The organism is Devosia rhodophyticola (genome assembly GCF_028816475.1).
GTDB lineage: Bacteria > Pseudomonadota > Alphaproteobacteria > Rhizobiales > Devosiaceae > Devosia > Devosia rhodophyticola.
On record NZ_CP118247.1, the window covers coordinates 170490 to 285832 of the forward strand.

Below are 115343 nucleotides of genomic sequence, written 5' to 3' on the forward strand. Positions count from 1 at the left end.
GGTTTTGGATACTACCCCGTTGCCGGAATTCATAGCGCAACTTCGATCTATGAATCTCGAATGGGAGGAAGTGGACGACGCTTGGCGGGATCTTGCGTCAATGCGTGATGACGAGGATGGTGCGTTTTAATGGTTGTCTTTGACGCCAACACCTTGATGATTCTCATAGCCCCCGCGATAGGCTCCCCTATTGATTCCAACGGCTCCAAAATCAGCCACGCCAGAGAGCGCCTAGACGGGCTAATTGATCAGCTTGCCAAAGAAAATGTAACGATTATTCTTCCGACCCCGGCCCTTAGCGAAGCTTTGGTGAGAGCAGGTGCCACCGCTCGCAAAGTCTACATCGAAAAATTCCAACGGCATAAAGGCTTTAGGATTGAAAGTTTTGATGAGCGCGCTGCGCTAGAAGTGGCGCGAATGACAAGTGATGCGATTGCCGGACCGGGAAAGCGTAGCGGGTCTACCGAGCCTTGGCATAAAATAAAATACGACAGGCAAATCATCGCCATTGCCAAAGTTTCAGGCGCAACGGCAATATATTCTGATGACAAAGGCCTTCGAACATTTGCCTATGGTCAAGGGTTGAACTCGGTAAGTCTTGCAGACTTGCCGATCCCGTTGAAAACGGCGCAATATGATTGGGTAAGCGATGTCGAACAAAATACATCCGCGGAGTGAGTCTCAACGCCAAAAATTTGAGCGTGTCGCCCGCGAACTCGAAACCAACGAGGACAAGGCAGCTTTTGACCGAACGCTAAAGAAAATTGCCAAGGCTCCCAAGCCTGATGGCAAATCTGATAAAGACAAGCCCGCCAAATAGGCGGGCTTTTTGTTGGAGTCCTTCAAGCATTTGGAGCGATTTTGTTTATTTCATCTCTCAGGTCAAGCGGCGGCATTTTGGACGAAATGGCTTGGTCGGCATGTCCAAAAACTCAGTTCGACATTTCGTCAGCGAGTTCTGCGCACTCGTCAGATAAATTGCGAAGCGCCTTGATGGCCTCTTGTGGCAGGGCTTCGAGACTGCAGCCGAATGGCACATTCAGCGACAGGCGTTTGTCTGCATCTTCGGGCCAAATCAGCACGACCAGCGATTCTCTCTCAAGCAAGTGGTGTGTAAGCGAGGCGATTTTTACGCGAGGTTGAGCTGTGCCTGTCATCCGGGTACTCCATTTCGTGGCCGACAATATATGGGTATGGCCCCAAAATGACTAACGACGGCATGACTATCATGCTGATTGCAAACACGGCTGGCTCGAAGCGGTTTTTGAGAGCGAGAGCAAATGAGATAGGGTCTGATTCGCTCCCCTAAAATCAGTGGATATTGGTGACCCGTGCTGATGCAACGCACGTTGGCTCGGAACCCAGGACTAGCAAACCGCCCCAACAGCGATCAACGCGGTGCCAATGTCGTCGATCACCTCGCGCAATTGATTGGCAATATCAACGCAAACCGCCGTGTCGCCAAAGCTGTCTGCTGCACCAAGCATCAGCGAGTGGTGGATTAGGTAAAATAGCGCAGGACTTTGGTGGATACTGATGTGTCAAATCCAACTTGACGCGGCCAGAAGAAAAAATAGTACGAGCGCAGGTATTTGGCACCTGCCGCCTGCAGACGTAAGTCGCGGTGAAGTCCAACTTGAAAATGACATGCACCCTCGAAGCATTTCGCAGGTGGCAATGCAGGCACCCATCCCATTTGAAATGCCTCATCTGAGGAGTGAATGATGTCGTCTCAACACGCATCCGAAAACCGATTTCTAACGGCTTCGCCGGGGCGGATATTTGTCGCCAACGCGCTGCCAATGATGCTCATCATGATGATGAGCGGCCTTTTGACCGTTGTGGATGCCGCGTTTCTTGGTCATTTTGTGGGGGCGGATGCCCTCGCAGCCGTCAGCGTCGTATTCCCGATTATCATGATCACGATAGCACTCTCGACTCTTGTCGGCGGGGGCATGTCCAGCCTCCTCGCCCGTCATCTGGGTGCGGGGAACCACAGTGGCGCGACGGCAGTATTCGCACAAGCGCATGGTCTCGCGCTTTTATTGTCTCTCCTGCTCATTCTGACTTTTGGGATCGGTGGCGGGGTCGTCATTGACGCACTGGCAAACGGTCAACCTGACATTTCCCGCATGGCCTACACCTATCTGGCCATCATGATCCTCGCGACACCCGTGCAATTACTGTTGAGCGTCCATGCAGATGCGTGGCGCAATGAAGGTCGTGCGGGTCTCATGGCGTTGATGTCGGTCGGCGTCACCTTTGCCAATATCGCATTGAATTACGTGCTGATCGTGCGCCTCGACATGGGCGTTGCCGGGTCAGCTTGGGGAACAGCAATCGCTCAGGGGTTGGGCCTTGCACTCCTCGTGGGCTTGCGTTCGCGTGGCGGCGGCATTCTGTCGCTTTCCGCCCTCAGACACGCACGCTGGGTCGGAAAATGGCGGGCCATACTGACCCTTGGGGCACCCGTCAGCCTGAGTTTCATCGGGATTGCACTGGTCTCCGCAACGGTGATCGCGACCCTGCGGCTGACGTCCGACTCCGGCTATGTCGAGGACATTGCCGCCTATGGGATCGTGACCCGGATTTTCAGTTTCGCATTCATGCCCCTGATGGCCATCGCCCTGGCAACCCAAAGTATCGTCGGGAACAACGTGGGCGCAAAACTCTACCAACGCTCAAATGCTGTCCTGCGGCTCGCGCTCACTGTGTCCGTTTTTTATTGTGCTGCGATTGAGGTGATCCTGCTTGCTGAAAATGGCTGGATTGGCAGTGGCTTTGTCACCGATCTGGACGTGATTGCGCAGGTTGGAAAAATTTTGCGCCCGATGGCGTCTCTCTATCTGTTTGCTGGTCCGGTTCTTGTACTCGCCCTTTATTTTCAGGCCATTGGACGACCCGGACATACCGCCGCTCTCACGTTGATCAAGCCATTTGTGCTCAGCCCTCTATTGATAGCTGCTTTGGGTACTATTTATGGCGCACAGGCAATCTGGTTCGCCTTCCCGATTGCGGATGGAATTGTGGTTACCATTGCCCTTTGGATTGTGATCGTATGTCAAAGGGACGGCAAGGAGGCCAGCGGCTTTGGGTTGCCGGAACGGGAGGAGGCATGATGGATTTACAATCTGTGAGAGATGCCACGTCACTAGCGTTACAGAATTTCGACAAGATTGGGCTCGAAGCGGTCCTTGCGCCTATCGGATTATTGATCCCTACCCTAGGCGGCGCTGACGGCGCCCATCCAGGAAAATAGCGCGCCGGTGGCGAAGACGTCGACATAACGCCGTGACTGGAACAGGCCATTGAGCGAAACGCGCGGCAGAGCGTGCAACTGGTTCGCCTGCCCGGCGTAAAGCCCACCGGGCCGCGTGGTGACGGCTGACTTCAGACCGATGTCGCGCGCCAACTCAAACTCACGTTCGCCGGCTGATTGGGGGCCGCCGATGGGATAGGAGAAGTGCTCGGGCGCCTTGTCGAATTTTGCCTTGAGAATGTCCATGGACTGGACGATTTCGGTGCGGGCCTGATCACACGGCAGCTTGGCGAGTTCGTAGTGATGCACTGTGTGGGCGCCAATGGTGCACAGCGGTTCATTGGCAAAAATTTCCAGTTCCTGCCAATCCATGATCAGATCACGGCAGTGCTGGTCCAGATCCAATCCATAGTCGTTCGCCAAAGTGCGCATAAGGGCAATTCGATCCATCTCGGGCATTTCACGCATATGCTGGTAAAGCGCGGCAAATGTGGCCCGCTTTTGTGGTACAGCCGCGCAGTCAAAGTGCTCGACCTCGCCCTCAATCATGACCTTCATGTCATTCTGGTGCGCGATGATATCTTCCAGCGCCTGCCACCAGACTTCGCCAATTCCGTCCACCAAGCTTGTGGGCACGTAAAGAGTGAACGGGCACTGATGCCGCCGCAGAATGGGCAAGGCGTAGGTCAGATTATCGCGATAGGCATCATCGAAGGTGAAGACCACGAAATTGCGACCATCATCGGGGCCGCGCAATCTGGCAATGGCTTCGTCCAGATTGACAATATCCAGGCCAAGTTCGCGCACCCGTTTGATGGCGTACTCGAGGAAATCGGGGCGGACCTGAAGGATGGAATTGGGTGAGAATTCAGCCGGGGTATCGGGTAAGACCCGATGAAGCGTGAAAATCACGCCGCGTGATTTCGACAATTGGCGAATAATGCCCGGCAATCGAGCCATCCAAATGGCTTCGAACATGGCGGAGATGGCGGTGTATTTCAGCTGTGTCACGAATATACTGCGCAATCAAGCGGCGACGCGGCGTGGCGCCAAGACAATGTCGGCGTGGCCATAGCCAGCTTCCGCGAGTTGTTCGCGTGCTGCCTGCAACTCTTCATCGCTATGCTGCGGTCCTGCCACCAAAACAAGTCTTCCCCCGATATCCGCGAACATTGGCAACGAAGAATTAGCGCCAACCTGCCCGGTCATTACAATTACGACTTCGTAGATATCACTTAGTGCTTCAACAAGTGTAAATGGCTTGGGCGACATTTGATCAAGGTGCTGCGAATGGCCCCAAGGCACTTCGGCAAAGCCCTCATCGGTCGACTTGTGAACAACGTCGCCAAAGCTTGCGGCTCCTTCGCTGAGGTCGGAGATGCCCGGTTCGATTGAGGGAATGCCGCTGCCCGCGTCGATCATGGCAACGCTCAAGCCACGATCAAGCGCCTCGCTGGCGAGGCTATCGGCCAAAGCTGCGCAGTCGCGGTGCGACGTGCCGCCCGCCAAGACCACAACCTGAGTTCGGCCCAAGACGAGATCGGAGGCCAGCGTGGCAAAATCGAGCGGAACATTGCCGCGATCAGGCGGCAATTCCTCGTCGTCAACGGGTTGTTCTACAGCGACCGGCGCTTCGGGTTCGTCTTCCTCAATCGATTCGATTGCATCCAGGTCGTCGACTATTGGCTGGTTGTCCAACACAACGTCGTCGGGTTGGTCCTGTTCGGTGGCTGCAATTTCTGTTTCCGGTTCGTCCTCAACCCAAACAGCCTGGGTGCCGGGCTCGGAAATCAGCAATGGATCCTCGGCGGCTTCGTATTCGATATAGCTTTGTGGCTCCAAAGATTCTGGATCGTCGTAGGCTATTTCATCTTCGAATTCAGAATCATATGGCTGCAAATTCGTGTAGGGCACGAACTCCTCGTCGCTTTCGACCTGGCCTTCGAATGGCTGAGCCTCGTCGGCGGCGAATGTGGGCTCAGTTTCATCGCTATGGGGCTGAGGCTCGTCGAGCGACTCGGGTTCATCCTCGACAAAATCGCGCTGAACGACGGCTTCAAATTCCTCGTCAGGCGCTAAATTGTCCTGCCGGGGTGCCGGGGCTTCGCGCTCGGCGCGATAGATAATGGCACGGCCCGAGGCCAATTCGGCAAAAACAAGGAAGCCAAGCTGACCGCCGATCAGAACAATACCCACCGCCAGCATGACGAAAGTGACTTTGGGTGAAGCAGGCGTGACCGAGGGGCGGCAAAGGAAATCACGCGAACATCGGGCAGCGCCGATTGCGCATCAGTGCGGGACGCGGCTTCGCTGTAGCGCTGCAAATAGCCCTCAAGCAGGTCGCGTTGTGCCTTGGCTTCACGCTGAAGGCCATCAAGGGTTACGGTTTCGCGGGTTGCGGTGGAAGCCGAGCCTTTAAGCTTGGCCAAATCGGCCTGCAACGAGGTTTCGATGCCGGCCTCGATTTGCGCTTCGGCTTCCAGGGCATCGGCAACGCGACGTCCCTCGATGCCGATCTGCTTGTCCAGTTCGGCAATCTGGGCGGTAAGCGCCTTGATGGCGGGGTGGTTTGACAAAAGGGTGGATGATTTCTGCGCCCGCTCGCCCTGCAGCCGCGCCTTATCCTGGGTCAGCTGCTGGATGACAGCGCTATCGCGAACGTCGGGCACGCTATCAATGGGTTGGCCCCGATCAATCAGACCGCGAATAAGGGTGGCGCGGGACATTGCGGTATTCTTGCGCTCCTGCGCCGCGCTCATCTGGCTGGCAACCGAGGACAATTGCTGATCCAGCAATGAGGTATTGTTGGTGCCAGAGAACAGGTCGTTATCGACCTTGAAGTTGGCGACGGCATTTTCGGACCGGGTCACCGAGGTGCGAAGCTTGTCGATTTCTTCCTTGAGCCAACCAGAGGCCTCGGCAGTATCGGACAGGGACAATTCGGTGCGCCGGGCGACATGGGCGCGGGCGACGGCATTGGCCAGACGCGCGGCCAATTCAGGGTCCTTTGAGCGCACATGCACCGAGATGATCCGGGAATCACGCTCCTGAATAACGGTCAAATGATCATAAAGCGACGCCAGGGCGACGGCATCACGATCCTCTGGCGAAGCGGCACGGCCAAGCAGTTGCTTGATCATGGCAATCGGGGAAAAGCCACTTTGGGAACCGTTGAACTCAGGAATATCGCCGAGCATTTCGGACCGGACCACCTTGAGCAGGGTATCGCGTGACCTCAAAAGTTCCATCTGGCTGGAAACAACACCCGCGTCGTTGGCATTGGTGGATGGTGCCGCCTCATTGGAAGCACGCGTATAAATATTGCTGCGCGGTTCAATAAGAATGCTGGCGGAGGAATCATAAACTTTGGGCATGAAACTCAAGGCGACGTAAGCTACCGCCAGGATCACGAGCGAAACCAGTATAATGCGCGGCAATCGGGACCACACAGCTGCGATTATTGCAGATGTGTCTATTCTCGCATCGCGCGTTGCCTGAGAATCAAGCGTCATGATTTACCTCGTCTCGTTCCCTTGTTTATCGGGTATACGTGGTAAGCAATCCGTTAAGGCAGTTGCAGATCGCATTCATACTTAGCCAATCTAAGTGAATTGTTAACCATAGCGGACCGACATTGGGGAGGCTCTAATTTGGCGAGATTCCCCCATGCGCTGGCTACAGATTGCCGTTCTTATTCTTGTATTACCACTGGCCGCCTGTGCGGGAATGCGGCCAAGCACCTATCTCGTCGATGTCAAAGGCCCCTATCTGCTCGACACCGGCGATGCGGTGCGTGTCACGGTATATGGTGACGCGGACCTGACCGACACCTACCGGGTCGATGACAGTGGCGCGGTTGCCTTCCCCCTGGTGGGGCCGGTCGTGGTGCGCGGACAAACAACAAAGGTTGCCGCCGCCCGTATCGCCCAGGCGCTGAGCAATGGCTATATGCGCAACCCGAATGTTGCGGTCGAAGTAGCTGAATATCGGCCATTTTTTATCCAAGGCGCTATCAGCAACGCTGGCCAGTTTCCCTATGTCTATGGCATGACCATTCGCGCAGCGATCAGTACCGCTGGTGGGTTTACCGAAACGGCGGATCGCAATCAGGCCACGATTTACCGACGGCAGGACACCCAGATGGTCAAGGGCAGTGTCGATCTGGACTATCCAATTTACCCCGGCGACACGATTGTCGTTGGCGAACGCTGGTTCTAGGGACATTTTGGTGACGCAATCCAAGCTTCGCGTGCTGCAGGTGATGCGGGCACCAGTCGGCGGGCTGTTTCGCCATGTTGCTGATCTGACGCGCGAATTGGCATCGCGTGGCCATGAAGTCGGGCTGGTTGTCGATAGTATTGCCAACGACAGTCAGACCGAGGAGCGACTCAAGGCTTTGGCAGAGTTTGTGCCCCTGGGTATCCATCGAGTGGCGATGCCGCGTGTTTTGGGCAAGGGCGATTTGCTGGCGCCGATGGCGGTGCGTCGACTTTGCCGCGAGCATAATATCAATGTTGTGCACGGGCACGGTGCCAAAGGCGGATTTTATGCGCGGCTGGCGCGGCTAAGCGGCGCCCAGGTTGCGGCGCTTTATACCCCGCACGGCGGTGTGCTGCATTATTCGGGAAAGTCACCGACAGGGCGGATATTTCACTTTCTCGAGCGGGCGCTGATGCGCCAGACCGCGGCGGTGATTTTTGAAAGTCATTATGCCAAAGCAACCTACGCCACGGTTATCGGGGAGCCGACCTGCGGCAGCGCCATCATTCACAATGGTTTGACCGCCGAAGAGTTTATCGCGGTCACTGCCGACAAGGATGCCGCCGATTTCGTCTTTGTGGGAGAACTTCGGGCGCTCAAGGGCATATTTCCACTCGTCGAGGCCATGGACGGCCTCAAGCGTGCCGACGGCAGCCCGGCAACATTGGTCGTTGCCGGAGACGGCGCCGAGCGCGGCGCGATGGAAGCAGCTATTGCGGCGCGCGGTCTCGGCGATTTTATCACATTGGTTGGCGCGCAGCCGGCGCGGGCAATGTTCGCACGGGGAAGGATAGCCCTCGTGCCGTCTCTGGCAGAGTCCCTGCCCTATGTTGTGCTTGAGGCGGCAGCGGCGCAATTGCCCGTGATCGCGACGAATGTGGGCGGTATTGGCGAAATTTTCGGACCGACGGCGGACGACCTGGTGCCCGCGGGGAGCGCGGATGCGTTGCGGGATAAAATGCAGGCATGCCTTGATCATCCAGAAGCTGCTGAGGCGGCGATGAAAATTCGGCTGGCGCATATTGCCGAGCAGTTTTCGGTCAAGCGGATGACGGACGCCATTGAAGCGCAATATTTGTCCGCAATACCAACAAGCTAGTATGTCGGCTTTCATCGTCTTTTCATTCCTTTGACCAATAATGCCCCCCTAAAAAGTAGCAGGCGGTGGCGTAATGTATCGAGTAGACCCCCAGCAGGCAGCGACCGCGCAGGCCGACAAGCGTGCCAGCAATGGTGGCGCCAAGCGCGTATTATCGAGTGCAGCGGAGGCCATCATCAATGCGCCGGCCGAGCCAACGGTATCCGGGTCGCTCGTTGTCGGGGTCGCTCAAGTCGTTGAAGCGCTGCTGCTTACTGTGCTGGGCTATGTGATTTTCGAAATTTATCTTCAGGGCGAGCAGCGCGGCTTTTATGTGGCGCTGGTTTTTGGCGCTGCCTTGCTGACCAATGTACTGCTCAATATCGGTCGGACGCACCGCATTGCTGCCTATCGGACAATATTCACTCAAATCAGCCGGGTCCTGCTGGGCTGGGCGATTGTCATGGCATTGCTGGCAATCGGCACATTTTTGTTCAAGGCATCCGACCTGGTATCGCGGATCTGGGTTCTGAGCTGGTTTGCCAGTGGGGCCGCGCTACTGGTTACCTATAGATTGGTGCTGCGCGCATTTGTGATGCGGATGACGCGGCAGGGTCGGCTGAAACGCCGGACGGTTATCGTGGGCGGCGGCAAGGATGCTGAGGTCTTGATCGGCCAGATACGGCAAGGCGCGGATAGCGATATCAGGCTGTTTGGCCTGTTTGATGATCGTATTGATGATCGTTCACCCGAAATGGTGGCGGGGTGTCCAAAACTGGGGACGGTTGCGGATCTAGTGGAATTTGCCCGACGCACCACCGTGGATCTGGTGATCGTTTCCATGCCGCTTTCCGCTGAAAAGCGGGTGTTGGCAATGTTGACCCAGCTTTGGGTCTTGCCGGTCGATATCCGGTTGTCAGCGCATATGAGCACGCTCAAATTTACCAGCAAGGCCTATTCTTATGTTGGCGACCTTGCTGTGCTGGATATGGCCGATCGGCCGATTTCGGACTGGAACCTGGTATTCAAATGGATATTCGACAAGGTCGTGGCGGTTGCTGCGCTGATCCTGTTGTCGCCTGTCATGGTAGCAACAGCGATTGCCATTAAACTGGAAAGCCCCGGCCCGGTGTTTTTCCGGCAGAATCGGCACGGCTTTAACAATGAACTGATCAAAATCTTCAAGTTCCGCTCGATGCGCACGGATATGGCGGATGAAAGCGCCAGCAGGCTGGTAACCAAGGACGATCCGCGCGTAACCCGCGTTGGCAAGTTTATACGGCGCACATCAATTGATGAGTTGCCGCAGCTGTTCAATGTTCTCAAGGGCGAGCTGTCAATTGTTGGCCCCCGCCCGCACGCCTTGCAGGCCAAGGCGGCCAACCAGCTTTATTATGAAGCGGTCGAGGGTTATTTCGCCCGCCACCGCGTTAAACCGGGCATGACGGGCTGGGCCCAGATCAATGGTTGGCGCGGTGAAACCGATACGATCGACAAGATCATGCAGCGGGTTAATCACGACCTCTACTATATCGAGCATTGGTCGATCCTTCTGGACATGTACATCGTGGTGATGACACCGCTGTCGCTGGTTTCAAAGAATGAGAACGCCTATTGAGCGCCATTGAGTACTCTGGTGCGCTGAATTCGGCTGCCGAGCAAAAAGGGCTCGGCACTGCTTATTTGCGTGCGCGGGCGATGCGCACGCTTGATCTACTGGTGGCCTTCTGGATTTTCACCGGCGGCCTGGTGCTGGTGGAACCATCGCCCTATGAATTTTCGTTCCTGCTGGTATTGCCGATGGCATTTATTGCCGGGATCGGCCTTTATCGCTCGACGCTGGGGATATTGGCGATCCTGATGGTGTTCATACCGTTCGCGTTGATCGCATCGTTTCAGGTGAACTACGCCGATTTCATGGATGCATTCGTCTTCGTCATCGTGACGATATTCATGTTTTTGACATCGTATTTTCTGGCCAATTATCTGGCCGAAGCGACGTTGCAGCGAACACGATTGATCATCAGAGCCTATACCGGCATTGCCCTGATCTGTTCGCTGATCGGCATTCTGGCCTATCTCGGATTGATACCCGGGGCCGATCTCTTTGTGCGCTATGGACGCGCCAAGGCAACGTTCAAGGACCCCAATGTATACGGTCCCTTCCTTATCCTGCCGGCCGCCTTTGCCCTGCAGCGCGTTCTTTTGGCGCGCGGGTCCAAATCGTTCTGGGCTGGCATGGTCTATCTGGTTCTGTTCGTCGGCATTTTTGTGAGCTTTTCGCGCGCGGCCTGGGGGCATCTGGCGGCGACCTCGCTATTGGTCATGATGCTGGTATTCTGGCTTGAGGCCAATGCGCACGACAAGGTGCGGATCATGATCCTATCCATTGTCGGCACCTTGGGGCTGGTGGTGGCGCTCGGCGGGCTCTTGAGCGTTCCGGCGGTATATCAACTGTTTGAAACCCGGACGGCTTCGCAGAAATATGATGGCGGCTCTACCGGCCGTTTCGGACGGCAGGGTTATGCGTTTGACTTGGCGCTCAGTAACCCATGGGGCATCGGGGCGGGCGAATTTCACAATCTGCGGATCACCGAGGAACCGCACGACACCTATGTCAGCGTGCTGCATGTTTATGGCTGGGGCGGCGGGGCAATGTATTATCTGTTCGTGCTTGCCACACTGTGGCGCGGCATATCCAGCTTACGGCATCAATCACCTTATCGATTATTGATGATCCCGGTGATATCGACATTTTCGATCTTGGTCATAGAGGCGGCGATCATCGATATTGATCACTGGCGCCATTATTATCTGGTCGCGGGCATGATCTGGGGTTTGTCGACCGCCATTCGGAACGGGCCGCAGGGGTCAAGCCATCGAGACGAGGCGCTGGTCTAGATAGCCCTCAGCGAGGCGGGCGGTATTTTCTGCAAATCGGGGCATGTGTGTTTGTGCAAGGCCGGTTTCACTATGTGAGCCGATCCAGGCCAGAAGCGCCATGCGACGCAACAGGATCATGGTGTCGATAGCGTTTCTGTCGGCACGTTCGAGCGGACGAACCCGTTCATAGTTGTCCAGCCAGGCCGCTTTCCATTGGTTGACCATTGGGTGGGCTTCGTAGAACGAGATGGCAGCGGCAAACTCATAGGCAAACCAGCAAAAGCCGCAGTCGTCGAAATCGATCAGGGTAATGTTGGCGCCGTCGGCCAGCACGTTGCCCAGCCGCATATCGGCGTGGATCAGACCATAACGATGTGGGGCAGTTCCATATCGGGCAAGATTGATGCGCAGCGCCTCGTCGAGCCTATGCAGAGTTTTGGCAACTGTGTCGTCGACGCCGGGTGCGATACGCCAATTGCCCCAGAGGCCGTCGGCATCCAGAATATGAGCGGCACTCCAGTGTTGGCGCTCGAAGTCGGGAGGTTGACGCCAGTTTTCGGCGTGATCGTGCATGATGGCAGCGTAGGTACCCAGTGTTGCAAATAGGCCGATCAAATCTTCATCGGCGCGCAATTCCCTGCCCGGCGCAAATGCGAAAAGAACGGCGTGGCGATTGTCCCCTGCCCCCAGCGCCAATTCTTGCAGATAGGCACCGTCGTTGCCGATGATGGGGCGAGCCAGATTGAGGCGATCGTCGGCGGCGAGCGCCGTCAGCCACGCCAGCTCGCTCTTGATCGCCGCTGTGGTTTGATAACCCGGCCGGTGCAGGCGAAGAGTGAAGCGCGGGCCCTCAGGACTATCGATGCGGTAGGTGTGGTTTTCCGAATAATTGATCAGCGTAACGCTGCAATTATGGGTGCCGGGCCAGCGGGTTAGCGCCAGTTGTATCGTGCTTGGATCGGGCTGGGTTTCGCTATCGTGCATATTCTATCCCAGATGGCCCATGTGGCCATCTTGCAAACCAGCGATGGGAGTGGAAATGGTCGGAGCGGCAGGATTTGAACCTACGACCCTTTGTCCCCCAGACAAATGCGCTACCAGGCTGCGCTACGCCCCGACTTCTGGGAGACATACGGAAATGGGCGATTGGGCGCAACCCTCATTTTGCAGACCGTGTGAACAAAGTGAGATTTTTTAGGCGATGCGGTTCTTCGTGGGACCAAAAGTCCCACGAAGGTCCCACGAATGTTCTAGCCATGTTCACGCAGAAAGCGGGCTAGATTTCTATGCGATGACAGTGATATTCCGAACTTTTGACGCTTACCTGGGAGTTGCGGGACGCGGTCACGTCTGCAAAAGATTGGGTCGGTTACTCCGCTCGACCGAAAAGGCCTCGAGGCAACCGACCTGATGCGACCGGCAAGCCGGCCTGATCAAGGGCGGGATGGATCGGATATCCCTTCGACTATGCCATCCTGGCGACCACCCGATGACGCTTGCACGATAGAGTTGGATCGTGCCGGGCTCGCATGTGTGCGAAATCCTCTCACCTGAAAGTATCCTCCCGGACGTAACGTGGAAGCTGATGCCTCCGTTGACACCAGCCGTCCGTTTTCGCCCAGTTGGGGGCGGCGATCAAGCATGCAAGCTCTATCCCCAGAGGACCCAAGAAATTTGGCCTGCGACGGATCGAAATATCATGTCGCTGAGCAGAGCCACTTTCATGGCGTAGGGTCAGCCTTACCCTCAAGCGCCGAAGCGAAAACTGCGGGAGGCGTCCAGTCGAAGGTTACCCTATGCCTGCCAGGTCCGACCAGCGTTTCACTTGCGTCGTTGCACTCATTACCGTCGACCATGGCGTTGGTATAACTCGGACTCAACCGCAAAACACCAGTTGATCCTTCGGGCACCTCAATGTCGTACGTGACGTGGCCGTCGCTTTCGGTCCACTCGGCGCGTATGGTGCCATGGTCGCATTCGTGATGCGCACGAACCGGCGACAGATTGGCAATAATGCTGGGCTCGAAGACGATCTTGGCGAAGCCTGGCTCGACTTCGTCCGGGCGGAAGCCTGACACCGACTCAATAAGCCATTGGCACACAGCGCCATATGCGTAGTGATTATACGAGTTCATTTGCGGGTTGTATATTTTGCCGTCCGGCTGGACTGCGTCCCAACGTTCCCAAATGGTAGTTGCCCCCATCTTGACCTGGTAAAGCCACCCTGGCACTTCTTCCTGCAGGAACATCTGACCGGCCAAGCCCGGCTCGCTAATCTTGATCAGCGCAGGCAACAATGCCGGAGTGCCAATGAATCCGGTTCCGATACGCCCGTCCGTCCGGGAAATTGCGTTCTTGAAGTGCTCCTTTGCCGCCTCCACGCGGTCGCATGGAATAAGATCATGCAAAAAAGCCAGCGCATATGAGGTCTGGTCGTCTCCGGCCACTCTCCCCGATGGCGTGATGAATTCCCTAGCGAATGCCCGCTTAACTTCATCAGCCAGGTCACGAAGACGATCTGCCTGCTGGACGTCGCCAACGATTGCGGCAATACGGGCGACGTGGCTCGAAGCGATGTACAGGTAAAGTGTTGCCGCTGCTTCGTCACTGATCGTCGGCAGGGGCTTCGCGCTGGGGCCGCTCGGCTGAAGCCAATCGCCGAACGAGAATCCGCGTGCGCCCCAGGTGCGTGGTGGCCTGACGATCGGCCCGTCGCTAATCGACCAGACGAAGTCCACCCACTTAACCATGGCGGGCAACACCTCGGCGAGAAAGTCTCTGTCCCCATGGTGCAAGTACAACTGCCATGGGATTACCCAAATCGCGTCCCCCCAACCCGTGGAACCAAAGAAGCCCGGGAAGTTCTCGGGGTGCAGGCGGGTCGGGTCTGGAACAACATGAGGGATCGCGCCGTCGTCCCGTTGATCTGCCATGACATCCCTGATCCACTTCTTAAAGAAGCGGTGCACGTCAGCCAGGTAAAGGGCCGTCCCGGCAAAGACTTGGGCATCCCCCGTCCAGCCCAGGCGCTCATCTCGTTGAGGGCAGTCCGTGGGCACCTCGATGAAGTTGGCGCGTTGAGACCAGATGGTGTTCTGCACCAATCTGTTCACAAGTTGATTTCCGCAGGTGAACGAGGCTTTCACGTCAGACACCGAACTTATCGGGATGGCGACGATGTTGAGCACCTCCGCCTGGCCAAGCACGCTCACCCTGGCGTATCGGAAGCCTTGGAAGGTGAAGTGCGGTTTGTAGGCCTCCCTGCCCGACCCGTTGAGAACGTATTCTATTCGCGCGTCAGCGGTGCGATAGTTCTCGTTGTAGAATTCCCCTTCTTCATCCAGAATTTCGGCATGCTCCACAACAACCTTTGCGCCCGGTGCTCCGAGCACCTCGAATGAGACGTAGCCTCCAAGATTCTGGCCGAAATCATAGAGCAATCGTCCGGCAGCATCCCTCCACTGCTTTACCACCGGCACCGCTTCCAGTTCGCGGACTGGCCTGGCCTCGCAAGGGATCAAGCGCTCTAGGTCGAACGGCATGGCCTCGACTCCATGCGAGGCTTCGGGCGAGACACGGGCGTCAAATATCTCCCCGAAATAAATCCCCGACTTCAGAATCGGAAGCAGTCCACTCGACCAGGTACCGTCCGTGACGAGCACAGGATCAGGGCTATCCGGGAATGACCTCAGTTCCGCGATAGCAGCCAGCCGATCGCCCCAAGTGTTCAGAATCGGCTCATCGCCCCACATCATCCGGGACCGAAGCCAGCCATCGGCCAACCAGATTTCAATGTGATTTTCTCCGCGGTTCAGAAGATCGCCCACATCGTAAGCCTGGTAACTCAATCGCTTGTCGTAGCTCGTCCAACCCGGCGTCAGCAGGTCCTCGCCTATACGCCTCCCGTTGATGAACGCGATGTACAGCCCAAGTGCGCTGATCCGCAGCACTTCTTTGCCGGTAATGGCATCCAATCGAAAACGCTTCGAAACGAACGGTGCAGTCGACCCTACGCCTTCGTCGCAAAGCGGTCGTACCATTCTGGCCGATCGAAAATGCTCAGCGGCATATCCACTCTGGGTATCTTGGGTGACAGAACTCATAGCAATTCCAAACGATGTCGAACTTCTGTATATCGTTTTCCGAAACCTGATGCCTTTGCAAGCACAAATTTTCTTTTACAATTATCTTGCCGTCACAATTTCGATGTTCCAATTTGACGATCATTCAGAAAACGTTGTACACGCATTGCGCCGTCGTGAATAGAGGATTCCCATGACCCAGACTTATCGAGATGCCAATGCTCCAATCGAGATTCGCGTTTCGGATCTAATCGGTCGGATGACCCTGGAAGAAAAGGCTGCGCAACTTTGTTGTCTTTGGGAGAGAAAGCCCGAGTTTCTGGATGACACGGGTGAATTCGCCCCCGACAAGGCGGTGAACGCGCTGCAACACGGCATCGGGCAGATTTCCCGCATCTCTGACTATCGAGGGTAGCCGTGTGCTTGCTCTCAAGTTCGAGGCGGGTCTGTTCGAGAACCCCTATCTCAACCTCGAGGACGCCCTTTCCCCAGTGCACGCAGAACGCGACGCAATCCTGGCGCGCAAGGCTGCCGAAAAGGCTCTGATACTGCTCAAGAACGACGGCATTCTGCCGCTTTCGGTCTCCGCCCCGCTGAAAGTCGCCGTGATAGGGCCGAACGCCGACGAAGCTCTGCTAGGTGGGTATTCGGGTGACAGCAACGAGAAGATCGGTATCCTGGAAGGCCTGAAGAGACTGGCCCCTTCCAGCTTCGTCATCGAGCATGCTGTTGGCGTTTGGATAACACCACCCGACGAGCTAGGTCGCCATCGTAGCTTCTCGCAAACCGAACCGGCGCTCCGCGACGAGAACCTGGCCCGGATAGAGCAGGCGATCGAATTGGCGACCCGGTCCGATATAATTGTACTTTGTGTTGGTGACGTTCCTGCGGTTACGAGGGAGGCCGTTGCGCCCGAATTACCGGGCGACAGGAGCACCCTCGGCCTGTGGGGAGATCAAGACCTGCTTATTGATGCCTTGGCGGCAACGGGTAAGCCGCTGGTGATAGTTCTCCTGAACGGCCGTCCATTGGTGATCAACAAAATGACCGAGACAGCGAACGCCATTGTCGAGGGTTGGTATCTGGGTGAAGCGACCGGCCTGGCGGTTGCAGATGTCCTCCTGGGAAACACAAACCCGGGCGGCAAGCTTCCGGTCTCCATTCCGGCTTCCGTCGGCGAACTGCCGGTCTACTACAATCGACACCCGTCAGCAGATGTGAATCAGTACCTCGAGGGTGCCCGGCGTGCCCTTTTCCCATTCGGACACGGGCTGAGCTACACATCATTTGAAATTTCCTCGCCGCGGCTGTCCTCGTCGTCGGCGCGATCAGATGAAACCGTTCAAGTCGTCGTGGACGTTACGAACACGGGACCCGTGGCCGGCGACGAAGTCGTGCAACTCTACGTTCGAGACGATTTCAGCTCGCTTCCGCGGCCCGTCATTGAGCTTCGCGGGTTCGAGCGCATCCACTTGCATCCTTCTCAAACAAAGACGGTGGAATTTTCCCTCGGAGCCGCTGAACTAGGCTTCTGGAACGTGAACCTCGATTGGGTTGTTGAGCCCGGGTCCTTCACGATCTCGGTGGGACGCAGCTCGCAGGATCACAAATCCACTACTTTAACCGTAGTCTGAAGGGACAGTCCCTTGGCCGAAAGGGATACCAGCATCAAGCTTGGCGGCTCTGGCAAGACCCGGCAGGTCAACCCAAAGCCAACGTCGCCCGCTACGACACGCTGCGTGGCAAGGATGTTATCGGCATTGTTCATGGGTGCCGCTCCTGCGTTCAGGAGCGCTTGGCCACTGCCCGCATGTCATGGGCGACTGTGACAGGGGGCAGAAGCACACCACCGTCGGCAAAGATGGTCTGCCCCGTTATGTAAGACGCAGCGTCTGATGCCAAGAAAACGCAAAGACTAGCGATTTCAGATGGCAAGGCAGTGCGCTGCATGGCGATCAACGGAGCTGCCAGGTTATCGCCGGCATCATAGCGGGCCCGCTCCTCAGGGGTCTCAGAAGTATTGATATACCCGGGAGCAACCGCGTTGGCGCGAATCCCATGGGCCGCCCATTCCACCGCCATGCTTTTCGTCAGGCGGTTCAGCCCTGCCTTGGCAACGCCATAGGCAGCGCTGTCGAACCAGACACTACGCGAGTGAATCGATGAGATATTGATGATCGAGCCACCCTGCCCTCGCTCGACCATGTTCTGCGCGATAAGTTGGCTGGTGATGAAAGGTGCCCGAAGATTTAGGTTGAGCCCGCGTTCCCAACTATCCAGAGAGAGCTCGGCCAAGGGACCGGCTGAGTATTGCCCGCCCCCTGCATTGTTCACCAAGACATCTATCTGACCAAACGTCTTGATGGCTTCGATTGCTGTAGCTTTGCAATCGTCGATATCCATCAGTTCCGCATGCATCATAAAGACCTTGCGACCCACGGCTTCTATCTGCCTAGACACCTCGCGCGCTTCGAATTCGCTTCCCCGATAGGTGAAAGCAATGTTGGCACCCGCATCGGCCAGGGCCAAAGCAGTTGCCTTGCCGATGCCATGGCTGGCACCAGTTATGAGAGCGAATTTGTCTCTGAGAGGGAGAGTCAATTTGTCGTCCTTGTTCATATATGAACCGGAGGCAGGATGAGCCTGCCTCCGGTCTCGCTTCGGCCCCCGGAGGGGTAGCGAGGCGTAGCGGGATCAGCCGGCTTTCGCCAAGGCTTGCCGTTGAAGTCTCCGGGCGCGTTGCTTTCTGGGGTCGGCAAGGGGCGCGGCAAGTTGGAGCCGCTTCGTGTAAGGGTGACGCGGCTCGGCGGTGACTTGGGCCGCCTCACCGATCTCCATGATCTCGCCCTGATAGAGGACAGCGATCCGATCGCTGATATTGCTCACCACGCCCAAGTCATGGCTGATGAAAATGTAGGCGACACCAGTGGCCTGTTGCAGGTCTCGGAACAGCTTGAGAACGGTAGCCTGGGTGCTCACGTCCAATGCGCTGGTTGGCTCGTCGCAAACGATCACCGATGGTCGCAGTGCCAGTGCGCGGGCGATAGCGATGCGCTGCCTCTGTCCACCCGAAAATTCTCTGGGATATCGCGATCCCGCATCGCTGGGCAGACCCACGGCGTCCAATAGTTCGCGGACTCTTGCAGTGCCCTCCTCCACTCCGGCTGCGGCAAGTGGCTCTACCAGGATGCTCTCCACCGTCATCGCCGGGTTTAGCGACGAATATGGGTCCTGGAACACTGCCTGAATATCACCGGCCAGGGACCTACGTTCGGCCCGGCTAATATTGCTGATCAACCGTCCTCGAAACGAGATGCTACCACCCCGAACCGGAGCAAGTCCCAGGATCGCGCGTCCAATTGTCGTTTTCCCGGACCCGGATTCGCCGACCATGCCAAGGGTCTCTCCGGGAGCCAAGTCGAAGTTTACTCCGCGGATGACGTTGGTATGCCCGCCGCGCGTGGGAAAGCCGACAACAAGATCTTTCAATGAAAGTAGCGGCGGTGTCATGATGCGATCTCCATCAACTCGACACTGCGCGACGAGCGCAACAACTCGACGGTGTAAGGATCGCTCGGACTGTCGAAAATTTGCTCCACCCCGGCATTCTCGACGAAGCGACCATCCTTCATCACCGTGACTGTGTGGCATAGATCGGCCACAACACCCAGATTGTGAGTTACCAGGATCATAGCCAGGCCCCGCTCCTCACTCAGTTCGCGGAGCAAGTCCAATACTTCGGCCTGCACGGTCACATCGAGGGCCGTTGTTGGCTCGTCGGCAACGATAATATCAGGTTCGGATGCAACTGCACCGCAGATCAGGACCCGTTGTGCCATGCCGCCAGAAATTTCGTGCGGATACATTTTCATGACCCGCTCGGGATCCTTGATACCGACCCGCTGTAATAAGGCCAAAAGAATCTCCCGTGCCTCGGGTCTGGACATCGGTCGGACCGCGCAAAGGCCATAAATCAACTGTGCACCGACCGTGAAGGAAGGGTCTAAATTGGACATGGGTTCCTGCGGGATATAGGCGATCCTGCGACCTCGAGCGGCGCGCATTTTTCGAGGATCCGCCATCAGATCCTCACCATTGAGAAACACGCTTCCGTCCAGGACCAGAGCCTCTCTTGGAAGGATGCCGAGAGTAGCAAAGGCGATTTGCGACTTTCCGGACCCGGATTCTCCAACCAGACCGTGGATCTCCCCGCGGCGCAAGTCAAAGTCCACGCCATGCACGACCTCGCGCACTTCGCCATCCGGTGTCAAATAGCCGATGCGCAGGCCGCGGATTGACAGAATGGAATCTTTAGACGGTTCAGCTGTGGCAACCTCGCCGATAACAGCGGCGGAACGTGCAATAACGCTTCGACGCTGCCTTGCTGACAGCACTTTGTTCCGTGACGACGACTGCAACACATCGCTCAAAACGTTACCGAGCAGGACGAAGGCCAGAATCGTGATGCTAATCAGCAAAGAGGGCCAAACGACACCCCATGGATTGTTGTAGATGCCGTTGAAGGAACGCTGCAGGGTTGTGCCCCAGGATGCGGCGGCGGGGTTACCCAGCCCGATGAACGACACGCCCGATTCAATCCCGATACCCGCAGCCATGATAAAGGAGCTGTGAATGATGATGGGTGCACGGACCGCCCAGAGCACATGCCGCCCGACGATGCGCAGGTCGGACAACCCCGACACACGCGCGGCGTCGATATAGAGTTCTTTCCGCACTGTGATGACGATTGAACGCACCAGTCGATAGTAGGTCGGCGCCACGATAACGCCGAAAACACCCATCGCCGCTGGCAAGTTGGGACCCGTTACGGCATAGAGCGCGATCAGCAGCACCACGCCGGGCAAAGACATGATGGCATCAGAAACGAAACTGGCCGCCGTCTCGAAGATACCGCGGTAGAAGCCGGCGACCAGTCCACTAGTGGCGCCGATGGCGGCAGAGACCGAGACCACGATCAGAACGGCAATTAGCGTCTGCCGACTGCCCCAGATCAGGCGCGAGTAAATGTCGTAACCGGCGCCATCACCGCCCAGCGGGTGCCCCGGTGTAAAGGGCTTGGCATTGGTAGCCGCAAGATCGGTGACGTTGACGTCGTAAAGGGCTAAGGTCGGCGCCAGAAGTGCCACGGCAACCAATAGCACCAGATATGAAAGCCAGATGAGGCCTTGCCGGTTGCGCAGCAACTGCAACAGTGTCGACTCTCGGCGAATGGGCGCGACCGGCGCTACGGTAGCGGAGTGTGCGGCCATGTTGGAACTCTCCGCCATCACGAACGCGACTTGGGGTTAAGAAGGGCTACGCCGATATCGGCGAGAAGATTGGTGGCCAGCACCAGGACGATGGTCACCAGCACCGTGCCCATGACCATAGGGACGTCGCTGATCTGGGCCGACGCATTGGCGAGTTGACCCATGCCGGGTAAGGCGAAGACCAGTTCGATGAACACTGCACCGCCGAGAAGCGCGATCATTGTGAGGCTCAGCGCAGTCAGCCCTGGCGCTGCCGCGTTGCGCAGCACATGGCGGAACAACACCAGCCTCTCGTCGATGCCGCGAGCGCGCAGCGTCCGGACGAAGTCGCGGTCGAGCATATCCAGCATGGCTGAGCGAATCTGGGTGGCTACGCCGGCCACCGCGCCGATCAACAAGGCCGAGACAGGCAACACCAGAGACATGAACCACTGCGTGAGGTTGCGGTGTGGGGGCACATAACCGGTCGCTGGAAACAGACGCCACATCACTGCAAAGGCGAAGACCAGAACGATGGCGATGACATAGCCCGGCACGGCGGTACCCAGAACCGAAAGCCACTGCACCACCCGGTCGATCCAGCCGCCTTTGACAGCGGCAAAGACGCCAAGCAGAACGCTGAAGATCGCAGTAAGCCCCAACGTCATCAGCACGAGCGTCAGCGTCACCGGGACGCGGTTGGACAAAGCTTTGCTGACTGACTCGCTGGTATAATAGGAGCGGCCCAGATCGCCGGTGACGACACCGGCGATCCAGTTCCAGTATTGTACCAGCAGGGGACGGTCGAGGCCGAGCTGCATGATCTTCTGTTGGATGCTCTCGGGTGAGGCGCTCAATCCGAGGACGGATTGAGCGATGCCCGGGGCATTGCCGTACATCAGTGCAAAAGTCGCAAAAGTCACGACCAGCACCACGCCAATGGAGCGCAGGAGACTTTTTATTAGAGAGGACATGGTTTCCTCCTGTCTCGCCTCGACCGCATGCGCTACTGGAAGTCGCGCAGCTTAGGAGTCAGCGCCTCAGCGTCGGACTGGGTCGGGATGGAGACCTTTTCCGGGTTGAAGGCGTAAGTTGAGCCCATGTAGACGAACGGCGCAAACCAGGCCTCGTCCACGACGTAGCGGTTAATCTCCTGCTGTAGGGCGGCGCTCTCCTCGGCCGAGGCAGTGGCGATCTTTACCCAGCGACCGTCGATGAACTCGTTTCCGACATGCTGCAGGTTCCACCATCCATCGACAGTAGACTCGACGTAAATCTGGAACGCGGAGTTGCCGTCATTTCCGAGCTGCCAAAGTACGACCGGGAACTTGCCGCTGAGCAGATCACTAATGGCGTTGGCACCGGACAGCGGTACCTCGGTCACCCGGATGTTGATCAGAGCCAATTGCTGACGGACATACGGCAGCAGCGTCTCGAAGTTCTGGCCGGTCATGGTGGGAAATTCGAGTTCGAAGCCATCGGCAAAGCCGGCTTCGGCCATCAGTTCCCTGGCCTTCTCCACGTCGAATGGATAAGGATCTTCGAGATCCACGATATGTGCGGCGGTGCCCTTCCTGTACACTTGAGCGGTCGGCTCGGCATTGCCCAGATAGAGATGCTCGGCCATCGCGGCCTTGTCGAACACCATGTTCATCGCCTGGCGAACTCGAACGTCACCAAGCGCCGGAATCTTGGCCCCGGTACGATCGGAGATGATCAGGCGCGGCGTCTGGCCGAGGAACTGAATAACCTCCATTCCGGCGGCCTTGACGGTTTCCAAGCTGCCAGCGGCAACCAGGGTGGCGTCAATCTGGCCTGTGGTCAGGGCCGAAACGGCAGCACCATCGGCTGTGATCACCTTGATGACGAGATTGTCGTAGGGATAGTCCGATGCGTTCCAGTGATCGGAGTTCTTCTTGAAAACGTATTCCGAACCCGTCGTCGTTGCACCATCGTCTAGTACATAAGGGCCGGAGCCGATAGGAACGTCCCAATTTCCCGCAGCCAGGACGGTCATGGGCAGAATGTTTGCGCTGCAGATCTTGTTGTTCAGGATCGGCTGCGGTTCCGGCCAGCTGAGCGAGATTGTCTGAGCGTCGGGCATCTCAAACTCAATGTCTTCGTAGTCTGCGCCGCGGCCGCTGGTGGTCAAGAACTCGAACGATGCCTTGACGTCCTCAAGAGCTACCGGCGAGCCGTCGCTGAACTTCAGGTCCGGACGAAGTTTGGCGGTGAAGGTGCGGTTTCCGTTGGAGACCTCCCAAGATTCGGCCATGTCGGCCTCAAGTCCGCCGACGGAGTTGCACTTGACAAGGTTGCCCCAGACAGCCTCGGCGGCCCAGTTCTGGTAGCCTGGCTGATTGCCCGGGTTCCAGCCGTACATGTCCAGCGTCGCGCCGAGAGTAAGTAACTCCTTCCCGGCGACGGCGCCAACGCTGCCTGCAACCATGATGGCCGTAACGCCGGCGGTAGTCACCAGGCGCGAGATAAATTGTGGTGTGCCTATGGACATGATCATTCCTCCCTTGTCCTCACGTTATATACAACGTTTTCCAAACAAGCTGTCAAGTGCGCACTTTTTTGGTGTGCTCAGCCATGAATAGAGAGGCGTGCCCGCTTTGGATGACGTTTGACGAAAGCGGACAAGATGGTAAAGGTGTGGGTATCTGGATGAGGTAGATTGCATGTCGGGAATAAGAAAACGCAGCAGCGGCGCGACCCTGCGCGATGTCGCCAGTGACGCCGGCGTTTCGTTCTCCGCCGTGTCAAAAGCGCTCCGAAACGCATATGGCGTGAGCGACTCGATGCGCCTGCGGGTGCAAGCTTCCGCTGAGCGCCTCGGGTATAGGCCACATGCGGCGGCCCGGGGGCTGCGAGGAAAGACTTTTACGCTAGGCGTCTTGGTTTCGGACCTGCACAATTCCTTCTTCTCTGAGATTTTTGGGGGCGTCTCTGATACAGCCAGCATGGCGGGCTATCAGGCCATGCTCGGCGTAGGTCAGGTGCAGCCGGTTGTCGAAAACGCGGTCATCGACGCCATGATCGACCGCCAGATGGATGGCCTTTTATTGGTCGCCCCTTCAATGTCACCTGCGGACTTGGAAATCGTTGCCGAAGAAGTTCCGACAGTCGTGATCGGAGTCCACCTTCCGCATGCAACCTCCTTCGACACAGTCAACAATGACGACGAGACTGGCGCGCGACTGGTGGTCCGTCACCTTCAGGAGCAAAGCATTTCGGACATCGCCTTTTTCACGCTGGCAGGTCTGCCAGAGGCACGAGGAACAACGCTCGAGTTTCGCGAGCGGGGGTATCGCGACGAAATGCAGCTTCTTGGGCTGCAGCAACATATTCAAGTGGTGGGAGCATCAATGGATTCTGGCGAAATCCGTAGTGCTGCACTGCGCCTGCTCTCCGGAAAGCGACGACCAAGAGCTGTCTTTTGCTGGACAGACTACGCAGCCTTCGAGGTCATCGGCGTTGCCAAGGAACTTGGGCTCAGTCTCCCCGAGGATCTAGTAGTTGTGGGTTATGACAACACGCCATATTGCGCGCTGCCGCAACATTCACTCACCAGCATTGATCAGTTCGGGCAGCTGCTCGGCCAGCAAGCCACTAGACTATTGCTGGAACGCGTCGCCGGACGGACAAGTCCTGAGCATTTCGTCGTTAAACCTACCTTGGTTACTCGTGATAGCACAGTCATCATTAAGCCCTCGGTCAGCTCGAATCTGTGACCGTCAAAGAACTTTGGCTACAGTTACGGTGGTGTACATTGCGGCCACCGTGGCGCCCTTGTGGCAAAGGTGTACACAGTCTGCTGTCCCGCGATTCACGCTCAAGGTGCATTGCCGCGGCGTGAACCGACTGACCGCTTGAGTGGCAGCAATGGGGCGCGTTGCAGCGTCGCGTCCCCTTCGCGCCGGTATTTATGGGCCAGAGTTGGCAAATCCGATCTGTGCTTCAGTTTCGATCACACCGGGATCAGTGATCGGCATTTGCGGATGATTTGGCGCCTTGTGGGCTGGCGCAAAAATCGTCGGCCCTTTCGTGAATGCGCGCGTAGAACGAATGTAGGCCGATCTCGACTGATTGAACTGCCTGGCGGCAGCGGTCGAGCGCGATTTTGGTGGCCTCGGTATCGGATAGATCAGACACCAACTTGTGGTGATCATCGGCCAGTGATTGAAATGCCGGCGAGAGGGCGAGGGCTTCATCTCCCACCAGAATATAGACTGGTTCGCGGACGGAGATGCCTTTTAGGGCGAGTGATCCGGCGGGGAGATAGGCGAGATCCGCCGTGAGATCGCGGACGGCTTTTGTGACCAGAATATCGTAGCCGACGGCCCGGCAGGCGCCTTCGATGCGGCTCGATAGATTGACCGTTTCGCCGATGCAGGAATAATCAAAGCGCGACTCCAGCCCCATATTGCCAATCAGCGCGGGGCCCGTGGCAATGCCGATGCCGACAGCCACGGGTTCGCCGCCAAGGCCTGGATCATTTTGCCGGTTCAGCGTTGCGAGCGCTAAGCGCATGCCCAGCGCCGCGCGACAGGCGTGGCGGGGATGGTCATTTACGGCGATGGGCGCGTTCCAGAATGCCATAACGGCGTCGCCCATGAATTTGTCGATCGTGCCCAATTGCCCGGTGATTTCGGCACCCATGGCGCCAAAAATTGTGTTGAGCAGACGAACCAGCGCGGCGGGTGGCAGTCGCTCGCTGATACCGGTAAAATTGCGGACGTCGGAAAACAGCACGGTCAATTCGCGGATTTCGCCGCCGAGGCGGAGTTCGGCGGGGTTCTTTTCAATCCGCGTCAGCAGTGTGGGTGCTACATAGTGGCCGAAGGCGTTGCGAATGCGTCGGCGATCAGCGTCGGTACTGGCAAACTGGAAAAACGCCATGGCGGCATAGACTGTGAGTGCGCCGAGGAAGGTAAAGCTGGGGTCGACAAGCAATCCCCATTGGGTGAAGGCCAACCAGCACGCGGTGACCGCCATTGCGGTGGCGATGAGCGAGAACACCAGCCCCACAAAGGGGCCGGAAAAAACCGTGAGTACCGTGATGACGATGCCGGTGAGGGCAAAAAGGGCCATTTCCAATCCACCGACCCAATCGGCGCGGTTGAGGAAAGTGCCGGTGAGCATTTGCTCGATCGCCTGGGCGTGGATCGAGACGCCGGACACGTCCTGGCCCAAGGCGCCAGCGCGGACATCGCCAAGGCCGGTTGCCGACGCACCGATGAGCACAATGTGTCCAGCAATGTCCGGTGCGAGGGCAGAAAAATTATCGCCAAGAATGGTGGCGGCGGAAATGCTCATCGCAGGGTCAAGACGACGATAATAGAGCCAAAGGCCGCCGTCGGCTGAGGTGGGAACGGTCAGATCGCCGATGCGCAAACCATCGACGGCGGCCGCGCCGGAGGTATCACCCAACACAACGAGAGTGGAAACGCCCATGGCAATCCGCAGCGCTTCGACCGAGAGCGCGGGGTAGACTTTTCCGCCACTTTGCCAAAGCAGCGGCAGGCGGCGCACAACGCCACCGCCGGCGGCCTGTTCAAGACTGACAACGCCCAAACCTGCGGCGGGTTCAAGCAAGGCCGGAAGGGGCATGGTGGCGCCGGTCAGGCTAGGTAGCGCCGCCAACGGCGCGTCGCCGGTCAAGGCAATGCCTGATTTTGGCTGATCGGGCAGATTTGGACTGCCCAAATTATCACTCATACCGAGAATGGCGGGCGATTGTCCCAGTGCCTCGGCAAATTCCGTGTCCCCTCCCTGCCCTTGTGCGCCAGGCCGGTCGGGTTCGGCGAATAAAATATCGAAAGCGATTGCAGCGGCGCCCAGTTTGGTCAGGCGCTGGGTCAGGGTTGCCAGGACTGTGCGGGGCCAGGGCCACTGGCCGAGTGCCACCATCGAGGCTTCGTCGATATCGATAATGCGAACCGGCAGGTCGATGGCAGGGCGCGGCTGGATCTGCTGGAACAGATCGAACGTCGCCTCACGCGCGACGCGCAGCGTGTATGGGTCCGAGGCGCGCAAAATGGTCAATAGACCGACGAGGACTATACCCAGGAAAACTGCAGTTGATCGCCAATTACCCATCAAAGCGGCTGCGCGGCCTCCCGGTCTGATCCGTGAGTGACAAGGCTGGGACGGGTTCGGCAGTCGCGGCGAAAATCGCTGGGCGACATGCCGGCGAGTTTGCGGAAGGTCTTGTTGAAGGCGCTGAGCGAACCAAAGCCGCTATCCATGGCGACCTGCAGCACGTTGACATCATCCTGCATCAACAATGCCTGCGCGTAGCTCAGGCGAAGCAAATTCACATATTCATTGATGGTCATCCCGGTGGATTTCTTGAAGATGCTCATGGCATATTTGGGATGGATGTCGACAGACGCGGCAATATCGACACTGTCGATATCCTCGCGGAAATTTTCGGCGATATAGTCGCAGATGCTCGAGATATTGGCGAACCCCTGCGCATCATTGCCCGGAATTGCGGCGGCCGCAGTCTCGTTGGTGCCAATCATGCGGAAATGCTCGAAGCGAACGCGTTCGATGCGCAGTAGCAGCTCGTTTATGGCGTGATCGGCACGGATGGGATCGCCATGACGCATGTAGCCTGACCAGCGCTCGAAATTGGCGGCGTCGGTGCCGTCTTCGGCTTCTGTGACCAGCGTGGCGCCGTGGATGAGCCGGTCATGCAATGTTGCGGGCAAATGCAGGCGGAAGAAGTGGATCAGTGGCAAATGCGCGACAAAAAAGAACGCATCGTCGGATGTATCGACCATCTGATGGGGCAATCCGCCCCAGAAAATGCAGAGTTGGTTTTGCTGCAGTCTGAAGCGATGCCCGTTCATTGAGTAATCGACCCAACCGCGGAACAGGAAATTGACCTCAACCTGCGCATGCCAATGGGGCACGTGCATGATGCCGGGCTGCCCATGATCGACCAGGAGCACATTTGGCGCGCGTCCGGCCGAACTCAGTGAGCTGTCCCAGTAGCGTTTGGTGAGGTTCTTACTTTCCAACAAGTTATTATTCCCAATGGGGAGGACTTAGGCAACTTTCGCGCTAATCTAGAAAGCGCTCCGGCCAAGAGCAAATGAAAAGGGAGGAATGGGGGCAAAGGCCACCCATTGACATTGCGGCGCCCGATTGTCGGCGACAGAACAGGCGCCGCCAAAACTCCATACAACGTCGACTACTGGCCGGAAAATTCATTGGTTTCAAAGGGAAATACATATGTCAGCATCTCGCATTCGCTGGGGAATTATCGGGCCGGGCGGGATCGCCAAGGCGTTTCAGGGGGCCTTGCCAATTCCAAACATGGCGAACTGGTCGCCATTGCCACGCGCAATCCGTCAAAGCCCGGGCTGGCTGAAGAATTTCCGGGCGCGCGGATCGTCAATGGCTATGAAGCTTTACTGAGCGACGGCGAAATTGATGCGATCTATATCGCCCTGCCCCATCCGTTTCATGCCGAATGGGCAATCAAGGCAGCCGAAGCTGGCAAGCATGTGCTGATCGAAAAGCCCATGGCGCTAACCGCGTTTGAAATTGATGCGGTGCAACATGCGCATCGCAAGGCCGGAACGTTCGCTGGCGAAGCGTTCATGTATCGGCTGCATCCGCAGACGCAAAAGCTGGCGGATCTGATTTCATCAGGCACGATTGGCGATGTGCGGATGATCCAGTCCAGTTTTGGATTTCAGATGCCGGGGTTCATGCCCGAGCATCGCCTGTTCGCCAATGATCTGGCAGGCGGAGCGATTCTGGATGTTGGGGGCTATCCGGTATCAATGGCACGGTTTATCGCGGGCGTCGCTGCAGGCAAGCCATTCCTTGACCCCGTCAAGGTATCGGGCACGGCCAAGCTCAACGAGCAAGGCACCGATGACTGGGCAGCGGCGGTTTTGACGTTTGAGAACGGCATTGTTGCGCAGGTTTCCTGTGCGGTGCTGGCACAACTCGACAACGTCTTGCGCATTTTCGGCTCGAAAGGGCGGATTGAAGTGCCTGATTTCTGGTTCGCGGGCGGTAATCGCGATCAGGGTTTGGGCAAGATTGATGTGATCCTTCATGACGGCACAACCGACAGCATCAGCGTCAATGAAACGGGGCACGTCTATTCGTTTGAAGCAGATGCGGCGGCCGAGGCGATTTTTGCCAAACGGCAGGAATTGGCTGCCCCCGGCATGAGCTGGGTGGACAGTCTGGGCAATGCGCGGGTGCTCGATAAATGGCGGGCCGACGCGGGAATCGAATTCAATATCGAAAAGGCCAGCACGCGCAAACTGACGCTTTCGGGCCGCAAGCTGGGGCCGAACGGTAGCACCATCCCCAAGGGCGATATTGTCGGAGTGAGCAAGAAGACTTCGTCAGTTGCGTTGGGATTCGAAGCGTTCCAGAGTTTTTCAAGCGGCGCGATATTGCTGGATGCGTTTTATGAGGCCGGCGGCAATCTATTTGACACGGCGTATGTTTATGCCAGCGGCTATACCGAAAAACTGTTCGGTGAATGGCACACCAATCGTGGCACACGCGAAGAATCGGTGTTGATTGGCAAGGGGGCTCATTCGCCGCTTTGCTATCCTGACCAGATCGCCAAGCAATTGACCCAATCGCTGGATCGATTGCAGACCGATTATGTCGATGTCTATTTCATGCATCGGGACAATCTGGAGGTGCCGGTGGGTGAGTTTGTCGATGCCATGGACGCCGAGGTCAATGCGGGCCGCATTCGGGGACCGTTTGGCGGATCGAACTGGACGCGCGAGCGCATGGACGAAGCGATTGCCTATGCAGAACGCACCGGCAAGCAAAAGCCGGGTGCCTTATCCAACAATTTTGCCCTAGCTGAGATGCAGGACGTGATCTGGGCCGGTTGCATTTCGTCCTCGGACGATAGCTGGAAGGCGTGGCTCAAAGAGCGCCAGATACCCAATTTCGCGTGGTCAAGCCAAGGGCGCGGGTTCTTTACTGATCGCGCGGGTCGCGACAAGACCGACAATGAAGAGCTGGTGCGGGTCTGGTACAACGACAAGAATTTTGCCCGGCGTGATCGCGCGATAGAATTGGCCAGGAAACTTGGCAAAAATCCAATCCATATCGCCCTGGCCTATGTTTTGGCGCAGCCCTTCCCGGTTGTTCCCCTGATCGGACCAAGAACAGTTCAGGAGCTGGATGATAGTATTCAGGCGCTCAACATCAATCTGTCGCCTGCTGATGTAGCCTGGCTCGAAAACGGGTAAGCTTCACATTGTCGCGATGCATTTGCCCCGAACGATCCTGTTCGGGGCATTTTTATTAGGGTTGGCCCAAATGGGTTCGCTGGACGCTATTTGGCAGCATCCTTCAATCACTTATTTAATAAGAGCTTTTTCGTTTTATATGCCGGCAATCCGAGCGGACGACATTGCATTTGAGCATTGCGGAACTGGTGAGGCCTTTTGGACACGCCACGCGGCGATCGTCGCTGACGGTATCGCCAAAACGCGCGACAAAAACTACAAGGTACCTTATGAAGCCGGTCCTTATTGCAATTGCCATGATTTGTGCGCTCGCCTTTGCGTTAGGCGCGGGTGTGCCCAGTGTATCGGCAATGCAGGGCCATCTAACCGTTTCCGAGCATGGCGAATTGTGCCAGGTGGCGAGTGGACACACAGCTGAGGCGGTGAGCTTCAAACCCTGTGGCAAGAAGATCAACGGACAGGCGACGCCCTGCCACCAGAGCCAGGGATTGATGCCCGAAGTGCAATCGTATTGTGCGCCGTCAACGCCAGACCTGTTCTTTGGGACGACTGAAACGCGCCCAATTGGTCCACCGGCTGAACCCAGACTTCGACCGCCCAAGCGTCTGGCCAGCGCTTAGCGCTTGCCGCCCCAAAGCGGCATCTTTTCCCCCTACACGTTTTGATGAAGGTGGCCCCCGGCTGCCCGGAAGATAATTCGATGACACAAATAGTTCTATCGCGCCGCCACATGATGGTGGGAGCAACAAGTCTGGCTGCGCTTGCTCTGACCGGTTGCGCAACGACCCAAAGCCGCCCAAAAATTGCTGAGCATGCGCCGATTGCCCCACAGTATCTGAGCATGTACGGGCCGGTCCCCGACGAAAAATTCCCAATTCCAGCGGCGCGGATCGACCTGTTGGATGCCAAATTTTACCGGCAGATGGTTGCCAACCCCACCGGGGAACGTCCAGGCACCGTGGTAGTGGACACGCGAAATCGCTTTTTATACTGGACGATGGATGATGGTCAGGCCATGCGTTATGGCGTTGGCATAGGCCGGGAGGGTTTTGCCTGGGGCGGTCGCGCCAAGATCGCCTATAAACGCAAATGGCCAACCTGGACGCCGCCATCCGAAATGATTGATCGGCAGCCCGAACTTGAAATCTATCGCCAAGGCATGGAGCCTGGGCTGGAAAACCCATTGGGCGCGCGCGCGCTGTATATTTTCCAGGATGGAAAGGACACTCTGTATCGCCTGCACGGCAATATGGATGTCAATTCGATTGGCAAAGCCGTTTCAAGTGGCTGCGTGCGCTTGCTGTTTCAGGATGTGATTGACCTTTATCAACGCGTTCCGGATGGCTCGCCTATCTTGGTCGTACAATGACTGCTCGGCTGGACGAACGGGCCGGCCGCCTCCCCGATTGCGTGGCCCGTTCGGTTACACCGGTGTGACTTCTTGCGCACACCGGTCCGATCTCCTATCTAGCGCATGTGCAGATTGATCTGCACGACGTTCTCAGGGCGGGGTGAAACTCCCCACCGGCGGTAATGGGGATTTCCCCGAGCCCGCGAGCGCCTTTTCAAACGGAAAAGGGTCAGCAGATTTCGGTGCGATTCCGAAGCCGACGGTCATAGTCCGGATGAGAGAGAACGGGCATGGATTTGGTCGATAAGCGTGCGCACGCGTGTGCGGCGCGGATCTGCTGCTTCGATCCCCGTAACCCTGAGGTATTTGGGCGTTACGCGAAAGGATCGAATATCGTGACCCACATTACCTCCTCCCCTAATGCGGCCCCATCCGCCTCTTTGCGCGGCGCTGCATTCATGTTTTCTGCCGGGCTGGCATTTGCCGGCGTCAATGTTGCCACCCAATGGGCAGGCATGGTCGATGGGCTATCCTCGACCGCAATTGCGTTCTGGCAATATTTCATCGCGCTGCTGTTTGCCCTGCCCCTAATCTGGCGTGAGGGTTTCAAGGCGTTGGCCACCAACCACCCTGGACAGCATATCATACGGGTGGTGTTGGCTGCGGCGGGCGTGCAGGTTTGGGTATTTGCACTGACCCATGTCGCGATCTGGCAGGTCATCGCCTTGTCGATGACGTCTCCATTTTTCGTGATGGCGGGCGCCGGGTTATTTTTGGGTGAGCGGATTACGCTGACGCGGGTGGCAACGACGCTGGTGGGTTTTACGGGTGCGCTCATCATCATTGCGCCATGGTCCGAAACCTTTTCGGTCTATTCGCTCTTACCGGTGTTGGCGGCGGCTCTTTGGGCGGGAACGTCACTGTTGACCAAGCGGTTGACGCGTGATGAAGCGCCCGCCAGCATTGCGATATATCTGATGCTGTTGCTAACCCCGATCAATGCCGCACTGTGGATCGGCTCGGGCCTTGCCATGCCGCCAGTCAGCGCATGGGCTGCATTGGCGGTGATCGGTGTGTTGACCGCCATGGCACAGTATTTCATGACGCGCGCCTATGCAGTGGCTGACGCTGCCTATCTGCAGCCGTTTGATGATCTCAAACTGCCGCTCAATGTCATTTTGGGCTGGCTGGTGTTTGCGGCGGCGCCGAGCGTCAGTTTCTGGCCGGGTGCACTGTTGATTGTTGGTGCATCGCTGTTCCTGATGCGTCAGGAAGATCGGCGAAAGGCACTGGCCTAGGCTCAAGATCCGGGTCCGATGGGCCCGGATCACGATAGACGGTGGCGAAATCGCGTGCGGGTCGCTACAAGCGTAATCAAGGTAGCCAAACAGGGACGGGTATTTTGAAGGAAAGCGATCTGAACTGGTTTCGCCCGCTGTGGCGGCGCGTCGCCATTACGGTTTTTCTGGCCATCTGGTGTGGGTGGGAATGGTTTGGCACGAAGGACCAGTTCTGGGGCTTGCTGACCGGATTTGCGTTGGCATATGCGCTCTACACCTTCTTTTATGCCTATCCGCGCGCAAAAAGCGACGACGATGCACCGCCGCCACCTGAAGCTTAGGCCGGCTTATGGCGAAAAGACAAAAAGCCAGAACGAAACGGTGATTGCTGAGGCAATGGTGCCGATCAACACCGCGTTGGCGGCGATATTGACGCCGCGATTGTAGTAGGTGGCAAAAACATAGGTATTGATCCCCGCAGGCATGGCGGCAAGCACGATGCCGTAGCGGGCAATGGATATATCAATGTGCAGGATTGGCACCATCAGGATGTAGGCGATGGTGGGATGCACCATCAGCTTGATGATTGAGGCAACCAGCGCCTGGGCCCAACTTTCCGACAGCCTGTATTCATTAAGCGCCCCACCAATGCCGAAGAGCGCAACCGGCACGACGGCCTGCGAGATGATCCGCAGGAAAGCGTCGACGGGTTCAATCAGTGTTACCCCGGCAAAAACGCTGATGATTCCCGCGGCGATGCCCCATATCAACGGATTGGTGCCGATGCGCTTGAGGGCACCCAAAATTGCGGGGCCGAGCGGGCTGCCGTCGCGCCGCGCCATTTCCATCGTCATCATGGCGGTTGTCATCAAAACCGCACCGTGGATACCGATGATTGACAGCACGATGGGGATGGCAGCATCGCCATAGGCACGCTGCATGATCGGCAGGCCAATGAGCACCGTGTTGCTAAAGGTGGCGGCAAACCCGGCGGATACCGCTTCCCCGGGAGTATTTCGGAACAGTTTCAGGCCGATAAATATCGCAATGATGAAACAGGCGAAGGCGCCGAGATAAAATGGCCCGATGATGCCAATATTAAAGGCGGCCCGGAAATCGCCGGTCAAAATCGAGCGAAACAGCAGGCAGGGCGTGGCGAAATTGTTGACGAACGCGATCAGCGCCTTGATGCCATCCTGGGGATAGAATTTGAACCGCACAGCGCCATAGCCAAGCGCCATCAGCGCGAAAATGGGGGCAATGACATTAAGGATGGCAAACATGGCCGGATTCCGGGGCCGGAGAAGGTGGGATTGGGCGTACCCTGCCCGCGTTCCGCGGTCAATGCCACCAGAAAGGTCGGCGCCGCTCGCCTCCAAGTGTTGATCTGTTTCCGAAAGTTTAGTGTTCTCATGCGAAACCATATCGCCTATAAACGAAATCAATACGCGTGACACAGGCAAGGGACCGAAATTTATGCCAGAAACGGCGACAGTCGATGTTTTCGTCATAGGTGGTGGAATCAATGGCGTGAGCGTCGCCCGCGATGCGGTGGGGCGCGGCTATTCGGTGATGCTGGCCGAAATGAACGACCTTGCCTCGGGCACCTCGTCGGCAGCCACGAAACTGGTGCATGGGGGGCTGCGGTACCTTGAGCACTATGAGTTTCGGCTGGTGCATGAAGCACTGGCGGAGCGCGAGATATTGTGGGCGTCCGCACCGCACATCATCTGGCCGCTGCGATTTGTCCTTCCCCATCACAGGGGACTGCGCCCAGCCGTTGTTTTGCGTGCCGGGCTGGCCATGTATGACTATATGGGCGGTCGCAAACTATTGCCGCCGACCAAATCGCTGGACTTGCGCACGCACGAAACGGGCAAGCCTCTCAAGCCGGGTTATCGTCTCGGGTTTGAATATTCCGACTGTTGGGTGGATGACGCGCGTTTTGTGGTTTTGAATGCGCGGGATGCGGCGGACAAGGGCGCAGAAATCAGGACCCAGACGCGGGTTACATCGGCGCGGCGTCGAGATGGGCAGTGGCAGGTTGAAATGGAAGCGGATGACGGCAGCACCAGCACAGTGCGGGCCAAGCTGATCGTCAATGCCGCAGGGCCATGGGTCGATGAAGTCATAGGCGAAACGCTGGGCAACAGTGGGGCACGCAACGTGCGGCTGGTCAAAGGCAGCCACATCGTGGTCAAAAAACAGTTCGAGCACGATCGCTGTTACATTTTTCAAAACAGCGACGGGCGGATCATTTTTGCCATCCCCTACGAGCATGATTTTACGTTGATTGGGACCACCGATCAGGACTTTACCGGCGATCCGAGAAACGTTCAGATCAGCGAGCAGGAAACCAACTACCTTTGCGCGGCGGCCAGCGAGTATTTTCGCAATCCGGTGATCAAGGAGGATATCGTTTGGACCTACGCAGGCGTTCGGCCGCTGTTTGATGACGGGGCAAGCGAAGCTCAGGAAGCGACACGTGATTATGTGCTCAAGAACGACGGTACGGCGGCCGAAGGAGCCGTCATCAATGTATTTGGCGGCAAACTGACCACGTCGCGTCGGCTGGCCGAGTCTGTGCTTGAACGGATTGAAGACGTTCTGGGCGCACGGCGCAAAGCGTGGACAAAGCAAGCGAAGCTGCCGGGCGGCGATTTTGAACCGTTGGCGTTTGAAGCCGAGACGCGGCGGCTGCACAAGGACTATCGGGCGCTGCCGACAACACTCACGACCCGACTGACGCGACTTTATGGCACGCGGGCGCGCGTGCTGCTTGGCGAGGCGCAAGAAGTTACTGACCTCGGCGAACATTTCGGGGCCGACCTTTATGCGCGCGAGGTCGATTATCTGATCGAGCATGAATGGGCGCGCAACGCTGCCGATGTGCTTTGGCGGCGGACCAAGCTAGGCTTGCGGGTGCAGCCCGAAGATGTTGGCCGGCTGGAAAAATATCTGTCAAAAAAAGCAGCATAAGACGGCAAGGGGGGCGAGAATGAGCGGCTATATTCTAGCGATTGACCAGGGAACGACTTCAAGCCGGGCGATCATTTTCGATGCGGATCGCAAAATCGTCGGGATTGGGCAGAAGGAATTTCGTCAGATTTTTCCGCACGATGGATGGGTTGAGCACGACCCCGAGGAAATTTGGCAGAGCGTTGTCGCAACAATCCGGACTGCGTTGAGCAAAGCCAACATTGAGGCCAGGGACGTTGCGGCCATCGGCATTACCAATCAGCGCGAAACGACGCTAATCTGGGACCGTAAAACCGGCAACCCCATCCACAATGCCATTGTCTGGCAAGATCGGCGCACTAGCGCTTTTTGCTCGTCGCTGCGCGATGCCGGCAAGGAGAGCATCTTTACCGAGAAGACGGGTTTGCTGCTGGATCCCTATTTTTCGGGCACCAAGATCAAATGGTTGCTGGACAATGTGGATGGTGCGCGCGCCCGGGCTGAGAAAGGTGAACTGGCATTTGGAACGATTGACAGTTTTCTGATCTGGCGCCTGACCAAAGGCAAGGTTCACGCGACCGACGCCACCAATGCCTGCCGCACGATGATTTACAATATCGAAGACAATCGCTGGGATGAGGAATTGCTCGGCATCCTCGATATTCCAGCCAATCTGTTGCCCCAGGTCAAGGATTGCGCCGATGATTTTGGCACGACAGATAGCGAATTGTTTGGTGCGGAAATCAAGATTCGCGGAGTTGCGGGCGATCAGCATGCGGCAACGATTGGCCAAGCCTGTTTTGAGCCAGGGATGCTAAAATCGACTTACGGCACCGGTTGCTTTGCTGTGCTCAATACCGGTAGCGATCTGGTTCGTTCGCAAAACCGGCTGCTGACGACCATCGCCTATCGGCTGAACGGGCAAACCACCTATGCGCTTGAGGGGTCGATTTTTATTGCGGGCGCTGCCGTGCAGTGGATACGCGACGGATTGAAACTGGTGCAGAATGCGAGCGACACGGGACCGTTGGCGCGAAAGGCAGATCCGAGCCAGAATGTCTATATGGTGCCCGCTTTTGTCGGGCTTGGCGCGCCATGGTGGGATGCGGAGGCGCGCGGCGCCATTTATGGCCTGACACGCAATTCTGGGCCCGCCGAAATTGCCAAGGCGGCGCTGGAGGCAGTTTGCTATCAAACGCGCGACCTGCTGAGCGCGATGCGCAAGGATTGGGATCAGCACGGCGATACAGTGTTGCGGGTCGATGGCGGCATGGTCGCATCGGATTGGACTATGCAGTTTCTGGCCGACATTCTGGACGCACCGGTCGATCGCCCGACCATTCTTGAAACCACGGCAATTGGCGCTGCCTGGTTGGCAGGGACAACAGTGGGACTATGGCCCGATCAGACCGAATTTGCCGCCAGCTGGGCGCGGGACAAGCGCTTTGAATCGAAAATGGATGAGAAAACGCGGACTGCCAAGCTTGCCGGCTGGAATCTGGCGATGCGGCGGACGCTGTTGACCTGACCGAATTTTCGCCCTTACGCACCCTAGTTTTCGCGGGCGCGTTCCAGCAGACGCTTGCAATCGAGCAGTTCCTTAAGGACTGAGGAAAGCTTGTCGCGATCCTCCTGATCCAACACACGACCGCCCGAAGGGGCGTTGGCAGGTTGTTCGAGCAATGCCTGAGCTTCCGCGTCCTCGGCAGCGTCGAGCAATGGCATAATGTCATCAATCGATTTGCCTTCGCCAACGGCGATGACGTAGCGGCTGCCCTGATCCTTGAGGATGCGCTGCACGCCCTTGATGGTGAAGCCCTGATCATAAAGCAAGTGCCGGATGCCCTTGAGCAGCATGACATCTTCAGGGCGATAATAGCGTCGACCCCCGCCCCGCTTCAGCGGTTTGATTGTGGCAAAGCGCGTTTCCCAGAACCGCAAGACGTGTTGCGGCAAATCCAGCTCATCAGCGGCTTCAGAGATCGTGCGAAAGGCGTCCGGTGATTTTTCCACCAAGCTCCCCATGGGAGAAAGTGTTATTTTCCAGACCCAACCATAGATTTGTTGATCTTGGATTTCAACACATTGCTGGGTTTGAACACAAGAACCTGACGCGGCAGGATGGGAACCTCCTCGCCAGTTTTGGGATTTCGACCGATCCGTTCATTTTTGGATCGAACCTGGAAAGAACCAAATGAGGAAAGTTTGACATTGCCGCCACTAATCAGCGCGTCGCCAATCAATTCCAGAACGCGTTCGACCAATTCCGCTGATTCGGTTCTGGACAGGCCTACACTGCCATAGACCGCCTCGGCCAAATTCGCCCGCGTCACCGTTTTTTGCGCCATCTCCATCCCCACACTGCCAAAGGGCAATTATTTTGCTGCGACCTGTTCGGCAGGTCACAATTGTTCTGGCTTGCGGTTTGAACATTCCGCCGCAACGGAACCTATGCGACCCCATCTGCTGTGCTGCCGCCCGTACAACTGACGAAACGCCAAGTCGACGGACACGCACTGTTTCAGATGGAATGAGACTAACGCCTTGAAACCGCACAGGTCAATGCGCCTGATGTAGCTACCAGCGAATGAGCGAGGCTCCCCAAGTGAAGCCGCCGCCCATGGCTTCGATCATGACCAGATCGCCCGGCTTGATCCGTCCATCCGTGACAGCGGTATTGAGCGCCAGCGGAACAGAGGCTGCCGACGTATTGGCATGTTTGTCGACCGTAACCACGACCTTTTCGGGATCCAAATTCAGCTTGTGGCCGACCCCGTCAATAATGCGCTTGTTGGCCTGATGGGGCACAAACCAATCGATATCCGCAACAGTAAGGCCGGATTGATCAAGGGTGTTGTAGACCACGTCCGATATCATGCCGACAGCATGTTTGAAGACTTCGCGGCCTTCCATCCTGACGTGACCGACAGTTTGGGTAGATGAGGGGCCGCCATCAACATAAAGCTTGTTCCAGAACTGACCATCTGAGCGAAGGCTGGTGGCGAGAATGCCGCGATCGCTTTCGTCTGCCAGCTCAAGCACCACCGCGCCGGCGCCATCGCCGAACAAAACACAGGTGGTTCTGTCGGTCCAATCGAGAATACGCGAATTGGTTTCGGCACCAATAACCAGCGCCCGCTTGCCCAAGCCGTTCTTGAGATGGCTGTCGGCTATGGCAATGGCGTAGACGAAGCCCGAGCAGACGGCCTGAACATCAAAGGCGAAGCCATGATGCATGCCCAGCTTTTGCTGAACGATTGTTGCTGCCGCCGGATAGGTCATATCGGGGGTCGTTGTGGCGACGATGATAATGTCGATATCGTCGATGCTCAAATTCGCCCGGGCCAACGCTTCGCGGGCGGCGTGGGTGCCCAGATCCGAGGTTACTTCATCATCGGCCGCAATAAAGCGTTGCCGGATGCCCGTGCGCTGCACGATCCATTCGTCAGAAGTATCAACTGTTTCGGACAGTTTTTGATTGGTCACCAAGTTGGCGGGAAGATAGCCGCCAGTACCCCGGATTATAGAACGCATGGTCACGCCGGCTTGTCCTCTGTCTGGTGGCTGGTAGTGCCGGTTACGGCGCTGATCGGAAACTGACGCATGCCTTCACCAATCTTGTCGATCAATTTGCTTCGCGCCATCTCATAGGCCACATCGACGGCGCTTTTATAGCCAATTTCATCGGTGCCACCGTGCGATTTGATGACAATGCCGTTCAAACCCAGAAAAACACCGCCATTGACGGTGCGCGGGTCCATTCGTTGGCGCAGCGACGCCAAGGCAGAGCTGGCAAACAGCGCGCCGATTTTGCTCATCAAATTGGCAGTCAGAGCGGTGCGCAAGTATGAACCGACCTGGCGCGCGGTTCCCTCGGCGGTCTTAAGGGCGATATTGCCGGCAAAACCTTCGGTGACGATTACGTCAACCGTTCCCTTGCCCAGATCGTCGCCTTCGACAAAGCCGTGATAGGTGAAACCTGCGCCAGAGGCTGCTGCAAGGATCTTTCCAGCCTCCTTGATCGAATCAAGGCCCTTGACCTCCTCGGTGCCGATGTTGAGCAAGCCAACTGTGGGCTTTTCCCGAGCAAACAAGGCGCGTGCCAGCGCCGTACCAAGAATTGAAAAATCCACCAATTGCTGCGCGTCACCACCAATGGTGGCGCCGACGTCCAGAACCACGATATTTGAGCGCAAGGTTGGCCAGATAGCGGCAATCGCAGGGCGAGAGATGCCTTCGATGGGGCGCAGGCAAATCGTTGCCATGGCCATCAACGCGCCGGTATTGCCGCCTGAGACGGCAACGTCGGCCTCGCCATCCTTGACCGATTGCAGCGCATTCCACATGGAAGACGTGCCCCTTCCCTTGCGCAAGGCCTGGCTGGGCTTTTCGTCCATCGCGATTACAACGTCGCAATCGCGGATGGTAGAAACCGGCTTCAACTCGGGAAATTCATCAAGAAGTGGTGTGAGCGTGGCAGAGGGGCCATGAAAGACAAAACTGGTGTTCTTGCGATCTTTCAGGGCCAATAGCGCGCCGTGCAGAGCGACGCGTGGGCCGTTGTCTCCGCCCATGGCGTCCACTGAGATTCTAATGGTTTCGATCATTTCCGCCCGTTATTCAGCCCAAGATGCGGGCGTCGCTCAACATATCCCATCACATGGGCTGTGCAACCCCCGGCCCAAACGCTGTGCTGAGACACCTTCATTGCTTGCCAGGAGGGTCTTTAAGCGCCTTGAGACTCGCGAAGGGCGAACTTTCCTCGTCATTCAGTTCGACCCCGAGCGTTTCAAGCGATTCGCCCGCTTGGCGTGGATAGGGATCAATGGCCAAGGCGATGGTCTCGACCAACAGATTGGTCAGGTCCAGTTCGGGACCGTCAAGCGGGTCGGGCACATCGCCTTCCAGATCGACAAAAACCTCGGAACCCGGCGCAGGGCTGGCAGCCTTGTCGGCGCCGGGCATGAAAACCCGGTCAATCGGCTCGTTGATGTCCTGAAAAACCGGCTCAAAACTGACAACCGAAGTTTGCTCTATACGAGCGTTCAGACTGCCGGTGACGTGCACGCCGCCACGAACGGGCGCCACAACCATGGTTGCGTCGAAGCGCTCGACGGCATTGATCTTGAGAACCGTTGCCAACTCATCCAGTTGGGTGTTGGCGGTGGTGATGGTCACATCGCGCCCTGGCGGATGCAGCTTTTCAATGCGGACGACCGCGTCAAGAAACAGGGGTTCGCTCTTTTGCGTCACGCGGCAGCCTCAAATGCAATTGTACCGTCGATGATAGTGTGGGCGAATTGTGCGGCAAGATATTTATCCTGCTCGATCAAATAGGCGGCCAATTCGTTGATGTTGGCCGACGCCGCGTCATCAAGAATATTTCGGCCCAAGACTTCGGCGACGGCCTCGGCATCGCCGCGATCCATGGCCTGATTGAGCGCGGCCAGCAGGCCAAAGAATATATTGCCCATCTGCTGAATCTTCTTGGGGACAGCCAGATCCCCTGCTCCCATCTCGCGCAGCGAGCGGTCCATATCCTTAAAGAACAGGTCAAAGACGCTCTGGCTGAATTGCTTGGGTTCCGGGCCCTCGCCGCGCAGCCGACGGAACAAAAGCGCCAAATGCAACGAGATCATGTCAAAGCGCCCGGTGACGGTATCGGGTACGGACCATTCGGCATAGAAGCGCGGCTGCCGGGATTGTGCCACAATGGCATTGTAGATGGCGAAAACAGCAGCACTTGGGGCGTTTTTGCGAAACAGTGGCAGGATCATCGATTGCTTTCAGACTCGTGACCGTTTGCCACTTTGCATTTATCAGCACCGGTCTTAAAAACTTGCCAGATTGGTGCGTTGGCAGCTAAACAGTCGACGCGTATTGTGCGCAAAGTTTGGCGCAACGCAGTGTGCCTATAGTCGAGAGCCATCGGGAAAGTCAAATTCATGGCATTGAAGCTTCTGACCCGGCGTGTCGCGCCGATCGTGACCGCCACCGCCCTTGCACTGGTTTTGGCAGCCTGCTCCAGCAGCGGTGGGATCGTGACCAAGCGTACCCAAGGGTATGAAATCTCCGAATCCGCGCTCAAGCAGGTCCGTCCAGGTCAAAGCCAGGAATTGGTGACGCTGGTTTTGGGATCGCCCCAGTCGACCAATACGTTCGGTGACGAGTCTGCCTTCTACTATGTGCAGACCAAAATAGATGAAACGGCGTTCGGCCTTAAAATGATCAAGTCACGCACCGTGTTGGCGGTGTATTTCGACAAGAACAAGAAGGTTAGCGACAAGGCCGTTTATACGCTTGAAGATGGCAAGGTCATTGCAATCGAGAGCCGCCGCACCGCATCGTTTGGTGAAGATCGCTCGTTTGTCGACCAGATATTGCAGTCGTTCTGATCGTTTGAAGTTTGGTGAAGCCCCGGTTTGTCGCCGGGGCTTTTGCTTGTCCGGGCCTAGCTGGCTTCGCCCAAATCGGCACCAGCGGCGCGGGCCATATTGTCGAGAACGCCATTGACCATGCCGGTCGCGTCGTCCTCATAGAATGCCTTGGCAATATCGACATATTCGGTGATCACAACGCGCGGCGGGATATCCTTGCGGCGCAGCAGTTCAAAAGCGGCAGCCCGCAGGATGGCGCGCAGGGTAGCGTCGACGCGCTCAACCGGCCAGCTATCGACCAACGCGCTATCGATTGCCGGATCAATTTCGAGCTGATGCTTGGCGACCCCGGCCAAAATCTGGCGGAAAAAATCGGCGTCGGCTGGCAGATATTGTTCGCCCTCGATCTCCCGGCCGAGGTGAAATGCGCTGAACTGGGTCAGTGTATCTTCGAGCGATACCCGGCCAATATCCATCTGATAGAGCGCCTGCACGGCCGCCAATCGAGCGGCACCACGCTGATTGGCGGTTTTGTCAGAGGCCTGGGCTTTTTTTGGGGTGTCCGTCATGACTGTTCGCCCAATCGCGCCTTGAGTGCGGCCATCGCCAGCGCAGCATTGGCAGCACCACCGCCCTTGTTCTGCTCGTTGACACGGGCGCGCGCCCAAGCCTGCGCTTCGTTTTCGACCGTCAGGATACCGTTACCCAGCGGCAATGCATCGACCACGGAAATTTCCATCAGCGCGCGGGCGCTTTCACCCGAAACGATCTCATAGTGGGTGGTTTCACCGCGAATGACCGTGCCCAGCGCAATAAAGCCGTCGTAGTCGCCGGTCTCGAGCGCCATAGCAATGGCGGCGGGGATTTCGAGGGCACCCGGCACGGTAATGACGTCATGTTCAGCGCCAGCCAGTTCAAGTGCCTCGATGGCGCCTTTGAGCAGTTCGTTGGCGATGTCGGCATAATATCGTGCTTCGATAATGAGAAAACGCTGGCCCTGAGCGCTGCGCGGCTCAATGGAAATGGATGCGCCTGACGAGGCCATGGATCAGTCCTAACTTGCGAAAGTCGCCGTGACGGTCGAGGAAGGTGAAACCCCAGTCATTTCGGCACTTGAGATAAACTTGCTGCGCACCTTGTTACCCGATTTGACCGGGTTTCAAACTGCAATTATTGCAGATGCTGCATGCAATCACGTCCTGGTGGACGCAATGGGCGGTGTGGGTATATCTTCCAAAGCCGGTTCACTCAACCTTCTATGCGGATCAGCGCGCGGCGCTCAATATCACGCGATCAAAAATTCGGTCTCCCAGCCATTTACGCACGCCAATCATCAGTTTGGCATACTTGCCCGCCGCGTAACGGGTTTTGGGCCGGTCCGACTTGATGGCAAGGCTGACAATGTCGGCAATGATCTGAGGCGATGAGGCGACGCCGGGCCTATAGGAATTGGCTGTTGCCCGTGCGACGCTGGTGGCCATATTGGCGTAGGGCCCGGTGCCCGAGTGTTTCAACATCGGACCTTCCACGACACTGCCGAACTCGGTCTCAATAAGGCCCGGCTCCACAATCACCACGTCAATGCCGAACGGCGAAAGCTCAAGCCGCAAACAGTCTGACATTCCTTCGATTGCGTGCTTGGTGGCATGATACCAGGCCCCTAGCGGGGTATAGACTTTGCCACCCATGGAGGAAATGTTGATGATCTTGCCCGCCTTGCGCTCACGCATGTGGGGCACAAGAAGCTGGGTCAATCCAGCCAACCCGAATACGTTCACCTCAAACTGATAGCGCGCCTCAGCCATCGGCACGTCCTCCAGCGCGCCATAAAGCCCGAAGCCGGCGTTGTTGACGAGAATGTCCACACCACCGAACTGTGTCTTGATTTCGGATACTGCTGCGGCAATGCTCTGTTCGTTGGAAATATCGAGTGCGATGGGATGAGCGCCCAATGCCTGAAGATCGTCCATTTTTTCGAGACGCCGGGCAGCGACAATGACGCTCAGACCATCCTTGATGAGCTGCTTTGCAATTACCTTGCCCATGCCCGACGATGCGCCGGTAACGAGGGCTACTTTCAGATTTGCCATTGTGCCTCCTTTGTGTCGAGATTTTGCCGATACCGCTGGATGGTCAACGCCATCCACAAACCGCAAGCCAGAAGGTTACCATATCGCGCCACGGAGAAGTATCGCGACCGGTCGGAACGATGCGCCGCACCGGCCATTAGTTATTGTGGTTAGGCGCGCGCGGGGACGGTTATCGGGTATCGGGCGTCGATCTTTGGAGAGGAACGCACCATGAAAAATCGTGCCATGATCGGATTGAATGCCCTGCTGCTCGCTGTTGCCGTGGCATCGCCAACGCTTGCGCAGGGAAGCCCGGTCGAGACCGGGCCTGCCAATGCGCCGGGGCAAAATCCGCAATTCGACAACCAGACCCGCGCACCCCAGCCGATGTCCATGCCGCCTGTCAGGGCAGAAATCGTGGCCGACGGATTGCCGCAGCTTTGGGCGATGGAGTTTTTGCCTGATGGGCAAATGCTGGTGACGGTCAAATCCGGGACCATGCACTTGATTTCGCCCGATGGCACTGTTGGGCCCGCGATTGCGGGTGTTCCTGAGGTGCTTGCCAGCGGCCAGGGCGGCTTACTGGATGTGGCACTCGCGCCCGATTTTGAGGCCAGCAAGCGGATTTTCTTTTCTTTTTCCGAGCAGCGGGGCGATGGCAACGGCACTTCGGTTGCTTCCGCCACGCTGATTGACGACGCGGGAGCGCCACGCCTTGACGAGGTTAACGTCATTTTCCGCCAGATGCCGAGTTATGACGGCCGCAACCATTTTGGCTCGCGTTTGGTGTTCGACAGCGAGGGCGCGCTTTACGTAACGGTTGGCGAACGCTCGGACGCCCAGGTTCGAGTTCAGGCCCAGGACATCGGGAGCGGATTGGGCAAGGTGTTTCGGATTGACCAAAAGGGTGCCGCCCTGCCCGACAATCCGTTTGTCGATCAGAATGGCGCGCAGCCCGAAATATGGAGTTTTGGGCACCGCAACATGCAATCGGCAGCGTTGGATGGTCAGGGGCGTTTATGGACCGTTGAGCATGGGCCGCGGGGTGGTGATGAGCTCAATATGCCCGAAGCGGGTTTGAATTACGGCTGGCCAGAGGTGACTTACGGCATTGAATATAGTGGCGCTCCGATTGGCGAGGGCATAACGGCGAGCGTTGAAACCGAGCAGCCGGTTTATTATTGGGACCCGGTGATTGCCCCTTCGGGGATGGCATTTTACGAGGGTGACGAGTTTCCCGAGTGGAACGGCGCTTTTCTGATCGGTGGTCTTGTGGCGCAGGCCGTGGTGGTAGTGCACCTCGAAAATGACCGGGTGGCTTTTGAGGAGCGCGTACCGATTGGTGCCCGCGTCCGTGATGTCAAAGCCGGGCCGGATGGCGCGGTCTATGCCGTTACGGAAGTGCGCGGTGCGGGATCGCAGATTGTTCGCCTGTCGCGCGAGCAACAATGATGCCGCACTTATTTGGGGAGCGCTTGGACCTGGCCGAGCGTTTCGAACAACCGGGCGGCATAGCGCGCCATGGGGTCGACTTCGATGTTGACATGATCGCCGACGCCATAATCGCCCCAGGAGGTTTCGGCCACCGTATAGGGGATGAGATGGATGCTGAAACGGTTACCTTCGACATCATTGACCGTGAGCGAGGTGCCGTTGAGCGCGACGCTACCCTTTTTGGCAATGAAGGGGGCGACCGCGTCGCTGACAGTGAAACTGAAGGTTATCTGATCGCTGGTTTCGCGCCGGTCTACTATTTCGGCCATGCCATCAATATGACCTGAAACGATATGACCGCCCAACTCGTCGCCGATCTTGAGCGAGCGTTCAAGATTAATTCGACGTCCGGTTTTCCATTGGCCGACATGGGTGACGGAAAGAGTTTCTGTGGCGGCGAAAACTTCGAACCAATCGGATTGGTCTTTGCCTTTGGCAGTTACTGTCAGGCAAATGCCGTCGCAGGTTATTGACGCGCCCAGATTAATGCCGGTGGCTTCGTAGCGGGTTCCGATCCGCAAACGGCGGCCCTCGTTGCGGTCTTCAGCTTCGAGCAAGCGCCCAACGTCGGTAACAATTCCGGTGAACATTTCTAGTCCTTGGCGCGCTTTTCAAAGGTGTGCAACATATCCTCGCCCAGCGAATGCACGTCGACTTCGCTCATTCCCGCTGCGACCAGCCGTTTTTCCATGTCCTGGGCATCGGTGGCGCGAATGCCCGATTTTCCGACTTTAATGGTGCTGGTTAAAAGTTCGAAACGATCCACCAGATGTTCGTCAAGCAGCGCTTCGGTCAGTTTTGCCCCGCCTTCCACCAATAGATGAACAATGCCCATTTTGGACAGCGCCGACAGCGCGCCGCCAAGGTTAGGGCGGCCATTTTCGCCGGGCACGCGGATCACGGATATTGAGGCAGGAACGGTGATATCAGCTTCAGGAGTTGCAATGATTGCAACGCGATAGCCGGTAAAGCTGGCAATCAGATTCAACTTTGGATCAAGGCCTCCGGCGCCCACGAGAACCAGGCGAAGGGGAGTTCTCCGCTCAAGGCCCTTGATGCGGACCGTCAGCTTTGGATCATCGGCTTTGGCGGTAGCAGCGCCGATCAGGACGGCGTCGGCAAAAGCGCGTTGCATATGGGTCCATTGCCGGGCAGGCTCGCCGGTGATGGCGAGATTACCCCAATCGGGCAGGCCAATGCGCCCATCGGCTGACACCGCCAATTTGGCGGTTACAAATGGCTGGCCGCGCAACTGGCGTTTGACGTGGCCCTCGTGCAGGCTTCGTGACGGGGCGTGATTAGCCTGAATGACTTCGATGCCAGCATCGGCCAATCGCTGGGCGCTTTTTCCCGATGTTCGGGAATCAGGGTCGCCTGTGCCAATGACGACGCGGGCGACGCCTGCGCGGATAATCGCGTCAACGCAAGGAGGCGTGCGACCCCAGTGATCGCAGGGTTCCAGCGTCACATAGAGCGTTTTGCCCCTTGCCAATTCGCCAGCAGCTTCAAGCGCCTGAGGCTCGGCGTGAGGACGACCTCCGGGCGCAGTAATCGCCCGCGACAGCAGTGTTTTTTGGTCGGGATCAACAATGAAGGCGGCAACGACCGGATTTTCGGCAGTGGTGCCGCGAAAAGGCGTGGCGTAGCGAACGGCCGCATCGAGCCAGCGCAGGTCTTCTGCCGATGACTGGTTCAATCGTCATCCACCTGCATGTTGCGATCATCATTGTGCGCGAGTTCGGTCAGGAACGACCGAAAATCGTCGGCGGCGGAAAAATTCTTGTAGACTGAGGCGAACCGGACAAAAGCGACGTCATCAAGCCCTTTGAGGCCTTCCATCACATACTCGCCGATCTGGTCCGAGGTGATTTCGACATCGCCCAGACTTTCGAGCTGCCGGACAATACCCGACAGCATGCGCTCCACCCGCTCTGGTTCAACCGAACGTTTGCGCAGCGCGGTGAACACGGATCGCGACAGTTTTTCGCGGTCGAAGGGGACCTTGCGACCAGACTTTTTGACGACCGTCAGATCGCGGAGTTGGACCCGTTCGAATGTGGTGAAGCGGCCGCCGCAGGCATTGCAAATGCGGCGACGGCGAATGGCGCCGGAATCTTCGGTCGGTCGGCTGTCCTTGACCTGCGTGTCATCATTTCCGCAATAGGGGCAGCGCATGAGAAATCCTTAGGCCTGCGGATAGATGGGGAAGCGGCTGGTCAGTGCTTTGACCTTTTCGCGGACTGCCCCTTCAACGACGGCGTTGCCTTCGTCAGAATTGGCTTCACGCAGACCATCAAGGACTTCCACGATATACTGCCCGATTTCGCGATATTCAGCTTCGCCGAAACCGCGCGTGGTGCCAGCGGGCGTGCCCAGACGAATACCTGAGGTGACGAATGGCTTTTCGGGGTCGAAGGGAATGCCGTTCTTGTTGCAAGTGATATAGGCGCGGCCGAGCCCCTGCTCTGCCCGCTTGCCAGTTGCATTCTTCTTGCGCAGATCAACAAGCAAAAGGTGATTGTCGGTGCCGCCGGAAACGACATCCAGCCCGTGTTCGACCAATGTGGCGGCTAACGCCTGAGCGTTGCGGACGACCTGCTGGGCGTAAGTCTTGAATTCTGGCTGCAGGGCTTCCTTGAAGGCGACGGCCTTGGCGGCAATCACGTGCATCAAGGGGCCGCCCTGAAGGCCAGGGAAAACGGCCGAATTGATCTTTTTGGCGATGGCCTCATCGTTGGTCAGAATCATGCCGCCGCGCGGGCCGCGCAGGGATTTGTGAGTCGTGGTGGTTGTGACGTGTGCATGCGGGACGGGCGAAGGATGCGCACCACCGGCGACGAGGCCCGCAATATGGGCCATATCGACCATGAGATAGGCGCCGATTTCATCAGCGATTTCGCGGAAGCGTTTCCAGTCCCAGGTTCGCGAATAGGCGGTTCCGCCTGCAAGAATGAGCTTTGGCTTGTGTTCGCGAGCAAGGCGGGCGACTTCGTCCATGTCCAGCAAATGGTCGTCCTTACGGACGCCGTAGGAAATGACGTTGAACCATTTTCCGCTCATGTTGACGGGCGACCCGTGCGTCAGGTGACCGCCCGAATTCAGATCAAGACCCATGAAAGTATCGCCGGGCTGCAACAGCGCCAAAAATACGGCCTGATTCATCTGGCTGCCCGAGTTGGGCTGCACGTTGGCAAAACCGGCATCGAACAGTTTCTTGGCGCGTTCGATGGCCAAGGTTTCCGCGACGTCAACAAATTGGCAGCCGCCATAGTAGCGTTTGCCAGGATAGCCTTCGGCATATTTGTTGGTCATGATCGAGCCCTGCGCCTCAAGAACGGCGCGCGAGACGATGTTTTCCGACGCGATCAACTCGATTTCGTGCTGTTGACGACCCAGTTCATCCTGGATGGCAGCGGCGATTTCGGGATCGGCACTCGCCAAAGTGTCGGTGAAAAACTGTGGGAATAGCTGTTGGGACGCGGCGGCGCTCATGTTGGCTCCTGGGGGGTACCCCGAGATGTTGTGCTGGACGGATGGTTCGACGCTGCCTGTAGCATAGTTGCGCGCGCCAATCCAAGCATTCTGATGGTTCAAAATTTTTCAGTCAGGGAGCGCTTTGGCACGGTGTGCAGATTGGAGCCGAGGTTGCTGTCAACTGGTGCTTTCGCACTGTTTTCGACGACGTCTCTTATGGCGCTGACATTTTCTTGCGCAGCTTCGCCAGCGCTAGTTGCTGCATTTGGGCCTGTGTGGCGGACGCGGGCGCGATAACGATGACTTCGGTTCCGGTCGCCTCGTGGATGGCAGCAACGCGCATTTGTGCTCCTATCCGAACAAACTCGAAAAGCACTCCGGATCCCGTCACGCCATTTCCTGACCTAAGGTTCTGAATCAGAATCGAGATGCGGTCTCAATTCATTGATTCTGATGAATTAATTTGAACGTTGGGGTAATATAGCGCGATTCCTCTCAGGTGAGAGACACCAATAAAAACGCCCCGACAATGCGGGGCGTTTTGCAGTTCAAACAGCTGGTCCATCAGATGTCTTCGAACGTCACCTTGCCTTGGGCATCGTAGTCATAAACGTCATCACGGAATGAGACGGAGCCATAACGGTTAGCCCAAGCCGTGATGTAGGTGGTATGAATGGGAACTGGCTGCTTGATTTCAACATCGAGCCGCTCATTGGAATCAAAAGCACCATTGACGTTATTGATATCCCAGCCGCCATTGTCACGAAGCAACCACGATACAAGCTCATTCACCGCGCTAACGCGGACGCAACCAGAGGAATGAAAACGAGCATTTTCGCCGAAAAGTGACTTCGACGGGGTGTCGTGCAGATACACATTGTACTTGTTGTGGAAGTTAATCTTCACGTGGCCCATTGAATTTTCGGCGCCGGGTTCCTGACGGAACATGTAGTTCACGGCATCGTCGGTCGTCCAATCGATCTGAGTCGGCTCAACCTCGATACCTTTGCTGTCGTAGATGTGGATTCGGAACTTCGTTAGATAATCTGGATCTTCCTGCATGTACTTGGTCAAATCGGCGCGAATGATCGACTTGGGTACATGCCAATAGGGATTGAAATTAATCTGATAAATCTTGCTGTCGAGAATTGGCGTGGCACGATCAACGCGTCCAACAACGGCAGTGTGGCGCTGGGCAACGGTGCCCAGTTCCACAGCTTCAATGGACGCCGCAGGAATATTGACCACGACATAGCGATCCGAAAGATTCGGCGCGAGGCGCTGGACGCGCTGTAGATTGAGGTAAAGCTGATTGAGGCGGTCCGCAGCAGGTACCGACATGGCATAAAAAGTTGCTTCGTCCACTTCACCGGTCACGATCAGACCGTGGCGGGCCTGAAAAGCACGAATGGCGCGATCGGTATCGACATCAACCATTTCATCAAGCTTGGCGCTGGTGGGCATATCGCCTGATTCCATCAGACGGCGCTTTAGCGAAACAACGGCGCGGCGGCTGGTACCGAGCTTGAGACGATAGGCGTCACGTGGAATTTCTTCCCAGCCACCGGCGGCAACAAAAGGCTCGTACTGAGAAATCGCCAACTGTAGATTATTGGCGGTATCAAAGGACATCAGCGGTTCGGGCGTATCGACGAGCGCCTTGGCTTCGGCTGTCGCCTCCACATCCTCGCCCCCGCGCAGAACGCGATCACGAGAGAAAATGTCGGCCAACGACTCGGTGGCATTGGCGCGCAACACGGCAGGCATAGCCAACGAGGCCCCCGCAACTGCCATTGTCCGGAGTAAATTTCTTCTGTCGAGCCGCATCAGTTCACCCAAATCTCGCTACCTTCGCATAGCGCGTTCTATCAACCGTCCCTCCCGGTCACAACGGCAGTAAACCAGCCGTGAACTACGGAGCCGAAGTCAATTCGGCGGAATATATCCGGAAATGTTTTCTAAACCACACATTGGCAGCTATTTGGACTGATTTGCGGCACAAATAAGAAACGCCGGCGCAAGGCCGACGTTTAACAATGTGATGTGGCTCAAGCGCAACAGCCGCGGAGGCGTTGCTTAGAGCTTGTAGAGGATCTGATCGACCCAAAAGCGCTCGAGGCGTGCAAGCGATTTATTGAGATCGCCGAAGGCATCGTCGCCAAGACCGCCGACCTTGTCGATGGATTTCAAATGACGATCATACAATTCGTCAATTACTTCAGCGACTTCTTCGCCCTTGGGTGTCAGCTTGATGCGGACCGAACGGCGATCCGAGCGTGAGCGTTCCTGAAAGATATAGCCTGTGTCGACCAGCTTTTTGAGATTGTAGGAAACGTTCGAGCCAAGATAGTAGCCGCGTGAGCGCAGTTCACCTGCGGTTAGCTCGGCATCGCCAATGTTGAACATCAAAAGGGCCTGGACAGGATTGATATCGTCCCAGCCCATGCGGTCGAACTCGTCCTTGATCAGATCGAGCAAGCGGCGGTGCAGGCGCTCAACCCGCGACACGGCTTCTAGATAGAGCGGTTTCAGGCTCTGGGTAGTGCCGGGAACCATTGCCTCGGCGACGTTGGATTTGACTGCCATTTGTGCCTCACACTGTTTTCGTACTGCGCGATTGATCGCGTCTCGTAGGGCTAAACTAGGGCACGCCACCTAAGATCGCCCTAAGCAGCACACTTAAAACTATCTTACTGAAAAAGTTCGCGAATTTGGCTTTATGAAAGGTTACACAGTGTCAGACAATTGTAACCTAAACGCGGTGTGAACGATGGCGAAATCGTTTACCATTCTGCGGTTAGTCGTGTGCCCGAGCGCGGCGATGGCGGACGCCCAGGCCAAAGATGACGATGATACTGACCAACAGAACAAGGCGGACGGCAAAGCCGAGGGCGGACATTTGCACTGCCTCGTTGCCGGTCACATAAAGGATCAGTTCGGCGACGGTTGCGCCTACCAGCATAACGGCGCCCCAGCTGGCATTGATCCAAAGTCCAACCGCTGCGAACAGACGGCATAGAGCGAATATGCCCAGCAGGATGAAGCCCTGGACACCAAATTCGGCAACCGGGCTGATCGGCCCCAGCTGGACGCCCAGCAGGCGGCTGGCATCATTGAGGCCGAGAAGTAGACTGAGCAGAGCGACGACGCGGACGTAAGGGCCGATATAAGGTGCGGTAAAATCCATGATGTATCTCTAGCGGGCGGCAAGCGCTGCGACAAGCGGGGCTATAGGCTCGCCCACTATTGGCTGATAGACATCGCGTCAGGAACGACAGGAGAATGAGATGGCAGCGGATCGGGCCAAGTCGGACATGGAATTTTTGGGTGGACGCCGGTTGCGGCGCCCCCGCGCCACGGCCTGGAGCCGCGCCATGGTCCGGGAAACCCATCTTTCGTCCGCCGACCTGATCTGGCCGATGTTTGTCATTGAGGGGCACAATGAGCGCACGGGCATAAAGACCATGCCGGGCGTCGAGCGGTTGAGTGTCGATCTTGCAGTGGAAGCGGCCAAGGCGGCGCGTAATGCAGGCATCCCGGCGCTGGCGCTATTTCCCAACACGCCTGATCACTTGCGCAGCGAAGGGGGCGATGAAGCGTTCAATCCGGACAATCTGATGTGCCGGGCGCTTACAGCTATCAAGAGTGCCGTGCCTGAAATCGGTTTGATTGCCGATGTGGCGCTGGATGAATATTCGAGCGATGGGCAAGACGGATTGGTTCTAGACGGCCAAATCCTCAATGACGAAACCATATCGGTCATGGTGCAGTCTGCCCTGGTGCAGGCGAAGGCCGGCGCGGACATTATTGCACCGTCAGACATGATGGATGGTCGGGTTTTTGCCATTCGGCAGGCACTGGACCAGAACGGGTTTGAGCATGTGCAGATCATGTCCTACGCGGCCAAATACGCGTCATGCTATTATGGACCCTTCCGCGAGGCGGTGGGCACCGGGGAGCGGCTAAAGGGCGACAAGCGCACTTACCAGATGGATTATGCCAATTCAGACGAGGCGATGCGCGAGATCGCGCAGGATCTCGATGAGGGGGCAGACAGCATTATGGTCAAGCCCGGCCTGCCGTATCTAGATATCGTCCGGCGCGCCAGGGTCAATTTCAACGTGCCGATATATGCCTATCAAGTGTCGGGGGAATACGCGATGATCGAATTTGCCAGCGCCGCGGGGAGTTTTGACCGTCAGGCGGCAATGATAGAGAGCCTTTATGCGTTCAAACGCGCGGGCTGCAATGGCGTATTGACCTATTTTGCGCTTGAAGCTGCGCGGTTGTTGAACGAATAGGCCGCGCCGACGGCCCGGATTTGACGCAAAATTTGATATTTGCTCTTGCACCGGACTTTAATCGTGCAAATCTATTGGTCATGAGCACAACCGACACAAACATGCGCCCCGAGCTTCCAGATCCCTCAACGGCCCCTGAGCTGTTCGAAGGGCTACTGCTGCGGCGGGGTACCGCTTATGTCATTGATCTGTTTATTATTTCCGCGTTGATCACCATCATTACCATCGTGGGTGTCATTGCCGGGTTTTTGACCTTTGGGCTGGCCTGGGGCGCCTTGATTTTGGTGATTCCGGCCTCGGTCGTGGTGTACTATGGCGCAACGCTTGGCTCGTTCAAGCGAGCGACGATTGGCATGCAAATGATGGATATCGTTTTGACGCCGACGCGCGGGCAGCCGCTCGACGGGTGGCTGGCGATTATTCATGCGCTGGTATTTTGGGTTACCGTTTGGATATCGTGGCCGATATCGTTGCTGTTTGCGCTGTTTACGCCGCGTCAGCAGATGATCCATGACCTGATCGTAGGAACATTGATGTTGCGCCGCTCGCCCATGGCCCGCCACTGGGAACGCAGCCACGCCAGCGACTCACCCTATTGATTATTGCGCGCGGTCGTGCGCGGTATTAAGCTGTACCGATGGGCGGAACAGGGCTCTCGATGACGGACCAGACACCAGAAAATACCCAGCTGTTCATGACAGCATCCATGCCCTGCCCCTACCTGCCCGATCGGCGGGAGAGGAAGTTATTCACGCATTTGACAGGTCGTCGCGCTTCGGCGCTGCATCACTTGCTCAGCGAAAACGGATTTCGCCGTAGCCAGAACCTGATCTATCGGCCCGCCTGCGAGGGCTGCAATGAGTGCAAGTCAGTGCGCATTGTTGCCAATGATTTTTCACCCTCGTCCCGGTTTCGCCGCGTTCTCAAGTCCAATGCTGACATTGCCGTGACGAGCTGTCCACCAGTTGCGAGTAGCGAGCAATATGATTTGTTCAAACGCTATCTCGAGACCCGCCACGAAGGCGGCGGCATGACCCAGATGTCGTATGCGGACTACGAATATATGGTGGAAGACACCCCGGTTCAGTCGGCGGTGGTGGAATATCGATTGGCGGACGACCCGGGACAGCGGCTGGTAGCGGTGGCATTGACCGACATCATGCCGGACGGATTGTCGATGGTTTACAGTTTTTACGATCCCGACCTGCAGCACCGGGGGCTCGGGAATTTTTTGATTCTTGACCATGTCGCGCAAACGCGGGCTGCCGGATTGCGCTATGTTTATCTCGGTTATTGGGTCAAGGGGTCGCCAAAAATGGCCTACAAGGCTCAATTTACTCCCCTCGAGGTGCAATCGGGGTCCAGTGGTTGGCAGCCATTGCGGTAAGCTAAGCTTGAGTGAAACGCAGAATCGGCGGACACGTCATATCAGCGTTTGAATTCAGGATTTTCATGTCTTTGATAGCAAAACTGTTTCGCCTTGGCCTGTTGGCAGGCGGGCTGGGCGCCGGACTGGTTGCAATCCTCGCCTTTTTCGGATTTGCCGTGCCAGCGTTCGATCTGTTCAACCATGGGCAAATATTCTTGCTGCCGGCAACGCTGGTTGGCTTGGTTGTGATTGCTGTTCTGTTGCGCGGGCGGCGGCGATTGGTGGCTGTTGGTATCGTGGGATTGGGATTGGTTGCGTCTGGAAGTATTCTGGTGCCTGAATATCTGGCAGGGGCTCGCGACAGACCTGCCGAACCCAGTGACCGGCCCGTCATAACGATGATGACGCACAATCTGTTCGGCCTGAATTACAAAATGAAGGAAGTGCTGGCGGCGATTCTGGCCGAAAAGCCGGATATTATCGTGTTGCAGGAATATTTTGGCGAACAGGCCAGTGATCTCGACCCGTTGCTGAAGCCAACTTACCCCTATTCCGTCCGATGCCGGGGAGGAAAGCGCGCCAATATTGCGCTCTATTCAAAGTTCAAGTTTGAGCAGGTTCTTGATGGCAATTGCCCTGACAATGCCTATGTGACGCGCAGAACAGCGCACATTACGGCTAAGTTCACCCTCGCCGATGGCACTGCATTTACAGTGATGACCACACACATGGACTGGCCGTTGCCAATTGCCCGTCAACGCGAAGAGCTGGATCGACTTAGTGCGGCCGTAAAGCTGGTGGAAGGACCGCTGGTTCTGGCGGGGGACTTCAATTCAGCCCCCTGGGCCTACGCGCTGCGCAATTTTATCGATGCCAATGGTTTTACCCGGCAGACACTCAATCTCGTGACCTATCCATTACGCTGGTTTTATCTGGGTGCCTGGCGCGACACGATCCCGTTTCTGCCGCTGGACCAAGTCCTGACGCGCAATGGCATTGTGGTGCATTCACTCAAGGCAGGCCAACGCACGGCCAGCGACCACCTACCGGTCGTGTTCAGATTTTCAGTGCAACCGACGACGCTTTAAACCTCAAGATCAAACACCATAACGCCGTCGGCGCCGCCTTCGAGCGCTGCAACGAGATTGATGGCAGCGGCCTTATGGACAGGGGCGACCAGGTAGGCGTCGCGGGCGGCGGCATCCTTGAAATCCATCGTAAAACCGTGAGCGAAGCCGCGCCCCAAGCCCTCAGGGCTGACATTGCTGCCAATATGGCAATTGACCATGCCTTCGACTGCATCCTTGAGCGCCGCGACTTCGACAAAAATCGCATCGCGTGCAGCCTGATCGACATCAGAACGGAATTTGACGAAAACGCAATGCCGGATCATGAAACTTATCCAATAAATTTGTTATTGCGGGGGAAGCCGTTGGGCGGCTGACGTCCGGCGGCGGCGCGGTCGCCAAGCCACTCGGTCAGCTCTTCCATCGGTTTGGAGAAAGTGCGGCCTGAGCTGTTGGTCCAGGTCAGACCATCGGCAGCAAAGAACGTCTTAATGTCGGAAATGCCGCCATCCTTGTAGCGCTGCAGGCGGACGCCCTTGCCGCGGCTCATGGTGGCCAGCTGGGCCAGTGAGAAGACCAGAAGCTTGCGGTTCTGCCCGATGACAGCGACGCGGTCGCCGTTAACGGGCACCATCAGGCTGGCTTCAGCGGGTGCGGCAACATTGAGGATCTGCTTGCCCTTGCGAGTATTGGCGATCATGTCATCCTCGGCCACGACAAAACCATATCCGGCGGACGATGAAATGATGCGCTTGGCTCCGGGCCGATAAAGGACGATATCGACGATGTCCTGACCTTCTTCAATGTCGACCATGATGCGAACCGGCTCACCCTGCCCGCGCCCGCCCGGCAATTTGTCGCCGCCAATGGTATAGACCTTGCCCCCGGTGGTCAGCATCAGCAGTTTGTCGGTGGTTTCGGCGTGCAGCGAAAGCTTGAGACTATCGCCAGCCTTGAAGCCTTTTTCGTCAACCTCGGTCGTGTGGCCCTTGAGCGCGCGGATCCAGCCCTTTTGCGAGAGAATGATCGTGATTGGCTCGCGCTCGATAAAGGCTTCGGTGATCTCGGCCAGATTGGTATCGGGCGCTGTGGCCAGCATTGTGCGGCGAGCACCCAAGGGGGTCTGCTTGCCGTAGTCGGCCTTCAACTCGGTAATTTGCGTGGAGATCACGCCCCATTGGCGCTTTTCCGAGCCGAGCAGCGTTTCAATGTGTTTCTGCTCTTCGGTCAGATTACCGTGTTCCTTGCGCAACTCGATTTCCTCGAGCTTGCGCAGGGACCGAAGACGCATATTAAGGATGGCTTCGGCTTGCACGTCGGACAATTCAAAGGTCGCCATCAGGCTGACCTTGGCATCATCCTCCTCGCGAATGATGCGGATGACCTCGTCAAGATTAAGATAGGCAATGATGTACCCGCCAAGAACCTCGAGGCGGTGGGCAATCTGGCCGAGGCGGAAACTGGAGCGGCGGACCAGGACTTCCTTGCGGTGCTCAAGCCAGGCCTTTAGTGCCTGAGCCAGACTCATGACCTTGGGCACAGCGCCCTTGTCCAGCACATTGAGATTAAGCGAGAAACGCGTTTCAAGATCGGAAGTCTTGAACAATTGCTCCATCAGGATTGTTGCATCGACGGTGCGCGAGCGTGGTTCGAGCACCAGCCGGATATCGTCAGAGCTTTCGTCGCGTACGTCCTTGAGCAAAGGCAGTTTTTTGGCGAGCAGCAGTTCAGCGATCTTTTCGACCAATCGCGACTTCTGGATACCGTAGGGAATTTCTGTGACGACGATGAGATAAACGCCTCGTCCGGTTTCCTCGACCTCCCACTTCGCCCGTACGCGGAACGAACCACGGCCGGTCTTATAGGCATTGATCATTGCCTCACGGCTTTCAACCATCACCCCGCCGGTGGGGAAATCGGGGCCGCGCACCAGATCATCCTGATGAGAAGGAGTCGTGAGATCCTCATGAATGAGGTCTTCGATTTCGGCCTTGGGATTATTGATGAGCTTTAGCGCGGCATTGCAGAGTTCAGCGACGTTATGTGGCGGAATGGATGTTGCCATGCCGACGGCAATGCCGGTGGACCCATTGGCGAGGAGATTGGGGAAATTTGACGGCAGAACGACGGGTTCTTCGTCTTCGCCATCGTAGGTGGCCTTGAAATCAATGGCGTCTTCAGTGATGCCCTCAAGCAGCCGGGTCGCCACATCGGTCATGCGGCTTTCAGTATAACGCATGGCAGCAGCATTATCGCCGTCGATATTGCCGAAATTTCCCTGCCCATCCACGAGCGGATAGCGCAGCGCAAAGTCCTGCGCCAGACGCACCAGCGCGTCGTAGATGGACTGATCTCCGTGCGGGTGAAACTTGCCGATGACGTCGCCGACGATACGGGCCGACTTTTTATAGCCCTGATTGGGATCAAGCTTGAGCAGGCGCATGGCGTGAATGATTCGCCGATGCACGGGCTTTAACCCATCGCGGGCGTCTGGCAGGGCGCGCTGGGTTATGGTGGAGAGTGCATAGCTCAAATACCGCTCTTCCAGCGCCCGGCGCAAATCGACGACGCGCTGATCGTCGGCGGGAGGAAGGGTTGCGTTATCGGCCATTAAGGAGGTTTCCACGAGAACGAATCAGGAAGCCACTATAGCGACTTGGCACAAAAATCGCAGGAAACGCAGCCGGTTTGGCCAGTTTTACCCGTCTATTTGTGGGTTTGAGGCATCAAAGCCGTCGCTCCGTGGGGCACGGCGTGGTGACGGATGCGCGATCAATGCGGTTGGGTCAGAAGGGCAATAAGCGAGCCACGCGTTGAAGGCGGATCAATTTGGCGTGCGCCCCAAACGTGCAAATTGAGAAAGTGCCCAGTCAGGCGGAAGGCCGCGGCAATATCATCAGGGCTGGCGGCGTCGGAGCCCGCCAGACAATGCGGCAGAACAAGCAGTCGATCGAGATAGGGTTGGGCTGCGGCGCGGGAGACGGCGCGACCGGTTTTGGGCGAAACGTGGGTCAGGTCCGATGTGACACCAGTGGCGGCGCAAACGGATAAGTCCAGGCCAAAGCCCAATTCGTCAAGAATGCTCATTTCGAAACGGGCAACAGCTACCGCATCAACCGGCTGGTCGAGCAGGCGCAAGGCCATGGCCAACAGGCGATCATGCGCATCGCGTTCGGGCAGCAGGTGCAATAGTTCGCAAATGAGTTGACTGAGATAGAGCCGTTCGCGGTCGATGATGAGTTCGGCGGCGCGGGCCTGGAGCAGTTCAACTGTGAAACTGCCCAGATTATCTTCAATGCGCGAGCGCCAAACCAGTTGCACCGAATTGCCGGGCTGCAAGGTTGCCGCGTGACGATGCGAGCGGCCGCCCCGAACCAAGCCCAAATGTCGGCCTCGCCCGACAACCATGGCTTCAGCAATGACACTGCTTTCGCCGTAGCGCCGAACACCAATCAAGAGGCCTTCACCGGTCCATTCCATGGCCGTTTGCCTCTATAGAAAATCTGTCAGCACGGCGAGGCTGGCAAGGATGGCGAGGCACCATAGCAGAACAACCACAATCGCAGCCCAACGGCTGGTGGGCCGTTCGGCCCGATGCGCTGCGGTTTGGCGAAATTCCGCCATCAAGGCCCCCGGCACAAGCTTGATCACCGCCAGAATGCCAAGCGGCACGATGAGCAAATCGTCAAGATATCCCAGTACCGGAATGAAATCGGGGATCAAATCAATCGGGGACAGGGCATAGGCTGCGATGGTTGCCGCCAGAATGCGCGCAGTCCAAGGAGTTCGTGGGTCACGAGCGGCCAGCCAAATGGCGATCACATCGCGCTTTATGGCTTTGGCCCAACGCTTGGCGCGCAGCAGAACGGTGTCTGACTCTGGTCGCGGTTCAGCTTTTTCCATGCGGGTAATCCAGACCCATTTCCCGATAGCGCTCTGGATCATCGGCCCATTTCTCGCGCACCTTGACGAACAAGAACAGGTGAACCGGCACCTCGAATATCTCCATTAACTCCTTGCGGGATTCCGCGCCAATGGCCTTGATCGTCTGGCCACCGGCCCCGAGGACGATCTTTTTGTGGGTATTGCGCGTGACGTAAACCACCTGATCAATGCGATAGGAGCCGTCTTTCTGGATCTTGAAGCTCTCGGTTTCGACCGTGGCATTGTAAGGAATTTCGTCGTGGATGCGCAAAAACAACTTTTCGCGCGTCACTTCGGCCGAAGTTATGGCCATGGTCAGGTCGGTCAAATGGTCTTCGGGAAAATGCCATGGGCCGGGGGGAATGTGCTTGACGCACCAATCCATCAGGTCCGAGACACCATCACCGCGCAGCGCCGAAATCATGAACGTGGCTTCAAAGCGCAACTTCTCGTTGATGGCCTCGGAGATTTTGAGCAGGTGCTCGCGTTTGACGGCATCGACCTTGTTGAGAATGAGAATTTTGGGGTGCCGTACACTTGCCAGCCCCTCAAGAAGTGATTCAAGGTCGGGGGTTAAACCCCTTTCTGCGTCAACGATAAATCCGACGAGGTCGGCATCGCCTGCCCCGCCCCAGGCGTTATCAACCATGGCGCGGTCAAGGCGTCGTTTGGGGGCAAAAATGCCCGGCGTATCGATGAACACCAGTTGGGCGGTATCGAGCGTGACAACGCCACGCACCTGAGAGCGCGTGGTTTGGGCCTTGTGGGTGACAATGGAGACCTTGGTGCCCACCAGCGAATTGAGCAGCGTGGATTTTCCCGCGTTTGGGGCACCCACCAGGGCAATGAAGCCACAACTGGTTTCTGCGGGATCGGGTGTCATGCTGGTTCCTTCCAGACTTTCTGGCGTACCAGGAATATTTCAGCGGCCTTGTGCTCGGCAATTTTCTTGGATGGCCCGGTCGCACTGATCGGCTCAAATGCGCCAACGCCAACCGCGATTGTAAACTCTGGCGCGTGATCGGGACCGGTGCGCTCAACCTGAATGTAACTAGGCGGCTCAAGGCCGCGCGCCTGTGCCCATTCCTGAAGGGTGGTTTTGGCGTCGGCGCGGTCGGCCTGCCCGACGGTGAAATGATCGCCGAACATGCGTTCAACAAACTCATAGGCCTTGCCCAGACCACCATCGCAGAAAATGGCACCGATAATGGCTTCGGTAACGTCGCCCAGAATAGCATCTTTTTCGGCACCGCCGGTGCGCGCTTCGCTTTCGCCCAGATTGAGCTCGGGACCAAGGTTCAACTCGCGCGCAATGATAGCGCAGGTTTCCTTGCGAACCAGCGAATTAAGGGTGCGCGAAAGCTCGCCCTCGTTGGCCTTTGGCAGTTTGCGGAACAGCATGTCCGCCACGACCAACCCCAGAACGCGGTCGCCAAGAAATTCTAGCCGTTGGTATGATCTATCAATCCGCTTTGCGGGTGAAATGGCGCTGGAATGGGTCAGGGCCCGATCCAGAAGATCGGGATCGGCGAACTGATAGCCTAACCGCTGTTCCAATCCGGTTCGGGAGCGCGCGCGTGATCTCATTGATAGACGGATTGGAACATTCTGTCCCAGCGCACATTGGCAGGCCACTGCCAGATCTGCCAGGGTGGGATGTTGTCTTTTATCGAGAAGAACCGGGCTTCAGCCTTGGCGACCAGATTGGTTTCGGGAACAAAGCCGACGGCGGAAAGTACCCGGCTATCTGCCGAGCGGTCGCGATTGTCACCCATCATGAAGAAGTGGCCAGCGGGAACGACATATTCCTGGGTATTGTCAAGCGGACCATTGTCGGAAATTTCCTGGATGATGTGGCTGCTCCCTTCGGGGAAGGTCTCGCGATAGACGGTCACTTCGCGGGTATCGCCACTGCTGTCCGTATCCTCGGCGGTGCCAATTTTTTCGCGTTCGACCATGACGTCATTAATATAGAGACGGCCCTGCTTCATCTGAACGCGATCACCCGGCATGCCGACAACGCGCTTTATATATTCAACCGTTTGCGGCACAGGGCGGAAAACGGCGACATCGCCACGATCGGGCGAACGTCCCAGAATGCGGCCGGAGATCGGCAGCTCAAAATCAAGAAGGGTAAAATTGCCGTAGCGACCGAGCGAGAACGAGTGTTTGCCGTAACCCCAGACGTATTTGTTGGCGACGAAATAGTCACCGATCATCAGGGTTTGCTGCATTGATGCAGTCGGAATGGAAAACGGCTGGTAGAGAAAAGAACGTAGGACAATGGCAATCAGCAGCGCCTCAACCACGACGACAATGGTTTCCCAGGCCTCGCCGGCGGCGGACTTGGGGGCAGCTTTTTGGGTCGACTGGCTCATTGAAATCCCCGAATTACAGGCGTTGTGGTTAGAACTTTGCGCCGCTTGGGTCAACCGGAAGCGCTTCGATGATGACAAAGGCCTGCGCCAACCCGGCATCGTCGGTAATGGTCAAATGTATGTGGGGCGCATGCCCCGGCGGAACAAGTCTGGCCAGAGCCTTGGCGGCACCATTGGTCAGGGCCATGGTCGGTTTGCCGGTCGGCAGATTGACAACGCCCATATCGCGCCAATAGACGCCGAAGTTAATGCCGGTTCCCAGTGCCTTGGAGCACGCTTCCTTGGCCGCGAAACGCTTGGCATAGGAGGCGGCACGCTGGGCGCGGCGGTCAGATTTGCGACGCTCGATTTCAGTAAAGCACCGATTGGTGAAGCGATCGCCATAGCGGACAAGCGTTTGCTCGACGCGACCGATCTGGCAGAGATCGGAGCCCAGGCCGACGATCAACCCCCTACCCCCTGTATGCCGCGGCTGCCGGGTTTGACAGGCGGAATGGCGGCCAGTTCAGGGGGCAAATCATCGGGAGAATAGGCCTTGACCTCATATTCAATCAGCGAAACCAGCGGCACACCGATATCGGCCCCGCCCTGCGAGCGATCAATGATGCACGCGGCAGCGACCACATCCGCGCCGAGCGCCTTCATGGTGTCGATACATTCGCGGATCGAAATGCCGGTCGAGACGATGTCTTCGACCACAATGATTTTTTCGCCGGGGGCGACTGAGAAATTGCGGCGCAGCTCGAACTTGCCATCAACGCGCTCGGTATAGATGGCGGGCAAACCTAGGTGGCGCGCGGTTTCATAGCCTGGAATGATGCCGCCGACGGCGGGCGATACGACCTGGGCAATGTCCGCGTAACCGGCCGCGCGGATTTTTTCGGCCAGCGCCTTGCACAGGATTTCGGTCTTTTCAGGCTGGCGGAAGACGAGGGTTTTTTGCAGAAACGTGGCTGAACGCAGGCCTGAAGACAGAATGAAATGACCTTCAAGGATGGCATCGCAAGAGCGGAAAACCGCCAAAACTTCGTCTTTGGTCATGCCTTTTTCTCCATCTCGCTAGCACCTTCCCATTCAAGGGTCGAAATCATGCTGGCTTCCTGCACGCTTGCGCGCTGCGCTGCGGATACACCGGGGCTTCGTTTGAGCGTTGCCAACACATCCGTCAACTGGGCCAAATCGCGCACCTCGACTTCGAAGATCATATGATGGAAATCAGGGGAGATCATGCGCATCACCAGATTGTTGATATTGGCGTCACAGGCCGCAATTGCGGCGGAAATCTGGGCGAGCGAACCGGGACGATTGACCGATTCCATGGTGATGACAACGGGATAGAGCTGTTCGCTGTCGCCAATGTCCCAACGCACATCGACCCAGGCAACGTCGCTATCATGCATCGGCACCAGCGCATCGGAATGGATGGGGTAAATTTGCATCGGCTGATCCGGCTGCATGATGCCGACGAGGCGGTCGCCAGGCACAACGCCCTCGTTTGAAATTTCGATCTGCATATGGAAATCGAGTTGAGCAAGGGCCGCCTTGGCGCGTGGACCAGAGCGCTGGCCGCCGGGCACACGGAACTTGAACTGGTCGGTCGCGCGCAGGGCAAACCAGCCATCGGCTGTGTTGGCAACCGGCATTTCCATTTTGCGGCGGCGCTTGCGCAGGCCTTTGACCTCGGCAAGCTCCTCGGCCAGCGGTTCGGCGCCCAATTTGCCTTCACCTACGGCAATCAGGAGATCGCGCTTGGTGGGGAAGCCAAGCCCCTCGGCCAACGTCTTGCCCTCCTCATCATCAAGAAGGACGCCTTCGCGTTCGAGCATCATGCCCAACACATGTTCGCCCAAGGCGTGGGCGCGTTGTGCGGCGGCCTGGCGGACGGCGCGGCGAATGGCGGCACGCGCCTTGCCGGTCGCGGCGATACCAATCCAGTTTGATGGCGGGAGATGGTTTTGATCGCGAATGATCTCGACTTCATCGCCCGAGCGCAGTTGTGTCACCAGCGGCAGGATCGCGCCATTGATCTTGGCGCCAACGCAGGTATCGCCGATGTCGGTATGCAGCGCATAAGCGAAATCGATCGGGCTGGCGCCGCGCGGCAGGGCGATAAGACGCCCGCGCGGGGTGAAGCAAAAAACCTGATCCTGGAACAGTTCAAGCTTGGTATATTCAAGGAAATCTTCGCTTGAGGCGCCCGCCGTCAGGTGACCGATGGTGGTGCGGAGCGACCCGTAGGCGTGGCTCTCCTGCTCCAACCGGCTCATGTCTGCCGATGAACCGTCCTTATAAAGAGCATGCGCGGCAATGCCGTATTCGGCAATCCGGTCCATTTCCTCGGTGCGAATCTGCAGTTCGGCGCGTTGACGCCCCGGACCGACAATCGTTGTATGAATTGAGCGGTAGTCGTTGTGCTTGGGGACGGAAATATAGTCCTTGAAGCGCCCGGGGACGACTTTCCATTTGGTGTGAATCACCCCAACCGTGCGATAACAATCCTCGACAGTCTCAACGATGACGCGGAAACCGATCATGTCGGAGAGCTGCTCGAGCGCAATGGATTTGCGGTCGATCTTGGTGAAAATCGAAAACGGCGATTTTACCCGCGCCTTGACCCGTCCGACGATCCCTTCAGCGTCGAGACGCTCCATCAACTCATCATTTATCGACGCAATGGTCTCGCTGTATTCGGTCTGCATTTCCGACAGCCGCGCGGTGATAGCGCTGTAATGGTCATGCTGAAGGATACGAAATGAGATGTCCTCGAGCTCGTTGCGCATGTCCTGCATACCCATGCGTCCGGCCAGCGGCGCATAAATATCCATGGTTTCCTGGGCAATGCGCGCGCGCTTTTCGGTCGGCATGAAATGGAGCGTGCGCATGTTGTGCAAGCGATCGGCCAATTTGACCAGCAGCACCCGCACATCCTTGGATATGGCGAGCAGTAGTTTGCGCAGATTTTCTGCCTGAGCCTCTTCGCGCGACACAAGATTAAGACGCTCGATCTTGGTCAGGCCATCAACAATGGCTCCGATCTCGGCGCCGAACATATTGTCGATCTCAGTGCGCGTCGCATCGGTGTCTTCAATTGTGTCATGCAGCAAGGCAACGGCGATGGATGCATCGTCGAGCTTTAGTTCGGTCAGAATGGCGGCAACTTCAAGCGGATGGTTGAAGTATGGATCGCCCGAGGCGCGCTTCTGCGAGCCATGCTTTTGCATGGCGTAGACATAGGCTTTATTCAAAAGCTGCTCGTCGGCGTTCGGGTTATAAGCCTGAACTCGCTCGACAAGTTCGTATTGACGCATCATGGGTGGGCGCTCTTGCTGACAAATCAACTTAACCGTTGATTGCAAAAACGAAAAGGGCACCAGACGCGAGTCCGATACCCTTTTTCAATTATCTTGTTTGGCTTGCCAAATATCCCTGATCAACAGAAAGGGTTTAATCAGCGCCATTTACGGCTCGAGGTCAGTCATCACGCCGTTCTGGTGGGGCAAGGCTCTCGATGCCACGCAGCAGTTCATCTTCGCTGATCGTGTCGAACGCAATCGAATCATCATTGTCCGACCCCGAACCAAGACGGGGTGCGGCGTGTTCTTCGGGCTCATCAACTTCGACATATTTCTGCAGCGAATGGATCAAGTCTTCACGCAGATCTTCAGGGGAAATAGCGCCATCGCCGATTTCGCGCAGCGCAACAACGGGGTTTTTGTCATTGTCGCGGTCAACGGTGATCTGTGCGCCAGAGGAGATCATGCGCGCGCGGTGGGCGGCCATGAGTACGAGATCGAAGCGGTTTTCGATCTTTTCAATGCAGTCTTCAACGGTGACGCGGGCCACGGACGTCTCCAAATTTTATGGAAAGAGCGCCCTCCTTACACGAGCGCCATAGCGTTGACAAGTTTTCCCGGCAGATAGCCACTCTCTTGCTACTTATACCCATAACATGCGAATACCGAACTTAAACGCAGTTGCAAATTTCAACCATTCCAACCTAATATTACCAATGTTCGCTGGGTCGTCTCGCATTTGAAGACGACACAGTCAGGAGGCTAAATGGCCATAGACCCCCGTGAAAAAATTGTCTTGTTTATTGATGGCGCAAATCTTTATGCCACATCCAAGGCAATAGGCACTGATATCGACTATCGTCGTCTGCTGACTGAATTTCAGTCCAAGGCCTATATGTTGCGCGCCTATTACTACACAGCGCTTGTCGAGGATCAGGAATACTCATCCATCCGCCCTTTAATCGATTGGCTTGACTACAACGGATACACCGTTGTGACCAAAGCGGCCAAGGAATTCACCGACGCGACCGGTCGTCGCAAGGTGAAAGGCAATATGGATATTGAACTGGCAGTGGACGCGCTGGAAATGGCGTCTCACTTCGATCACATGGTGCTGTTTTCCGGTGACGGCGACTTTACCGCGCTGGTCGCAGCACTGCAGCGCAAAGGCAAGCGGGTGACCGTGGTCTCGACTTTGACAACGTCAACGCCCATGATTTCGGACGATTTGCGCCGTCAGGCTGACTTTTTCTGGATGTGGCAGACCTCGCCAAGACAGTGGGGCGCGCTGCTGTCCCCTATCAGGATCGTAACATTGCCATGACGGAAGACGACTAGGGACTTTAGCCGCGTCCGCCGTCCTTCATGATGCGGGCCTTGTCGCGATTCCAGTCGCGATTGCGCTCGGTTTCGCGCTTGTCATAGTTCTTCTTGCCCTTGCCCAAGCCGATCAGCAGCTTGGCGCGCCCCTGGTCGTTGAAATAGAGCTTTAGCGGCACAATGGTATTGCCGGCACGCGAAACGGCTGCATCCAAGCGCGTCAGTTCCTTGCGGGAAACCAGTAATTTACGGTGGCGCTTTTCTTCGTGATTGAAGCGATTTGCCTGCAGGAATTCGGGGATATGGCAGTTGATCAGCCACAGCTCACCGCCTTCCGGGGAAGCATAAGATTCGGTGATCTGCGCCTTGCCCAGACGCAAAGACTTTACCTCGCTCCCCGTCAGCATAATGCCGGCTTCGAGGGTGTCGACAATTTCATAATCGTAGCGGGCGCGCCGGTTTTCAGCCACGAGACCGTGACTGATGACGCCCGATTTTGATTTATCATTCCTGGGGGCCATGAGCCGCTCAGATCAGACCGGCGTGAGCCAGCGCCACATCAATTGCGTCTTCGGTTGAACGGGCAATCGGCACCAATGGCAGGCGCAGTTCATTTTTGCAAAGGCCCAGCCGTTCGGCCGCATATTTAATGCCCGTGGGATTTGGCTCGATGAAGATGGCTTTGTGCAGATGCACGAGCTTGTCCTGAAGCTGGATTGCGGTGGCGTAATCGCCGGCCAATGTCGCCTCCTGCAATTGTGAACACAGCTTTGGCGCCACGTTTGCCGTAACCGAGATACACCCGGTGCCGCCATGCGCGTTAAATCCGAGCGCCGTCATATCTTCGCCAGAGAGCATGATGAAATCGTCGCCTAATCTGGCGCGCGTGAGGCTGGCGCGACCGAGGTCGGCGGTCGCGTCCTTTACAGCGATAATATTGGCGTGTGCCTCGTGCAGGCGAGCAATGGTGTCCACGGTCAGATCGACGACCGTGCGACCGGGCACGCTATAAAGCACAATCGGCAAGCCAACGCTGCTGGCTATGGCCGAGAAATGATGAAACAGCCCTTCCTGATTGGGGCGATTGTAGTAAGGCACCACGCAAAGCACCGCATCGGCGCCCGCAGATTCTGCAAACTTTGCCAGGGAAATCGCTTCGGCTGTCGAGTTGGAACCAGCACCGGCGACAACCGGCACGCGCTTATCGGTCACCTCAATGCAGATTTCCACGATGCGGCGATGTTCTTCATGGCTGACCGTGGGGCTTTCACCAGTCGTGCCAACGGGCACCAAACCATGCGATCCCTGCTTGATCTGCCAATCGACAAACGCCGAGAAGGCTTTCTCATCAACTGCCCCGTTGGAGAAGGGGGTCATGAGTGCCGGAATAGAACCTCGGAGCATTTGTCTGCTTTTCCTTGATTTGCGCCACACTTGTGCCGCGCGCTGATGTAAATCTTGTGGTTGCACCACGTCGGCGCAACCAAGTGGCGCACCATACTTTTTGTTATGTCGCTCCACAAGGGAACGCAAGCAACAACGATCTGGCAAAGCCAACAACGGTTGGCCAAGCAACGATATATTCACCCCGTTGGGGTAAATCAGGGTTTAACCGCGAGGGTGGGGGCACCTTGTCGGCTGCAAATCAACGCAGGACGACACCATAATGAACAACAGCGTTGCCGTTCGTTTGTTCGCATTGCTGCTCGGCGCGACGTGTCTGGCGCCCGTTGCTCCCACTGTGGCCAACGAGACTATCGACCAAACCACGACCGGCAGCATCAATGCCAATGTGGATGTTTCAACCGCCCTATCCCGTGGCACCGTCGGCTTCAGCAAAACGCTGGACTTGCTTGTTGTTGGGGATGCCGTAAGCGCTTATGCCAGTGCCAAGAGCCTGGGCAATACGGAACGACGCGCCATTCAATGGGCGGCAATCTATTTCAACAGTGGCAAAATCGACGCGGACAGTGTTTCCCGCTTTGCCAAGGACGCGCCCGACTTCGCCTCCCCTGGTCTTTACAAAACCCGGCTGGAGCAATCGCTGAGCGCAGAATCCCCGACTGCCGAGACAATTATTGCGCGCCTTGGCGGGGCCGTTCCCAATACGATTGATGGGCAAATATCGCTGGCGTCAGCCTATGCGGCGGCCGGACAAAAGGAGCGCGCGGCCACGTTGGCGCGCAACATCTGGGTTGAAAATTACCTGACGGGCGAGCAGGAAACCAAGGTATTGGACACTTTGGGCACGCTGCTGACGCGCGAGGCCCACTGGGCGCGCGCGGTGCATTTGATGATGAACGACAGGGCCAGCGGCAGCGAGCGCTTATTGCCTATGTTGAGCACGGGACAACAATCGCTGGTTGTGGCACGCGCCGCAGTATCGCGGAACGAAAGCAACGCCAAGGCCCTTCTCGACAAGGTTGATCCTGCCTTTCAGAATGATCCGGTCTATATTTTCTCGCGAGTTCAACGGGCGCGACAGGCGGGGCTGCTCGACAGTGCCGTCGATTGGCTGGCCAAGGCAAAAGGCGATCTGCCGGACGCGGACGACTGGTGGTATGAGCGCAGAACGCTGCTGCGCGCGGCGCTAAGCGCGGGCAAGGCGACGACTGCGTACGTCGCGGCGGCGGGTTATACCAAGGGGCCGGAAGGGCGGCTGGTCGATGCCAGCTTTCATGCCGGTTGGATTGCACTGTCATTTCTGAATGATGCCAACAGCGCCAAAGCCCATTTCCTCAAGATGCGGTCAATGTCCACCCTGCCCGACACCATTACGCAAGCCAACTATTGGTTGGGGCGAGCCGAGGCACGGTTGGGGAATGTCGCGGACGCCAAGGCCGCGTACGAAAAGGCCGCAGAATATGGCATGGTCTATTATGGTCTGTTGGCGCGGGCCGAGTTGGGCCTGCACGGGGTGGACCTGCGCCCTCTGCCCGCCTGGCAACAAAGTGAAAGCCTGTTCAATGGCCGCGAGGTTGTAAAGGCTATTCGGTTGTTTGCTGCCAATGGCCGCAACGACTATGCCGAACCCTTGCTTCGACATTTTGGAACCGGCCTGACCAATGCTGGCGAGTTGTTGCTGGCAGCGCGGCTGGCGCAGGAAATCGGCGCGCACCAATTGGCGATTTCTATCGCTGACGCGGCTGAACGGCGCGGAATACCGCTGGATCTGTTCAACTATCCCAAGGATGGTATTCCGGCGGACACCAAGATTTTTGCGGACCGGGCTGCCGTCTATGCAGTTGCACGGCAGGAATCGCGGTTTCAAATCGATGCCGTTTCGAGGTCTGGTGCGCGCGGGCTGATGCAATTGATGCCCGGCACGGCCAAGGACACGGCCAAAGCGGCGGGCGTTGATTATTCGCCTGCAAAATTGACTAGCGATGTTCGCTATAATGCGTTGCTGGGTTCAACCTATCTCGGGGCGCAACTGTCGCGCTATGATGGATCGTTGGTGTTGGCGGCGGCTGCCTACAACGCGGGGCCTGGCAATGCGAACAAGTGGATTGCCGCTTTTGGCGATCCGCGACTGGACAATGTTGATCCCGTGATCTGGGTCGAACTCATTCCATTTCAGGAAACGCGCAAATATGTACAACGGGTTCTGGGCAACTATCTGGTTTACCGCGAACGGCTTGGGCACAATGATTTGACCATCACCCAGGCACTGCGCAAAATCGAGTAGACGAATTCATTTTTGACATTCGAACGCGCCACTATCACCTTGCCCGGAAAGGGCGAGCAAGGGTAAGCCTTTGATTGTATTTATCAGCAAGGCGATCCCGATGGTCCGCAAGCGCAAAGTTCCTTCCGATCACGCAGCCTTTGCCGATTTGCCGGTGCAGATGGTTACGCTGGACAGGGGCGACGCGCTGGTCGCTGCGCATGTTTCGGGCACGCTTTCCAGCACAGCAATGCCGCTTATTTGCCTTGCCGGATATCACCGCAACATGAGCGATTTTACCCAATTTCGGATGTTGTATCGGCATGCGATGAGCAATCAACAACCGTTGATATTGATGGATCTGCGCGGACGGGGGCGATCAACCGATCGCGCCAACGCCAATGAATATGGCTCACCGCGCGACGCGCGCGATGTCGCTGACGTAGTCAATGCCCTCGGAATAGAGAAGGCGGTAATTCTGGGCCAGGGGTATGGCGGCCAAGTGGGCATGTTGCTGGCCTCGCAACGACCTGGACTGATTGCAGGTATGGTGTTGGTCGACACGGGGCCGGTAACCGACTCGCGTGGCCTCGTTCGGCTGCGCCAGAATGTGCAGCATATTGAAAGCCTGAGGGGCACCGAGGTCGTAACCCAGGGATTCCGCCGCATGCTGCAAGGGGACTATCCGGGGGCGAACGAGACCCATATCGAAATATTGATGGGACGCAGCCATTTCATCGACAAGCGTGGTCGAGCGCGCCCGCTCTATGACCCGCGACTGATCAAGGCGCTGGAGGCGTTTGGTCATGAAGATGTGCTGATGGCGCAGTGGCCGTTTTTTGATGGTTTGGCGACGGTACCGCTTTTGTTGATGCGCACCCAACTTACCGACCAGGTCAGGCGCGACACGTTTGAACAAATGACCAAACGCCGCCCGGACGCCCAAACCGTCGCCATCGAGGGGCAAGGCTCGCCGGCCCTGTTTGATCAGCTCCACGAGGTGCAGGCCGTCGCCCGATTTGTTGCGCAGATCGCAAACGTCTGACGCCACTTTAGATGCGATCAGCTCTTTTTTGACAGTTTCTTTGCCTGCGCAATCCAGCTTTCACGGGTGACCCGCCCTTTGAAGCTCAAATGTGTGTCCATCCAGTCGGCATTTGCCTTGGTCCATCCTGCAATTTGATCGAAATGAAATACGCCGAGCTCATTAAGCGTTGATTCAATTTTCGGACCGATCCCCTTGATTTGCTTGAGATCGTCCTTGCCGGGTGGGCGCGGTGTCGCGAGCGCGGCAGGTTTTGGATCGGCCGGTTTGCGAGGGCGTGCAGGCTTGGTGGAAGTCGCCCTGGATTTGGACTTGCGAACTGGTTTGGGCTTGGGTTTCGGTGGCTCTGCGGCTGTTGTAGGAGTTGGATCTTCTGCAGCGACCGCAGGGCGAATATCGGGTTCGGCCTTCGGGACGGGCTCAGGTTCGGGCGGTGAACTCATGGCCAGTCTGACGGCTGGGTTGATCGGGCGCGCGCGCGGCGGCGGCGCCTGCTCTACTGGCTTGGGGACTTGCGGTGGTTGGACTTTAGGTACTTCGATCGGGATGGGCGCACTCTTTTCGCTGTCTTGATTCTGATGCGACGATCGCAGCGTGGCTTTGCGCATGGCGTAGCCAATAAGGCAGCCAAGCAGATAGGCGATCAACAAGAGCAGCGCGGTTTCGCCGAGATAGGCCAGATTGAACATTTGAATTTCTGCTTACACGTGAGATTTGCCGCTGCGCCAGCCAACGACAAGTCCGATGATGGCCGCAATGGCCAGAAAAGGCCACAGATGCAGGGCCAGATAGAGCAATGCGCTAAAGTTCACCACATCACCCGATCAATAGTGCTGATCAAGAATTGTCACGCCAATGCGTCGATTTTGCCGCCGCCCGGCTGCAGTATCATTGCTGGCAATTGGCTGGCTTTCGCCGAATCCGACAGCATAGAGCCGTGCAGCGAGGATATTGCGCTCGACCAAGGCATTCACGACGGCCTCTGCCCGAGCGACAGACAGAGCAAGATTGAGCGATGCGTCACCCTCATCGTCGGTATGACCTTCAATTTGCACAATCGTATCGGGACACATGGCCAAATCGGTCGCTAAAATATCGAGTGCGGCCTTGGAATTATTCGATATCAGCGCGGCGCCGGATTGGAACAGGATTGTTTCCTTGGTGGAAAAATCAGCAACTGTAGCGCGGCAATTGTCGAGGGCGGTTGGCGCGGAAATGTTCACGCTCCAGTCAGCTGCGTTTGGCAACGCCGCCAAACTTGCGGCTATTCCATCTGCCTTTGCCTGATCCGAGGCCTTTCCTGAAAGCGACCAGGTTCCGTCCTTGAACGCCAACGTGCCCGGAGACAGCGTCATCAAATTGCGCAGGCCCGCTTCGGCAGAAGCGATGAACGTGCCCGGCGCCATGGCGGCAATATCAATATTTTGGGTTGAAGCCGCTAAAATGACACCGAAATAGCTTCGCGCGGCCGACGTGGGAACGCTGCCCGTCAAGCTGGTTTGGCCATCTGCATCGCGACTGGCAGCAAAAGCATAAGTCGGATCAACCGCAGGGATTTCGGGCTCGGCGGCAACTTCGGGTGCGGCGTCAGGTTCAGCGGCTTGTGGGGCAGCGGGTTCAGCTGCCTCAACGACTGGTTTGGGCGGCGCTTCATCGGGAGGAGCGACTTCCTGAATTACTGTATTATCGCGGGACCATTCGGCGGCAGGTGTAGCAGCAGCTGCCAAGTCAGTGTCGATGCCCTCCCTGCCCGTTTCGGTTGTCTCGCCACTAATGGACCAGACGCTTCCATCGTAGGCGACAATGCCGCTATTCAGATTGCCCAGTACATCAAGAGCGGCCAATGTGTCGTCGCCAAAGTGATCGGGCGCATTGGGTTCAATGCTCAATTCGTTCTGAACGTCGTCCCCTGCGCGAACGGCAAGGAAGCGTTTGAGGCTGTCAGTTGGCACCGAACCAGCCAGCTTGACCGTTCCGTCAGCGTCGCGACTAACCGACCATACGTAAGGTTTTGCGGGCGCCGGTGGAGCGGCAGGCTCACGAATGTCCACCGTCCAAGCCGCGATTTCGACCTGATTGGCAAGTGCGGTGAGCAAGTCGGGTGTTGTTGACGCGTTGGCATCGCCGGACAGTGTCCAACGCGCCCCATCGAACCGCAGCGCACCAGTTTCGAGCTGCATCAATGCATCAAGTCCAGCGGCGGCGCTCGATGCAAAACCGTCGGGCGCACCTTTCGAAATGGATGAAGAATCAACGCTCTGATCGCCGGACTTCATATCCAGATTCCGCTTCAGGTCTGCGGTCGGCACATTGCCGGTAATGGCAACATAGCCGTCGGCGGCACGGACCGCGGACCAGATATAGGGCGTAACTGCAACCGGTTCCGGTCCCGATATCGACAATGACCAGCCACTACTCTCCAACCCCTGTGCGGCAAAAGCTGTTTGCAGCGTCGCCTTTTCAGCGTCGCTGGCAACCTGTCCGGAAAGCGTCCAATTGCTGCCATCGAAACTGACCGCGCCAGACCCAACCTCGTTGAGCAGATTGAGCCCAGTTAGTGCCGAAGAAACGAATTCTTCCGGTGCGCCAGACGCGAGTTCGGTCTTGTCGGTGCCTTTGGCCGTCATGGCAGCCAAAATCCGGGACTGGGATTTTTCGTCGGGGGAATAGCCTGATAGATTGATCGTTCCCGAGGGTATTTTGGTTGCGGCCCAAATGAACGGTTCAGCAGTTGGGGCGGAAAAACTGATGTTGGCGAAGCCAAAACCTTGGGGTGCGCCATTTTTCTGCAGGTTTAACAATGCCTTGTAGTTGGCAGACGTATCTGTTGTTCCCTCCAGGCTTAAAGCGCCGCCACGTAGCTCAAAGCTGCCGGTCGACATTTTCTGAAGTGCGGCTATCCCAAAATCGAGGGCTGACTGGAAATATTGTGGTGCGTTGCGGCCCAGCGAAACGCGGCTGACGTCGGCCTCTGGCAATTTCGCCAAGCGGTCGCGCGTCGCCTCGTCGGGCGCGTAACCTTCAAAACGGATTTGCCCGCTGGCGCTAAGGGTTGCGGATAGCTGATAGTTGGTAACATTGGGTGGCTCGAGCACAACGATTGTCCCGCTGGGCTTGAGCTCTTCGGTGACGATCTCGGCTGTTTTTATATCGGGCGGCGCACCGGTCAGCGTCCGATGACCGTCTATGATAGTGGTTGTTCCGTGATCAAGGCGGACCAAATTTTTCAATAGAATCCGGGTGTTACCGTCAAAGTCTGCCGGTGCACCTGATGCAAGCGAGAGGCCAGTTGCCACGGGATAACCCGAACTATCCGCTGTACGGAAGCGCTCAACCAAGGCTTCATCGGGCGCGTAACCGCTGATGGCGATTTTCTTACCGTCGAATTTGGCGGACCATTCGTAGGGCGCGGCGAGCGGTGGCGCAATGGTGACGTCACCCAAGGCTATGCCCGACGGGGTGTCGCGTTCGAGCGAACCGAGAAGTTCGCCATAGGCGCGCTCGGATTTGGCGCGTCCCGACAGACGAAGTGTCAGATCAGAGAGTTCGGCCTTACCCTCGTCGAGATAGTTCAGCTTTTGCAGGGCGAAATTGACGCCTGACTGCCATTTGTCGCGTTGGGGCGCGCCGGATCGAACGGCGAGCAGATTGCTGGATGGATTAGCGCTGGCGACAAGTTCATCTCGGGCAGCGAGGTTGGGTACACCGCCGGTCAACGTCAGCGCGCCAGCGTCAAGTGAGGCAGAAATGGTGAAGGGTTTTGCGAGCGGGGCTATAGCAATGTCGGTGCTGACGCTGCGAATGCCAAAGAGATCGGCGACACGCGACCGGGCTGCATTTGCGTTCAACTCATCGGTTGTCGTGCCGACCAGAATGGCATCCTGCCCCCTCACCTCAATCTCTGCCCAATTATAACCATTGGCAGAAAGGTCGGCGGTAGCACGGGTTTGCAGATCAGTCGCCACACTGCCTTCGGTCGCGAGCGTCGACAAAGCGGTACCACCCAGAATCACCACCACACCTGGGACGATCCATCGAGCAAAGGTCTTGAGCATCTGAAATCCGAACAGCTAACCGCAACGGTGCTAGGCTAATGCATTTCACCGGCAAATTAAATCAAAATTCCAGACATAACATATTGATATATATGGATTAATTTGCTGGATTTTCGCCGGAATTGCATAGGGTCGAATTTTTAAGAGAATCAATGATTCTGGCAATCGGCCGCACAAAAAAGAAAGGCCCGGCTTGCGCCGGGCCTTTCAATTCGCCGAAGCGAGTTAGGCTTATTCGAAGGACTTTGCAGCCTTGAAGGTAACCTTGTAAGCGCCGTTCTGGTGCGCTTCGCCCTTGAGGGACGAAGTGAAACCACCACCTGGAGCCCAAGCCAGCTGAGCCGAACCGTAGAAGTCGGTCTGGCTGGTGTTGGACAACGTAGTAGGAGCTGGCAGAACTGGAGCAGCATTGGTGCCATAGACGCCAACTTCACCGGTAACCGTGATGGTTTCCGTAACAGCTGCAACCAACTGGGCAGCAATCTGGTAACCGTCAGGACCCATGTTGTCGTTATAGTAGCGACCACCAAGGTTGATCTTGACGCCGTCGGTAACAGTTGCGCCAACCGAACCACCGAAGCCGTAATCGGTGCCGATATCAACACCACCGACGGAACCGCCAGTGAATTCGCCCGACAGAGCGATGGTGAACATGTCGAACGTGCCCTGAGCGGACAGCAGACCGTTCCAGTACGTCTGGTCGGCTGGGTTGTTGTGGCTAGCAGCAAATGCGCCGCGAAGCTTGAACGCATCGAACGTGCCGGTGAAACCAGCATGCATTGCGTAATCTTCGATGTTGCCATCAAGCACGCCACCGGCGAGCGCGGTCAAGTGAGCCGAAATGCTTTCGCCAGCATAGGACACAACACCAACAAGGGTACCGGCATCCGTGATCGTACCGTCGTCGAGATTTTCAAGACCCAATCCGACCTTCACGCCGTTGCCGACATCGGAAACGATCTGAATGGAGATCTCGCCTTCCTGAGGCTTGTCCTTCTTGAACATAACGCCCGTGTCAGCTTCTTCCGAGTTGAAGAGGCCGAGGAAGTTGAATGGCTCGTCGTCGCCGAAGTTAGCGATCGAAGATTTTTTACCAGCCATGATGACGGTCGAGTCGCCAACCTGAACGTAAGCTTCGTCGACTTTCCAAAGGCCCTTGTCGGTGTTAATGCCCTTGTTCACAGCAGCAGCACCCGAGCCAGTGTCGTCGTCGGAAGTGAATTCGACTTCGTTGCGAACGCGGGTTTCGGTAATGGACTTGAGCTTGATGACTGCCTTGGCAGCACCGAAGTCGCTGTCAGCAGTGCCAACAAACTTCAACCACGCTTCAAGCTGCGATTCCCAATCGTTATCACCAGTAGAGGGATAATTGTATCCATCAGCATTATAAGTACCAGCGTCGGCAGCGTCGGCGCCTTCAAGCGAGCCACCGGCAAACGGATCGTCGGCGGAAACGGTGGTTACGCCATACTTGCCCTTGTAGTCGCCCCAGTTGAATTCATACGAAACGCCGCCAGAGATCTGCAGGCAGTTGGTTTCGGAAGAAATCGTCAGGCCGGAAAGACCGAGTGCGTCACAGACGTCGAGCGAGGTGAGGACACCCAAATCGGCAGCATAACCTGCAGTCGAGAGACCGACAGCAGCGACAGAACCGAGAATAAGGCTCTTGAGTTTCATTATTGACCTCCAAAGTCAGTCATATTTGATACCGGGTTGTCCGGTGGTTTGTCGAAACGCGACCACACTTATATTAACGTGGTGCAGTGTGTTGCCGTCGCGCTGCGACCGACAAACGATCCCATGCATGGATTCGCAAGACCCACTGTACGCATGCCGGACGCGTACGCAATCACGCAAAGGTGGTTTTGGGGGTTACCCACGTTGGTTGCCCATAGGTTGTTGCAGATTCAACACACAATCGGAAAGGTGCTGTTAACCGGCGTCAATGAACCGTTAAAAATTCAGGGTTTCCGGGCATTTTGACAAGGGGCGTGCTGATTGTCGGTTTCTGGAAGGCGGGCGATCTGGTCGATTTCGGCCTGACGCGACTTGTCTCGCGGCAAGGCAAGGGCGATTAGTGGGGCATGCAGGGAGAGCAAACATGTCAGATAGCAAGGTAATCCTGATCACCGGCGGCAGTTCGGGAATCGGGCGGGCGGCGGCCATGGGGTTTGCGGAAGCGGGGTACCGTGTGGCGATCTGCGGGCGCAGGATGGGGGCCCTGCAGGACGTCAGCAGCGCCTCAGGGGCGCAAGCGTTTGCCTGTGATGTTACTGATCCCGACGATGTGACGCGACTGCTGGGATCGGTCGAGAGTGCGTTTGGCCGGATTGACGTGCTGTTCAACAATGCGGGGCAAGCGGCGCCGGCAGTGAATTTTGGTGACCAGGACGTTAGCAAGTGGCGCTCGATGATCGACACCAACCTTAATGGTGCATTTTACGTGGCGCGCGAGGCATTCCGGTTGATGCGTGCACAAAGCCCGCAGGGCGGGCGCATCATCAACAATGGCTCCATATCAGCCACGATGCCGCGACCGGGTGCGGCGCCCTACTCCGCCTCCAAGAGCGCTATTTCCGGCCTCACGCGCTCGATTTCGCTGGATGGACGGCAGTTCGGGATTGCCTGCGGACAGATTGATATTGGCAATACCGCTACGGAAATGACGGGCGAAATGAGTGGTGGCGTGTTGCAGGCTGACGGCAGCATTGCGCCTGAACCGACATTCAGCGTGGCCCATGTGGTAGATGCCCTGCTGTATATGGCGGGGCTGCCGCTGGAGGCCAATGTGCAATTCATGACGGTTATGGCAACGAAAATGCCGTACATCGGCCGTGGGTGATCTGTTGACGTCGGGTTAGCGTTGAGCTTCCCATTTTGTCACGCATCGACCAGTCGGAGCGCCCCCAGCCCAGCAAAAAACGCATGCCTCTTTTGCAATCATGTCTCTGCTCATTTGGTGGGCGATACGCATATAAAGTGTGCAACACCTGAAGGGGATCTGACATGACCATTGCAAAGAAAATCGCTTCCTACGTCGCACAGCGCCGCGCCATCCGTGAACTCAGCGCCATGGACAAGCACCAGTTGAATGACCTCGGCATCACCCGCGCCGACATTCCCAAGGCAGTACGCGGCTTCTGATAACACGTCCCCGGCCAGCGGGGATAAATCGAGACGAGATGACAGCCGGTGCCCTGCGTGCCGGCTTTGTCGATTCTGGGGCTCAGAATTATCCGCGTGTCGAAGTCGCTCGGAAGTTCTGGTGCATCAATTGATGATAGAGCAGCTGAGTTTCAGCGTTGGGCGCCACGCCCAACTCGGATGCGAGCAGATTTCTGAGATTTGTATAAAGATTGTGCAGGCGGTCAAGATGGTGCTGCTCGGCTGCATCGCGCATCAGAAACTGGCAGGCCTCTTCATGGTAGGGGTCGATGCTCAACAGGCGGGCGGCGCATTTGCTGCGATCTGTGCGCGACACATTATCGGCGGCGATCACCTTTGCCAGTGACTCACTGAACACCATGTGGAAGTAGTGACGGTGTCCGGCGACCCAATCCTCCATCTCCTCACTCGCGACTTCCATACCCTCAAGCAGATCGCCACCATACAGATCGCAGAGAGACGCGGGATCTATGTCTTTTTGTTCCTCGGCAATGTTTTGAAAATCCATGAGATCGCAACGAAGGTCGCTGTCACGCTTGAGATGCAGCGATACCGGACCAACCTCGAGTACCTCGAAGTCGTTCTGATTCTGCAGATTTCGGATCCGGACGAGTGCCTGGCGCAAATTGGCTGCCGCCTTGGCCTCTCCACGCTCCCCCCAGATCAGCGAGTGAATACGGCGCCTGTTGACACTACCGTGCTTTCCTCCAGCCAAAATGAGATAGGCGACAATGCGAAAGAAATTTGCAGGCACACTATCAATAGGGCGACCATCAACTGCGAGCGAACATTCTCCCAGCAGGGTCAACTCAACAATTTTGGATCGACGCTCCCCCATATCTGACTCCACGCCTACCAATCTTTCGGCCATTCTGTTTTCAAATCAATTTAAAATTCCCAAGCACTTCATTGCGTGACTTAATCCTATCAGAGAACAATCTGTGGTGGAACTTTGAATCGCAGTCCTACCACGAAGACGGTTTCACTGTATTTTGTCACGCTGCAATATTGTTGTTGTGTATAAAGCGCCAAATATCTTTGTTCACTTGAGTTACCGATGTAATGGCCGACTGAATCCGTTTGACTTCATCATCATCCAACGATTCAACTTTTCCATATTTCATATTGTCATTAAATTCGGCAATTCTCATTAACTGAGTTGTTCCAAATTCGCCGCTCGCGTCGAACGAATAGATGCAGTGATTGTATTTGTTGCGCAGCTTCGCTTCCTTCTTGAGCTGCGACATCAGCGCGGCAATTTCAGAACGGGTTTCGGACGACACTCCGCTGGTCTTTGACAATCGTTCAAGCAAATCTATCCTTGACCTAGTTGTGTTCAACGTCAGGAATATGACAATTGCCGCCTCTTTGTTGGTTTTTGTCAATATTTCAATGAGATAGATGAAAAGACTCTCCGTATTTGTCCAGACATAGTTGAGCTGCCCCACCAGCTTCAGCACATCATCAATGCGGGCCATGGCGTCAGCCTCTATATTTGGCTACGGCGTCATAGCCAGCCGCCTGGTCAGCCGAGCCGTGGTATAGGGCTGCCGCCTGGGTTCTGTTGCTTACCCGCAATTTGGCGATGAGATTGTGCACATGCGCCTTTACCGTGTGCTCTGAAAGCGACATGCGGTGAGCGATCAGCTTGTTCTGGCACCCCTCGGAGACCAGATGGAGAATTTGACGCTCGCGAGTGGTCAGTGTTTCCACAACGGAACGCTGCGCATCATCGCCTTCATCATTCTCGTCGGGCGTTGGCCCGGCCCTGGCCGGAAATGACTCAGCCAAACGATCCAGCACCGTGCGCGGCGCAGATGCTCGATTGGGCTGGCCGCTGAGATAGCCGTCCGTCTCGTTCGATACCGAATGAACACTAAAACGAGGCGTCACAACGCGCGCCGTGTCCGCTGGAAAATACTCGCCGCCCGACAGCAACAGCGAGGTAACCGCCAACCACACATCCAAAGGTAAATTCAGGGGCAGTATTCCGTTTACGAGCCGCTCTGCTATCAATCGCTCCATATTCGGATCAAATCGGGCGTTTGGCTCCACCATCAAACCGATGGCCGCGTTTGGGAAACTTCGCCGACATTCGCTTAATTCATCGAATCCAACCGGCACACGGCTATGATCAATCAAGACCAGCCGAACCAACTCACCATTTACGACGTGACGAGGGCATTGTTCAGCCAAGACAACCTGAAAAGCAGGGAAGTTACGTTGGACTTCATGGTAAAGTCCCTGAAATGCAGCCCCCTGCGGCGCCAACAGAAATATCTGCGCGGCGGATTCGTGCACTACCTCATCACTCGGGTGACCTCCCAGGCTCAACTTGGACCTAGTGTCTACAGTCATTTCTATTCCCCCAATACTCACAACTACTGGTTCACAATTTGCCCCTCGAGGTCGAACCTAACCTCCCGCACCTAGTTAACGGTTTATTAACATGGCCAGCGTGACTCGAACGTGACTCGATACGCGTTTTAACTAGATCAATTGGACAAATTGCCTCATTTTGAACTAGATGCCAATTTCGTGATGAACGCCTGATACCCCCGCAAACACTGGGATTTTTCTAGATTCATCTTCCGCTCGCTGCGTCACGATCCAAATCGATCAACAGGGTAAACGGCCGATTTTCTGATAACGAGCAAGCAGATTGATCAAAGTGTTTAGTCAACACTGCAATCCGATCCCAATCCAATTGCTGTCTATCTCCGTGCCGGACATAGCGACCAGTATCGCCCTCTGACCAGCAAACAATTGCCAGTCATCTACAAGATCCGACCTTTGGCGAATGCCGCGTATTCCGATCGAGGTAGTTTGCCGGAAATGACATCTCCGGAGGTGATCTTGCGAATAAGCGCGGTGCAGCTAGTTTAGCCTCATTAAAAATGCATGGAGGCTTAGCCAATCCGCTCCTTTTAAAACAGGAGACAGTTATGGCCGACGACTATAATGACAACAATCGATCATTTAACGATAATTCCAACGATCTGGATGTCGATGTAAGTGATATCGCTAACGACAAATCCAACACTGACAACTCACTCGACGTTGCAGTTGATGACGTTGCGAACAACAAGTCCACGAACGATAGCAACAACGACAATTCCAACGATCTTGATGTCGATGTGGATGACGTTGCGAACAACAAATCCACCAACGACAGCAACAATGACAACTCCAACGACCTGGACGTTGATGTTGACGACGTTGCAAACAATAAGTCTACCAACGACAGCAATAACGACAATTCCACTAGTAATGATTTGGATGTCGACGTTGACGACGTAGCCAACAACAAGTCTACAAACGACAGCAACAACGACAACTCGCTTGATGTCGACGTTGACGATGTTGCTAATAACAAGTCGACAAACGATAGTAACAACGACAATTCGACGAACAACGATCTGGACGTTGATGTTGACGATGTTGCGAACAACAAATCGACCAACGATAGCAACAACGACAATTCGACGAACAACGATCTGGATCTCGATGTCGACGTGGATGACGTTGCCAACAACAAGTCCACAAACGACAGCAACAATGACAATTCGTCGGCGTTCGATATTGACGTAGATGACGTTGCCAACGACAAGTCGAACACCAACTCGAACAATGTTCAGACGTTTGCCCTCGATAATTCGGCAACCGACTCGGGCAACGACAGTTCGACCAATGACAGCAACAACGACAACTCCACGCACAACGATCTGGATGTTGCCGTCGAAGATGTCGCCAACGACAAGTCGATCAACAACTCAATGAACGACAGCTCCACCAATCTGGATCTGAAGGTCGAGGATGTCGCCAACGACAAATCGACCAACAACAGCAACAATGACAACTCCAACAACTCTCAGCACGATTCGAACAACGACAATTCGATCACGGCTGATCTGGACCTTGATGTTGCCATTGCCGATGCGTTCAATTCGTCTGACGACGATATCGCGAATTCGTTCAACTCGCAGGCGACCGACTCGTTCAACTCGGATGACGACTTTGCTGACCTTGATATCGGCACGGCCACGATGGACAGCATGTTCATCAACAGCGGCACGCTCGATTTCAACCCAGGCGATGATGTCAACTTCGAGAATGTCTTCAATGGCGCATTCTCGGGTGGTGGCGGAGACGCTGGTTTTGCGATCAATCAGGTTGCCGATCTTGTCGACAATGACACCCTGAGCAACGTGCAGAACAACAATAGTGACATCGACTTCCATGCCAAGGCATGGGGTGGAGACTCACAGGCCGACGGCAATAGCTTCGACTCCGGAGCTGGAAACAACGCCGACGGTAGCAACATGGCTGATTCCCACGCTTCGATGTCGGCCAGCGCGTTCAACATGGAACTGGTGCTTGGTGCCAACCTCCAGCAGAACGCAGTCGATTCAGTGGTTGTCGGGGGCGACAACTCAATGAACAACGACGCCAGCCACGACGACGTCTAAATCAAATCCTGCAAATTCGGTCTGCGCGGTTTTCGCGCAGACCATCAGTTTTTGAGTAATGCGGCTCAGTGAGCGGAGGTTAATCCGCGATTTTGGGAGGTGCCGCTATGTTTTTTCCTAGTGACAGTACCAACGAAATCGTCGCTCATTTCCTCGGCTATTTTGCCATGCGCCTTGAGGAAATGAAGCTCCGGGTGGGCTACGAGGAATATCAGCAGGACGCCGCCCAAGGCGCCCCACAGTCAGACCTTCAGCAGATCTCCGTGGACGTCGCGCAAAGTCTTCAGCTTGAAGCGTTTCTTCCCGGTCTGGCCTATGCGCCGCCTATCTGGCAAATTGTTGGTCGCGGCGACGCGAGCTTTCCCCTGCACATCGCCCACAGCATGGCCCATATCCCTGGCCAGCCAAATGCCCCGATCGCATCACCCCCAATCTTTGAAACTCCGGCCGGTCCACCTGCCCCGCTGGAAGGCGATGAGCCTGGCTCGGTGCTCGCCATCATCGCGCAGCACACGACACTGATCGACAATGACGTGGTTATTTTGGGGGACTATGACGGGCCGATCAGTTTTCAGTCGGGCGCGCCAGAGGCACTGGCGCATATGACGCTGGCGGTCGAGGCAATCACAGGACCGATCACCAGCATTTCAGGGCTGCACAATGTCGAGGACATTCCACGGTTTATTGAGGGCAGCGCTGCGGTTTTCCACGCCATGGGAGATGATGTAAGCGCGGATGAAGACACGACTATATTGAAGGTCGACGCGATTTCTGGATCCTATGTCAATGGCCAGCAGGTCGACAGCGCGCCGGATCTCGAGGCGAGCCTGCCCGAGCATTTGCGCGAGGAAGTCCAATCGGATGAAGCCGACGTCGAGGAAGTTTCCGAAGCCATCACGATAGAAGGCGCAGGGCAATCCGACACGATTACGCTGCATAGCGGTGGCAATCTGCTGGTCAATGAAGCCGCGATCATGAATGCTAGCCTGACACCCACCTTTATGGCGGTGGCGGGAGACCATCATCAGCTGGACGCCATAATCCAGACCAATGCCCACATTGATCATGACCATGTGGGGCAAGGCGTTGCCGGTGCCGCAGAGAATGCGGCCAATTCCACATCCACCTACAACATCGCCACGTTTGATCACGAGCAACGCGATACGGCAGCGCAGGCCGCAGAACTCAAGCCGGAGGTGTTGCCAAGCAATTGGCAGGTGTCGACGGTGGCGGGCGATCTGGTTTTCACCGAATGGCTGTCGCAATATCATTTTGCCTATGACGAGGACATCCATGTTCTCTCCTCAACCGGTTCGACAACGACGGTTACGACCGGGGAGAATGTCGGGCTCAATGGCGTGAGTTTTCAAAATATTGGTATCTACTTTGACCTCGTGATGGTTGGCGGGAGCGTCTACGACGCCAATGTCATCGTTCAGAGCAATATTTTGTATGACAATGACACGATTGAAATGCTGGGGGGCGAGGGCAGTAGCAGCGGTTCGCTGGCGACTAGCGGCAACCTTTTGTGGAACCAGGCCAATATCGTCAATGTTGGGCCATCGGAGTTCCAGTCGGGCATGCCAAGCCAGTATCATGAGGCCATGGATAGCCTTGATGCCGGCAATCTAGCGATGCCTGACGCGTTCAGGTTTGACAATATGTTCGAGGGTTTCCCGATGCTTCGGGCGCTCTATGTGAGCGGCGACATTTATGATCTGCGCTATGTCCAGCAAACCAATGTATTGGGTGATGCCGACTATGTTGCGATCGAGGAAGCCAAGGTCGCTCAAACGCATCCCGAATATGCCCTAAGCACGGGCGCCAACGCGTTGGCCAATATTGCGACGATTTATGATTATGACAGCTTGGGTGGCACGACCTTTGTCGGCGGGCAGACCTATTCTGACAGCGTGCTGATCCAGGCCGATATTGTGGCGGCCAACGAGGATGGCGAGGATTCCAATGCTCTGGTGAGCGAGGTTATTGCCTTTCTCGATTTCGATGCCGATTCGCTTGTCTCGACAGGCGACGATTTGGCGCCAAGCACTATTCCGGCTGACGGTCCGTCGCTGGACGTCATGCACACCATGCTCGCGTAGATGAACATGTGGGGCGGTGATGCGGTATGACAGCGATAATTCCGACGATGAATCCCCTGCCCGTCGGCGGCTGCCGCGACATGAAATCGCCCGCACGGCCCAACTTGACCGCTTGCAGTTCGAAATCAGTTCGGCTGCAGCGCGGCTGGACGAATTGGCTTCCGAAGAAACAGAAGAAATAGCAATCAATACCGAAGGCGGCGCAGAAGTGTCGCGGACGGCGGATGACGAAGGTAACGACGCGGACATGGAAAGATCATTGAACGACGATACGGCGACAATGGATGAAGCGATTTCGACCGTAGAATCTGATGACTTTAATGAAGCCAGGATCGAAAGCGCGCCCGACGTCAAAAGGGCTCCGGTCAAGTTGGGGTTGGGACGGGCAACCGTTCACGAAGAATGGCAAAAGATTGCGGGCCAAAAGCTCATGGACGGCACGCCCACAGGCCCCTCCTGTCCTGTCGAGGCAGCTCGAAAGGCGGCGACGCCTGCGACAAAGACTGTTGAACCCATCGCCCCCCCAATTCAGCACAAAGAGCCGCAGCCCAAGCAAGTGTGGGCGGAACCAGCGGTGACTGTTGCTAATACGCGGGTCGAAGAGGCGCCAAAGCCCCAACCAATGGTTGCCAAGGCTCCTGCCCCCAGCGAAGCGCGGGATACGACGCTACGCGAGCCCGATACGCGGGACAAAACCAGCGTTCCGCCGATCATTGATGCTGACCGGGGGCCGCTAAAAGGCGGCAAGGTCCCTGAACGGGAGAGCACCGGCGGCAGCGACAATGGTGGCAAAAGCGGCGGCAATGGCGGATCGGGCGGTGGTGGCGGCAATAAGAGCTTTCATAAGCGCGCCGCAACGCCCAATTTCGCCCAGAGCTTCCAGAACGGCATCAATGTAGTTCGCACGAACCTGCTGATCGTCATGTTCTTTACGGTTTTCCTGAACGTGTTGGTTTTGGCCATTCCGATCTATCTGTTCCAGATTTCGGATCGAGTGCTGACCAGCAGGTCGCTGGACACACTGGTAATGCTGACGGCAGTGATCGTTGGTGCCGTGGTGATGCAGGCGATATTGGACGCGGTGCGCCGGTTTATCCTGATGCGGACGGCGGTTGAGGTAGCCGTCCAGCTGGGTGCGCCAATCCTGAGTGCGGCGGCGCGGGCGTCACTTAATGGCAATGGCCGCGATTATCAGGTGCTGGGCGACCTGCAACAGGTGCGCGGCTTCATAACCTCGGGCACGCTCCTGGCATTTTTTGATGCGCCGATGGCGCCATTCTTCGTGCTGGCGGTGTTTTTGATCCACCCTGAGCTTGGCTACATCGTGGTTGCGGCGGCGTTTGGATTGCTGATCGTGGCGCTGATCAACCAGCGTTTGACCGGCAAGCATTTTGCCGAGGCCAACGGCTATTTGAGCCGGACGACGATGCATCTGGATTCAATGTCGCGCAATTCGCAGATTATCAACGCGCTGGCGATGATCCCGGAAGCGGTCAAGATCTGGGGCCGTGACTCGGCATCCTCGATGCAGGCTCAGGTTCGGGCGCAGGACCGAAATATCGTCATGTCCAGCATTTCCAAGGGCTTGCGACTTTTGACTCAGGTATCAATGCTGGGTTGGGGCGCCTTTCTGGCCATTGGTGGCGAAATGACCGGGGGCATGGTCATTGCCGCTTCGATCATCGCCAGCCGCGCGTTGTCACCGATTGAAGGGGCGATTGAAGGTTGGAGTTCGTTCACCCAGTTTCGCTCCTCGTTCGGGAAGATTCGCAACCTGCTGCAGTCCTCGCCGTTCAACTTTGAAAAATTGATGCTACCCAATCCCAAGGGCCGGCTGGACGTTGAGCGGATCCTGTTCGTGCCGCCGCCCAATAAGAAGGTACTGCTGAACGGGATCAGCTTTTCGCTGGAACCGGGAGAATCGCTGGCGATCATCGGGAATTCAGGCGCTGGCAAGACGACGTTGGGCAAGATGCTGGTTGGATCGGTATTGCCGACCTCGGGCAGCGTACGGCTTGACCTGATGGATTTGCGCAATTGGGACCAGCGTCAGTTTGGCGAAAGCATCGGCTATCTGCCCCAGGACGTTCAATTGTTCCCCGGCACGATCAAGGCCAATATTGCCCGCATGCGTGAGGACGTCAGTGATCGCGCTATCTTTGATGCGGCAGTTCTGGCCGATGTTCACGAGCTGATTGCGTCATTTCCGCAAGGCTATGAAACCTATGTGGCGGGCGACGGTTCGCCGCTGTCGGGTGGGCAAAAGCAACGCATAGCGTTGGCGCGGGCGTTTTTCGGTGATCCCAAGCTGGTGGTGCTGGACGAGCCAAACTCAAACCTCGACTCGTTGGGCGAAAATGCTCTGGCCAAGGCTTTACTGCATGCGCGCAAGCAAAAGATCACGGTCGTAACCATTACGCAGCGCCCTGCCCTGCTTAACGTCGTCGACAAGATATTGGTGCTCAACAACGGCTCGGTCTCAATGTTTGGATCGCGCACGGAAGTGATGGCAGCGTTGACGATCAAAAAGCCGGGGCTTGAACGCGGTGGCAGCGGCGCGCTGATACCTGACGCCGGGGGAGCATAGCGATGGCCGGACAGGTAGCACTCCAGAATCTGGAATGGTATTCGGGCGTTCCCCGGTCCATTCGCAAGCAGTCGATCATCGGGATCGGGTTGATCATTCTGACTTTTGGTGGATTTGGCAGTTGGGCGGCTTTTGCGCCGCTGGCAGCCGCGGTCATTGCGCCGGGCAGCTTTGTCGCAACCGGCGAAAACAAGATCGTGCAGCATTTTGAAGGCGGCATCGTCAAGGACATGCTGGTGCGCGAGGGAGACAAGGTCACCGTCGGGCAGGAAATGGTGTTGCTTGATGAAACAGCGGCGCGGGCCAACGCCCAGCAATTGCAGCTACGCATGGTGCGACTCGAAACCATCTGGGCGCGGTTGAACGGCGAAGCCAAGGGCGACTTGATCTATTCGCCGCCCCCGGCAGTCCTCAAATTGTTGAGCGATCCCGAAGTCGCTTTAATCAACGCCAGCCAGCGTAACAATTTTGAAGCCTCGCGGGACAAGTTGCTCAATGAAATCGAGTTGATGGAGCAAAATGTCGTGACCCTGCAATATCGCATTACAGGGCGCGAAGAGCAGGTTGCATCAATGGAGCGGCAAATGCTGCTGCTCGAGGAAGATCGTGACGTGATCACCGATCTGCAAAAGAAAGGTGTCACCACCCGGTCCGCGGTGCGCAACGCCGAGAGGGCGATTGCCGATGGTGAAGGCGACATTGCCAGACTACGTTCGGAAATATCCGAAGCCCAATCGCAGATGATCAAATACAAGCGCGAAATCATTCAGGCGCGCGATGCTGCCCAGCAAGCGGCGCTGGATGAGATGCAGGGCGTTGAATCTGAACTGGACTCGGTGCGCGAACAGATCTTGCAGGCCAACAATGTGTTGCAGCGCACCTCGATTACAGCGCCGGTTAGTGGCACGATTGTGCGCATGTTTTACCATACGACGGGCGGTGTCATTGAAAGCGGCAAGCCGATCATGGAAATATTGCCGGCAGATGTACCGCTGATCGTGGAGGTAAAAATTCCGCGCCTGCAGATTGACGAGGTTCGCAAAGGCCAGCAGGCAACAGTGCGATTGACGGCCTTGAACCAGCGCACGACCCCGGTTTTAACCGGCGAAGTGATTTATGTTTCGGCGGATACGATTGCCGATCCCGGCAGCGCTGCCCAGGAAATCTATGTGGCGCGGGTCAATATTGATCCATCACAATTGCAGCGGGTTGAAAATTTCACCCCGACACCCGGCATGCCCGCCGAAGTGTTCGTGCAAACCCGCGAACGGACGTTTTTTGAGTATCTGACCAAGCCAATCGTCGACAGCATGTCCCGCGCATTTCACGAGCGGTGAACGAGACGGTGCGATTGCGCCCTGTTTGGGCGCAATCTTTATCTACTCAATTTTCAATGGGTACCAATTCAAAACGTTGCAGCCCTCCCATCTCGCGGAAAATGCTCGCCAAGGAATTTCATGAACTTTCGTACCCTGGGTTCCTGGTAGGCCTCCTTTGAAGCCACGAGCCAGAGCCCGCTGGTCAGGTCCTCAGTCGTGAAACACATGACAAGATCGGGCAATGGGTCGCCTTCAACGCAGGGAAGTACACCGATTGCCTCTTCCGTCCTAAGGGAGGCCGACATGGTTATGACGGAATCTACTGTGCTGACAATCTTTGATCTGTCCACATATTGATCCAGCCACTTCATGAGCTTCACCCCATTTACCATCGCATCAGGGTAGCTCAGGACCGGGTGAAGGATTAATTCATCTATTGAACGCGGCATCCCGTTCGCCGCCAGATAGGCTTTGCTGCAATATAGCCCCCATCTGACAGGCGGCAGCTTTCGAACGATCAGGGTATCGCCCTCGATCTTGTCGCTTGCGCGAATTGCTATATCAGCCTCGCCGCTCTCCAACGACACATATTGCTCGGACGCATTCGTTTCAAAATGAGTGTTCGGATTGTGTTTTCGAAATTCCGAGATCAAGGGAAGCACCCAGTGGGTCATACTGGAGTGGGCAGCGGTGACGCGTATTGTCCCGTCTGACGTACGCTTCAAATGATCGGCCCGCGTAAGGACTTTATCGGCAGCGCCCTCCATGCCCGCGGCAACTTCAAACAATGCACTCCCGTGAGCGGTTAACGCGTACCCCCGCGTGTCGCGCTCAAACAAGGTCAGGCCCAAAGCAGTTTCCAGCGCGTGCATCCGTCTGCCGACGGTCGTCTGGTTGATGTTCAATTTCCTTGAAGCGGCCAGCGTCGACCCTTCACGCGCAACGGAAAGGAATGTGCGTATGTCGTTCCAATCAAGCATAAGCCAAGCGCCTCCGAGAGCATTCTGCACGTATGCCTAGCCGTTCTGCAAGTGCAGAGATACCGACCGGTCCGTGGCGGGATCATGCTGACGGTGCAACCCATTCAACTCAGGAGACAGAAAATGGTCGCTTTGCCAGTTAAGACCCGCGAGATGCACAATCATCACATCGACAGCACCGTCTGGAATGATATCGATTTCCGGGACGATGACATTGTCATTGCGACGTATGCCAAATCTGGCACATCGTGGATGCAGCAGATTGTCAGCCAGTTGATATTTCAAGGTCAGGAAGGATTGCCTGTCGCCGAGATGTCGCCCTGGGTCGACCTTAGAGTGCCGCCCAAAGAAGTTAAGCTACCGGTGATTGCAGCACAAACGCATAGGCGATTTCTGAAAACCCATCTGCCGGTCGATGCTCTGGTGTTCTCCGACAAGGCCAAATACCTCTATATCGGTCGGGATGCACGCGATGTGATGTGGTCATTACACAACCACCACGCGACCGCGAACGGGGCATGGTATGACGCGCTGAACAACACGCCGGGGCGCGTCGGTCCCGAGATCGGCAAACCCCCTGAAAGTACAGTCGAGTATTTCACCCATTGGCTGGACAATGACGGCGCGCCGTTCTGGCCCTATTGGGAAAATGTGCGGAGCTGGTGGGCGTTGCGCGATCTTGCCAACGTGAAACTGATCCATTTTGCCGATCTCAAACGCGATCTACCCGGCCAAATTCGCGACATCGCTGCCTTTCTTGACATCGAGCTGGTGCCGGACACGATGGACAGCATCCTGCATCACTGTTCGTTCAACTATATGAAGGAAAATGCCTCCGACTCGGTGCCACTGGGCGGTGCATTCTGGGACGGTGGCGCAAAGACATTCATTCACAAGGGAACAAACGGCCGTTGGCGCGACCAACTCGGTGCCGATGTCAGTGAACGGTATCTGGCGCGCGCCGAGCGTGAGTTGGGACGCGATTGCGCCCGGTGGCTGGCAGAAGGATCAGTTGGCTGAGCCAAATTCCGGAAGGCGGGCCAATATGGCCCGTCTGCCTGTGTCTGGTTGCCCACGAGATTTCCGGCGTTTCGCCGCCCCGCTTGAATTGGTCCACTGGACCAATTTCCCTCCGACTGGCTCGGCCAATCAAAGGACGTGTTCATTCCCACTCGATCGTGCCGGGGGGTTTTGAGGTGACGTCGTAGACGACGCGATTGATGCCGCGGACTTCGTTGATGATGCGGGTGGCGGTGCGGCCGAGGAAATTCATGTCGAACTGATAAAAATCCGCGGTCATGCCATCGACCGAGGTGACGGCGCGCAGGGCGCAGACAAATTCATAGGTGCGGCCATCGCCCATGACGCCAACAGTCTGGACGGGTAGCAGGACAGCGAAGGCCTGCCATATCATATCGTACTGCCCTGATTTGCGGATTTCATCGAGATAGATGGCATCGGCCTGGCGCAGGATGTCGAGCTTTTCGGGCGTGATGCCGCCGGGGCAGCGAATGGCCAGACCCGGACCGGGGAATGGGTGGCGCCCGATAAAGCTGTCGGGCAGACCCAATTCACGGCCAAGCGCGCGCACTTCGTCCTTGAACAGTTCACGCAACGGCTCGACCAGCTGCATGTTCATGCGCTCTGGCAGGCCGCCAACATTGTGGTGGCTCTTGATGGTGACAGAGGGGCCACCGGTAAACGAAACGCTTTCGATCACGTCGGGATAAAGCGTGCCTTGCGCGAGGAACTGCGCGCCGCCGAGCTTTTTGGCTTCAGCCTCAAAAGTTTCGATAAACAGGCGGCCAATGATCTTGCGCTTGGTTTCGGGATCGCTTTGACCATCAAGCTCGCGCAGGAACACTTCGGACGCGTCAACGTGGACCAGCGGAATGTTATATTCGTCGCGGAACATGGTGACGACCTGCTCGCTCTCATTGAGGCGCATGAGACCGTGGTCGACATAGATGCAGGTGAGTTGGTCGCCAATTGCTTCATGAATGAGGACGGCGGCGACCGAGGAGTCCACGCCACCGGACAGGCCGCAGATGACCTTGCCGGTGCCAACCTGATCGCGGATTTTTTCGATCATCTTGTTGCGGTAGGCGGCCATGGTCCAGGAGGCGTCAACGCCGCAGATATTGTGGACGAAATTGGCGTAGAGGCGCGCGCCATCGGGGGTGTGCACTACTTCTGGATGGAACTGGACGCCCCAGATGCGGCGCTCTTCGTTGGCAATCATGGCGAAGGGGGCGCCGGTCGAGGTGCCGACAACTTCAAAGCCCTCAGGCAATTGCACAACGCGGTCGCCGTGGCTCATCCAGACCTGATGATCGGTGCCCAGATCCCAGACGCCCTCGAAAAGCGATGCTGGCTTTTTGATTGTAACTTCGGCGCGACCAAATTCACGGTGATGGCCGGCTTCGACTTTGCCGCCTAGCGCCACGCAGAGCGCTTGCTGGCCATAGCAGATGCCAAGGATGGGCACGTTGGCTTCGAGCAGCGCCGGATCGATGGCCGGCGCATTTTGATCCAGGGTCGAAGCCGGGCCACCGGAGAGGACGATGCCCTTTGGCTGCAGGGCGCGAACCGCGTCGCCAGCCGTGCTGAACGGGTGGATTTCGCAATAAACCCCTGTCTCGCGAATTCGACGCGCGATCAATTGGGTGACCTGGGAACCAAAGTCAACGATCAGGATTGATGGTGGGGTGGTTTCAGCGTGCTCACTCATGGCGAGGCTTTAGCGTCCGCGCCAGATTAAGGCAAGATGAAGAAGTGCAAAGCGGGGTTGCGAAATTGCAATCCCCAACTTTAGCGGCGCGCTAGTTGAGAATGCCGATGGATAAATTGAGCAGGCTGGCAAAACTGACCCAGGCCAGATAGGGCACAAAAAGCCAGGCAGCAGCAGGATCAAGACGGCGAGCAGTGGCGATGAAGGCGATGATCAGCGCCAGAATGGCAAGAATGATGGCAAAAGCAGGCCAGACCAGTTGGGCGACAAACCAGACGGGCGACCATGCCCAATTCATGACCATCTGAGCGTACCATATTTTCATGACGGTGCTGGAGCGGTCGATCATGTAAATGCGCCAGCCGGCGACGGCGATCATGATGTAGAGCGCGAACCAGACGGGGCCGAAAATCCAGTTGGGTGGATTGAAGGGTGGCTTGTTGAGGCTTTGATACCATTGCCCGGGCACGGACTGAGTGCCGACAAGTGCCCCTACGCCGATGACAGCGGCCAAGAAAATCGCCAGCAATACCCAGGGGCGCGGTGTCTTATAGTCGTCCAGCGAGGCCATGCTCATTTCAACAATCCAATTGCGTGTCCGAACGTTGAACGCTGGAAAGATTGAATTGGTTCACTCAGCGCGGGTCAAAGCGGCAAAATAAAAGCCGTCGGTTGCGGTGCGACGGGGCGTTAAAATGATGCCACCGGCAACGCTCGGCAATTCGGGTGACATGGGGGCGGCCAGGCTGGACTGCCAGAGTGGGGCAATGTCTGCCACCACGAACTGGGGTTGGCGGGCGAGGAAGGCGGTGGTTTGATCGTCGTTTTCCTCAGGCAGGATCGAACAGGTGATGTAGATGAGGGTGCCGCCGGGTTTAACAAAACGGGCGGCATCATCGAGAATTGCACTTTGTTCGGCCTGGCGCGTGGCCAGCAGTTCGGGCGTCAGTTTCCATTTGGTGTCGGGGCGACGTCGCCATGTGCCGGTGCCGGTACAAGGGGCATCGACGACAACACGATCCATCTTGCCGACCAGATCATCCAATGCACCGTCCAACGGCGCGCGGACCTGCACATTGCGTGCGCCGTTGCGTTTGAGGCGGTCGTAGATGGGGGCGAGGCGATTGCGGTCGCTGTCGTAGGCAAAAATTTGGCCCTTGTTGGTCATGTCGGCGGCCAGCGCCAAGGTTTTGCCGCCTGCCCCGGCGCAGAGATCCAGAACCTGATTGCCCGGCCTGGCACCCGCAAGTGCGGCCACGATCTGGCTGCCCTGATCCTGCACCTCGAACCATCCTTTGAGGTAGCCCTCGTCGGTGGTCACGTTGGGGGTGCGGCTATCGCGTTCGCCCGGCGGAATGGTGACGCCATTGGGGGAAAACTGGGTCTGGACAGCGTCGAAGCGTTTGAGATTTTTAAGGACGCGGTCGCGGTTGGATTTGAGCGCATTGACCCGCATGTCGAGCGAAGGGCGACCGGCCATGGCTTGACCTTCGGCAACCCAATTTGGGCCAAAGGCGCGTTGGAGCGAGGGCACCAGCCATTCTGGCATGTCGGCACGAATGTGGTCGGGGGCGGTCGTAGGATCGGTCTGGAGGCGAGCGATTTCGGCGTCCGAAAGTTGGGCGGGCGCGTGGGCATCGTCGGCAAAGGCGGCATTGAGCGTTTCGGGGGTGTTGTGCCAATCGAGCACGGCAACAGCCAGGACCAAGGCACGAGCACTATCGTCGCCCATGATAAAGGCGTGCGAGGCGCGGCGGCGCAGGGCATCGTAAACAAGATTGCCGATGGCTGCGCGGTCGCCTGCCCCGGCAAAACGATTGCCCAGCCCCCACGCCTTGAGCGCCTCGGAGACCGGGCGTTTGCGGGCTTCGACATCGTTCAAGACTTCGATGGCGGCGGAAAGACGGCCGGGAAGACGCATGAAAATACTCGGAATTATCGGTGAAACGGACCCGTTCGCGGCCCTTAGGACTGCAGCAGGCTAAGACGAATGGTAAGCCACAGCCATAACAACGCCAAGACCAGCATGCCCAAGACATAGGCGGCAAAGCGGCGGTGGACGCGATTGGTGGTGACGTGAATGGCGGTGTGGATATAACGCAGCACAACGAACGCCCAGGCCAGCGTGACTTCTACCCACCCCGTGCCACCTGCCCAGAGGCTAAGGGCCGAGGCGAGGTAGAACAGCACCGGGAGTTGAAACTGATTGTCAAAATTATTGGAGAGAAGCCGGGCTTTGAGCGGATAGGCAGTGCGCTCAACCGCGATGTCCTTGACCCGAATTTCGCCACTCATCACCCGCGGCACCCGCTCGCGCCCCATCATCACCAAAACCGCAAAGGTCAGAAAGACCTGTGCTGCAATGGCGAGAAACAGGGCTTTATCGAGCAAGGGCATTTCTATCTGCCGCCGCGGTAGTTTGGCGCTTCGCGCGTGATCGAGACGTCATGGACGTGACTTTCGCTGAGTGCAGCGCCGGAGATTTTCACGAAGACCGAATTGTCGCGGAATTCCTGCAGATTATGGGCGCCGGTATAGCCCATTGATGCGCGCAGGCCACCGGCCAACTGATGCAGAACGGCACCCGCTGCGCCTTTGTAGGGAACCTGACCTTCAATGCCTTCGGGCACCAGCTTCATTTGATCCCGCACGTCCTGCTGGAAATAGCGATCAGCTGACCCCGACCCCATGGCACCGACCGAGCCCATGCCGCGATAGGATTTATAGGAGCGGCCCTGATAGAGGTAAACTTCGCCGGGGCTTTCGTCGGTACCGGCCAAAAGCGAACCGACCATGACGCAAGAAGCACCACCGGCCAAGGCTTTAGCCATATCTCCTGAGAATTTGATTCCGCCATCTGCGATGACGGGCACGTTCTGCTTGGCACCCTCTTCCGCGCAGGCCATGACCGCTGCAAGCTGGGGCACGCCGACGCCTGCCACGATGCGGGTGGTACAAATCGAGCCTGGACCAATGCCGACCTTGATTGAATCCGCGCCAGCATCGATCAGCGCTTTGACCGCCTCGGCAGTCGCAACATTTCCAGCAACAATGCGGGTTGAATTGCTTTCACGTTTGACTCGCTCGACGGCCTCGGCGACGCGCACGGAATGGCCGTGGGCGGTGTCTATGACCAACAGGTCAACACCTGCATCAATCAAGGCGAGGGAGCGTTCAAATCCCGCATCGCCAACGGTTGAAGCGGCGGCCACGCGCAGGCGCCCCTGATCGTCCTTGACGGCGTTGGGGTTCAGTTGGGCCTTTTCGATATCCTTGACGGTGATCAGCCCGACGCAGCGATAGTCTTCATCGACAACCAGCAGTTTTTCGATGCGATGCTGGTGCAACAGGCGTTTGGCATCGTCCTTGGAGACGCCATCGCGCACGGTGACGAGATTTTCGTGGGTCATCAATTCGGCAATACGCTGGCCCGGATTGGAGGCAAAACGCACGTCACGGTTGGTCATAATGCCGACAAGCTTACCGATGGCGCGGCCACCCTGGCCGCCATTTTCGACCACGGGAATGCCCGAAATATTGTTGATCTGCATCAGCGAGAGAGCGTCGGCCAATGTCGCGTCAGGGCCAATGGTGATTGGATTAACGACCATGCCACTTTCAAAGCTTTTGACCTGACGCACCTGTTCGGCCTGTTCGGGACCGGTCAGATTTTTATGGATGACGCCCATGCCGCCGGCCTGAGCCATGGCAATGGCCATGGCGCTTTCGGTTACGGTATCCATGGCAGAGGACAGAATTGGCAGCTTGAGGGCGATGTCGCGGGTCACGAAGGTGCCGATATCGGTTTCGGTGGGCAACACATCGGAGCGCGCGGGCTGCAGCAGCACGTCGTCAAATGTGAGTGCGGCGTCGCCAGTGATGGTGGTAATGATTTTCGCCAAGGCCAGACCTTTCCGTGCCTTCTGATATCGATCAGAAAATGTTGGAGCTTGAACCGGGCTTAGATGACTCGCCGGGTACAGGTTGGCGAGGGTCATTAGCACCGGCGTGGGGTTTTGCATAGAGGGGCACACGCATTGCAGGCTTGTGACATTGGCGGTACCGGCAAAATTCGGGGTGCGCTGCCTCAGGGCTTTGCATGATGGCAAAGCAGGTTCATAATTGTGGCGCGCATTCGCGCTCCTTACGATTCCCACAGCAAGTAGTTCGCCCGTGAACCGCGTTACACCGCTCGTTTTGGCCGTTGCCATGTTCATGGAACAGATGGACTCAACTGTCATAGCCACCTCCCTGCCCGCCATTGCGACCGATATCGGCACAGAACCTGTTGCCCTGAAGTTGGCTTTGACCAGCTATTTCGTGGCGCTGGCAATCTTCATACCAATCAGCGGATGGATGGCGGATCGCTATGGCGCCAAGAATATCTTCCGGCTGGCCATTTTGGTGTTCATGCTCGGCTCGCTCGCCTGCTCATTCGCCTTTTCGCTGGAAACCTTTGTGATATCACGATTTTTCCAAGGCGTTGGCGCGTCGATGATGACGCCCATCGGGCGACTGTTGCTAGTGCGCTCGACGCCGCGCAACGAACTTGTGGCGGCCATGGCGTGGCTGACGGTGCCGGCGCTTCTGGGGCCGATTACCGGGCCGGTCGTTGGCGGATTCCTGACCACATACCTCAGCTGGCACTGGATTTTCTGGATCAATATTCCAATTGGTCTGGCGGGCATCGCCTTGGCCACACGGTTTCTGCAGGTGGCAGATGAGCGCAATCCGAGGCCGATTGATTTTGTCGGCTTCGTGCTATTGGCCGTTGCGTTTTCGGGCAGCATATTCGGGCTATCGGTGATCAGCCTGCCGGCGTTGCCGATCATTTACGGCTATCTGACGATTTCAGTGGGTGTGGTGAGCGGCATTCTCTATTTTCTCCACGCGCGGCACGCCAAGTTTCCGCTGCTGGACCCTGGACTTTTCCGGCACCGGCTTTTCCGTTCGGCAATTATTGGCGGGTCGGTGTTCCGGGTCGGGGTGGGCGCCGTACCCTTCCTTTTGCCGCTGATGTTGCAGCTGGGGTTTGGCCTGTCGCCATTTGCCTCGGGCCTGATCACCTTTATCGGGGCGGTCGGCGCCATCATCTCCAAATTCATGACCGAGCGGGTTTATGCCAAATTCGGGTTCAAGCCGGTGCTAACGATTTGTGGTATCGGTGGCGGCGCGCTTATTGCGCTGCAGGGGCAGATTGATATCAGCGCCTCGCCGGTGGTCTTGATGGCGATTTTGTTAATCGGCGGGATTTTTCGCTCGTTCTTTTTCACCGGATGCAATGCCCTGGGTTATGCCGATGTGGACAATGAAGAAGCCAGCCAGGCAACGGCAATTACGGCGGTTTGCCAGCAGTTGAGCATCGCTTCGGGTGTTGCGGTGGCAGGCGGCATTCTGGAGATCAGCAGCCATTTCCGCGGCGTGCCGCTGTCACTGGCCGACTTCCGGATCGCGTTCATCGTCGTGGGTGTACTAAGCGCCGTTGGCGGCCTGATTTACCTGCGATTGCCCAAGGGCGCTGGCGATGAAGTTTCCGGCTTTCAAAAAGCGGCCGCGCAAAAAACCTGATCAGAGGTGGCTATTGCTCTTCGTCTTCATCCGCTGATTCCCGCTGGCCCTTGAACCCCTTGGCAATCAGATAGGCTTCGGCTGAGTCGGCGCGGCTTGAACGCGGCTTTGCATGGTGCGTGCTGCGGAAGTGGCGCTTGAGCATGGCCAGCAATTGGTGCTCGGTTCCGCCCTGAAAAACCTTCGCGACAAAGGAGCCATTTGGCGCCAACACATCCAGCGCGAAATCAGCGGCGACCTCGATCAGATGCACGATCCGCAAATGGTCGGTTGGCCGATGGCCGGTGGTGGGCCAGGCCATGTCCGACATCACCAGATCGGCTTTTTTGCCGCCCATGGCTTCAATCAGCATGGCAGGCGCGTCATCGTCGGTGAAATCCTTTTGCAAAAGGGTCACGCCGGGGATTGGATCCATTTCGAGATAATCAATGCCGACGACCAACGGATTTTTTTCAGTTGAGCCGGTCGCCGTCGCAGCGATCTGTGACCAGCCGCCGGGGGCCGCGCCCAGATCAACCACACGCATGCCGCGGCGGAAAAGCTTGTGCTTTTCGTCCATTTCCCGAATCTTGAACGCGGCGCGCGAACGCAGCCCTTCGGCACGAGCACGGGCAACGTAGGGGTCGTTCAGCTGGCGTTCGAGCCAGATTGTGGACGATACCTTGCGCCCCTTGGCCGATTTGACACGGATTTTCAGGTCCTTGTCGGATTTGCGACCGCCTGAGCCTAGCGCTTTATCAACCATTGGTGCGGCTCCTGGGGTATTTTCGTGTTGGCCGATTTTGGGCGCGATCAACATCCATAAGGGAAATCAGAATGCCTTCACGCAGGCCGCGATCAGCAACGCGCACACGCTCGGTTGGCCATTCGCGTCGAATTGCTTCAAATATGGCACAGCCGGGCAAGACCAGATCGGCCCGATCCTTGCCGATGCAGGGATGGCCGACGCGGCGATCGTAGGTCATGCCCAGCAAGGCGCGCATGGTGTGATCGACCTGATTGCGGTTCATCCACAGGCCATCGACCTTCTGGCGCTCATAACGCTCAAGCCCCAGGTGCAAACCGGCCAATGTCGTGACGGTGCCGGAGGTGCCGATCAGATGCACCGGGTGGGTTCCGATCATCTGGCGCAGCTTTTCGCGGCCGCGAAACTGGCGCAAATGTTCTGAAACAAACTGGACCATCGATTCGAAAATGGCAGGCGTTACATTGACGCCACCGAACTTTTCGGCAATTGAAACCACGCCCACCGGCAGGGACTGCCACGAGCGGATGGCCGCGGGCATGCGCCCCTGACTTTTCGGGCGACCGCCACGAAAATCCAGCCATGCCAACTCAGACGACCCGCCGCCAATATCAAACATCAGCGCGCCCGCAGCATTGGCTTCGATCAGATCAGCGCAGCCGGTGACGGCCAGCGAGGCTTCGGTGCGGCGATCCACGATTTCCAGATCGAGGCCGATCTCGTTTTTGATTTTTTCGAGAAAGCTCGGGCCATTTTCGGCAGCGCGGCAGGCTTCGGTTGCGATCAGCCGCATGCGGGCGGGCTGGTGTTCGCGCAATTTATTGCGGCACTGACGCAGCGCATCAACTGTGCGGTCCATGGCTGCCTGTCCCAGACGACCGGTGGTCGACACGCCTTCGCCCAAGCGCACGATGCGGGTGTAGCCATCGATGACCCGGAAACCATGGTCGTGCGGACGGGCAATCAACAGGCGGCAATTGTTGGTGCCAAGATCAAGTGCTGCGTAAACAGGTCCGCGGTGCCGCCGTGGGGGATTTTGGGCGTTACTTGTCCGCTGTTCCACCGGGCTTTTGGGGAGCGTTTCTTCCCTTGGCCCTTGCCCGGCATGGCCCGTCCCTGCCCGGCTGTGGAGTGCCGATTCGTCCACTGACGAAGGTGCGGCAGCGGACCGATTTTCATCGGTCACAAACTCTCCTATCTGCGCGGTCGCCGCTGCTGGTTGCCCAGCACGCGCCCATCGCAGCTCAATTGCGTTGTCGAGGCGACGGTAGAGCAAGGCGGGCGTCAGCGCAATGATTACGACAGGCGCATTGGCGCGCCCAAACGCTTGCATTCCCCATCAGCTTTGGTTATGCAGTGGCCGCGTTGGTCAGCAGAGCATCTCTGCCGCTGACATATGCGTCGCTCGGCACCAACCTTGTGTGTCCGGTGGGGAATAGTTCAACGGTAGAACTGCGGACTCTGACTCCGTCAATCTTGGTTCGAATCCAGGTTCCCCAGCCAACCACCTTCATACGAACCTTGGTCGTCTGCCGCTCTGGCGATAGCCCCGATATTTCAGCGGGTTAGCTCTAGAAGAGACAGATGACGCGCGCCAACTTGGTCTCGCGCAGCCCTGTTGTAGCGGTCGAAACGACCAAAGTCTCCGGGGCGCAGTTGCGAGCTTACACTCGGTTTGTTTGGATGGAAACATGATGGTTGAGCGTGCCGAGCCCGTCAGCCAAAATGACTGACGAGACCCGCGGCAATGTCGGCCAGCAATCGCTCCAAGGCCGGGCGCCGCATGTAGAACCGCCGGAAAAGCCGCCATCATCGTACACAGTTTCCAATGCCAACCAGCCCTCGTGGCGCTGGCTCAGCACGCAGGCTTCACCCGCCTCGCGCTGGGCATGCAGGGAGTTGAACTCCTGCTCCAAACCTTCATCCGAAGATTTTTGGGTGTAAATGGCGCATCGGACGCGCGAGACACCATCTCCCCTACCTCGCAACCCACGGTGGACAATATCAGGCATCAGCTAGTTTCCCCTTGATCTGCCGCAAGCCGAAGAAGCGCGGACCGGACCATTTGGTGCCAGTGATGGTCGAGGCAATCTCACTTAGCGATCGCCAGGCCTTTCCCTGAAACAGGAACTTGCCAACGGCCTGAACCACAACCTCATGCACCTCACCCCGCCACTCGCGCACCAGTCGCGTTCCCGGATCGAGCGCAATCGGCGGTTGCGCTTTTACTCCTTTCGACCGCACCGCCTGTTCTACGCGCCGCGCGGCCAGTCGGATCGAAGGCAAATTGCCCCTACCATTCGATCCCAAACCACCCTGCCGCCCTTCCCTCAGCGACTGGATCTGAAACGCCACCGCCCGGAGCATCAGTTCGCGGCTCAGTCGGGCACGCGGGTCTGCTCCATACAGCCGGTCCATAAGTTCCGATAGTTCGGGACTCGAAAGCCCCTCGAGATCGACCGGCATGGGCAGAACATGGCCGCGCCAGTCTTCCTTGGTGATTACCGCCATCGCAGTTAGCCCTCGATCCGATAGCGCAACACACCATCGCTGCCCTTTTCAGCAACCAGCGCCCGCCCCAATTTATTGCGCACTGTGCCGGACAAAAAACCCCCGCACCGAGTGCGCTTGCCAACCGGTCGCCGTCATTAGATCGGCCAGGCAAGCCCCCGCTTGCGCCTCAGGCATTTTAGGATCGTCTCGCCCTTAGTGGGTATTTTGGCGGCGTTGGCGCTGCGAGACCGGGGCTTGGAGCGCGACTCGGCGCCAGGGCTGGCGGTCGGCAATTTGGTCGCCACGCGCCGGAAGCCATCATGGCCGGGTGCTTAACCTCCACCAGTTGCCCACCTCGCCCATAGCGTCACGGGCTGTCATGCACTAACATTCCAAACGGGGCCAGGCCGGTCAACCCAAATGGATATTCGATTTTTCCATTATGTTTATCATCGTTTGAATAGGCCCAATATTATATTCATTCTCGTAATATAGCGCCGAGGTGGACAAGCTCCACATGTTCAATTGCTTGAAGTTAATGCTGGTGATGCCGAATTTGGTCGCAATGGCCGCAAACTCCTCCGGCAGTATAATGACGTACTGCCCCCCTTTCACGACCGACAGAATGGCCGCAAGCGAGCTTGCCCTTAATGGAATGTTGGGGAGCGGCACGCCAGCTTTCGTACATATTGCCAAGACATTTCGCGTAAAAACGTTGTCGTTGTAGAAGCCAATCCATGGATACCGGACCAGGTCCGAAAGGTCGGCATCGGTGCTGCCTGCTAATGGGTGGTTCTGGCTTGCGAACGGCAATTGCGTTCCGGGCGGGAACTTAAACTCGTGGCACCCGTGCGGAACCTTTACGTCGGTCATGTCCCCAACTGCGATATCGACTGCTCCACTCTCGAGTTGCGTCACAAGTGATTCCATTGGTGCCGTTACCAAGTCCACGTCGAGGTTGAGATATATCGACATGAATTCATGGATGGCTCCCGGAATTCTGACCCAACTCCACATTTGGCCTGCACCAACGCGAATTCTACCTCGTAATCCGCTATCCAAGCCAGCGATACGAACCAGGGAACGCCGAGTTTCCGTCTCGATTTTTTTGGCGCAGTTGTAAAGTTCATGCCCGGCCTCGGTGGGGAAAAGCCCGCGACTCCTGCGAACGAAGAGCAAGACATTCAAATCGTTCTCCAACCGATGAAGGCTTTTGGATAATGCCGGCTGCGTTAGCAGAACGATTTCGGCAGCACGACTGATATTCCCATGTTCATAAATCGCGATGAAGTTTGCCAGGCAGCGATCATCCAAGAATGTGTTCATGCATCCTAACCCATGATTGTTTTTCATATATCCATAAATATTTCGACCTTTATGGAATACCAGTCAAGAGATAGGTTCCGACAAATGCAGCGAACGTTCTTGAAGGTTGGCTACGGAATGGACGGGCTCCGCAGCAACCCGACGAAACGCTTATTTGACGCGAAACACTCATAGGCCGGACGACATCCCGATCTCGTAGGCGAACAGGCTTGAAAGAGGAAACACAATGATCAAAGCCAGACAGCCGAATTTCCTCTTTCTGATTGTCGATCAGATGTCGCATTTTGTTCTTCCCGTTGCTCAGCCATCGTATCGAAAAGCGGCGCAAAAAGCGGTTGCCCCAAATATTGCCAAACTTGCAGCCGGTGGACGCGTGTTCACGGATTGCTACACCGCGTCACCCTTGTGTGCCCCCGCCCGGGCGTCACTAGCGACGGGCACCCATGTCCGTCGTCACCGTGTTTGTACCAATGGCGATGAGTTCAGCGCGTCACTGCCGACCTATATGCATGGTCTCCAGAGCATCGGTTACCGCACGACCGTGTCGGGGAAGACCCATTCAATTGGCCCTGATCAGCTTCATGGTTTCGATGACAGGCAAACCACAGATATTTATCCCTCTGACTTTATCTGGTCGCGCGATTGGGATTTGCCGGTCAAGCATGATCCCGGAACCTCAGTTGATAAGCTCGAGTCGTCGGGGCTCTGCCGTACCAACATGCAGATCAATTATGACACCGAAACGAAGAACCGGGCGGTGGAATTTCTGCAAGGCCACGCTTTGGATGCCAAGGAAAAACCATTCTTCATGATGGTTTCGTTCACCCAGCCGCATGAGCCGTTTCAAACGCTTCCCAAATATTGGGAACTTTATGACGATGCGAATATCCAGACGCCGAGCCGAGTGGGGCAAGGCGATGGCGACGCCCATCCCTACAATCGCATGCTCCAGATCTATCACGGTATCGACCGAAACGCGCCGGACGAGGAAAGAACCCGCGTCTCCATTCGCGCCCATCTGGGTATGATCAGTCATGTGGATGATTACATCGGACAAGTCCTAGAAACGCTCGAAACCCTGAAAATGAGCGACGACACAATTGTCATATTTACCAGTGACCATGGTGAAATGCTTGGCGCGCACGACATGTGGTTTAAGCGAACGTTTTATGAAGAAAGCGCCCACGTTCCATTGATCATATCCTGGCCTGGGCAAGTCGCGCCCGGTGTTTCGAGCGCGGTGGTCTCGCACGTCGATCTTGCGCCAACCATTCTGGATCTAGCCGGTCTCGAGCCAAAAAGAGCCGGACTAGATTTCGATGGGGACAGCTTGAAGCGAATACTTCTTGCTGGCGAAGATCCGGATTGGCGTGGGACGGCACTCATTGATTATTTCGGCGACGGCACCAACACCCCCATGTTCATGTTGCGGGACGGCGATTGGAAACTGGTGGCATTCCTCGATTTTGAACCGATCTTATACAACCTCGCCGAAGATCCCGAGGAGGGTACAAATCTGGCAAACCGGCCGGAGCACAGCGGGCGGGTCAGCAAAATGCTCGGGCAGATTTTTGCCGATTTTGACGCCAAGGACTTCGTTGAAGAAATCAAAGAGGCGCAAAAAACGAGAATTTTTATTCAGAACGGACGAAATCAATCTGAAACATCGGGCGGCGCGTGGGACTACCAGCCGCATCGAGACGCGACAAAGCAATACGTCCGAACGGCGGTCAACGCTGGTAGCAGTTGCTGAACAAAATCAAAGAACCAACACGTGTTGCCCAGGGGCAGTGCGACATCAATCTACAGACCTCAGGGAGGAACGAGGAATGAACAGTAAAATCTTAAGAGCGATACGCGGTATCGGCCTTGCCGCCGTAACCATGGCAACCATCATAACGCCTGCGTCTGCTGCAGAGCGCCTAAGGGTAGGCTATTTGAGTTTCCTGACATTTGGTGGCATCTCGGTCGCTGAGGAGAAAGGCTGGTTTAAGGATGCTGGGCTCGATGTTGAACTCATCCTATTCGCCAGTGGCCCTCCACTGCTTGAAGCTATGGCGTCGGGATCCATTGACGTTGGCGCACTCGGTGGCGTTCCAACCATTCGCACGGTCGCGACCAATCTATTCCCAATTCGCATTCTGGCCCCGGTCGCAGACGTATCTGGTACACTCAATATTGTTTCCACCAATGACATCAAAACCATCGCTGACCTTAAAGGCAAAAACGTCAGCGTGCCCTGGGGAACAACAGCGCATCTTCTTCTGGCTCAGGCCCTTGAGCAGAATGGCCTAACGATGGACGACGTCAATCTGATTCAAATGGAGTCTATTGACGGACAGGCTGCTTTTGTTGCGGGTCGGCTTGACGCTGTCATCCCCATTGAATCCTCGCTCGAACAAGTCCTGGCTGCGCGAAAAGACTCGCACATCTTGTTCAAACCATCCGATTTTGATCCGCCGCTCGGCATGTTTGACAGTTGGGTAGCACCCGAATCCGTTGTCGCCGCCCGCCACGACGATATTGCTACGCTGATGAAGGTTTGGGAAAATCAGATTGTTCCTTACATGCAGGCAGAAAACACCGGCGAACTACGGACGTGGCTCACCCAAGTGGTTGGCGTGACAATGTCGGTTGAAGATACCAAGGCCAAATTGGACAACTTGACCTATTATGATGCGACAGCCGTACGTAAACTGGTGGAAACTGGCGAGTTCAAGCGGTTGCTGACCTTGCAGGCAGACTTTATGGCGGAGGCAGGGCTAATCCCTAAAGTGCCGAGCTTCGATAAGTTCATAGACACCTCGATGTTGCCTTAAAAGCGGTCAGCGACCCCACCCGATCAATTGAAGGTCAACAAGATGCCTGCTTCAAAAGTATCTGTCGAAGCGGACGGAGTGTCGGATACGACACCCGACCGCCCAATGTCCCCGGCAGAGGTTATGCGATTTCGCCGGATCGAAAGACTGGTGATTGGAACAGTTAGCCTAGGCACCCTTGTTTTGGCCTATTCAGTGGTCTCAAACCTCCCTGGGACGAATCCAGCTCTGCTGCCACCGCCCCAGGCAATTTTGGCGACAGCCATGGCCAAATTTAGCGATGGAACATTGCTGACTGCCGTATGGGCCAGCTTATCGCGTATTCTAATTGGCTATACGATTGGCACCGCGCTGGCGATACTCATCGGGAGCTTGATGGGCTGGTTTCGTTATGTGGAATATGTATTCGATCCGATTGTTGAATGCATGCGCCCCGTACCGCCACTTGCCTATATACCGCTGATTATTCTGTGGATTGGGATCGGTGAAGAATCTCGAATACTGGTTCTCGTGATCACCTCTTTCGTTGTCTGCATCGTGCCGACCTTCTCAGGCATGAAGCAGGTGCCAAAAGTCTATGTAGAGGCAGCTCGAACACTTGGCGCCAGCGAAGCCACCATCTTTTACAAAGTTGCTATCCCATTCGCGGTTCCGTTCATCTTTGCGGGAATGCGCGTCGGTATGGCAGCCTCTTGGGCAACGCTTGTAGCCGCCGAACTTGTCGCCGCCCAAAGCGGGCTTGGATATATGCTCCAAGCTGGACGGCGCTTTTTTGACACCAGCCTTGTGATGGTCGGCATATTCTGCATCGGCGTTTTGGCCTTCATCATGGACCGTATTTTCCGCACGATCCAAGTCCGCATGAGCCGTTGGGAGGAGGTGTCGAAATGAGCCAAGCAAACCTCGATCAAACCGAAGCCCCCTCGCTCATCATTCAAAACATCCGCCAAGATTTCATTACGCTGGATGGCACCGAACTCAACGTTCTTGACAATATTAATTTGGGCTTCCGCGAGCGAGAGTTCATTTCATTCATCGGCCATTCCGGTTGCGGCAAGTCAACGCTTCTTCGAATCATTGCCGGTTTGCAAACGCCCACTCAGGGCAGCATCCTGTACAAGGGCAAGAAAATTAAAGGCACTAGTGCCGCCCGTGGCATGGTGTTCCAGCAAGACGCGGTATTTCCGTGGCTAACGGTCCGAAAGAACATTGAGTTCGGTCTTAAACTGAAGAAACTGCCGCGCGATAAGGTTCGCGCTCAAGCCGAAAAATGGATTGCACTTGTTGGCCTTGGTGGCTGGGAAGATGCCTATCCAAAAGAATTGTCCGGCGGCATGCGCAAACGTGTCGATCTGGCGCGCGTATATGCAAACACGCCGGATTTGATGCTCATGGACGAGCCTTTCGGCGCCTTAGACCAGCAGACAAAATCCAATATGCAAACCCAGTTGCTTCGTTTGTGGGAAACAGCTGGCTCGACCGTCATTTTCGTCACGCACGATTTGGAAGAAGCCGTTTTCTTGTCAGATCGAATTGTGGTGCTTGCGCCACGACCTGGTCGCGTAAAAACCATTATGGATGTTAGTCTTTCACGCCCACGCCGCGAGGAATTACGTTTGTCGGAAGAATTTCTCGCCGAAAAACGCAAACTGCATGAGCTTCTTAAAGAGGATGCCTAGAGGGGCCGGGCGGCTAAATCAGCGCCCTTGCAATCTGCGCGAAGCACCGACCGGACTCTTGATTCTGCCTGCATACTGGACAGCCGGCGAACCATGCCTGCTCCATGATTTGATAACGAGGTGACAGGCTTGAAGCTCCAAGACAGCAGTACGTCCGCCCAAGACTCAGGGGAAATTCATGGCCGATTATGACTTCGTTATCGCAGGAGGTGGGTCATCTGCCTGCGTAACTGCCATGCGCCTCGTTCGAGAGTTTGGCTACTCTGTTCTCGTTCTGGAGCGCGGCCCGGCTAAGACCAGCCCTATTATGGCGATGCCGGCGGGATACATGAAGTTTTTGGCACGTGAAGACTACATGGAAATGCACAAAACTGTGCCACAGCCTCAGCTTGGTGGACGAGCGCCAATTGTACCTGTGGGCAAAACCCTCGGGGGCGGAAGCGCGGTGAACGCCATGGTCTATATGCGCGGGCAGGCTGAGGACTATGATGGCTGGTCCGCAACATTGGGCAATGGCTCAGAGTGGTCTTACGAGGATATGCTGCCCCATTTCACCGGTATTGAGGCCAACAACCGCCTGAACGACCGCTATCACGGCGCGGAGGGGGCGCTGAAAGTCTCCGATCCCGGTCATATCTCGCCGACGACCGAACATTTCTTGCTAGCCGCGCAGGCATTGGGCCATTCATTCAACCCCGATTTCAATGGTGCTCGCCAGAACGGCGTCGGCATTATGCAGCACACTTATGGGCAGTGGGGACGTTACAAAGCGCGTTCAGATGCGAAAAAGGCGTTCCTCGATCCACTTGAGGGTGACAAGAGACTCACGATCATCACTGAGGCGCGTGTCGACAAGGTTCTTGTTGAAAACGGGCGTGCAGTGGGACTGACCTATCAAAAAAATGGTGCGCAACATCAGGTGTGCGCCAAACGTGAAGTGCTCATCGCTGCTGGAACATACAATAGCGCCAAGCTGCTCATGTTGAGCGGAATAGGTCCTGCTGACCATTTGCGCGAGCACGGAATCAAGGTGATCGCGGATATTCCGGGCGTTGGCCAAAACCTTCAGGATCATCACGAGGTGCCGGTCATCGCCACCACAAAGGGCCGCTCTGGATATTTTGGACAGGACAAAGGCTGGCCCATGATCAGGAACGGCCTGCAATATGTTCTATTCAATTCGGGTCCGGTGACGACCACCGGTATTGAATCCTGCTTGTTCTTTGATCCGGACGGTGGTGACCGACCAACTATTCAGCTCTATTGCGCGCCCATAGTGTATCTTGATCGGGATGTCAGCGCCGCGAAACCGGCATGGGGGGTGACATTTACGTCCTGCCTTCTTCGCCCCAAGGCGCGAGGCAGCGTCAGGCTGCGCTCCGCCAATCCAGCGGACCTCCCCCTTGTCGACTGCAATTTCTTCGGCGATCCCGACGATCTTCGCCTCACGGTCGCAGCTCTACAAACGGGGCGAAAGTTGCTCCAAACCGAACCATTCAAATCGCGGATCGCGGCCGAACTACTGCCAGGCGACGAGGTCATGGCAGACCCTGGAGCGGTGGAACGTTACTGCGGTCAGACGGTTAAAACCAACTATCACCCGGTCGGGTCCCTACGTATGGGCGCGGAGCGCGATAAATCTGCCGTCGTCGGCCCCGATCTTAAACTTCGCGGAATCGATGGGCTGCGGGTCATAGATTGCTCCATCATGCCGCAAATCGTTTCGGGCAACACCAATGCGCCTGCCATGGCAATTGGGAGCAAGGCCGCCAGTCTGATCGGGTTAGCGCACGCCCAATGAGCTGCACGTAGTGTACTCCAATCCTATTCCCGTCAGCACCTCTGTCCCAGATTTGTGGTCGAGATCTAAGAAGTGTTTTTATCCCGTCGCTTTGACGAAGGAACCAAGATGACTGCTAAATCCTCGAGCACCAAAAAAGCCTGCCGAGCGGGTGATGAAGGACATCTATAGGTTTTGAGCGGCGGCATTCAGCCATGCAAGGATTGTATTTTCAATCCTGTCGACAGCAGCGGCCCAGGTTTCGCCCGACGATATGGCCATGACGACGCTTTGCGCAAGTATCTGCTTCTTAGCGGCACGTTCCGGTGATCCAATCCAAAGTCAACCGCAGAAACCCGCCGCCGTGTGACTTCTGGGCCTACATGGACCGCAACCGCATCAATCGCATGCTCGACAGACTCACGCAGTTCCGCCGCATCGCCACACGTTTCGACAAGACCGCAATATCGTTCGCAGCCTTCCTCGCATCAGCTGCCGCCAAAATATGGATGCCGTACTGTCAACAGGTCCCGGGTCATTTGCCGCTAAGTCTTAGTCGGTCGGTTTTCACCCATTTCTCGCCTAAACTCCGTCGGCGTTAGTCCGGTATGTTTGCGAAACACTTGATTGAAGTGGGACAACGAACCAAATCCGCTTGCCATTGCAATGTTAACGATACTGTCCGATTTCTGAATTAGTAAGGCCTGCGCATAGGCCAGCCTTAACAGAACAATGTAGTGATTAAGGGTCACACCGGTTGACCGTTTGAATATGGTCATTGCGTATTTTGGATGCAGCCTAGCGTCTCCCGCGATCTGGGAAATATCCAGATCCTCGCGAAAGTGTCCCGTGACGAACTCCACTATGTGCCGCAGCCTGTCAAAGTTTTTCTGATCTGGAATTTCTAGGTGTGAATTTCGCCCAGCGCCTATCTCAATCAGTTGGTACGGATCTAGACCAATGCGTTCAAGTCGAATTAGCAGCTCCTCGGTCGCAATTTTTTCCCGAGCCATATCTCCCGAACGAAAATAGCTACCCCAACGCTCAAAGGCGCAATGATCCTCATCTGTTTCTGAAGCGGCGATCAACACCGCACCTGCCATCAACTTGTCACGGATTTCATCTGCTAGTCTGAGCCTGAAAAACTGCATGAGGGGCAAGTGGATTGTGTCCATCCGCGAGCCGACTTCATAATTGCTGAGACGATGGGGCAGTCCGCCCCAGAACAGAGCTATATCGCCCGACTGAAGTTCGAATTGTTTGCCGCACATCTCGTATTGAACCCAGCCATTGGGAACGTAGTTGATCTCTATTTGAGCATGCCAATGGACGACCGGCATCTTTTCGGGCAATCCACGGCCCAAAATAACCTTGTCGGGCGACGCCTCCACCGTACTCTCGTGTGGGTTCCAAACCTTTGTGCCTAAAATCTTACCATCCCATGATATTTTGTGCCCGGTGCGCAAGACAGCATCTCCATTGCTGAGCCATATTCGCGTCAGATGCAGGGGTCAACATGCCCCTTGATGGAGGAAAATCATAATGAAAAGTGTAATTGGATGCGCACTGGCTACTCTAATTTTCGCGAGTGGTGCGGCCCAAGCTCAATCAGAAATAACAGTTTGGTCATGGGGTAGTGCGGCCCCAGGACTTGAGGCGACAATACCGGGATTTAACGCCGAGCATCCCGATATCACTGTCAAAGTCGAAAAGCTCGGTTACTCTGATGTAAAAAGCCGAGTTCTGGCGGCCTGCGCGGCTGGTGGCGTGGGCCTGCCGGATGTGTTTCAGTTTCAGAACATTGAGATGGAATTGATTACGGCCCAGTTTCCAGAATGTGCTGCAGACTTGGTGCCCCTTGGATTTGATGCGGGTGCCCAATCGGCTTTTCCTGAGTTCAAGCTTTTCGCCTTGCGCGACGAAGACCGCATGCTGGGAATGCCTTGGGATTCAGGGCCGGTCGTTATGTTTTACCGGCGCGACTTCTATGACAAAGCGGGGGTAGACGCCGACTCATTAACGACTTGGGACGATTTCATGACAGCCGGTGCTGCCATACAGGCGGCTAATCCAGGCGTTACCATGATCAACGACAACCTTAATGGCGGCACCGAGAATTTCCGCATGATCGCAGAAGAGCAGAATTGCGGCTATTTCACCAATGATGGACAGGCCATATCGGTCGCAGAACCAGGATGCGTGGCCGCACTCGAAACGGTCAAAACCATGGTCGACGACAAACTTGTTGCAGCGGCAGATTTCAACCAGAAAATAACTAATGTGACTGCAAACGCGGTGGCAACTTTGATGAACGGCGCGTGGATGGAGGGTGTAATCCGCAACGGCGCCCCGGCAGACCAGTCGGGAAAATGGGGTGTCGCCATCATGCCGTCGATCACCGCTGACGGCGCACATGCGTCCAATTTTGGTGGTTCGTTACTAGCAATAGCCAATAACAGCGATAAAAAGGCTGCCGCCTACACCTTCTTGTCCTATGCGCTGGGTACTAAAGCGGGACAAATTACAATGCTCAAGGATCAAGGTCTCGTGCCGTCATTGACCTCAGCTCTAGAGGATCCCTATGTTGACGAACCAAGCGCTTTTTGGGGCGGTCAGAAAATCTGGAAGCTGATTTTGGGCCGGCTGCCGCTAATCTCGCCGATTAACGGCTCTGAGTTCTTTTCTGACGCCGACCAAGTGATGCTTTCTGTCCAAACCGCTTATCTAAATGGTCAATACACCAGCGCACAGGAAGCTATGGACGACGCCGCCAAGCAAATTGGCTTCGCAACCGGCCTTCCGATCGCGCAGTAGCACTCAACCTCCCTAGGCAGCGTCGGCCATTTGTTGGCGCTGCCCATTTTTTGCTATATCGGGAGCAGTCCATGCGCCGGAGAAACCTGACAGCTTATGGCTTCTTGTCGCCATACTTGTTGATATTTGCTGCATTCTGGCTATGGCCGATCATTTATTCGTTCTATCTCTCGTTCCTGTCGACCCGTCGCGCTCCATGGACATTCAACCCGTCGATGACCTGGCTGCGGATCACCCAAGATACTGCCTTCTACAACGCATTGTGGAACACGCTAAAAATCCTGGCAATTCAGGTTCCGGCAATGGTGTTTCTGGCCACCGTACTGGCGGTGCTGCTCAATTCGCAGCTGTTGCGCGCGCGCGGGTTAATCCGATTTGCCTTCTTCGCTCCAGTCGTCATCGGCGAAGCTGCCTATGCCGCGGTCTTCCGGCTGATGTTCAACACCGATTTTGGCATCGTCAACAAGACCCTTCAAGCCATTGGGCTGTCCAAAGTGGATTGGTTTGCTAATCCTTCGGCAGCCATGTCCCTGATCATAATGGCGGTTACCTGGCGATGGGTTGGCTATAACGCCATCATCATCCTGTCGGGGCTGCAGTCTATCCAGACCGATGTATACGAGGCCGCCACGCTCGAGCGAGTCAGCCCGCGCCAGCAGTTTTTCCACATCACCTTACCCCTGTTGCGGCCAGTACTGGTATTTTGCTTCGTGCTGTCAGTTATCGGTTCGATGCAGTTGTTCGCCGAACCGTACCTGATCACCAATATGGGCGGCCCAGGCGGTGCAACAGAGACACTTGGGCTGTTTTTGTATCGTCAGGGATTCCTCAATCTCAATTTCGGCTACGCCTCGGCAATCGCCTACACGATCGCGGCTCTGGCCGTAGCCATTTCCGCGCTGAATATGTGGATTGGGAGGGACAGAACATGAGATCAAAATCTAAAACCATGTTGTTTCGATCGCTGGCGCTCCATAGCGTGTTGGTACCGCTGGCCCTACTTTGGTTGCTACCACTGTGGATGATGTTCGTGTTCGCCACCATGTCCGACAATGCCATCTTCAGCCCCGACATCCACCTGATTCCCTCGACCCAATTTGGCGAGAATTTTGCCAAGCTGCAGGGTGATATCGATTTCGTCCGTACGCTGATTGTTTCGGTTGTGGTGGCGGTAATCTATACATTTTTCTCCGTCGCGCTGACGTCGATGGCCGGTTGGGCATTGGCGCGATACAAATTTTTAGGGCGAGGACTCGTTGTTGCAATCATCCTTGGCACAATGACGCTGCCATACTTCGTTGTGGTTATACCCCAGTTCATAATGGTCGCCCGGGATTTTGGCCTATCCAATACCTGGTTCGCCCTGATCGTCCCGCCACTGTTCAACTCGCTCGGCGTCTTGTTCATGCGGCAGGCCTTCAGCCTGATGCCGGTGGATCTGTTCGACGCAGCGCGCGTCGAGGGTGTCTCCGAGTGGAAAATATTTATTCACATTGCCCTGCCGCTTTCACGGCCAATGCTGGCGGCGCTATCGATCATTCTGTTCTTGCATTCTTGGAACAATTACCTCTGGCCTCTGCTCATTTCCAATGACCGTTCGATGATGACCGCTCCTGTGGCGCTGGGTTCCCTATTTGGATTAATCGATGTCAGTTGGGGCGGTGTCATGGTTGGGGCCGTGCTGCTCACCGTCCCCATGCTGGTCGTTTTTGTTTTTCTTCAGCGCTTCTTTATGGCCGGCATCACCGCTGGCGCAGTCAAGTAAGGGGGGTATCATGGCCTCGGTATCGATCAACCAAGTTACCAAGCAATTTGGTGCCGTCAGTGTTATTCGCGGCGCGAACCTTCATGTTGAAGATGGCGAACTGGTGGTTTTCGTTGGCCCTTCAGGCTGCGGAAAATCAACATTGTTGCGCATGATCGCCGGGCTGGAAGACATCTCGAGCGGTGATATCCACATTGGCGACACGATGGTCAACGACATTGAGCCCGGCGATCGCGGTGTAGCGATGGTGTTCCAGTCTTATGCGCTTTATCCACACATGAGCGTGCAACAAAACATGTCGTTCGGTCTGCGCATGAATGGCAATGAAAAGGCCGATACCGAACGACGCGTGCAAACGGCGGCCAAAGTCTTGCAACTGAAACCTTTACTTGCTCGCTTGCCTAAACAACTTTCCGGGGGACAACGCCAACGTGTGGCGATCGGTCGTGCCATTGTGCGTGAGCCACAGGTATTTCTATTTGACGAGCCCTTGTCAAACCTGGACGCCGAGCTGCGGGTACAGATGAGGGTGGAAATCGCGCGGCTTCACAAGGAACTGCAGGCGACGATGATCTACGTCACCCACGATCAGACCGAGGCTATGACGCTAGCGGATCGGATCGTGGTGCTTCGTGATGGGCTAATCGAGCAGGTGGGAAGTCCACTCGAGCTCTATCACAACCCGGCCAATGCGTTTGTGGCGGGCTTTATAGGTTCACCTCGGATCAATTTCTTTACTGGCGTTGCGACCGAGTATGCCGAAGGACACCAATTGGTGCAGTTATCGGGTCGTGGTTCGGCGGTTGCAAAAGTCGCAACGACCGAAGCTCTTCCGTCCGGCACGCTGATCAAAGTTGGTGTGCGTCCCGAGCATTTCGAGATTGGCGGCGCGTGCGGCTTTCCCATAAAGGTCGATGTGGTGGAGCAGCTCGGATCGGTTAGCTATCTTTACGCCGATACCACGTCAGAATATCCGCTCATTGTCGCCCGCCAGGACGACGGCGACCACCGATCGGATGAACTGACCATTTCCATACGCGCGGGCAAGGCCCTCTTGTTCGGGGCCGACGGTAACCGGCTCCGCTAACGCTCAACCTAAAAACAGGAACTGACATGTCCTTCGGTAAACTGAGTCGGCAGACCATGGGCGTCTGCTACTATCCTGAGCACTGGCCCGAAGATCGTTGGCCGATTGATGCCAAGATGATGCGCGACGCAGGCATAACCCATGTGCGGATCGGCGAGTTTGCCTGGTCGTTGATGGAGCCAAATCCAGGGCAATATGATTGGGGTTGGCTTGATCGCGCCTTTCAGGCATTGGCCCTTCAGGGACTTAAGATTGTACTGGGCACACCGACTGCCACCCCGCCCAAATGGCTTGTAGATGAGATGCCGGACCTGCTACCGATTGGCCGGGACGGCCGTGTTCGTGGATTTGGTTCACGCCGCCATTACTGCTTCAGCCACCATGGCTATCGGACAGAGTGTGCCCGAATTACCGAGGCGCTGGC

At 56.5% G+C, this 115343-nt stretch carries 105 protein-coding genes, 2 tRNA genes, 4 pseudogenes and 1 riboswitch (2 of these 112 cut by a window edge); of the genes and pseudogenes, 46 read left to right on the plus strand and 65 right to left on the minus strand.

Features of this window, described 5'->3' with window-relative positions; translation table 11 throughout:
• Positions 1-130, plus strand: partial view of a hypothetical protein gene (locus tag PSQ90_RS00880; RefSeq protein WP_282211564.1) — the final stretch only. 614 nt of this gene lie to the left of the window's left edge; the window shows 130 of its 744 coding nt (coding positions 615-744); its start codon lies beyond the left edge, outside the window; the stop codon is at positions 128-130.
• Positions 130-678, plus strand: a complete 549-nt coding sequence (locus PSQ90_RS00885) for a hypothetical protein (protein ID WP_282211565.1) — start codon at positions 130-132, stop codon at positions 676-678. Before PSQ90_RS00880 ends, PSQ90_RS00885 begins: the two co-directional genes overlap by 1 nt.
• Positions 679-932: 254 nt before the next feature.
• Here PSQ90_RS00885 and PSQ90_RS00890 read toward each other — a convergent pair whose 3' ends face one another.
• A complete protein-coding gene (locus tag PSQ90_RS00890; protein ID WP_282211566.1) occupies positions 933-1157 on the minus strand; it encodes a hypothetical protein in 225 nt (74 codons plus the stop codon).
• A 564-nt stretch (positions 1158-1721) separates the two neighbouring features.
• On the opposite strand from PSQ90_RS00890, the gene PSQ90_RS00895 reads away from it, so the two are divergent.
• Complete coding sequence (locus PSQ90_RS00895; RefSeq protein WP_282211567.1) at positions 1722-3119, plus strand: MATE family efflux transporter; 1398 nt, start codon at positions 1722-1724, stop codon at positions 3117-3119.
• A 104-nt stretch (positions 3120-3223) separates the two neighbouring features.
• On the opposite strand, the gene PSQ90_RS00900 is transcribed toward PSQ90_RS00895, so the two are convergent.
• The 3 genes from PSQ90_RS00900 to PSQ90_RS00910 are packed head-to-tail and all read right to left on the minus strand — an operon-like array spanning position 3224 to position 6771.
• Positions 3224-4270, minus strand: coding sequence for a polysaccharide deacetylase family protein (locus tag PSQ90_RS00900; protein ID WP_282211568.1), 1047 nt, complete (start codon positions 4268-4270; stop codon positions 3224-3226).
• 15 nt (positions 4271-4285) lie between these two features.
• The gene (locus PSQ90_RS00905) at positions 4286-5464 is read right to left on the minus strand and encodes a hypothetical protein (RefSeq protein WP_282211569.1); all 1179 of its coding nucleotides are present in this window, start codon (positions 5462-5464) and stop codon (positions 4286-4288) included.
• Entirely contained in the window at positions 5440-6771 is a 1332-nt protein-coding gene (locus PSQ90_RS00910; protein WP_282211570.1) for a GumC family protein, read from the minus strand. Before PSQ90_RS00910 ends, PSQ90_RS00905 begins: the two co-directional genes overlap by 25 nt.
• Positions 6772-6925: 154 nt before the next feature.
• Here PSQ90_RS00910 and PSQ90_RS00915 point away from each other — a divergent pair, with 154 nt between their 5' ends.
• From PSQ90_RS00915 to PSQ90_RS00930, 4 genes are all read left to right on the plus strand, one after another.
• Positions 6926-7477: a polysaccharide biosynthesis/export family protein gene (locus PSQ90_RS00915; protein ID WP_282211571.1), complete on the plus strand. Its 552-nt coding sequence runs from the start codon at positions 6926-6928 to the stop codon at positions 7475-7477.
• Positions 7478-7487: 10 nt separating this feature from the next.
• Positions 7488-8618: a glycosyltransferase family 4 protein gene (locus PSQ90_RS00920; protein WP_282211572.1), complete on the plus strand. Its 1131-nt coding sequence runs from the start codon at positions 7488-7490 to the stop codon at positions 8616-8618.
• A gap of 73 nt (positions 8619-8691) precedes the next feature.
• Entirely contained in the window at positions 8692-10215 is a 1524-nt protein-coding gene (locus tag PSQ90_RS00925; RefSeq protein ID WP_282211573.1) for an undecaprenyl-phosphate glucose phosphotransferase, read from the plus strand.
• Complete coding sequence (locus tag PSQ90_RS00930; RefSeq protein ID WP_282211574.1) at positions 10212-11498, plus strand: O-antigen ligase family protein; 1287 nt, start codon at positions 10212-10214, stop codon at positions 11496-11498. Before PSQ90_RS00925 ends, PSQ90_RS00930 begins: the two co-directional genes overlap by 4 nt.
• Here the strand turns inward: PSQ90_RS00930 and PSQ90_RS00935 are convergent.
• The 3 genes from PSQ90_RS00935 to PSQ90_RS00945 all read right to left on the minus strand — a co-directional run bounded on the left by PSQ90_RS00935 (position 11469) and on the right by PSQ90_RS00945 (position 15583).
• On the minus strand, positions 11469-12464 hold the full coding sequence (locus tag PSQ90_RS00935) for a phosphotransferase enzyme family protein (RefSeq protein ID WP_282211575.1): 996 nt from the start codon (positions 12462-12464) through the stop codon (positions 11469-11471). The genes PSQ90_RS00930 and PSQ90_RS00935 overlap by 30 nt on opposite strands.
• Positions 12465-12520: 56 nt before the next feature.
• A tRNA-Pro gene (locus PSQ90_RS00940) sits at positions 12521-12597 on the minus strand.
• 604 nt (positions 12598-13201) lie between these two features.
• Positions 13202-15583, minus strand: a complete 2382-nt coding sequence (locus tag PSQ90_RS00945) for an alpha-L-rhamnosidase (RefSeq protein WP_407648145.1) — start codon at positions 15581-15583, stop codon at positions 13202-13204.
• Positions 15584-15755: 172 nt separating this feature from the next.
• On the opposite strand from PSQ90_RS00945, the gene PSQ90_RS00950 reads away from it, so the two are divergent.
• Both PSQ90_RS00950 and PSQ90_RS00955 read left to right on the plus strand, forming a co-directional pair.
• Positions 15756-15977, plus strand: a complete 222-nt coding sequence (locus PSQ90_RS00950; RefSeq protein ID WP_282211576.1) for a hypothetical protein — start codon at positions 15756-15758, stop codon at positions 15975-15977.
• A gap of 4 nt (positions 15978-15981) precedes the next feature.
• Complete coding sequence (locus PSQ90_RS00955) at positions 15982-17196, plus strand: glycoside hydrolase family 3 C-terminal domain-containing protein (RefSeq protein WP_282211577.1); 1215 nt, start codon at positions 15982-15984, stop codon at positions 17194-17196.
• Here PSQ90_RS00955 and PSQ90_RS00960 read toward each other — a convergent pair.
• From PSQ90_RS00960 to PSQ90_RS00985, 6 genes are all read right to left on the minus strand, one after another.
• Complete coding sequence (locus PSQ90_RS00960) at positions 17166-17330, minus strand: hypothetical protein (RefSeq protein ID WP_282211578.1); 165 nt, start codon at positions 17328-17330, stop codon at positions 17166-17168. The two genes, PSQ90_RS00955 and PSQ90_RS00960, sit on opposite strands and share 31 nt — an antisense overlap.
• Positions 17331-17347: 17 nt before the next feature.
• The gene (locus PSQ90_RS00965) at positions 17348-18163 is read right to left on the minus strand and encodes an SDR family NAD(P)-dependent oxidoreductase (protein ID WP_282211579.1); all 816 of its coding nucleotides are present in this window, start codon (positions 18161-18163) and stop codon (positions 17348-17350) included.
• Positions 18164-18256: 93 nt separating this feature from the next.
• Positions 18257-19072, minus strand: coding sequence for an ATP-binding cassette domain-containing protein (locus PSQ90_RS00970; RefSeq protein WP_282211580.1), 816 nt, complete (start codon positions 19070-19072; stop codon positions 18257-18259).
• Positions 19069-20832, minus strand: coding sequence for a dipeptide/oligopeptide/nickel ABC transporter permease/ATP-binding protein (locus tag PSQ90_RS00975; protein WP_282211581.1), 1764 nt, complete (start codon positions 20830-20832; stop codon positions 19069-19071). The genes PSQ90_RS00970 and PSQ90_RS00975 overlap by 4 nt, the downstream gene beginning before the upstream one ends.
• Positions 20833-20849: 17 nt before the next feature.
• Entirely contained in the window at positions 20850-21785 is a 936-nt protein-coding gene (locus PSQ90_RS00980) for an ABC transporter permease (protein WP_282211582.1), read from the minus strand.
• 32 nt (positions 21786-21817) lie between these two features.
• A complete protein-coding gene (locus PSQ90_RS00985; RefSeq protein WP_282211583.1) occupies positions 21818-23329 on the minus strand; it encodes an ABC transporter substrate-binding protein in 1512 nt (503 codons plus the stop codon).
• 166 nt (positions 23330-23495) lie between these two features.
• Here PSQ90_RS00985 and PSQ90_RS00990 point away from each other — a divergent pair, with 166 nt between their 5' ends.
• Entirely contained in the window at positions 23496-24548 is a 1053-nt protein-coding gene (locus tag PSQ90_RS00990; RefSeq protein WP_282211584.1) for a LacI family DNA-binding transcriptional regulator, read from the plus strand.
• Between the two features lie 247 nt (positions 24549-24795).
• Here the strand turns inward: PSQ90_RS00990 and PSQ90_RS00995 are convergent, their stop codons facing one another.
• Together PSQ90_RS00995 and PSQ90_RS01000 are read right to left on the minus strand one after the other, a co-directional pair.
• Positions 24796-26916, minus strand: a complete 2121-nt coding sequence (locus PSQ90_RS00995; protein WP_282211585.1) for a CHASE2 domain-containing protein — start codon at positions 26914-26916, stop codon at positions 24796-24798.
• The gene (locus PSQ90_RS01000) at positions 26916-27845 is read right to left on the minus strand and encodes a helix-turn-helix domain-containing protein (protein ID WP_407648226.1); all 930 of its coding nucleotides are present in this window, start codon (positions 27843-27845) and stop codon (positions 26916-26918) included. The genes PSQ90_RS00995 and PSQ90_RS01000 overlap by 1 nt, the downstream gene beginning before the upstream one ends.
• A gap of 214 nt (positions 27846-28059) precedes the next feature.
• On the opposite strand from PSQ90_RS01000, the pseudogene PSQ90_RS01005 reads away from it, so the two are divergent.
• The 5 genes and pseudogenes from PSQ90_RS01005 (at position 28060) to PSQ90_RS01025 (ending at position 33040) form a co-directional block, all read left to right on the plus strand.
• Positions 28060-30068 (plus strand): annotated as a pseudogene (locus PSQ90_RS01005) (aldo/keto reductase).
• Positions 30069-30337: 269 nt separating this feature from the next.
• Positions 30338-30688, plus strand: a complete 351-nt coding sequence (locus PSQ90_RS01010) for a hypothetical protein (RefSeq protein WP_282211586.1) — start codon at positions 30338-30340, stop codon at positions 30686-30688.
• An 80-nt stretch (positions 30689-30768) separates the two neighbouring features.
• A complete protein-coding gene (locus PSQ90_RS01015) occupies positions 30769-31437 on the plus strand; it encodes a L,D-transpeptidase (protein ID WP_282211587.1) in 669 nt (222 codons plus the stop codon).
• Between the two features lie 124 nt (positions 31438-31561).
• Positions 31562-31709, plus strand: a riboswitch (FMN riboswitch).
• A gap of 114 nt (positions 31710-31823) precedes the next feature.
• Positions 31824-32717: a DMT family transporter gene (locus tag PSQ90_RS01020; protein ID WP_282212961.1), complete on the plus strand. Its 894-nt coding sequence runs from the start codon at positions 31824-31826 to the stop codon at positions 32715-32717.
• Between the two features lie 104 nt (positions 32718-32821).
• On the plus strand, positions 32822-33040 hold the full coding sequence (locus PSQ90_RS01025) for a DUF3329 domain-containing protein (RefSeq protein WP_282211588.1): 219 nt from the start codon (positions 32822-32824) through the stop codon (positions 33038-33040).
• Positions 33041-33046: 6 nt separating this feature from the next.
• On the opposite strand, the gene PSQ90_RS01030 is transcribed toward PSQ90_RS01025, so the two are convergent.
• A complete protein-coding gene (locus PSQ90_RS01030) occupies positions 33047-33982 on the minus strand; it encodes an AEC family transporter (RefSeq protein ID WP_282211589.1) in 936 nt (311 codons plus the stop codon).
• Between the two features lie 193 nt (positions 33983-34175).
• Here PSQ90_RS01030 and glpD point away from each other — a divergent pair, with 193 nt between their 5' ends.
• Together glpD and glpK are read left to right on the plus strand one after the other, a co-directional pair.
• On the plus strand, positions 34176-35678 hold the full coding sequence (gene glpD, locus PSQ90_RS01035) for a glycerol-3-phosphate dehydrogenase (RefSeq protein WP_282211590.1): 1503 nt from the start codon (positions 34176-34178) through the stop codon (positions 35676-35678).
• Positions 35679-35697: 19 nt separating this feature from the next.
• Positions 35698-37185, plus strand: coding sequence for a glycerol kinase GlpK (gene glpK, locus PSQ90_RS01040; RefSeq protein WP_282211591.1), 1488 nt, complete (start codon positions 35698-35700; stop codon positions 37183-37185).
• A gap of 23 nt (positions 37186-37208) precedes the next feature.
• Here the strand turns inward: glpK and PSQ90_RS01045 are convergent, their stop codons facing one another.
• From PSQ90_RS01045 to PSQ90_RS01070, 6 genes are all read right to left on the minus strand, one after another.
• The gene (locus PSQ90_RS01045; protein WP_407648146.1) at positions 37209-37682 is read right to left on the minus strand and encodes a MerR family transcriptional regulator; all 474 of its coding nucleotides are present in this window, start codon (positions 37680-37682) and stop codon (positions 37209-37211) included.
• An 11-nt stretch (positions 37683-37693) separates the two neighbouring features.
• Positions 37694-38005 carry an integration host factor subunit alpha gene (locus tag PSQ90_RS01050; protein ID WP_282211593.1) on the minus strand — a complete coding sequence of 104 codons (312 nt, stop codon included), beginning with the start codon at positions 38003-38005 and terminating at the stop codon, positions 37694-37696.
• 229 nt (positions 38006-38234) lie between these two features.
• Entirely contained in the window at positions 38235-39191 is a 957-nt protein-coding gene (locus PSQ90_RS01055) for a beta-ketoacyl-ACP synthase III (protein ID WP_282212962.1), read from the minus strand.
• Between the two features lie 2 nt (positions 39192-39193).
• Positions 39194-40264 (minus strand): phosphate acyltransferase PlsX, encoded by a 1071-nt coding sequence (gene plsX / locus PSQ90_RS01060; protein WP_282211594.1) that lies wholly within the window; start codon positions 40262-40264, stop codon positions 39194-39196.
• A gap of 97 nt (positions 40265-40361) precedes the next feature.
• Positions 40362-40910 carry a YceD family protein gene (locus PSQ90_RS01065; protein ID WP_282211595.1) on the minus strand — a complete coding sequence of 183 codons (549 nt, stop codon included), beginning with the start codon at positions 40908-40910 and terminating at the stop codon, positions 40362-40364.
• Positions 40907-41434 (minus strand): ubiquinol-cytochrome C chaperone family protein, encoded by a 528-nt coding sequence (locus PSQ90_RS01070; protein WP_282211596.1) that lies wholly within the window; start codon positions 41432-41434, stop codon positions 40907-40909. The genes PSQ90_RS01065 and PSQ90_RS01070 overlap by 4 nt, the downstream gene beginning before the upstream one ends.
• 168 nt (positions 41435-41602) lie before the next feature.
• On the opposite strand from PSQ90_RS01070, the gene PSQ90_RS01075 reads away from it, so the two are divergent.
• Positions 41603-42052, plus strand: coding sequence for an outer membrane protein assembly factor BamE (locus PSQ90_RS01075; RefSeq protein ID WP_282211597.1), 450 nt, complete (start codon positions 41603-41605; stop codon positions 42050-42052).
• A gap of 56 nt (positions 42053-42108) precedes the next feature.
• On the opposite strand, the gene nusB is transcribed toward PSQ90_RS01075, so the two are convergent.
• From nusB to PSQ90_RS01090, 3 genes are all read right to left on the minus strand, one after another.
• Positions 42109-42603: a transcription antitermination factor NusB gene (nusB, locus tag PSQ90_RS01080; protein WP_282211598.1), complete on the minus strand. Its 495-nt coding sequence runs from the start codon at positions 42601-42603 to the stop codon at positions 42109-42111.
• The gene (locus tag PSQ90_RS01085) at positions 42600-43079 is read right to left on the minus strand and encodes a 6,7-dimethyl-8-ribityllumazine synthase (protein ID WP_282211599.1); all 480 of its coding nucleotides are present in this window, start codon (positions 43077-43079) and stop codon (positions 42600-42602) included. The genes nusB and PSQ90_RS01085 overlap by 4 nt, the downstream gene beginning before the upstream one ends.
• Before the next feature lie 220 nt (positions 43080-43299).
• Positions 43300-44124, minus strand: a complete 825-nt coding sequence (locus PSQ90_RS01090) for an oxidoreductase (RefSeq protein WP_282211600.1) — start codon at positions 44122-44124, stop codon at positions 43300-43302.
• Positions 44125-44334: 210 nt separating this feature from the next.
• Between PSQ90_RS01090 and PSQ90_RS01095 the strand changes: the two genes are divergently transcribed.
• The gene (locus PSQ90_RS01095; RefSeq protein WP_407648147.1) at positions 44335-45555 is read left to right on the plus strand and encodes a PQQ-dependent sugar dehydrogenase; all 1221 of its coding nucleotides are present in this window, start codon (positions 44335-44337) and stop codon (positions 45553-45555) included.
• Between the two features lie 8 nt (positions 45556-45563).
• Here the strand turns inward: PSQ90_RS01095 and PSQ90_RS01100 are convergent, their stop codons facing one another.
• The 8 genes from PSQ90_RS01100 to PSQ90_RS01135 all read right to left on the minus strand — a co-directional run bounded on the left by PSQ90_RS01100 (position 45564) and on the right by PSQ90_RS01135 (position 52258).
• Positions 45564-46187 carry a riboflavin synthase gene (locus PSQ90_RS01100; RefSeq protein WP_282211601.1) on the minus strand — a complete coding sequence of 208 codons (624 nt, stop codon included), beginning with the start codon at positions 46185-46187 and terminating at the stop codon, positions 45564-45566.
• Positions 46188-46189: 2 nt separating this feature from the next.
• The gene (ribD, locus tag PSQ90_RS01105; RefSeq protein ID WP_282211602.1) at positions 46190-47293 is read right to left on the minus strand and encodes a bifunctional diaminohydroxyphosphoribosylaminopyrimidine deaminase/5-amino-6-(5-phosphoribosylamino)uracil reductase RibD; all 1104 of its coding nucleotides are present in this window, start codon (positions 47291-47293) and stop codon (positions 46190-46192) included.
• Positions 47290-47772: a transcriptional regulator NrdR gene (gene nrdR / locus PSQ90_RS01110; RefSeq protein WP_282211603.1), complete on the minus strand. Its 483-nt coding sequence runs from the start codon at positions 47770-47772 to the stop codon at positions 47290-47292. Before nrdR ends, ribD begins: the two co-directional genes overlap by 4 nt.
• 9 nt (positions 47773-47781) lie before the next feature.
• On the minus strand, positions 47782-49089 hold the full coding sequence (gene glyA, locus PSQ90_RS01115) for a serine hydroxymethyltransferase (protein ID WP_282211604.1): 1308 nt from the start codon (positions 49087-49089) through the stop codon (positions 47782-47784).
• A 196-nt stretch (positions 49090-49285) separates the two neighbouring features.
• Complete coding sequence (locus PSQ90_RS01120; protein WP_407648148.1) at positions 49286-49462, minus strand: DUF6898 family protein; 177 nt, start codon at positions 49460-49462, stop codon at positions 49286-49288.
• A 173-nt stretch (positions 49463-49635) separates the two neighbouring features.
• Positions 49636-50838: a L,D-transpeptidase family protein gene (locus tag PSQ90_RS01125; RefSeq protein WP_282212964.1), complete on the minus strand. Its 1203-nt coding sequence runs from the start codon at positions 50836-50838 to the stop codon at positions 49636-49638.
• Between the two features lie 309 nt (positions 50839-51147).
• Complete coding sequence (ldtR, locus tag PSQ90_RS01130) at positions 51148-51657, minus strand: transcriptional regulator LdtR (RefSeq protein ID WP_282211606.1); 510 nt, start codon at positions 51655-51657, stop codon at positions 51148-51150.
• Between the two features lie 211 nt (positions 51658-51868).
• Positions 51869-52258: a hypothetical protein gene (locus PSQ90_RS01135; protein ID WP_282211607.1), complete on the minus strand. Its 390-nt coding sequence runs from the start codon at positions 52256-52258 to the stop codon at positions 51869-51871.
• A gap of 100 nt (positions 52259-52358) precedes the next feature.
• Here PSQ90_RS01135 and hemB point away from each other — a divergent pair, with 100 nt between their 5' ends.
• From hemB to PSQ90_RS01155, 4 genes are all read left to right on the plus strand, one after another.
• The gene (hemB, locus tag PSQ90_RS01140; RefSeq protein ID WP_282211608.1) at positions 52359-53372 is read left to right on the plus strand and encodes a porphobilinogen synthase; all 1014 of its coding nucleotides are present in this window, start codon (positions 52359-52361) and stop codon (positions 53370-53372) included.
• An 80-nt stretch (positions 53373-53452) separates the two neighbouring features.
• The gene (locus PSQ90_RS01145; RefSeq protein WP_282211609.1) at positions 53453-53971 is read left to right on the plus strand and encodes an RDD family protein; all 519 of its coding nucleotides are present in this window, start codon (positions 53453-53455) and stop codon (positions 53969-53971) included.
• Between the two features lie 59 nt (positions 53972-54030).
• Complete coding sequence (locus PSQ90_RS01150) at positions 54031-54759, plus strand: arginyltransferase (protein WP_282211610.1); 729 nt, start codon at positions 54031-54033, stop codon at positions 54757-54759.
• Between the two features lie 65 nt (positions 54760-54824).
• A complete protein-coding gene (locus PSQ90_RS01155; protein ID WP_282211611.1) occupies positions 54825-55829 on the plus strand; it encodes an endonuclease/exonuclease/phosphatase family protein in 1005 nt (334 codons plus the stop codon).
• Here the strand turns inward: PSQ90_RS01155 and PSQ90_RS01160 are convergent.
• The 11 genes from PSQ90_RS01160 to rpoZ form a co-directional block, all read right to left on the minus strand.
• Entirely contained in the window at positions 55826-56134 is a 309-nt protein-coding gene (locus PSQ90_RS01160; RefSeq protein WP_282211612.1) for a Dabb family protein, read from the minus strand. The two genes, PSQ90_RS01155 and PSQ90_RS01160, sit on opposite strands and share 4 nt — an antisense overlap.
• Before the next feature lie 5 nt (positions 56135-56139).
• Positions 56140-58419, minus strand: a complete 2280-nt coding sequence (gene parC, locus PSQ90_RS01165; RefSeq protein WP_282211613.1) for a DNA topoisomerase IV subunit A — start codon at positions 58417-58419, stop codon at positions 56140-56142.
• Between the two features lie 161 nt (positions 58420-58580).
• Entirely contained in the window at positions 58581-59288 is a 708-nt protein-coding gene (gene recO, locus PSQ90_RS01170) for a DNA repair protein RecO (protein ID WP_282211614.1), read from the minus strand.
• A gap of 12 nt (positions 59289-59300) precedes the next feature.
• Positions 59301-59711, minus strand: coding sequence for a YkvA family protein (locus tag PSQ90_RS01175; RefSeq protein WP_282211615.1), 411 nt, complete (start codon positions 59709-59711; stop codon positions 59301-59303).
• Positions 59698-60615, minus strand: a complete 918-nt coding sequence (gene era / locus PSQ90_RS01180; protein ID WP_282211616.1) for a GTPase Era — start codon at positions 60613-60615, stop codon at positions 59698-59700. The genes PSQ90_RS01175 and era overlap by 14 nt, the downstream gene beginning before the upstream one ends.
• Positions 60612-61289 (minus strand): ribonuclease III, encoded by a 678-nt coding sequence (gene rnc, locus PSQ90_RS01185; protein ID WP_328517517.1) that lies wholly within the window; start codon positions 61287-61289, stop codon positions 60612-60614. The genes era and rnc overlap by 4 nt, the downstream gene beginning before the upstream one ends.
• Before the next feature lie 26 nt (positions 61290-61315).
• The gene (lepB, locus tag PSQ90_RS01190; RefSeq protein ID WP_282211618.1) at positions 61316-62110 is read right to left on the minus strand and encodes a signal peptidase I; all 795 of its coding nucleotides are present in this window, start codon (positions 62108-62110) and stop codon (positions 61316-61318) included.
• Positions 62111-62138: 28 nt separating this feature from the next.
• The gene (acpS, locus tag PSQ90_RS01195) at positions 62139-62558 is read right to left on the minus strand and encodes a holo-ACP synthase (protein ID WP_282211619.1); all 420 of its coding nucleotides are present in this window, start codon (positions 62556-62558) and stop codon (positions 62139-62141) included.
• Positions 62555-63151: an orotate phosphoribosyltransferase gene (gene pyrE, locus PSQ90_RS01200; protein WP_282211620.1), complete on the minus strand. Its 597-nt coding sequence runs from the start codon at positions 63149-63151 to the stop codon at positions 62555-62557. Before pyrE ends, acpS begins: the two co-directional genes overlap by 4 nt.
• A complete protein-coding gene (locus tag PSQ90_RS01205; protein WP_282211621.1) occupies positions 63148-65421 on the minus strand; it encodes a RelA/SpoT family protein in 2274 nt (757 codons plus the stop codon). Before PSQ90_RS01205 ends, pyrE begins: the two co-directional genes overlap by 4 nt.
• A 160-nt stretch (positions 65422-65581) precedes the next feature.
• Positions 65582-65953, minus strand: a complete 372-nt coding sequence (rpoZ, locus tag PSQ90_RS01210) for a DNA-directed RNA polymerase subunit omega (protein ID WP_282211622.1) — start codon at positions 65951-65953, stop codon at positions 65582-65584.
• 216 nt (positions 65954-66169) lie between these two features.
• Between rpoZ and PSQ90_RS01215 the strand changes: the two are divergent.
• A pseudogene (locus tag PSQ90_RS01215) lies at positions 66170-66741 on the plus strand (LabA-like NYN domain-containing protein).
• A gap of 5 nt (positions 66742-66746) precedes the next feature.
• On the opposite strand, the gene smpB reads toward PSQ90_RS01215, so the two are convergent.
• On the minus strand, positions 66747-67244 hold the full coding sequence (smpB, locus tag PSQ90_RS01220) for an SsrA-binding protein SmpB (protein WP_282211623.1): 498 nt from the start codon (positions 67242-67244) through the stop codon (positions 66747-66749).
• A 7-nt stretch (positions 67245-67251) separates the two neighbouring features.
• Entirely contained in the window at positions 67252-68127 is an 876-nt protein-coding gene (dapA, locus tag PSQ90_RS01225) for a 4-hydroxy-tetrahydrodipicolinate synthase (protein WP_282211624.1), read from the minus strand.
• Between the two features lie 262 nt (positions 68128-68389).
• On the opposite strand from dapA, the gene PSQ90_RS01230 reads away from it, so the two are divergent.
• Both PSQ90_RS01230 and PSQ90_RS01235 read left to right on the plus strand, forming a co-directional pair.
• A complete protein-coding gene (locus PSQ90_RS01230) occupies positions 68390-70411 on the plus strand; it encodes a lytic transglycosylase domain-containing protein (RefSeq protein WP_282211625.1) in 2022 nt (673 codons plus the stop codon).
• Between the two features lie 100 nt (positions 70412-70511).
• Positions 70512-71435: an alpha/beta fold hydrolase gene (locus tag PSQ90_RS01235; RefSeq protein WP_282211626.1), complete on the plus strand. Its 924-nt coding sequence runs from the start codon at positions 70512-70514 to the stop codon at positions 71433-71435.
• A 17-nt stretch (positions 71436-71452) separates the two neighbouring features.
• On the opposite strand, the gene PSQ90_RS01240 is transcribed toward PSQ90_RS01235, so the two are convergent.
• From PSQ90_RS01240 to PSQ90_RS01250, 3 genes are all read right to left on the minus strand, one after another.
• Complete coding sequence (locus PSQ90_RS01240; protein ID WP_282211627.1) at positions 71453-72124, minus strand: hypothetical protein; 672 nt, start codon at positions 72122-72124, stop codon at positions 71453-71455.
• 135 nt (positions 72125-72259) lie between these two features.
• A complete protein-coding gene (locus tag PSQ90_RS01245) occupies positions 72260-75490 on the minus strand; it encodes an OmpA family protein (protein WP_282211628.1) in 3231 nt (1076 codons plus the stop codon).
• 231 nt (positions 75491-75721) lie between these two features.
• On the minus strand, positions 75722-77167 hold the full coding sequence (locus PSQ90_RS01250; RefSeq protein ID WP_282211629.1) for a hypothetical protein: 1446 nt from the start codon (positions 77165-77167) through the stop codon (positions 75722-75724).
• A gap of 424 nt (positions 77168-77591) precedes the next feature.
• Between PSQ90_RS01250 and PSQ90_RS01255 the strand changes: the two genes are divergently transcribed.
• Positions 77592-78332: an SDR family oxidoreductase gene (locus PSQ90_RS01255; RefSeq protein ID WP_282211630.1), complete on the plus strand. Its 741-nt coding sequence runs from the start codon at positions 77592-77594 to the stop codon at positions 78330-78332.
• A gap of 164 nt (positions 78333-78496) precedes the next feature.
• Positions 78497-78634 carry a DUF1127 domain-containing protein gene (locus PSQ90_RS01260; RefSeq protein WP_282211631.1) on the plus strand — a complete coding sequence of 46 codons (138 nt, stop codon included), beginning with the start codon at positions 78497-78499 and terminating at the stop codon, positions 78632-78634.
• Positions 78635-78722: 88 nt separating this feature from the next.
• On the opposite strand, the gene PSQ90_RS01265 is transcribed toward PSQ90_RS01260, so the two are convergent.
• The 3 genes from PSQ90_RS01265 to PSQ90_RS01275 form a co-directional block, all read right to left on the minus strand.
• The gene (locus PSQ90_RS01265; RefSeq protein WP_282211632.1) at positions 78723-79493 is read right to left on the minus strand and encodes an AfsR/SARP family transcriptional regulator; all 771 of its coding nucleotides are present in this window, start codon (positions 79491-79493) and stop codon (positions 78723-78725) included.
• A 157-nt stretch (positions 79494-79650) separates the two neighbouring features.
• Complete coding sequence (locus tag PSQ90_RS01270) at positions 79651-80133, minus strand: hypothetical protein (protein WP_282211633.1); 483 nt, start codon at positions 80131-80133, stop codon at positions 79651-79653.
• Positions 80134-80137: 4 nt separating this feature from the next.
• Entirely contained in the window at positions 80138-81013 is an 876-nt protein-coding gene (locus tag PSQ90_RS01275; protein ID WP_282211634.1) for a helix-turn-helix transcriptional regulator, read from the minus strand.
• Between the two features lie 587 nt (positions 81014-81600).
• On the opposite strand from PSQ90_RS01275, the gene PSQ90_RS01280 reads away from it, so the two are divergent.
• The 4 genes from PSQ90_RS01280 to PSQ90_RS01295 all read left to right on the plus strand — a co-directional run bounded on the left by PSQ90_RS01280 (position 81601) and on the right by PSQ90_RS01295 (position 89150).
• The gene (locus PSQ90_RS01280; RefSeq protein WP_282211635.1) at positions 81601-83124 is read left to right on the plus strand and encodes a hypothetical protein; all 1524 of its coding nucleotides are present in this window, start codon (positions 81601-81603) and stop codon (positions 83122-83124) included.
• Between the two features lie 107 nt (positions 83125-83231).
• Complete coding sequence (locus PSQ90_RS01285; protein WP_282211636.1) at positions 83232-85226, plus strand: hypothetical protein; 1995 nt, start codon at positions 83232-83234, stop codon at positions 85224-85226.
• A 430-nt stretch (positions 85227-85656) separates the two neighbouring features.
• Positions 85657-87813 (plus strand): type I secretion system permease/ATPase, encoded by a 2157-nt coding sequence (locus tag PSQ90_RS01290; RefSeq protein ID WP_407648191.1) that lies wholly within the window; start codon positions 85657-85659, stop codon positions 87811-87813.
• 2 nt (positions 87814-87815) lie between these two features.
• Positions 87816-89150 (plus strand): HlyD family type I secretion periplasmic adaptor subunit, encoded by a 1335-nt coding sequence (locus PSQ90_RS01295; RefSeq protein ID WP_282211638.1) that lies wholly within the window; start codon positions 87816-87818, stop codon positions 89148-89150.
• A gap of 68 nt (positions 89151-89218) precedes the next feature.
• On the opposite strand, the gene PSQ90_RS01300 is transcribed toward PSQ90_RS01295, so the two are convergent.
• The gene (locus PSQ90_RS01300; protein WP_282211639.1) at positions 89219-90112 is read right to left on the minus strand and encodes a LysR family transcriptional regulator; all 894 of its coding nucleotides are present in this window, start codon (positions 90110-90112) and stop codon (positions 89219-89221) included.
• Between the two features lie 123 nt (positions 90113-90235).
• Here PSQ90_RS01300 and PSQ90_RS01305 point away from each other — a divergent pair, with 123 nt between their 5' ends.
• Complete coding sequence (locus PSQ90_RS01305) at positions 90236-91132, plus strand: sulfotransferase domain-containing protein (protein WP_282211640.1); 897 nt, start codon at positions 90236-90238, stop codon at positions 91130-91132.
• Between the two features lie 142 nt (positions 91133-91274).
• On the opposite strand, the gene guaA is transcribed toward PSQ90_RS01305, so the two are convergent.
• From guaA to guaB, 5 genes are all read right to left on the minus strand, one after another.
• The gene (gene guaA / locus PSQ90_RS01310; protein WP_282211641.1) at positions 91275-92843 is read right to left on the minus strand and encodes a glutamine-hydrolyzing GMP synthase; all 1569 of its coding nucleotides are present in this window, start codon (positions 92841-92843) and stop codon (positions 91275-91277) included.
• Between the two features lie 91 nt (positions 92844-92934).
• The gene (locus PSQ90_RS01315) at positions 92935-93420 is read right to left on the minus strand and encodes a TspO/MBR family protein (RefSeq protein WP_282211642.1); all 486 of its coding nucleotides are present in this window, start codon (positions 93418-93420) and stop codon (positions 92935-92937) included.
• Between the two features lie 54 nt (positions 93421-93474).
• Positions 93475-94764 carry an RsmB/NOP family class I SAM-dependent RNA methyltransferase gene (locus PSQ90_RS01320; protein ID WP_282211643.1) on the minus strand — a complete coding sequence of 430 codons (1290 nt, stop codon included), beginning with the start codon at positions 94762-94764 and terminating at the stop codon, positions 93475-93477.
• A 44-nt stretch (positions 94765-94808) separates the two neighbouring features.
• Positions 94809-95240 (minus strand): MAPEG family protein, encoded by a 432-nt coding sequence (locus PSQ90_RS01325; RefSeq protein WP_282211644.1) that lies wholly within the window; start codon positions 95238-95240, stop codon positions 94809-94811.
• Positions 95241-95242: 2 nt separating this feature from the next.
• Positions 95243-96745 carry an IMP dehydrogenase gene (gene guaB, locus PSQ90_RS01330; RefSeq protein ID WP_282211645.1) on the minus strand — a complete coding sequence of 501 codons (1503 nt, stop codon included), beginning with the start codon at positions 96743-96745 and terminating at the stop codon, positions 95243-95245.
• A 307-nt stretch (positions 96746-97052) separates the two neighbouring features.
• Here guaB and PSQ90_RS01335 point away from each other — a divergent pair, with 307 nt between their 5' ends.
• Positions 97053-98411, plus strand: coding sequence for an MFS transporter (locus PSQ90_RS01335; RefSeq protein WP_282212965.1), 1359 nt, complete (start codon positions 97053-97055; stop codon positions 98409-98411).
• 10 nt (positions 98412-98421) lie between these two features.
• Here the strand turns inward: PSQ90_RS01335 and PSQ90_RS01340 are convergent, their stop codons facing one another.
• Positions 98422-99156, minus strand: coding sequence for an RlmE family RNA methyltransferase (locus PSQ90_RS01340; RefSeq protein WP_282211646.1), 735 nt, complete (start codon positions 99154-99156; stop codon positions 98422-98424).
• Positions 99149-100342 (minus strand): Ppx/GppA phosphatase family protein, encoded by a 1194-nt coding sequence (locus PSQ90_RS01345; RefSeq protein ID WP_282211647.1) that lies wholly within the window; start codon positions 100340-100342, stop codon positions 99149-99151. The genes PSQ90_RS01340 and PSQ90_RS01345 overlap by 8 nt, the downstream gene beginning before the upstream one ends.
• A gap of 243 nt (positions 100343-100585) precedes the next feature.
• On the opposite strand from PSQ90_RS01345, the gene PSQ90_RS01350 reads away from it, so the two are divergent.
• A tRNA-Gln gene (locus PSQ90_RS01350) sits at positions 100586-100659 on the plus strand.
• A 228-nt stretch (positions 100660-100887) separates the two neighbouring features.
• Here the strand turns inward: PSQ90_RS01350 and PSQ90_RS01355 are convergent.
• The 4 genes and pseudogenes from PSQ90_RS01355 to PSQ90_RS01365 form a co-directional block, all read right to left on the minus strand.
• Positions 100888-101168, minus strand: a pseudogene (locus tag PSQ90_RS01355) (recombinase family protein); the annotation flags it as partial.
• On the minus strand, positions 101161-101667 hold the full coding sequence (locus tag PSQ90_RS01360; RefSeq protein ID WP_282211648.1) for a DUF2924 domain-containing protein: 507 nt from the start codon (positions 101665-101667) through the stop codon (positions 101161-101163). The pseudogene PSQ90_RS01355 and the gene PSQ90_RS01360, both read right to left, overlap by 8 nt.
• Before the next feature lie 72 nt (positions 101668-101739).
• On the minus strand, positions 101740-101844 hold the full coding sequence (locus PSQ90_RS17090) for a DUF3489 domain-containing protein (protein WP_407648149.1): 105 nt from the start codon (positions 101842-101844) through the stop codon (positions 101740-101742).
• A 216-nt stretch (positions 101845-102060) separates the two neighbouring features.
• On the minus strand, positions 102061-102975 hold the full coding sequence (locus PSQ90_RS01365) for a LysR family transcriptional regulator (protein WP_282211649.1): 915 nt from the start codon (positions 102973-102975) through the stop codon (positions 102061-102063).
• A 226-nt stretch (positions 102976-103201) separates the two neighbouring features.
• Here PSQ90_RS01365 and betC point away from each other — a divergent pair, with 226 nt between their 5' ends.
• From betC to PSQ90_RS17185, 6 genes and pseudogenes are all read left to right on the plus strand, one after another.
• Entirely contained in the window at positions 103202-104728 is a 1527-nt protein-coding gene (gene betC, locus PSQ90_RS01370; protein ID WP_282211650.1) for a choline-sulfatase, read from the plus strand.
• A gap of 76 nt (positions 104729-104804) precedes the next feature.
• Positions 104805-105794, plus strand: a complete 990-nt coding sequence (locus tag PSQ90_RS01375; protein WP_282211651.1) for an ABC transporter substrate-binding protein — start codon at positions 104805-104807, stop codon at positions 105792-105794.
• A 264-nt stretch (positions 105795-106058) separates the two neighbouring features.
• Positions 106059-106685, plus strand: a complete 627-nt coding sequence (locus PSQ90_RS01380; RefSeq protein ID WP_282211652.1) for an ABC transporter permease — start codon at positions 106059-106061, stop codon at positions 106683-106685.
• Positions 106682-107473: an ABC transporter ATP-binding protein gene (locus PSQ90_RS01385; protein WP_282211653.1), complete on the plus strand. Its 792-nt coding sequence runs from the start codon at positions 106682-106684 to the stop codon at positions 107471-107473. The genes PSQ90_RS01380 and PSQ90_RS01385 overlap by 4 nt, the downstream gene beginning before the upstream one ends.
• A 178-nt stretch (positions 107474-107651) precedes the next feature.
• Positions 107652-109274 (plus strand): GMC family oxidoreductase, encoded by a 1623-nt coding sequence (locus tag PSQ90_RS01390; protein WP_282211654.1) that lies wholly within the window; start codon positions 107652-107654, stop codon positions 109272-109274.
• A gap of 255 nt (positions 109275-109529) precedes the next feature.
• Positions 109530-109768 (plus strand): annotated as a pseudogene (locus PSQ90_RS17185) (IS5 family transposase); the annotation flags it as partial.
• Between the two features lie 30 nt (positions 109769-109798).
• On the opposite strand, the gene PSQ90_RS01395 reads toward PSQ90_RS17185, so the two are convergent.
• Positions 109799-110719, minus strand: coding sequence for a helix-turn-helix domain-containing protein (locus tag PSQ90_RS01395; protein WP_282211655.1), 921 nt, complete (start codon positions 110717-110719; stop codon positions 109799-109801).
• Positions 110720-110795: 76 nt separating this feature from the next.
• Here PSQ90_RS01395 and PSQ90_RS01400 point away from each other — a divergent pair, with 76 nt between their 5' ends.
• The 5 genes from PSQ90_RS01400 to PSQ90_RS01420 all read left to right on the plus strand — a co-directional run.
• Positions 110796-112067, plus strand: a complete 1272-nt coding sequence (locus PSQ90_RS01400) for an extracellular solute-binding protein (RefSeq protein ID WP_282211656.1) — start codon at positions 110796-110798, stop codon at positions 112065-112067.
• Between the two features lie 71 nt (positions 112068-112138).
• Positions 112139-112999, plus strand: a complete 861-nt coding sequence (locus PSQ90_RS01405) for a carbohydrate ABC transporter permease (RefSeq protein ID WP_282211657.1) — start codon at positions 112139-112141, stop codon at positions 112997-112999.
• On the plus strand, positions 112996-113832 hold the full coding sequence (locus PSQ90_RS01410) for a carbohydrate ABC transporter permease (protein ID WP_282211658.1): 837 nt from the start codon (positions 112996-112998) through the stop codon (positions 113830-113832). Before PSQ90_RS01405 ends, PSQ90_RS01410 begins: the two co-directional genes overlap by 4 nt.
• Before the next feature lie 10 nt (positions 113833-113842).
• Positions 113843-114919: an ABC transporter ATP-binding protein gene (locus PSQ90_RS01415; protein ID WP_282211659.1), complete on the plus strand. Its 1077-nt coding sequence runs from the start codon at positions 113843-113845 to the stop codon at positions 114917-114919.
• 26 nt (positions 114920-114945) lie between these two features.
• Positions 114946-115343: the beginning of a beta-galactosidase gene (locus tag PSQ90_RS01420; RefSeq protein WP_282211660.1), read on the plus strand. It continues 1615 nt past the right edge of the window; 398 of the gene's 2013 nt are visible here — the first part of the coding sequence; it begins with the start codon at positions 114946-114948; the stop codon falls past the right edge of the window.

What these genes read in the sequence shown, in the direction of transcription:
- PSQ90_RS00910 (WP_282211570.1), bottom strand. Translation starts at nt 6,771, where the DNA reads ATGACGCTTGATTCTCAGGCAACGCGCGATGCGAGAATAGACACATCT.
- PSQ90_RS00915 (WP_282211571.1), top strand. Translation starts at nt 6,926, where the DNA reads ATGCGCTGGCTACAGATTGCCGTTCTTATTCTTGTATTACCACTGGCC.
- PSQ90_RS01145 (WP_282211609.1), top strand. Translation starts at nt 53,453, where the DNA reads ATGAGCACAACCGACACAAACATGCGCCCCGAGCTTCCAGATCCCTCA.
- smpB (WP_282211623.1), bottom strand. Translation starts at nt 67,244, where the DNA reads ATGGCCCCCAGGAATGATAAATCAAAATCGGGCGTCATCAGTCACGGT.
- PSQ90_RS01255 (WP_282211630.1), top strand. Translation starts at nt 77,592, where the DNA reads ATGTCAGATAGCAAGGTAATCCTGATCACCGGCGGCAGTTCGGGAATC.
- PSQ90_RS01070 (WP_282211596.1), bottom strand. Translation starts at nt 41,434, where the DNA reads ATGATCCTGCCACTGTTTCGCAAAAACGCCCCAAGTGCTGCTGTTTTC.
- PSQ90_RS00960 (WP_282211578.1), bottom strand. Translation starts at nt 17,330, where the DNA reads ATGAACAATGCCGATAACATCCTTGCCACGCAGCGTGTCGTAGCGGGC.
- PSQ90_RS00935 (WP_282211575.1), bottom strand. Translation starts at nt 12,464, where the DNA reads ATGCACGATAGCGAAACCCAGCCCGATCCAAGCACGATACAACTGGCG.
- PSQ90_RS01385 (WP_282211653.1), top strand. Translation starts at nt 106,682, where the DNA reads ATGAGCCAAGCAAACCTCGATCAAACCGAAGCCCCCTCGCTCATCATT.
- PSQ90_RS01390 (WP_282211654.1), top strand. Translation starts at nt 107,652, where the DNA reads ATGGCCGATTATGACTTCGTTATCGCAGGAGGTGGGTCATCTGCCTGC.
- PSQ90_RS01405 (WP_282211657.1), top strand. Translation starts at nt 112,139, where the DNA reads ATGCGCCGGAGAAACCTGACAGCTTATGGCTTCTTGTCGCCATACTTG.
- PSQ90_RS01075 (WP_282211597.1), top strand. Translation starts at nt 41,603, where the DNA reads ATGGCATTGAAGCTTCTGACCCGGCGTGTCGCGCCGATCGTGACCGCC.
- pyrE (WP_282211620.1), bottom strand. Translation starts at nt 63,151, where the DNA reads ATGACCAAAGACGAAGTTTTGGCGGTTTTCCGCTCTTGCGATGCCATC.
- glpD (WP_282211590.1), top strand. Translation starts at nt 34,176, where the DNA reads ATGCCAGAAACGGCGACAGTCGATGTTTTCGTCATAGGTGGTGGAATC.
- PSQ90_RS00980 (WP_282211582.1), bottom strand. Translation starts at nt 21,785, where the DNA reads ATGTCCTCTCTAATAAAAAGTCTCCTGCGCTCCATTGGCGTGGTGCTG.
- PSQ90_RS00885 (WP_282211565.1), top strand. Translation starts at nt 130, where the DNA reads ATGGTTGTCTTTGACGCCAACACCTTGATGATTCTCATAGCCCCCGCG.
- PSQ90_RS01095 (WP_407648147.1), top strand. Translation starts at nt 44,335, where the DNA reads ATGAAAAATCGTGCCATGATCGGATTGAATGCCCTGCTGCTCGCTGTT.
- PSQ90_RS01055 (WP_282212962.1), bottom strand. Translation starts at nt 39,191, where the DNA reads ATGCGTTCTATAATCCGGGGTACTGGCGGCTATCTTCCCGCCAACTTG.
- PSQ90_RS01250 (WP_282211629.1), bottom strand. Translation starts at nt 77,167, where the DNA reads ATGAAACTCAAGAGCCTTATTCTCGGTTCTGTCGCTGCTGTCGGTCTC.
- PSQ90_RS00895 (WP_282211567.1), top strand. Translation starts at nt 1,722, where the DNA reads ATGATGTCGTCTCAACACGCATCCGAAAACCGATTTCTAACGGCTTCG.
- PSQ90_RS01030 (WP_282211589.1), bottom strand. Translation starts at nt 33,982, where the DNA reads ATGTTTGCCATCCTTAATGTCATTGCCCCCATTTTCGCGCTGATGGCG.
- PSQ90_RS01285 (WP_282211636.1), top strand. Translation starts at nt 83,232, where the DNA reads ATGTTTTTTCCTAGTGACAGTACCAACGAAATCGTCGCTCATTTCCTC.
- ldtR (WP_282211606.1), bottom strand. Translation starts at nt 51,657, where the DNA reads ATGGCAGTCAAATCCAACGTCGCCGAGGCAATGGTTCCCGGCACTACC.
- PSQ90_RS00905 (WP_282211569.1), bottom strand. Translation starts at nt 5,464, where the DNA reads ATGCTGGCGGTGGGTATTGTTCTGATCGGCGGTCAGCTTGGCTTCCTT.
- PSQ90_RS01320 (WP_282211643.1), bottom strand. Translation starts at nt 94,764, where the DNA reads ATGCGTCTTCCCGGCCGTCTTTCCGCCGCCATCGAAGTCTTGAACGAT.
- PSQ90_RS01375 (WP_282211651.1), top strand. Translation starts at nt 104,805, where the DNA reads ATGAACAGTAAAATCTTAAGAGCGATACGCGGTATCGGCCTTGCCGCC.
- PSQ90_RS01260 (WP_282211631.1), top strand. Translation starts at nt 78,497, where the DNA reads ATGACCATTGCAAAGAAAATCGCTTCCTACGTCGCACAGCGCCGCGCC.
- PSQ90_RS01090 (WP_282211600.1), bottom strand. Translation starts at nt 44,124, where the DNA reads ATGGCAAATCTGAAAGTAGCCCTCGTTACCGGCGCATCGTCGGGCATG.
- PSQ90_RS01100 (WP_282211601.1), bottom strand. Translation starts at nt 46,187, where the DNA reads ATGTTCACCGGAATTGTTACCGACGTTGGGCGCTTGCTCGAAGCTGAA.
- PSQ90_RS00995 (WP_282211585.1), bottom strand. Translation starts at nt 26,916, where the DNA reads ATGGGTAATTGGCGATCAACTGCAGTTTTCCTGGGTATAGTCCTCGTC.
- PSQ90_RS00985 (WP_282211583.1), bottom strand. Translation starts at nt 23,329, where the DNA reads ATGATCATGTCCATAGGCACACCACAATTTATCTCGCGCCTGGTGACT.
- glpK (WP_282211591.1), top strand. Translation starts at nt 35,698, where the DNA reads ATGAGCGGCTATATTCTAGCGATTGACCAGGGAACGACTTCAAGCCGG.
- parC (WP_282211613.1), bottom strand. Translation starts at nt 58,419, where the DNA reads ATGGCCGATAACGCAACCCTTCCTCCCGCCGACGATCAGCGCGTCGTC.
- PSQ90_RS00945 (WP_407648145.1), bottom strand. Translation starts at nt 15,583, where the DNA reads ATGAGTTCTGTCACCCAAGATACCCAGAGTGGATATGCCGCTGAGCAT.
- PSQ90_RS01265 (WP_282211632.1), bottom strand. Translation starts at nt 79,493, where the DNA reads ATGGGGGAGCGTCGATCCAAAATTGTTGAGTTGACCCTGCTGGGAGAA.
- PSQ90_RS00890 (WP_282211566.1), bottom strand. Translation starts at nt 1,157, where the DNA reads ATGACAGGCACAGCTCAACCTCGCGTAAAAATCGCCTCGCTTACACAC.
- nrdR (WP_282211603.1), bottom strand. Translation starts at nt 47,772, where the DNA reads ATGCGCTGCCCCTATTGCGGAAATGATGACACGCAGGTCAAGGACAGC.
- PSQ90_RS01010 (WP_282211586.1), top strand. Translation starts at nt 30,338, where the DNA reads ATGAAGCCGGTCCTTATTGCAATTGCCATGATTTGTGCGCTCGCCTTT.
- PSQ90_RS01240 (WP_282211627.1), bottom strand. Translation starts at nt 72,124, where the DNA reads ATGTTCAATCTGGCCTATCTCGGCGAAACCGCGCTGCTCTTGTTGATC.
- PSQ90_RS01050 (WP_282211593.1), bottom strand. Translation starts at nt 38,005, where the DNA reads ATGGCGCAAAAAACGGTGACGCGGGCGAATTTGGCCGAGGCGGTCTAT.
- PSQ90_RS00990 (WP_282211584.1), top strand. Translation starts at nt 23,496, where the DNA reads ATGTCGGGAATAAGAAAACGCAGCAGCGGCGCGACCCTGCGCGATGTC.
- PSQ90_RS00975 (WP_282211581.1), bottom strand. Translation starts at nt 20,832, where the DNA reads ATGGCCGCACACTCCGCTACCGTAGCGCCGGTCGCGCCCATTCGCCGA.
- PSQ90_RS01315 (WP_282211642.1), bottom strand. Translation starts at nt 93,420, where the DNA reads ATGAGCATGGCCTCGCTGGACGACTATAAGACACCGCGCCCCTGGGTA.
- dapA (WP_282211624.1), bottom strand. Translation starts at nt 68,127, where the DNA reads ATGCTCCGAGGTTCTATTCCGGCACTCATGACCCCCTTCTCCAACGGG.
- PSQ90_RS01295 (WP_282211638.1), top strand. Translation starts at nt 87,816, where the DNA reads ATGGCCGGACAGGTAGCACTCCAGAATCTGGAATGGTATTCGGGCGTT.
- PSQ90_RS01335 (WP_282212965.1), top strand. Translation starts at nt 97,053, where the DNA reads ATGTTCATGGAACAGATGGACTCAACTGTCATAGCCACCTCCCTGCCC.
- PSQ90_RS01150 (WP_282211610.1), top strand. Translation starts at nt 54,031, where the DNA reads ATGACGGACCAGACACCAGAAAATACCCAGCTGTTCATGACAGCATCC.
- guaA (WP_282211641.1), bottom strand. Translation starts at nt 92,843, where the DNA reads ATGAGTGAGCACGCTGAAACCACCCCACCATCAATCCTGATCGTTGAC.
- PSQ90_RS01155 (WP_282211611.1), top strand. Translation starts at nt 54,825, where the DNA reads ATGTCTTTGATAGCAAAACTGTTTCGCCTTGGCCTGTTGGCAGGCGGG.
- glyA (WP_282211604.1), bottom strand. Translation starts at nt 49,089, where the DNA reads ATGAGCGCCGCCGCGTCCCAACAGCTATTCCCACAGTTTTTCACCGAC.
- PSQ90_RS01325 (WP_282211644.1), bottom strand. Translation starts at nt 95,240, where the DNA reads ATGCCCTTGCTCGATAAAGCCCTGTTTCTCGCCATTGCAGCACAGGTC.
- PSQ90_RS01270 (WP_282211633.1), bottom strand. Translation starts at nt 80,133, where the DNA reads ATGGCCCGCATTGATGATGTGCTGAAGCTGGTGGGGCAGCTCAACTAT.
- PSQ90_RS01245 (WP_282211628.1), bottom strand. Translation starts at nt 75,490, where the DNA reads ATGCTCAAGACCTTTGCTCGATGGATCGTCCCAGGTGTGGTGGTGATT.
- PSQ90_RS01235 (WP_282211626.1), top strand. Translation starts at nt 70,512, where the DNA reads ATGGTCCGCAAGCGCAAAGTTCCTTCCGATCACGCAGCCTTTGCCGAT.
- PSQ90_RS00970 (WP_282211580.1), bottom strand. Translation starts at nt 19,072, where the DNA reads ATGACACCGCCGCTACTTTCATTGAAAGATCTTGTTGTCGGCTTTCCC.
- PSQ90_RS01175 (WP_282211615.1), bottom strand. Translation starts at nt 59,711, where the DNA reads ATGGAAAAAGCTGAACCGCGACCAGAGTCAGACACCGTTCTGCTGCGC.
- PSQ90_RS01365 (WP_282211649.1), bottom strand. Translation starts at nt 102,975, where the DNA reads ATGAACACATTCTTGGATGATCGCTGCCTGGCAAACTTCATCGCGATT.
- PSQ90_RS01280 (WP_282211635.1), top strand. Translation starts at nt 81,601, where the DNA reads ATGGCCGACGACTATAATGACAACAATCGATCATTTAACGATAATTCC.
- PSQ90_RS01230 (WP_282211625.1), top strand. Translation starts at nt 68,390, where the DNA reads ATGAACAACAGCGTTGCCGTTCGTTTGTTCGCATTGCTGCTCGGCGCG.
- PSQ90_RS01300 (WP_282211639.1), bottom strand. Translation starts at nt 90,112, where the DNA reads ATGCTTGATTGGAACGACATACGCACATTCCTTTCCGTTGCGCGTGAA.
- PSQ90_RS00925 (WP_282211573.1), top strand. Translation starts at nt 8,692, where the DNA reads ATGTATCGAGTAGACCCCCAGCAGGCAGCGACCGCGCAGGCCGACAAG.
- PSQ90_RS01135 (WP_282211607.1), bottom strand. Translation starts at nt 52,258, where the DNA reads ATGGATTTTACCGCACCTTATATCGGCCCTTACGTCCGCGTCGTCGCT.
- recO (WP_282211614.1), bottom strand. Translation starts at nt 59,288, where the DNA reads ATGGAATGGACCGGTGAAGGCCTCTTGATTGGTGTTCGGCGCTACGGC.
- PSQ90_RS01400 (WP_282211656.1), top strand. Translation starts at nt 110,796, where the DNA reads ATGAAAAGTGTAATTGGATGCGCACTGGCTACTCTAATTTTCGCGAGT.
- betC (WP_282211650.1), top strand. Translation starts at nt 103,202, where the DNA reads ATGATCAAAGCCAGACAGCCGAATTTCCTCTTTCTGATTGTCGATCAG.
- PSQ90_RS01340 (WP_282211646.1), bottom strand. Translation starts at nt 99,156, where the DNA reads ATGGTTGATAAAGCGCTAGGCTCAGGCGGTCGCAAATCCGACAAGGAC.
- PSQ90_RS01290 (WP_407648191.1), top strand. Translation starts at nt 85,657, where the DNA reads ATGGACGGCACGCCCACAGGCCCCTCCTGTCCTGTCGAGGCAGCTCGA.
- PSQ90_RS01380 (WP_282211652.1), top strand. Translation starts at nt 106,059, where the DNA reads ATGGCCAAATTTAGCGATGGAACATTGCTGACTGCCGTATGGGCCAGC.
- PSQ90_RS01410 (WP_282211658.1), top strand. Translation starts at nt 112,996, where the DNA reads ATGAGATCAAAATCTAAAACCATGTTGTTTCGATCGCTGGCGCTCCAT.
- PSQ90_RS01275 (WP_282211634.1), bottom strand. Translation starts at nt 81,013, where the DNA reads ATGACTGTAGACACTAGGTCCAAGTTGAGCCTGGGAGGTCACCCGAGT.
- hemB (WP_282211608.1), top strand. Translation starts at nt 52,359, where the DNA reads ATGGCAGCGGATCGGGCCAAGTCGGACATGGAATTTTTGGGTGGACGC.
- PSQ90_RS01360 (WP_282211648.1), bottom strand. Translation starts at nt 101,667, where the DNA reads ATGGCGGTAATCACCAAGGAAGACTGGCGCGGCCATGTTCTGCCCATG.
- PSQ90_RS00950 (WP_282211576.1), top strand. Translation starts at nt 15,756, where the DNA reads ATGACCCAGACTTATCGAGATGCCAATGCTCCAATCGAGATTCGCGTT.
- PSQ90_RS01085 (WP_282211599.1), bottom strand. Translation starts at nt 43,079, where the DNA reads ATGGCCTCGTCAGGCGCATCCATTTCCATTGAGCCGCGCAGCGCTCAG.
- PSQ90_RS01205 (WP_282211621.1), bottom strand. Translation starts at nt 65,421, where the DNA reads ATGATGCGTCAATACGAACTTGTCGAGCGAGTTCAGGCTTATAACCCG.
- PSQ90_RS01305 (WP_282211640.1), top strand. Translation starts at nt 90,236, where the DNA reads ATGGTCGCTTTGCCAGTTAAGACCCGCGAGATGCACAATCATCACATC.
- PSQ90_RS01415 (WP_282211659.1), top strand. Translation starts at nt 113,843, where the DNA reads ATGGCCTCGGTATCGATCAACCAAGTTACCAAGCAATTTGGTGCCGTC.
- PSQ90_RS01160 (WP_282211612.1), bottom strand. Translation starts at nt 56,134, where the DNA reads ATGATCCGGCATTGCGTTTTCGTCAAATTCCGTTCTGATGTCGATCAG.
- PSQ90_RS01125 (WP_282212964.1), bottom strand. Translation starts at nt 50,838, where the DNA reads ATGCCTGCCGTGTTGCGCGCCAATGCCACCGAGTCGTTGGCCGACATT.
- lepB (WP_282211618.1), bottom strand. Translation starts at nt 62,110, where the DNA reads ATGAGCCAGTCGACCCAAAAAGCTGCCCCCAAGTCCGCCGCCGGCGAG.
- era (WP_282211616.1), bottom strand. Translation starts at nt 60,615, where the DNA reads ATGACACCCGATCCCGCAGAAACCAGTTGTGGCTTCATTGCCCTGGTG.
- PSQ90_RS01045 (WP_407648146.1), bottom strand. Translation starts at nt 37,682, where the DNA reads ATGGGGAGCTTGGTGGAAAAATCACCGGACGCCTTTCGCACGATCTCT.
- PSQ90_RS01015 (WP_282211587.1), top strand. Translation starts at nt 30,769, where the DNA reads ATGACACAAATAGTTCTATCGCGCCGCCACATGATGGTGGGAGCAACA.
- plsX (WP_282211594.1), bottom strand. Translation starts at nt 40,264, where the DNA reads ATGATCGAAACCATTAGAATCTCAGTGGACGCCATGGGCGGAGACAAC.
- nusB (WP_282211598.1), bottom strand. Translation starts at nt 42,603, where the DNA reads ATGACGGACACCCCAAAAAAAGCCCAGGCCTCTGACAAAACCGCCAAT.
- PSQ90_RS17090 (WP_407648149.1), bottom strand. Translation starts at nt 101,844, where the DNA reads ATGCCTGAGGCGCAAGCGGGGGCTTGCCTGGCCGATCTAATGACGGCG.